At 61.7% G+C, this 115,343-nt stretch carries 98 protein-coding genes, 1 pseudogene and 1 riboswitch (1 of these 100 running past the window's edge); of the genes and pseudogenes, 58 read left to right on the top strand and 41 right to left on the bottom strand.

The annotated features are described in order from the left end of the window. From bamA to pdxY, 13 genes are all read left to right on the top strand, one after another. Window positions 1-1,322, top strand: partial view of an outer membrane protein assembly factor BamA gene (gene bamA / locus PG900_RS08345; RefSeq protein ID WP_011705100.1) — the 3' portion only. It extends 1,102 nt beyond the left edge of the window; the window shows 1,322 of its 2,424 coding nt (coding positions 1,103-2,424); its start codon lies beyond the left edge, outside the window; it ends in the stop codon at window positions 1,320-1,322. A gap of 148 nt (window positions 1,323-1,470) precedes the next feature. Then, complete coding sequence (locus PG900_RS08340) at window positions 1,471-1,983, top strand: OmpH family outer membrane protein (protein ID WP_011705101.1); 513 nt, start codon at window positions 1,471-1,473, stop codon at window positions 1,981-1,983. Window positions 1,984-1,986: 3 nt separating this feature from the next. Beyond that, on the top strand, window positions 1,987-3,006 hold the full coding sequence (lpxD, locus tag PG900_RS08335) for a UDP-3-O-(3-hydroxymyristoyl)glucosamine N-acyltransferase (protein WP_011705102.1): 1,020 nt from the start codon (window positions 1,987-1,989) through the stop codon (window positions 3,004-3,006). Window positions 3,007-3,030: 24 nt separating this feature from the next. After that, window positions 3,031-3,492, top strand: coding sequence for a 3-hydroxyacyl-ACP dehydratase FabZ (gene fabZ / locus PG900_RS08330; protein WP_010634777.1), 462 nt, complete (start codon window positions 3,031-3,033; stop codon window positions 3,490-3,492). Window positions 3,493-3,497: 5 nt separating this feature from the next. Further along, entirely contained in the window at window positions 3,498-4,289 is a 792-nt protein-coding gene (gene lpxA / locus PG900_RS08325; protein ID WP_124252437.1) for an acyl-ACP--UDP-N-acetylglucosamine O-acyltransferase, read from the top strand. Beyond that, the gene (gene lpxB, locus PG900_RS08320) at window positions 4,282-5,421 is read left to right on the top strand and encodes a lipid-A-disaccharide synthase (protein ID WP_257684674.1); all 1,140 of its coding nucleotides are present in this window, start codon (window positions 4,282-4,284) and stop codon (window positions 5,419-5,421) included. Before lpxA ends, lpxB begins: the two co-directional genes overlap by 8 nt. Before the next feature lie 75 nt (window positions 5,422-5,496). Next, entirely contained in the window at window positions 5,497-6,087 is a 591-nt protein-coding gene (gene rnhB / locus PG900_RS08315; RefSeq protein ID WP_270799481.1) for a ribonuclease HII, read from the top strand. A 38-nt stretch (window positions 6,088-6,125) separates the two neighbouring features. Then, window positions 6,126-9,605 carry a DNA polymerase III subunit alpha gene (gene dnaE, locus PG900_RS08310; protein WP_042067626.1) on the top strand — a complete coding sequence of 1,160 codons (3,480 nt, stop codon included), beginning with the start codon at window positions 6,126-6,128 and terminating at the stop codon, window positions 9,603-9,605. A 16-nt stretch (window positions 9,606-9,621) separates the two neighbouring features. Further along, on the top strand, window positions 9,622-10,572 hold the full coding sequence (accA, locus tag PG900_RS08305) for an acetyl-CoA carboxylase carboxyl transferase subunit alpha (RefSeq protein WP_016349878.1): 951 nt from the start codon (window positions 9,622-9,624) through the stop codon (window positions 10,570-10,572). Between the two features lie 404 nt (window positions 10,573-10,976). Beyond that, a complete protein-coding gene (gene cadC / locus PG900_RS08300) occupies window positions 10,977-12,497 on the top strand; it encodes a lysine decarboxylation/transport transcriptional activator CadC (protein ID WP_270831259.1) in 1,521 nt (506 codons plus the stop codon). Window positions 12,498-13,336: 839 nt separating this feature from the next. Beyond that, window positions 13,337-14,671 carry a cadaverine/lysine antiporter gene (gene cadB / locus PG900_RS08295; RefSeq protein WP_024946039.1) on the top strand — a complete coding sequence of 445 codons (1,335 nt, stop codon included), beginning with the start codon at window positions 13,337-13,339 and terminating at the stop codon, window positions 14,669-14,671. A 76-nt stretch (window positions 14,672-14,747) separates the two neighbouring features. Then, a complete protein-coding gene (locus PG900_RS08290) occupies window positions 14,748-16,880 on the top strand; it encodes a lysine decarboxylase CadA (protein ID WP_065476253.1) in 2,133 nt (710 codons plus the stop codon). A gap of 72 nt (window positions 16,881-16,952) precedes the next feature. Beyond that, on the top strand, window positions 16,953-17,819 hold the full coding sequence (gene pdxY / locus PG900_RS08285) for a pyridoxal kinase PdxY (RefSeq protein WP_226033107.1): 867 nt from the start codon (window positions 16,953-16,955) through the stop codon (window positions 17,817-17,819). A 9-nt stretch (window positions 17,820-17,828) separates the two neighbouring features. Here the strand turns inward: pdxY and PG900_RS08280 are convergent, their stop codons facing one another. After that, window positions 17,829-19,250, bottom strand: coding sequence for an MATE family efflux transporter (locus PG900_RS08280; protein WP_226033108.1), 1,422 nt, complete (start codon window positions 19,248-19,250; stop codon window positions 17,829-17,831). Between the two features lie 106 nt (window positions 19,251-19,356). Next, window positions 19,357-20,265 (bottom strand): LysR substrate-binding domain-containing protein, encoded by a 909-nt coding sequence (locus PG900_RS08275; RefSeq protein ID WP_270831258.1) that lies wholly within the window; start codon window positions 20,263-20,265, stop codon window positions 19,357-19,359. Window positions 20,266-20,769: 504 nt separating this feature from the next. Between PG900_RS08275 and PG900_RS08270 the strand changes: the two genes are divergently transcribed. Continuing rightward, the gene (locus PG900_RS08270; RefSeq protein WP_024946034.1) at window positions 20,770-22,065 is read left to right on the top strand and encodes an HAAAP family serine/threonine permease; all 1,296 of its coding nucleotides are present in this window, start codon (window positions 20,770-20,772) and stop codon (window positions 22,063-22,065) included. Between the two features lie 66 nt (window positions 22,066-22,131). Here PG900_RS08270 and PG900_RS08265 read toward each other — a convergent pair whose 3' ends face one another. Beyond that, a complete protein-coding gene (locus PG900_RS08265) occupies window positions 22,132-23,172 on the bottom strand; it encodes an MBL fold metallo-hydrolase (RefSeq protein ID WP_270831257.1) in 1,041 nt (346 codons plus the stop codon). A gap of 157 nt (window positions 23,173-23,329) precedes the next feature. Here PG900_RS08265 and PG900_RS08260 point away from each other — a divergent pair, with 157 nt between their 5' ends. Further along, complete coding sequence (locus PG900_RS08260) at window positions 23,330-24,229, top strand: LysR family transcriptional regulator (protein WP_270831256.1); 900 nt, start codon at window positions 23,330-23,332, stop codon at window positions 24,227-24,229. A 101-nt stretch (window positions 24,230-24,330) separates the two neighbouring features. Continuing rightward, entirely contained in the window at window positions 24,331-25,611 is a 1,281-nt protein-coding gene (yjeH, locus tag PG900_RS08255; protein ID WP_270831255.1) for an L-methionine/branched-chain amino acid transporter, read from the top strand. A gap of 41 nt (window positions 25,612-25,652) precedes the next feature. Here yjeH and PG900_RS08250 read toward each other — a convergent pair whose 3' ends face one another. From PG900_RS08250 to PG900_RS08235, 4 genes are all read right to left on the bottom strand, one after another. Then, window positions 25,653-26,192, bottom strand: coding sequence for a GNAT family N-acetyltransferase (locus PG900_RS08250; protein WP_270831254.1), 540 nt, complete (start codon window positions 26,190-26,192; stop codon window positions 25,653-25,655). Between the two features lie 83 nt (window positions 26,193-26,275). Continuing rightward, entirely contained in the window at window positions 26,276-28,015 is a 1,740-nt protein-coding gene (locus tag PG900_RS08245; protein ID WP_270831253.1) for an ABC-F family ATP-binding cassette domain-containing protein, read from the bottom strand. A 364-nt stretch (window positions 28,016-28,379) separates the two neighbouring features. Further along, window positions 28,380-28,817 carry a PliI family lysozyme inhibitor of I-type lysozyme gene (locus tag PG900_RS08240; protein ID WP_270831252.1) on the bottom strand — a complete coding sequence of 146 codons (438 nt, stop codon included), beginning with the start codon at window positions 28,815-28,817 and terminating at the stop codon, window positions 28,380-28,382. 111 nt (window positions 28,818-28,928) lie between these two features. After that, window positions 28,929-30,959, bottom strand: a complete 2,031-nt coding sequence (locus PG900_RS08235; RefSeq protein ID WP_270831251.1) for a M13 family metallopeptidase — start codon at window positions 30,957-30,959, stop codon at window positions 28,929-28,931. 128 nt (window positions 30,960-31,087) lie between these two features. Here PG900_RS08235 and tilS point away from each other — a divergent pair, with 128 nt between their 5' ends. Beyond that, window positions 31,088-32,428 carry a tRNA lysidine(34) synthetase TilS gene (gene tilS / locus PG900_RS08230; RefSeq protein WP_270831250.1) on the top strand — a complete coding sequence of 447 codons (1,341 nt, stop codon included), beginning with the start codon at window positions 31,088-31,090 and terminating at the stop codon, window positions 32,426-32,428. A gap of 75 nt (window positions 32,429-32,503) precedes the next feature. Here tilS and PG900_RS08225 read toward each other — a convergent pair whose 3' ends face one another. Beyond that, window positions 32,504-33,424, bottom strand: a complete 921-nt coding sequence (locus PG900_RS08225; RefSeq protein WP_029301567.1) for a GGDEF domain-containing protein — start codon at window positions 33,422-33,424, stop codon at window positions 32,504-32,506. A gap of 100 nt (window positions 33,425-33,524) precedes the next feature. On the opposite strand from PG900_RS08225, the gene PG900_RS08220 reads away from it, so the two are divergent. Then, on the top strand, window positions 33,525-35,477 hold the full coding sequence (locus PG900_RS08220) for a monovalent cation:proton antiporter family protein (protein WP_270831249.1): 1,953 nt from the start codon (window positions 33,525-33,527) through the stop codon (window positions 35,475-35,477). 85 nt (window positions 35,478-35,562) lie between these two features. On the opposite strand, the gene PG900_RS08215 is transcribed toward PG900_RS08220, so the two are convergent. From PG900_RS08215 to PG900_RS08200, 4 genes are all read right to left on the bottom strand, one after another. Further along, window positions 35,563-36,708: a patatin-like phospholipase family protein gene (locus PG900_RS08215; protein ID WP_024946021.1), complete on the bottom strand. Its 1,146-nt coding sequence runs from the start codon at window positions 36,706-36,708 to the stop codon at window positions 35,563-35,565. A gap of 121 nt (window positions 36,709-36,829) precedes the next feature. Then, window positions 36,830-37,699, bottom strand: coding sequence for an alpha/beta hydrolase (locus tag PG900_RS08210; protein WP_270799445.1), 870 nt, complete (start codon window positions 37,697-37,699; stop codon window positions 36,830-36,832). 71 nt (window positions 37,700-37,770) lie between these two features. Next, complete coding sequence (locus PG900_RS08205) at window positions 37,771-38,349, bottom strand: TetR/AcrR family transcriptional regulator (RefSeq protein ID WP_270831248.1); 579 nt, start codon at window positions 38,347-38,349, stop codon at window positions 37,771-37,773. Window positions 38,350-38,440: 91 nt separating this feature from the next. Beyond that, a complete protein-coding gene (locus tag PG900_RS08200; RefSeq protein ID WP_270799439.1) occupies window positions 38,441-39,085 on the bottom strand; it encodes a response regulator transcription factor in 645 nt (214 codons plus the stop codon). Window positions 39,086-39,243: 158 nt separating this feature from the next. Between PG900_RS08200 and PG900_RS08195 the strand changes: the two genes are divergently transcribed. After that, on the top strand, window positions 39,244-39,870 hold the full coding sequence (locus PG900_RS08195; protein ID WP_270831247.1) for a glutathione S-transferase: 627 nt from the start codon (window positions 39,244-39,246) through the stop codon (window positions 39,868-39,870). Between the two features lie 106 nt (window positions 39,871-39,976). On the opposite strand, the gene PG900_RS08190 is transcribed toward PG900_RS08195, so the two are convergent. The 5 genes from PG900_RS08190 to PG900_RS08170 form a co-directional block, all read right to left on the bottom strand. Beyond that, a complete protein-coding gene (locus PG900_RS08190; RefSeq protein ID WP_270831246.1) occupies window positions 39,977-42,085 on the bottom strand; it encodes an alpha-amylase in 2,109 nt (702 codons plus the stop codon). Between the two features lie 208 nt (window positions 42,086-42,293). After that, on the bottom strand, window positions 42,294-43,457 hold the full coding sequence (locus tag PG900_RS08185) for a membrane protein (RefSeq protein ID WP_011705134.1): 1,164 nt from the start codon (window positions 43,455-43,457) through the stop codon (window positions 42,294-42,296). Beyond that, the gene (locus PG900_RS08180; protein ID WP_077096227.1) at window positions 43,457-43,828 is read right to left on the bottom strand and encodes a GtrA family protein; all 372 of its coding nucleotides are present in this window, start codon (window positions 43,826-43,828) and stop codon (window positions 43,457-43,459) included. Before PG900_RS08180 ends, PG900_RS08185 begins: the two co-directional genes overlap by 1 nt. Continuing rightward, entirely contained in the window at window positions 43,825-44,886 is a 1,062-nt protein-coding gene (locus PG900_RS08175; RefSeq protein WP_029301561.1) for a glycosyltransferase family 2 protein, read from the bottom strand. The genes PG900_RS08180 and PG900_RS08175 overlap by 4 nt, the downstream gene beginning before the upstream one ends. Before the next feature lie 56 nt (window positions 44,887-44,942). Next, window positions 44,943-45,488, bottom strand: a complete 546-nt coding sequence (locus PG900_RS08170; RefSeq protein ID WP_016349902.1) for a hypothetical protein — start codon at window positions 45,486-45,488, stop codon at window positions 44,943-44,945. A 326-nt stretch (window positions 45,489-45,814) separates the two neighbouring features. Between PG900_RS08170 and PG900_RS08165 the strand changes: the two genes are divergently transcribed. The 4 genes from PG900_RS08165 to PG900_RS08150 all read left to right on the top strand — a co-directional run bounded on the left by PG900_RS08165 (window position 45,815) and on the right by PG900_RS08150 (window position 49,191). After that, window positions 45,815-46,585, top strand: a complete 771-nt coding sequence (locus PG900_RS08165) for a substrate-binding periplasmic protein (protein ID WP_270831244.1) — start codon at window positions 45,815-45,817, stop codon at window positions 46,583-46,585. 81 nt (window positions 46,586-46,666) lie between these two features. Then, the gene (locus PG900_RS08160; protein ID WP_270831243.1) at window positions 46,667-48,151 is read left to right on the top strand and encodes a L,D-transpeptidase family protein; all 1,485 of its coding nucleotides are present in this window, start codon (window positions 46,667-46,669) and stop codon (window positions 48,149-48,151) included. A gap of 150 nt (window positions 48,152-48,301) precedes the next feature. Next, complete coding sequence (locus tag PG900_RS08155) at window positions 48,302-48,847, top strand: DUF882 domain-containing protein (RefSeq protein ID WP_029301559.1); 546 nt, start codon at window positions 48,302-48,304, stop codon at window positions 48,845-48,847. 92 nt (window positions 48,848-48,939) lie between these two features. Continuing rightward, window positions 48,940-49,191: a hypothetical protein gene (locus PG900_RS08150; protein ID WP_005303367.1), complete on the top strand. Its 252-nt coding sequence runs from the start codon at window positions 48,940-48,942 to the stop codon at window positions 49,189-49,191. A 239-nt stretch (window positions 49,192-49,430) separates the two neighbouring features. Here PG900_RS08150 and PG900_RS08145 read toward each other — a convergent pair whose 3' ends face one another. Then, window positions 49,431-49,742 carry a hypothetical protein gene (locus tag PG900_RS08145; RefSeq protein WP_270831241.1) on the bottom strand — a complete coding sequence of 104 codons (312 nt, stop codon included), beginning with the start codon at window positions 49,740-49,742 and terminating at the stop codon, window positions 49,431-49,433. Window positions 49,743-50,339: 597 nt separating this feature from the next. On the opposite strand from PG900_RS08145, the gene PG900_RS08140 reads away from it, so the two are divergent. Then, complete coding sequence (locus PG900_RS08140) at window positions 50,340-51,062, top strand: hypothetical protein (RefSeq protein WP_270831239.1); 723 nt, start codon at window positions 50,340-50,342, stop codon at window positions 51,060-51,062. Between the two features lie 193 nt (window positions 51,063-51,255). Here PG900_RS08140 and PG900_RS08135 read toward each other — a convergent pair whose 3' ends face one another. From PG900_RS08135 to cysZ, 9 genes are all read right to left on the bottom strand, one after another. Continuing rightward, entirely contained in the window at window positions 51,256-52,449 is a 1,194-nt protein-coding gene (locus tag PG900_RS08135) for a HEPN domain-containing protein (RefSeq protein ID WP_270831238.1), read from the bottom strand. Window positions 52,450-52,577: 128 nt separating this feature from the next. Then, entirely contained in the window at window positions 52,578-54,191 is a 1,614-nt protein-coding gene (locus PG900_RS08130; protein ID WP_270831237.1) for an IS1634-like element ISAs25 family transposase, read from the bottom strand. A gap of 187 nt (window positions 54,192-54,378) precedes the next feature. Then, on the bottom strand, window positions 54,379-56,553 hold the full coding sequence (locus PG900_RS08125; RefSeq protein WP_270831236.1) for an AAA family ATPase: 2,175 nt from the start codon (window positions 56,551-56,553) through the stop codon (window positions 54,379-54,381). Then, entirely contained in the window at window positions 56,550-56,987 is a 438-nt protein-coding gene (locus tag PG900_RS08120; RefSeq protein ID WP_052815699.1) for a VPA1267 family protein, read from the bottom strand. The genes PG900_RS08125 and PG900_RS08120 overlap by 4 nt, the downstream gene beginning before the upstream one ends. Next, window positions 56,980-57,663 (bottom strand): gamma-mobile-trio protein GmtX, encoded by a 684-nt coding sequence (gene gmtX, locus PG900_RS08115; protein ID WP_270697617.1) that lies wholly within the window; start codon window positions 57,661-57,663, stop codon window positions 56,980-56,982. The genes PG900_RS08120 and gmtX overlap by 8 nt, the downstream gene beginning before the upstream one ends. Continuing rightward, window positions 57,663-60,329, bottom strand: coding sequence for a gamma-mobile-trio integrase GmtZ (gene gmtZ / locus PG900_RS08110; protein ID WP_270831235.1), 2,667 nt, complete (start codon window positions 60,327-60,329; stop codon window positions 57,663-57,665). The genes gmtX and gmtZ overlap by 1 nt, the downstream gene beginning before the upstream one ends. Beyond that, the gene (gmtY, locus tag PG900_RS08105) at window positions 60,329-61,786 is read right to left on the bottom strand and encodes a gamma-mobile-trio recombinase GmtY (RefSeq protein WP_270831234.1); all 1,458 of its coding nucleotides are present in this window, start codon (window positions 61,784-61,786) and stop codon (window positions 60,329-60,331) included. Before gmtY ends, gmtZ begins: the two co-directional genes overlap by 1 nt. A gap of 183 nt (window positions 61,787-61,969) precedes the next feature. Continuing rightward, window positions 61,970-62,584 (bottom strand): trimeric intracellular cation channel family protein, encoded by a 615-nt coding sequence (locus PG900_RS08100; RefSeq protein WP_011705141.1) that lies wholly within the window; start codon window positions 62,582-62,584, stop codon window positions 61,970-61,972. Window positions 62,585-62,726: 142 nt separating this feature from the next. Further along, the gene (cysZ, locus tag PG900_RS08095; RefSeq protein ID WP_011705142.1) at window positions 62,727-63,491 is read right to left on the bottom strand and encodes a sulfate transporter CysZ; all 765 of its coding nucleotides are present in this window, start codon (window positions 63,489-63,491) and stop codon (window positions 62,727-62,729) included. Window positions 63,492-63,600: 109 nt separating this feature from the next. Here cysZ and PG900_RS08090 point away from each other — a divergent pair, with 109 nt between their 5' ends. From PG900_RS08090 to ligA, 3 genes are all read left to right on the top strand, one after another. Then, window positions 63,601-66,975, top strand: coding sequence for an AAA family ATPase (locus tag PG900_RS08090; protein WP_270799427.1), 3,375 nt, complete (start codon window positions 63,601-63,603; stop codon window positions 66,973-66,975). Between the two features lie 15 nt (window positions 66,976-66,990). Continuing rightward, the gene (gene zipA / locus PG900_RS08085) at window positions 66,991-68,103 is read left to right on the top strand and encodes a cell division protein ZipA (protein ID WP_270799425.1); all 1,113 of its coding nucleotides are present in this window, start codon (window positions 66,991-66,993) and stop codon (window positions 68,101-68,103) included. 99 nt (window positions 68,104-68,202) lie between these two features. Further along, complete coding sequence (gene ligA, locus PG900_RS08080; protein WP_270799423.1) at window positions 68,203-70,209, top strand: NAD-dependent DNA ligase LigA; 2,007 nt, start codon at window positions 68,203-68,205, stop codon at window positions 70,207-70,209. Window positions 70,210-70,282: 73 nt separating this feature from the next. On the opposite strand, the pseudogene PG900_RS08075 reads toward ligA, so the two are convergent. Further along, window positions 70,283-71,258, bottom strand: a pseudogene (locus PG900_RS08075) (ABC transporter substrate-binding protein). A 442-nt stretch (window positions 71,259-71,700) separates the two neighbouring features. Between PG900_RS08075 and nrdD the strand changes: the two are divergent. The 5 genes from nrdD (at window position 71,701) to PG900_RS08050 (ending at window position 75,466) form a co-directional block, all read left to right on the top strand. After that, window positions 71,701-73,818, top strand: coding sequence for an anaerobic ribonucleoside-triphosphate reductase (nrdD, locus tag PG900_RS08070; protein ID WP_016349909.1), 2,118 nt, complete (start codon window positions 71,701-71,703; stop codon window positions 73,816-73,818). A gap of 51 nt (window positions 73,819-73,869) precedes the next feature. Then, entirely contained in the window at window positions 73,870-74,184 is a 315-nt protein-coding gene (locus PG900_RS08065) for a hypothetical protein (protein WP_270799421.1), read from the top strand. Then, entirely contained in the window at window positions 74,185-74,694 is a 510-nt protein-coding gene (nrdG, locus tag PG900_RS08060; protein WP_270799418.1) for an anaerobic ribonucleoside-triphosphate reductase-activating protein, read from the top strand. It begins immediately after the preceding gene. Between the two features lie 64 nt (window positions 74,695-74,758). Further along, complete coding sequence (locus PG900_RS08055; RefSeq protein WP_005303354.1) at window positions 74,759-74,929, top strand: YqaE/Pmp3 family membrane protein; 171 nt, start codon at window positions 74,759-74,761, stop codon at window positions 74,927-74,929. Window positions 74,930-75,073: 144 nt separating this feature from the next. Continuing rightward, window positions 75,074-75,466, top strand: coding sequence for an energy transducer TonB (locus tag PG900_RS08050; RefSeq protein ID WP_043161294.1), 393 nt, complete (start codon window positions 75,074-75,076; stop codon window positions 75,464-75,466). Between the two features lie 31 nt (window positions 75,467-75,497). On the opposite strand, the gene PG900_RS08045 is transcribed toward PG900_RS08050, so the two are convergent. From PG900_RS08045 to slyA, 5 genes are all read right to left on the bottom strand, one after another. Continuing rightward, a complete protein-coding gene (locus tag PG900_RS08045) occupies window positions 75,498-75,857 on the bottom strand; it encodes an MliC family protein (protein ID WP_029303683.1) in 360 nt (119 codons plus the stop codon). A 127-nt stretch (window positions 75,858-75,984) separates the two neighbouring features. Then, a complete protein-coding gene (locus PG900_RS08040) occupies window positions 75,985-76,746 on the bottom strand; it encodes a substrate-binding periplasmic protein (RefSeq protein ID WP_270831233.1) in 762 nt (253 codons plus the stop codon). A 141-nt stretch (window positions 76,747-76,887) separates the two neighbouring features. Then, a complete protein-coding gene (locus tag PG900_RS08035; RefSeq protein ID WP_011705154.1) occupies window positions 76,888-77,916 on the bottom strand; it encodes a DUF2955 domain-containing protein in 1,029 nt (342 codons plus the stop codon). Window positions 77,917-77,926: 10 nt separating this feature from the next. After that, on the bottom strand, window positions 77,927-78,982 hold the full coding sequence (locus tag PG900_RS08030; RefSeq protein WP_016349913.1) for an HlyD family secretion protein: 1,056 nt from the start codon (window positions 78,980-78,982) through the stop codon (window positions 77,927-77,929). A 1-nt stretch (window position 78,983) separates the two neighbouring features. Continuing rightward, on the bottom strand, window positions 78,984-79,457 hold the full coding sequence (gene slyA / locus PG900_RS08025; protein ID WP_010634735.1) for a transcriptional regulator SlyA: 474 nt from the start codon (window positions 79,455-79,457) through the stop codon (window positions 78,984-78,986). 318 nt (window positions 79,458-79,775) lie between these two features. On the opposite strand from slyA, the gene PG900_RS08020 reads away from it, so the two are divergent. The 5 genes from PG900_RS08020 (at window position 79,776) to PG900_RS08000 (ending at window position 85,663) form a co-directional block, all read left to right on the top strand. Beyond that, window positions 79,776-79,967, top strand: coding sequence for a hypothetical protein (locus PG900_RS08020; RefSeq protein WP_042065408.1), 192 nt, complete (start codon window positions 79,776-79,778; stop codon window positions 79,965-79,967). A gap of 544 nt (window positions 79,968-80,511) precedes the next feature. Beyond that, entirely contained in the window at window positions 80,512-81,819 is a 1,308-nt protein-coding gene (locus PG900_RS08015) for a 2-hydroxycarboxylate transporter family protein (protein WP_039213362.1), read from the top strand. 11 nt (window positions 81,820-81,830) lie between these two features. After that, window positions 81,831-83,381, top strand: a complete 1,551-nt coding sequence (locus PG900_RS08010) for an NAD-dependent malic enzyme (RefSeq protein ID WP_270831232.1) — start codon at window positions 81,831-81,833, stop codon at window positions 83,379-83,381. A gap of 17 nt (window positions 83,382-83,398) precedes the next feature. Then, window positions 83,399-84,967 carry an ATP-binding protein gene (locus PG900_RS08005; protein ID WP_045790398.1) on the top strand — a complete coding sequence of 523 codons (1,569 nt, stop codon included), beginning with the start codon at window positions 83,399-83,401 and terminating at the stop codon, window positions 84,965-84,967. Window positions 84,968-84,970: 3 nt separating this feature from the next. Further along, window positions 84,971-85,663 (top strand): response regulator, encoded by a 693-nt coding sequence (locus PG900_RS08000; protein WP_270831231.1) that lies wholly within the window; start codon window positions 84,971-84,973, stop codon window positions 85,661-85,663. Between the two features lie 97 nt (window positions 85,664-85,760). On the opposite strand, the gene PG900_RS07995 is transcribed toward PG900_RS08000, so the two are convergent. Next, entirely contained in the window at window positions 85,761-86,660 is a 900-nt protein-coding gene (locus tag PG900_RS07995) for a DMT family transporter (RefSeq protein WP_270799409.1), read from the bottom strand. Window positions 86,661-86,763: 103 nt separating this feature from the next. Between PG900_RS07995 and PG900_RS07990 the strand changes: the two genes are divergently transcribed. After that, a complete protein-coding gene (locus PG900_RS07990) occupies window positions 86,764-87,570 on the top strand; it encodes an AraC family transcriptional regulator (RefSeq protein WP_024944744.1) in 807 nt (268 codons plus the stop codon). 63 nt (window positions 87,571-87,633) lie between these two features. Here PG900_RS07990 and exaC read toward each other — a convergent pair whose 3' ends face one another. Further along, window positions 87,634-89,151, bottom strand: coding sequence for an acetaldehyde dehydrogenase ExaC (exaC, locus tag PG900_RS07985; RefSeq protein WP_077096213.1), 1,518 nt, complete (start codon window positions 89,149-89,151; stop codon window positions 87,634-87,636). A 295-nt stretch (window positions 89,152-89,446) separates the two neighbouring features. Between exaC and PG900_RS07980 the strand changes: the two genes are divergently transcribed. The 15 genes from PG900_RS07980 (at window position 89,447) to PG900_RS07905 (ending at window position 104,139) form a co-directional block, all read left to right on the top strand. Further along, window positions 89,447-91,123 (top strand): sigma-54-dependent Fis family transcriptional regulator, encoded by a 1,677-nt coding sequence (locus tag PG900_RS07980; RefSeq protein WP_270799404.1) that lies wholly within the window; start codon window positions 89,447-89,449, stop codon window positions 91,121-91,123. 86 nt (window positions 91,124-91,209) lie between these two features. Beyond that, window positions 91,210-92,385: an acyl-CoA dehydrogenase gene (locus PG900_RS07975; RefSeq protein WP_270799402.1), complete on the top strand. Its 1,176-nt coding sequence runs from the start codon at window positions 91,210-91,212 to the stop codon at window positions 92,383-92,385. Continuing rightward, window positions 92,385-93,539 (top strand): CaiB/BaiF CoA transferase family protein, encoded by a 1,155-nt coding sequence (locus tag PG900_RS07970; protein ID WP_270799399.1) that lies wholly within the window; start codon window positions 92,385-92,387, stop codon window positions 93,537-93,539. Before PG900_RS07975 ends, PG900_RS07970 begins: the two co-directional genes overlap by 1 nt. 149 nt (window positions 93,540-93,688) lie before the next feature. Next, entirely contained in the window at window positions 93,689-94,099 is a 411-nt protein-coding gene (locus PG900_RS07965) for a VOC family protein (protein ID WP_270799397.1), read from the top strand. 102 nt (window positions 94,100-94,201) lie between these two features. Next, the gene (phoB, locus tag PG900_RS07960) at window positions 94,202-94,891 is read left to right on the top strand and encodes a phosphate regulon transcriptional regulator PhoB (protein WP_005298527.1); all 690 of its coding nucleotides are present in this window, start codon (window positions 94,202-94,204) and stop codon (window positions 94,889-94,891) included. Window positions 94,892-94,899: 8 nt separating this feature from the next. Then, window positions 94,900-96,195: a phosphate regulon sensor histidine kinase PhoR gene (gene phoR, locus PG900_RS07955; RefSeq protein ID WP_270799395.1), complete on the top strand. Its 1,296-nt coding sequence runs from the start codon at window positions 94,900-94,902 to the stop codon at window positions 96,193-96,195. Window positions 96,196-96,571: 376 nt separating this feature from the next. Further along, a complete protein-coding gene (locus PG900_RS07950; RefSeq protein WP_017408555.1) occupies window positions 96,572-97,546 on the top strand; it encodes a PstS family phosphate ABC transporter substrate-binding protein in 975 nt (324 codons plus the stop codon). A gap of 163 nt (window positions 97,547-97,709) precedes the next feature. Beyond that, on the top strand, window positions 97,710-98,516 hold the full coding sequence (locus PG900_RS07945; RefSeq protein ID WP_011705171.1) for a M48 family metallopeptidase: 807 nt from the start codon (window positions 97,710-97,712) through the stop codon (window positions 98,514-98,516). Then, complete coding sequence (locus tag PG900_RS07940) at window positions 98,504-99,010, top strand: GNAT family N-acetyltransferase (protein ID WP_011705172.1); 507 nt, start codon at window positions 98,504-98,506, stop codon at window positions 99,008-99,010. The genes PG900_RS07945 and PG900_RS07940 overlap by 13 nt, the downstream gene beginning before the upstream one ends. A gap of 109 nt (window positions 99,011-99,119) precedes the next feature. Further along, window positions 99,120-100,022, top strand: coding sequence for an ROK family protein (locus PG900_RS07935; RefSeq protein WP_270831230.1), 903 nt, complete (start codon window positions 99,120-99,122; stop codon window positions 100,020-100,022). Window positions 100,023-100,064: 42 nt separating this feature from the next. Further along, a complete protein-coding gene (locus PG900_RS07930) occupies window positions 100,065-100,790 on the top strand; it encodes a copper homeostasis protein CutC (RefSeq protein ID WP_270831229.1) in 726 nt (241 codons plus the stop codon). 328 nt (window positions 100,791-101,118) lie between these two features. After that, on the top strand, window positions 101,119-101,730 hold the full coding sequence (locus tag PG900_RS07920) for an FKBP-type peptidyl-prolyl cis-trans isomerase (protein ID WP_005298548.1): 612 nt from the start codon (window positions 101,119-101,121) through the stop codon (window positions 101,728-101,730). Between the two features lie 129 nt (window positions 101,731-101,859). Beyond that, on the top strand, window positions 101,860-102,741 hold the full coding sequence (locus PG900_RS07915; protein WP_270831227.1) for an ABC transporter ATP-binding protein: 882 nt from the start codon (window positions 101,860-101,862) through the stop codon (window positions 102,739-102,741). A 73-nt stretch (window positions 102,742-102,814) separates the two neighbouring features. After that, the gene (locus PG900_RS07910) at window positions 102,815-103,828 is read left to right on the top strand and encodes an ABC transporter permease (RefSeq protein WP_077096204.1); all 1,014 of its coding nucleotides are present in this window, start codon (window positions 102,815-102,817) and stop codon (window positions 103,826-103,828) included. Beyond that, window positions 103,813-104,139 carry a DUF2845 domain-containing protein gene (locus tag PG900_RS07905; RefSeq protein WP_029303666.1) on the top strand — a complete coding sequence of 109 codons (327 nt, stop codon included), beginning with the start codon at window positions 103,813-103,815 and terminating at the stop codon, window positions 104,137-104,139. Before PG900_RS07910 ends, PG900_RS07905 begins: the two co-directional genes overlap by 16 nt. A 56-nt stretch (window positions 104,140-104,195) precedes the next feature. Here PG900_RS07905 and PG900_RS07900 read toward each other — a convergent pair whose 3' ends face one another. Next, on the bottom strand, window positions 104,196-104,411 hold the full coding sequence (locus tag PG900_RS07900) for a DUF1107 domain-containing protein (protein ID WP_016349931.1): 216 nt from the start codon (window positions 104,409-104,411) through the stop codon (window positions 104,196-104,198). A 188-nt stretch (window positions 104,412-104,599) separates the two neighbouring features. Here PG900_RS07900 and yfcD point away from each other — a divergent pair, with 188 nt between their 5' ends. Beyond that, complete coding sequence (gene yfcD, locus PG900_RS07895) at window positions 104,600-105,103, top strand: NUDIX hydrolase YfcD (RefSeq protein WP_016349932.1); 504 nt, start codon at window positions 104,600-104,602, stop codon at window positions 105,101-105,103. Between the two features lie 60 nt (window positions 105,104-105,163). On the opposite strand, the gene PG900_RS07890 is transcribed toward yfcD, so the two are convergent. Then, window positions 105,164-106,090, bottom strand: coding sequence for a phenylacetate--CoA ligase family protein (locus PG900_RS07890; protein WP_041218244.1), 927 nt, complete (start codon window positions 106,088-106,090; stop codon window positions 105,164-105,166). Window positions 106,091-106,216: 126 nt separating this feature from the next. Here PG900_RS07890 and PG900_RS07885 point away from each other — a divergent pair, with 126 nt between their 5' ends. Beyond that, window positions 106,217-106,690: a peroxiredoxin gene (locus PG900_RS07885; protein WP_024944732.1), complete on the top strand. Its 474-nt coding sequence runs from the start codon at window positions 106,217-106,219 to the stop codon at window positions 106,688-106,690. Window positions 106,691-106,814: 124 nt separating this feature from the next. Then, entirely contained in the window at window positions 106,815-107,783 is a 969-nt protein-coding gene (locus PG900_RS07880; protein ID WP_039216106.1) for a calcium/sodium antiporter, read from the top strand. A 66-nt stretch (window positions 107,784-107,849) separates the two neighbouring features. On the opposite strand, the gene PG900_RS07875 is transcribed toward PG900_RS07880, so the two are convergent. Next, the gene (locus PG900_RS07875) at window positions 107,850-109,001 is read right to left on the bottom strand and encodes a type III PLP-dependent enzyme (protein ID WP_011705184.1); all 1,152 of its coding nucleotides are present in this window, start codon (window positions 108,999-109,001) and stop codon (window positions 107,850-107,852) included. Between the two features lie 497 nt (window positions 109,002-109,498). Continuing rightward, window positions 109,499-109,609: riboswitch (glycine riboswitch) on the top strand. 249 nt (window positions 109,610-109,858) lie between these two features. On the opposite strand from PG900_RS07875, the gene PG900_RS07870 reads away from it, so the two are divergent. Continuing rightward, a complete protein-coding gene (locus tag PG900_RS07870; protein WP_257684636.1) occupies window positions 109,859-111,235 on the top strand; it encodes an alanine/glycine:cation symporter family protein in 1,377 nt (458 codons plus the stop codon). A 109-nt stretch (window positions 111,236-111,344) separates the two neighbouring features. Here the strand turns inward: PG900_RS07870 and PG900_RS07865 are convergent, their stop codons facing one another. Both PG900_RS07865 and PG900_RS07860 read right to left on the bottom strand, forming a co-directional pair. Further along, window positions 111,345-112,046: a lipoyl protein ligase domain-containing protein gene (locus tag PG900_RS07865; protein WP_202002748.1), complete on the bottom strand. Its 702-nt coding sequence runs from the start codon at window positions 112,044-112,046 to the stop codon at window positions 111,345-111,347. A 99-nt stretch (window positions 112,047-112,145) separates the two neighbouring features. After that, window positions 112,146-113,543 (bottom strand): nucleobase:cation symporter-2 family protein, encoded by a 1,398-nt coding sequence (locus tag PG900_RS07860; RefSeq protein ID WP_085734677.1) that lies wholly within the window; start codon window positions 113,541-113,543, stop codon window positions 112,146-112,148. A gap of 246 nt (window positions 113,544-113,789) precedes the next feature. Here PG900_RS07860 and PG900_RS07855 point away from each other — a divergent pair, with 246 nt between their 5' ends. After that, window positions 113,790-114,929 (top strand): GGDEF domain-containing protein, encoded by a 1,140-nt coding sequence (locus PG900_RS07855; RefSeq protein WP_270831226.1) that lies wholly within the window; start codon window positions 113,790-113,792, stop codon window positions 114,927-114,929. 34 nt (window positions 114,930-114,963) lie between these two features. Here the strand turns inward: PG900_RS07855 and PG900_RS07850 are convergent, their stop codons facing one another. Continuing rightward, window positions 114,964-115,212 carry a YciN family protein gene (locus PG900_RS07850; protein ID WP_005298586.1) on the bottom strand — a complete coding sequence of 83 codons (249 nt, stop codon included), beginning with the start codon at window positions 115,210-115,212 and terminating at the stop codon, window positions 114,964-114,966. Window positions 115,213-115,343 lie beyond the last annotated feature (131 nt).

The raw sequence follows: 115,343 nt of genomic DNA, 5'->3' as shown, positions 1-115,343 counted from the left end.
GCCGCGAGATGCGTCAGATGGAAGGCACCTGGCTCTCTTCCGACAGCGTCGAGCAGTCCAAGACCCGTCTCAACCGTCTCGGCTTCTTCGAAACCGCCGAAGTGGACACCAAGCGGGTGCCGGGCAGCGATGACCAGGTCGATCTGGACTTCAAGGTCAAGGAGCAGCCGGCCGGTTCCATCAACGCCGGTGTGGGCTACGGTACCGAATCTGGTCTGAGTCTGCAGGCGGGCCTGCAGCAGGACAACTTCATGGGGACCGGCAAGAAGATCGGCATCTCCGCCAGTACCAACAAGTACTCCAAGAGCGTCGACCTCAGCTACAACGATCCCTACTTCACCGTGGACGGGGTCAGCCTGGGCGGTCGTCTCTACTACAACCAGTTCAGTGCGGCTGACGCCAACATCGTGGACTACGAGAACACCACCATCGGCTTCCGCCTCTCCAGTGGTTTCCCGGTCAACGAGAACAACCGTCTCGACTTCAGCCTCGGGGTCGAAAACAACAAACTGTCCCAGCCCAACCCCTATCTGCAGGTGGATGAGTTCTGGAAGGTGTACAGCGAGAACAAGGATGGCGACAACCGCATGGTGTTCAACACCGTCGACGTCACCGCCGGCTGGACCCGTTCCACCCTCAACAAGGGCCAGTTCCCGACCGCCGGTGACCGTCAGCGGGTCAACGCCAAGGTGACCGTGCCGGGCATGGATCTGCAGTACTTCAAGCTCAACGCCGAAGACGCGCACTACTTCCCGTTCGATGCGGATCACAAGTGGGTGCTGATGGCCAAGGCGCGTGCCTCCTACGGCAACGGCTACGGTAGCAACGGCAGCTATGACCACGTATTGCCGTTCTTCGAGAACTACTTCGCCGGTGGTTTCGATACCCTGCGCGGCTTCAAGAGCAATACCGTGGGTCCGAAGGCGCTCTACTACTACAACCTGAGCGGCAACGACGTCATCCAGGGCACTGACAGCTCGGTGGGCGGCAACGCCCTGGCGGTCGCCTCCCTCGAGATGATAGTGCCGACGCCGTTTGCGTCCGAGACCTATCAGCCGCAACTGCGGACCAGCTTCTTCATCGATGCCGGCTCCGTGTGGGATACCACCTTCGACTATGACCAGTACCGCAACCGTTGCTTCAGCGGCTGCAACTATCTGGCCGACTATTCGGATCCGACCAACTACCGCGCCTCGGCCGGTCTGTCGCTGCAGTGGCTCTCCCCGATGGGCCCGCTGGTGTTCGCGATTGCCCGTCCGCTCAAGCAGTACGAGGGCGACCGGACCGAGTTCTTCTCATTCAACATCGGCCGTACCTTCTAAGGACGGACTCTGCCCCCACCCAGCGGTGGGGGTATTCAATGATGGGACGCGCAGCTTGCGTGCCTCACCAGGTAACAAGTCGGTCCGGGTACCACTTGCATAATCAGGTAAATCAGGTAGCCCTCACATGAGGGAACAAGGAGTAAGTGTGAATAAAGCGTTGAAAGTAGCTGGTTTGAGTTTTGCACTGATGGCTGCCGGCATGGGCTCCGCCTTGGCCGAGACCAAGATCGCCGTGGTCGACATGGGCGAAGTATTCCAAAAGCTGCCCCAGCGTGAAGCAGTCTCCAAGAAGCTGAAAGGCGAATTCGAGCCGCGCATGCGTGAGCTGCAGAAGCTGGAATCCGACGGTCAGAAACTGGTCGAGAAGTTCAAGAAGGACGAAGCCTTCATGAGCGCCGAGCAGAAGAAGCAGAACCAGGAGAAGCTGGCCAAGCTGCAGATGGAGTTCAACCAGAAGCGTCAGGCGTTTGAACAGGACAACGGTCGCCGTCAGTCCGAAGAGCGCAACAAGATCCTGACCAAGGTGCAGGCTGCCATCGATTCCATCGCCAAGAGCAATGGTTACGATCTGGTGCTGGAGCGCAACGCCGCCCCGTACGCCGCCAGCAAGCTGGACATCTCTGCCCAGGTTATTTCTCAGGTAAGCAAGAGCAACTAATTGATGGCATTCACTCTCGCACAGCTGGCCCAGCAACTGGGGGCCCAGGTCCATGGCGACGGAACCCTGGAAATCCGCAAGGTAGCGACACTGGAAAAGGCCGGGGAGGGGGATATCACCTTCCTGTCCAATAAAAAGTACCGGCATTATCTGGAGCAGAGCAAGGCGACCGCCGTGCTCATCACAGAAGCGGATCTGCCATTTTGTCCCACCAATGCCCTGGTGCTCAAAGACCCCTATGTGGGCTTTGCCCGGGTTGCCCAACTGCTGGACACCACCCCGCAGCCGGCCACGGATATCCATCCGAGCGCCGTCATCGCGGCAGACGTGCAACTGGGCGAGAGAGTGGCCATCGGGGCCAATGCGGTGATCGAATCCGGCGTGGTGCTGGGGGATGATGTGCGCATCGGTCCGGGCTGTTTCGTTGGCAAGAATACCCGACTGGGAGCTCGCTCCCGGTTGTGGGCCAACGTCACCCTGTATCACAACATCACCATGGGCACCGACTGTCTGGTTCAATCCGGCACAGTGATCGGCGCCGATGGGTTCGGTTATGCCAACGAGCGCGGCGAGTGGATCAAGATCCCCCAGCTCGGCGGCGTGACCATCGGCAACCGGGTCGAGATCGGTGCCTGCACCACCATCGACCGCGGCGCGCTGGAAGATACCCGCATCGCTGACAACGTCATCATCGACAACCAGTGCCAGATCGCCCACAACGTCGAGATCGGCTACGGCACCGCCGTGGCGGGCTCCACCGTGATGGCAGGTAGTCTCAAGGTCGGCAAATACTGTATCATTGGCGGCGCCTCCGTCTTTAACGGGCACATGGAGATCTGCGACCAGGCCACCGTTACCGGCATGGCCATGGTGATGCGACCCATTACCGAGCCCGGTGTCTACTCTTCCGGCATCCCCCTGCAAACCAATAAAGAGTGGCGCAAGACCGCCGCCCGGGTGATGCGTATCGAAGAGATGCACAAGCGGTTGAGCAAGCTTGAGAAGAAGCTGGACCAAGAATAATCACGATTGGTATAGGGTACTGTTTTGACTACTGAAAAGAAGAGCCTGGGTATCCAGGAAATAATGGATCTGCTGCCCCACCGTTATCCGTTCCTGATGGTGGACAAGGTGGAAAACTACGAGATCAGCGATGAGCGCAAGACCTTGCGTGCCATCAAGAACGTCTCGTTCAACGAGCCGATCTTTCAGGGCCACTTCCCGGCCAAGCCGGTGTTCCCCGGCGTGCTGATCCTGGAAGCCATGGCACAGGCCACCGGTATCCTGGCGTTTACCATGGTGGGCAAGCCGTCTCCCAACGAACTCTATTACTTTGCCTCAATCGACAACGCTCGTTTCAAGCGTCCGGTGGGCCCCGGCGATCAGCTGGTGCTTGACGTGGAATTCCTGAAAGAGCGTCGCGGTATCGCCAAGTTCACCGGTGTGGCCACGGTCAACGGTGAAGTGGTCTGTACCGCCGAGCTGATGTGCGCCAAACGCGAGGTTTAACACACGTGATCGACCAGACTGCCATCATTCACGATACTGCCGTCGTCCATGAGTCTGCCGTCATCGGTAAAGGGGTTGAAATCGGCCCCTTTTCTGTCATCGGTGCCGAGGTGGAAATCGGCGACAACACCTGGGTCAGCTCCCATGTGGTGATCAAGGGCCCGACCAAGATTGGTCGCGGCAACAAGATCTTCCAGCACACCTCCATCGGTGAGGATTGCCAGGACAAGAAGTACGCCGGCGAGCGCACCTTCCTCGAGATCGGCGACAACAACGTCTTTCGCGAGAACTGCACCGTGCACCGCGGCACCATCCAGGATCAGTCCCTGACCAGGATCGGCAGCGGCAACCTGTTCATGGTCAACGTCCACGTTGCCCACGACTGCATCATCGGTGACAACTGCATCTTCGCCAACAACGCGACCCTGGCGGGCCACGTGGTGATCGGCGATTTCGTGATCTTCGGCGGTCTCTCCGCGATCCACCAGTTCGGCCGTGTTGGCTCCCACGCCTTCGTCGGTGGCTGCGCCGCCCTCAACAAGGACGTGCCGCCCTACGTGATGGCCGCCGGCAACTACGCCAAGCCGTTCGGGGTCAACTCCGAGGGGCTGCGTCGCCGTGGTTATACGCCTGAGGCCATCTCCGCCGTCAAGCGCGCCTACAAAGAGATCTTCCGCTCCGGCAAGACCATCGAAGAGGTGCTGCCGGTGCTGATCGAGATGGCGGCCAGCGAGCCGGCCATCCAGCTCTACGTGGATTTCCTCAAAGACAACGAGCGCGGGATCATCCGTGCCTGATCCCGTTCGCATCGGTATCGTCGCCGGAGAGGTTTCCGGCGACATTCTGGCTGCCGGCCTGGTGCGCGAGCTGCAGGCCCGCTACCCGGACGCGCAGTTCGAAGGGATCGCCGGGCCGCGCATGCAGGCCCTCGGCGTGAAGGCGCTGTTCGAGATGGAAGAGCTTTCCGTCATGGGGATCACCGAGGTGCTGGGCCGTCTGCCGCGCATTCTCAAGGTCCGCCGCGAACTGCTGCGCCACTTCATCGCCAATCCGCCCGACATCTTCATCGGGGTGGATGCTCCGGATTTCAATATCGGGGTGGAGCTCAAACTGCGCCGCGCCGGTATCAAGGCGGTTCACTACGTCAGCCCCTCGGTGTGGGCCTGGCGCCAGAACCGCATTCACAAGATCAAGGCCGCCACCGACATGGTGCTTGCCTTCCTGCCGTTCGAGAAAGCCTTCTACGACCGCTTCGATGCCCCTTGTCGCTTCGTCGGCCACACCATGGCGGACGACATTCCGCTGGTGCCGGATCAGGCCGCGGTACGCAGAACCCTCGGCATCGACGCCAACCGGCGCTGGCTGGCGGTGCTGCCGGGCAGCCGCAGTGCCGAGGTGGGCTTTATGTCGCCCCTGTTTCTCGAGGCCTGCAAGCACCTGACGGTGCGCTATCCGGATCTCGGTTTCATCGTGCCGCTGGTCAACCAGAAGCGGCGCGAGCAGTTCCTGGCCATCAAGGCCGAGCTGGCGCCGGATCTCGACATGGTGCTGCTGGAAGGGCAGGGCCGTGAGGCGATGATCGCCGCCGACGTGGTGATGCTGGCCTCCGGCACCGCGGCGCTTGAAGCCATGCTGGTGAAAAAGCCGATGGTGGTGGGCTACAAGCTCAAACCGTTCAGCTACTGGCTGGCCCAGCGGCTGGTGAAGACCGAATTCGTCTCCCTGCCCAACCTGCTGGCCGGTCGCATGCTGGTGCCGGAGCTGATCCAGCACGAATGCACCCCGGAGAATCTGGTGGTCGAGGTGAGCAAGTTCTTCGAGCACGACAACAGCGCGCTGGTGAACACCTTCACCGAGCTCCATCAGCTCATCCGCTGCAACGCGGATCAGCAGGCGGCCGAAGCGGTGGCCGAGCTGCTCGGCAGATAACTTCCGGGCGGCCGCAGGGGCTGCGCCAACGTGACGCCAGGCCCTGCGGGGCCTGTTTTGATTCAAGGCTACAAGATGATGATCGATATTCCTGACGACAGGCTGGTTGCCGGTGTGGACGAAGTGGGCCGTGGCCCGCTGGTGGGGGACGTGGTCACCGCCGCGGTGATTCTTGACCCGGCCAATCCCATCATCGGGCTGAACGACTCCAAGAAGCTCTCCGAGAAGAAGCGCCTCGCCCTGTTTGACGAGATCAAACAGAAGGCGCTGGCCTGGTCCGTCGGCCGTGCCAGCCCGGCGGAGATCGACGAGCTCAACATCCTGCACGCCACCATGCTGGCGATGCAGCGCGCCGTGGCTGGGCTCTCCATCGCGCCCGAGCTGGTCTTCATCGACGGCAACCGCTGCCCAAGTTTGCCGATGGAAGCACGCGCCGTGGTCAAGGGTGACAGCCTGGTGGCCGCCATCAGCGCCGCCTCGATTCTGGCCAAGGTGACTCGCGATGCGGAGATGACCGAGCTGGACAGCCGTCATCCCGAGTACGGTTTCGCCCGTCACAAGGGCTATCCGACCGCGGAGCACCTCGCCATCCTGGCCGAGCGCGGCCCGCTGCCCGAATATCGCAAAAGTTTCAAACCGGTGCATCGCGCACTGGGGATCGAATAGACCATGCAATTTAGTCCGAGCAACGAGAGGGGATGACGATGGCTGAACCCCGTTTTATCCACCTGCGGGTCCACTCCGACTTCTCCATGGTCGACGGCCTGCAGAAGATCAATCCCATCGTCGGTGCGGCGGCGGCCAACAACATGCCGGCACTGGCGCTGACCGACCAGATGAACATGTGCGGCCTGGTGCGCTTCTACGGCGCCGCCCACGGCAAGGGTGTCAAGCCCATCGTCGGGGCCGACTTCTGGGTGCAGAGTGACGAGCTCGGCGACGAGCAGTTCCGCCTCACCCTGCTCGCCATGGACAACGACGGCTACCAGAACATCACCCTGCTCATCTCCCGCGGCTATCAGCGCGGTCACGTGCAGGGGCGCCCGGTCATCGACAAGGCCTGGCTGGCCGAACACGCCAAGGGGGTGATCGTGCTCTCCGGCGGGCGCGAGGGGGACGTGGGCAAGTTCCTGCTCAAGGGCAACCGCCAGATGACCGAGCAGTGTCTCGCCTTCTATCAGGCCCACTTCCCCGACGCCTATTATCTGGAGCTGCTGCGTACCGGCCGCCCCGATGAAGAGGTCTACCTGCACATGGCGGTGGCCATTGCCACCGAGTTTGCGCTGCCGGTAGTGGCCACCAACGAGGTGGTGTTCCTCACCGCCGATGACTTCGACGCCCACGAGATCCGGGTCGCCATCCACGACGGCTATACCCTGATGGACAAGCGCCGCCCGCGCCGCTACAGCCCGCAGCAGTATCTGCGCAGCCAGGAGGAGATGGCGGAGCTGTTTGCCGACATCCCCGAGGCGCTGGAGAACACGGTGGAGATCGCCAAGCGCTGCAACGTGACGGTGCGCCTCGGCGAATACTTCCTGCCCAACTTCCCCACCGGTGACATGACCACCGAAGATTTCCTGGTCATGAAGTCGAAAGAGGGGCTGGAGGAGCGACTCGAATTCCTGTTCCCGGATCCGGCCGTGCGGGCCGAGCGCCGCCCCGAGTATGACGAGCGGCTCGACATCGAGCTGAAAGTGATCAACCAGATGGGCTTCCCGGGTTACTTCCTCATCGTGATGGAGTTTATCCAGTGGTCCAAGGACAACGGCATCCCCGTTGGCCCGGGCCGGGGCTCGGGGGCGGGTTCCCTGGTGGCCTACGCCCTCAAAATCACCGATCTCGACCCGCTGGAATTTGACCTGCTGTTCGAACGTTTCCTGAACCCCGAGCGGGTATCCATGCCCGACTTCGACGTCGACTTCTGCATGGACCGGCGTGACGAGGTGATCGACCACGTCTCCGAGATGTACGGTCGGGAGGCGGTATCGCAGATCATCACCTTCGGCAGCATGGCGGCCAAGGCGGTGGTGCGGGACGTGGGCCGGGTGCTGGGCCACGCCTACGGCTTCGTCGACCGCATCTCCAAGCTCATTCCGCCGGATCCGGGCATGACGCTCGCCAAGGCGTTCGAGGCCGAACCCAAGCTGCCCGAGCTCTACGAGCAGGACGAGGAGGTCAAGGACCTCATCGACATGGCGCGCCGCCTCGAAGGGGTAGTGCGCAACGCCGGTAAACACGCCGGTGGCGTGGTGATCGCGCCCACCAAGATCACCGACTTCGCGCCGCTCTACTGCGATGACGAAGGTCATCACCCGGTTACCCAGTTCGACAAGAACGACGTGGAGTACGCCGGGCTGGTGAAGTTCGACTTCCTCGGCCTGCGCACGCTCACCATCATCGACTGGGCGCTCGGCATGATTAACCCGCGCCTTGCCAAAGAGGGCAAGCCGCCGGTCGACATCGCCGCCATCCCCATCGACGACAAGCGCTCGTTCGACCTGCTGCAGCGCTACGAGACCACCGCGGTATTCCAGCTGGAATCCCGCGGCATGAAGGATCTCATCAAGCGGCTGCAGCCTGACTGCTTCGAAGACATGATCGCACTGGTGGCGCTGTTCCGCCCGGGCCCGCTGCAGTCGGGCATGGTGGACAACTTCATCGAGCGCAAACACGGCAAGGAGGCCATCTCCTATCCGGACGAGAAGTGGCAGCACGAGAGTCTGCAGCCGATCCTCGAGCCCACCTACGGCATCATCCTCTATCAGGAGCAGGTGATGCAGATTGCCCAGACCCTGGCGGGTTATACGCTGGGTGGCGCGGACATGCTGCGCCGGGCGATGGGCAAGAAAAAACCCGAAGAGATGGCCAAGCAGCGGGCCGGCTTCGAGGAGGGCGCGGTCAAGAACGGCGTCGACGGCGAACTGGCGATGAAGATCTTCGATCTGGTGGAGAAGTTTGCGGGCTACGGCTTCAACAAATCTCACTCCGCCGCCTATGCGCTGGTCTCCTACCAGACCCTCTGGCTCAAGACCCACTTCCCGGCGGAGTTCATGGCGGCGGTAATGACTGCCGACATGGACAACACCGACAAGATAGTGACCCTGGTGGACGAGTGCCAGCGGATGGGGCTGACCGTGATCCCGCCGGATGTGAACACCGGCCGCTACCGCTTCAGCGTCAACGAAGACGGTCACATCGTCTACGGCATTGGCGCGGTGAAGGGGGTGGGGGAAGGCCCCATCGATGCGATCCTGGAAGCGCGGGATCGGGACGGGCCGTTTCGCGATCTGTTCGACTTCTGCAACCGGGTCGATATCAAGAAGCTCAACAAGCGGGTGATGGAGAAGCTGATCCTCTCCGGCGCCATGGACCGGCTCGGCCCCCACCGCGCCGCCCTGATGGCGACGCTGGAAGAGGCGATGCGCGCCGCCGAGCAGCACGCCAAGGCGCAGGCGGTGGGTCAGGTTGACATGTTCGGCGTGCTCACCGAAGAGATCGACGACGTCAAGAAGGCGTTCGCCAACGTGCCGCACTGGCCTGACAAGGTGTGGCTGGAAGGGGAGCGCGAGACCCTCGGGCTCTACCTCACCGGTCACCCCATCAACCAGTACAGCGGCGAGCTGCGTCGTTATACCTCTGGCCGGCTGTGCGATCTGCACCCCACCTCCCGCGATACCGTGACCACGGCCGCCGGCTTGGTGATTGCGGCGCGCAGCATGGTGACCAAGCGTGGCAACAAGATGGGGATCTTCACCCTGGACGACCGTTCCGGTCGCCTCGATGTGACCCTGTTCAGTGAAGCGCTGGAAAAGTATGAAGAATTGATGCAAAAAGACCGTATTTTGGTGGTTTCTGGACAGGTCAGCTTTGATGACTTCTCCGGTGGCCTTAAAATGTCGGCCCGTGAATTACTGGATATCAACGATGCGAGAGAGCGTTTTGCCAGGGCGATCCGCATCTCTCTCGATGAACAGCAGATTGATGATCGTTTTTTCCCGCGTTTGTGCGAGATTTTGGAACCCGCCCGTGCCGGAGTTTGTCCGGTTCAGGTAAACTATCGTCGCCCCGGCTCCCGGGTGCGATTGACGCTCGGTACCGAGTGGCGGGTGACGCCCACCGATCAACTGATAGATGACTTGCGCGTCCTGCTTGGACGAGAGCGGGTTGAATTGGTTTTTGATTAGAGGATCTATAGTCCCTATGAGTCTTTTTCTGGATTTTGAACAGCCGATCGCCGAGTTGCAGGCGCAGATTGACGAACTCCGTCATGTGAGTGAAGGCAATCACGCCGTGGATCTTAAAGAAGAGATCCGTCGGCTGGAGAAGAAAAACGAAGAGCTGACCAAGAAGATCTTCGGCGATCTGGGGGCCTGGCAGGTATCCCAGATGGCGCGTCATCCCCAGCGCCCCTATACCCTCGACTACATCGAGCACATCTTCACCGACTTCGACGAGCTGGCCGGCGATCGCGCCTATGCCGATGACAAGGCCATCGTCGGCGGCATCGCCCGTCTCGACGGCGAGCCGGTGATGGTCATCGGTCACCAGAAGGGGCGCGAGACCAAAGAGAAGATCAAGCGCAACTTCGGCATGCCGCGCCCGGAAGGGTATCGCAAGGCCCTGCGCCTGATGGAGATGGCCGAGCGTTTCAAGATGCCGATCATCACCTTCATCGACACCCCGGGCGCCTATCCTGGCGTAGGTGCTGAAGAGCGTGGCCAGTCCGAGGCGATTGCCCGCAACCTGAAAGTGATGGCCGGTCTGACCGTGCCGGTGGTCTGCACCGTGATCGGTGAAGGCGGCTCCGGCGGCGCCCTGGCCATCGGTGTCGGCGATCGCGTCAACATGCTGCAGTACTCCACCTACTCGGTCATCTCGCCGGAAGGGTGCGCCTCCATCCTGTGGAAGAGCGCCGACAAGGCGCCGGTCGCGGCCGATGCCATGGGCATCACCGCCCAGCGTCTGAAAGAGCTGAAACTCATCGACAACATCGTCGAGGAGCCGCTCGGTGGCGCCCACCGCAATGTGGAAAAGATGGCCAAGCGCCTGAAAGACCGCATTCAGCAGGATCTGAACGCCCTGCGCCCGCTCGAGACAGAGCAGCTGCTGGAGCAGCGTTACCAGCGCCTGCTGGGCTACGGCTACTGCTAAGCGGGCTTCGGTATCGCACCATGCTGGAAGGCCCCCGCTCTGCGGGGGCCTTCTTTTTTTGGGCGAGAGTTTGGGCGAGAGCAGGGCAGTGAAAAATCCTGTTCATATGGATACCTGTTGGCACGATGTTTGCCAAAACCCCCCTGTTGGATCAATTCAACGGCGATTTGTGGCCGAAAAAAGTGGGATCCCGCTCCCGTTTTGCTTAAAGTGATTGTTTCCGATCGACCCGATCGGCATGCCCGCAAGGACGCTCTGCGGACGTAAACAGGCCAGCCCGGCCTGACTCACAGGAATGTTCACCTTCCCGGCGGCCCAGTCTTGTGCAGCACCCTGCTGCGTCCAGCCGCCCCGGTGTTACGTCACTCTCATCGTGCATCGTCTCCATCTGCAGCGAGTGAATCATGAGCGAATCGGTTTTTGAGATCCATGACTGGACCCTGAGCGTCGACGACAACATGCTGTGTCGTCCCGACCGCGAGGTCTACCTCGAGCCCCGTCTGGTCAATCTGTTGCGCTTCCTGGCCAGCAACGCCGGCACGGTATTTGGGCGCGACTGCCTGATCAACGAGGTGTGGGACGGCGCCGAGGTGACCGATCAGGTGGTGACCCAGTCCATCTTCGAGCTGCGCAAGATCCTCAAAGACGGTCGCAACGATGCCGCCGACTACATAGTCACCGTGCCCAAGCGCGGCTACAAGCTGGTGGCGCCGGTGCGGCCGCTGCAAGTGGTGTCGGTGGTGATGGCGCCAGCCGGCGACGAGATCCAGAGCGATTTGAGCCCGCCGCTGGCAGAGGAGGATGCGGAGGCCGTGGTCACGGCGGCCCCCTTCCCGGCCGGCCCGCTGACCCGGGCCATCTCGAGCCACGCCCAGGATGGCCGCAGCCGCTGGAAGATGATCGGCTTCGATGTCTTCGTGGCGGTGATCCTGGTCTCCATCGTCAGCCTGCTCAGCTATCAGCACGCCAGCCCCCAGGTGCACTCCATGCTGGATCCCGATCTGCTGGTATTTCGCTTTCACTCCGGCATGGATGGCAGCAACGAGAACGTGCGCCTGGCCGACGGCATCACCCGCGCCCTGATGGGGGAGGTGGCCGCCGCCACGCCGCTGCGGGTGCAGTATGGTGCCAACACCCTGATGGGGGGCATCCTGCCCGGCAAGGAGCTGAGCGTGCGGGTCTCCCGCCAGCCGGGGGGCACCTATCTCGATCTGGAGTACCGCAACATCAACACCAACCGGGTGCTGTTCAGCCACCAGTACCAGCTCAGCCGTCACAACGTGCACGGGGTATTGCAGGCGAGCAGCCAGGATCTGCTGCGCGCCCTCGATCAGCCGGACGTGCTGCCCGGCATGGGCTGGCCGACGGATGACGGGGCGCTGATGGCCATGATGGAGGCGCACTACTACATCAACAGCCAGGACCCGGTAGCCCTCAGACGGGGCGTCGAGCTGCTCGACAAGTCGCTGGCCAGTCAGCCGGATCAGCCGCTGCTGCTGGCGGAGCGTTATCTGGCCGGAGAGGCGCTGGCGACCCTGACGGGGACGCCCCAGAGCGAGCGCCTGCAGGGCATAGGTGCCCATCTGGCCAGCGTGGTACGGGATCAGGTCGCCCTGCCGGCCCGGGTCTGGGAGGCACTCACCTTGCAGGCGATCCTGAACGGGCAGCAGCAGGAGGCTACCCGCCTGCTGGCCGAGGCCGCCAGCCGGGGCCGCTCCGTGCTCTATCACATTCTGCGCGGCAAGCTGGCCGAACTGGATGGCCGCCCCGAGGCGGCGGGGGATGCCTACAGCCAGGCCTTCCTGATGGAGGCGACCGAGCAGACCTATCTGCTCTGCCAGCAGCTCGGTTTTTACAGCAACATGGAAACCCTCACCCCGGCCCTGTTCAATGCCCTTGGCCAGAGCAAGGTGAAACTGTTCTGATTCCTGCCGGGGCCATCCCGGCCCTGTCGCCAAGGCAGCGCTCACCGCCGGTTGCCTAGGGCCGCCGGCGGGTGCGCCGCCTGACATCATCTCTCTGCTATCCCCATTTCAATCCGATGCTTGCCCCGTGCAGGCATAAGCCATGATTGCCGCCATCCTTGGCGCCAGCATCGAGCCTCTGAACCTCTGAACCTCTGAACCTCTGAACCTCTGAACCTCTGAACCTCTGAACCTCTGAACCGCCGAACCGCCGAACCGCCGAACCAGCCGAGCTGGTGCCGGTGTGTACCGTCCTGTGGCACTCAAGGTGCCCGACCTCAGTCTTGATATTGTCTTGAGTTGTCTTGAGCCAGGAGCGAGGCGCAGTTGTGGTCGCCAGCCGGTGCCAGTTGCGGCGGTTCGACTCAGGCATGGCGCTACCGGTCGCAGAGGATCGCGCGCACACGGCAGAGGGAAGAGCAAAAACACCCAGCAAAAGGGGCCGTGCGAACCCGTCTGTCGGGCATGGCCGGACTCGGTGGGTCATGAATGACGCACTTTATGCCGCGGTGCCCCTCAGAAAAATATCAAGGCGTGTCGACTGGCGCTTATCGGCCGCATCAAGGGGGGCGGCGGATATCAAGGTTTTATCAAGGTGCTCGATGACGCATTGGGCAGCTGATTGTTTTTAAAGTGTTTTTATCGATTCAGGCCGCCAGGTCGAAAAAGTTCACTCATGTTTTTATCCCTTAGCTGGTCTTTATGTTTTCCGGGGCAGAGGGGCCTAGTCTGTGGCCATTGGTTGGCGGGAGACTCCGCCAAGCGTGTGTTTGATGCCTTAATATCGACCCGGAGATTTTATGTCCCTAGATACGAGCAAGAAGATCGGCCTTGTCGCCTGTACAGGTGTGGTGGCCGGCAACATGATGGGGAGCGGTATTGCACTGCTGCCCTCGGCCCTGGCCACCATAGGTTCCATCTCTGTGTTCAGCTGGGCCATCTGCCTGGTCGGCGCCATGGGACTGGCCTTCGTGTTTGCCCGCCTCGCCACCAAGAACCCGCAAGAGGGCGGCCCCATCGCCTACGCCGGCGAGATCTCTCCGGTGTTCGGTTTCCAGACCGGTGTGCTTTACTACCACGCCAACTGGATCGGCAACCTGGCCATCGCCATTACCGGCGTCTCCTACCTCTCCGTGTTCTTCCCCATTCTCAACAGCCCGATCCCGGCCGCCGCGGCCACCATCGCCGCCGTCTGGATCTTCACCTTCGTCAACCTGCTTGGCGGCAGTTGGGTGAGCCGGCTCTGTACCCTGGGTCTGGTGCTGATCCTGTTGCCGGTAGTGGGTACCGCCGTGATGGGCTGGGGTCATTTTGATGCCACCGTCTACAGCCAGAACTGGAACACCACCAGCGGCAGCGACCTGCATGCGGTCATCAGCGCCGTGCTGATCTGCCTCTGGTCTTTCGTGGGCGTGGAGTCCGCCGCCGTCTCTTCCGGCATGGTGAAGAACCCCAAGCGCACCGTACCGCTCGCCACCATGCTGGGTACCGGTATCGCTGGCGTCATCTACATCCTCTCCACCCAGGTGATCAGCGGCATGTTCCCGGCCGGTGAAGTGGCTGCCTCCGGCGCGCCGTTTGCCATGGCTTCCTCCGCCATCTTCGGCAGCTGGTCCGCGCCGTTCGTCTCCGCCTTCACCGCCCTGGCCTGCTTCACCTCGCTGGGTTCCTGGATGATGCTGGTGGGCGAGGCGGGCAAGCGAGCCGCCCATGACGGCAACTTCCCGAAAATCTACGGCGAAGTGGACAAGAACGGTGTTGCCAAGAAGGGTCTGATCCTGGGCTCTCTCAAGATGACTGCGCTGATGGTCGGCCTGACCGCCTTCACCTCCCAGTCCGCCCACGCGGCCGATCTCTTCAACGTGCTGACCACAGATGCGGTGCTGCTGACCATGCTGCCCTACTTCTACTCCAGCATTAACCTGATCCGTTTTGAAGGCATGACCTCCCGCAGCATCGGCGCCATGATCTTCTCCGGTGTCGCCTGCGTGTTCTGCCTGGTGGCCCTGATGGGTGCCAAGGGTTCCAACCTCACCGCGACCTTCGTGGTGTCGCTCATCATCCTGATGTTCTACGCCAAAAAACAGGGTCTGCGTCAGCACGACGCCCTGCTCAAAGAGCAGACCAGCCACTAATTCCGTTTTCCTTTTCCGAGCGCTCTTCACTCACCATCCCTGATGGAGAGCGCCCCATCACGTGTGGAGCATTACGATGAACATCATTGCCATCCTCAACCACCTGGGGGTTTTCTTCAAAGAAGAACCCATTCGCCAGCTGCAAGCCTCCCTCGAGCGCAAGGGTTTCGAGGTCGTCTATCCGGTCGACGTGGCCGACCTGCTGAAACTGATTGAGAAGAACCCCCGCGTTTGCGGCGCCATCTTCGACTGGGACAAATACTCCCTGGGCCTGTGCAAGGAGATCCACGATCGCAACGAGAAGCTGCCGATCTTCGCCTTCGCCAACGACCAGTCCACCCTGGACATTCACCTGACCGACCTGCGTCTGAACGTGCACTTCTTCGAGTACCGTCTCGGCATGGCCGACGACATCGCCCTCAAGATGGGTCAGGCCACCCAGGAGTACCAGGACGCCATCCTGCCGCCGTTCACCAAGGCGCTGTTCAAGTACGTGGAAGAGGGTAAATACACCTTCTGTACCCCGGGTCACATGGGCGGTACCGCCTTCCAGATGAGCCCCGCCGGCAGCATCTTCTATGACTTCTACGGCCCGAACGCGTTCAAGGCCGACGTCTCCATCTCCATGCCGGAGCTGGGCTCCCTGCTGGATCACTCAGGCCCGCACAAGGAAGCCGAAGAGTACATCGCCCGTACCTTCAACGCCGATCGCTCCTACATCGTCACCAACGGCACCTCCACCGCCAACAAGATCGTCGGCATGTACTCGGCGCCGGCCGGCAGCACAGTGCTGGTGGATCGCAACTGCCACAAGTCGCTCACTCACCTGATGATGATGAACGACGTGACCCCGCTCTACTTCCGCCCGACCCGCAACGCCTACGGCATTCTGGGCGGCATCCCGCAGAGCGAATTCAGCCGCGAAACCATCGCCGCCAAGGTCGCCGCCACCCCGGGTGCCCAGGCGCCGCGCTACGCCGTGATCACCAACTCCACCTATGACGGCCTGCTCTACAACACCGGCTTCATCAAGGAGGCGCTGGACACCCCTTACATCCACTTCGACAGTGCCTGGGTGCCCTACACCAACTTCAGCCCGATCTACGAAGGCAAGTGCGGCATGAGCGGCGAAGCGATGCCGGGCAAGGTGTTCTACGAAACCCAGTCCACCCACAAGCTGCTGGCGGCCTTCTCCCAGGCCTCGATGATCCACATCAAGGGCGACGTGGAGGAAGAGACCTTCAACGAAGCCTTCATGATGCACACCTCCACCTCGCCGCAGTACGGCATCGTGGCCTCCACCGAGATCTCCGCCGCCATGATGCGTGGCAACACCGGCAAGCGGTTGATCAAGGACTCCATCGATCGCGCCATCTCCTTCCGCAAAGAGATCAAGCGCTTGCGTGAGCAGAGCGAAGGCTGGTTCTTCGACGTATGGCAGCCGGACGACATCGATACCGTCGAGTGCTGGAAGCTGGATCCGAAAGATGACTGGCACGGCTTCAAGGACATCGACGACAACCACATGTACCTGGATCCCATCAAGGTCACCCTGCTGACCCCGGGCATGGGCCGCAATGGTCAGCTGCTGGAGAACGGTATCCCTGCCTCGCTGGTCTCCAAGTTCCTGGACGAGCGCGGCATCGTGGTGGAGAAGACCGGTCCCTACAACCTGCTGTTCCTGTTCTCCATCGGCATCGATCAGTCCAAGGCGATGCAGCTGCTGCGTGCTCTGACCGAGTTCAAGCGCGGCTACGATCTGAACCTGACCATCAAGAGCATACTGCCGAGCCTCTATCGTGAAGACCCGAGCTTCTACGAAGGGATGCGTATTCAGGAGCTGGCGCAGCGCATTCACGAGCTGACCAGCAAGTACCGCCTGCCGGAGCTGATGTTCAAGGCGTTCGACGTGCTGCCTGAGATGAAGATGACCCCGCACGCCGCCTGGCAGCAGGAGCTGGCCGGCAACGTGGTGGAAGTGCCGCTGCGCGACATGGTGGACCGCATCAGCGCCAACATGATCCTGCCGTACCCGCCGGGAGTTCCGCTGGTGCTGCCGGGCGAGATGGTGACCCAGGATTCCCTGCCGGTGCTCGAGTTCCTCGAGATGCTGTGCGAGATCGGGGCCCACTACCCGGGCTTCGAGACCGACATCCACGGCCTCTATCGTCAGGCCGATGGCAGCTACACCGTCAAGGTGCTGCGCTAAGCGAGAGTGACAACAACGGGCCGCAAGGCCCGTTTTTCCCATCTGGGTTCATCCATTTTTTTGCGAGTCAGCATGAAGCGAGTTCTCTCCATCCAGTCCCACGTGGTGTTCGGCTGCGCCGGCAACAGCGCCGCCGTGTTTCCCATGCGTCGCATGGGGCTGGAGGTGTGGCCCGTCAACACGGTGCAATTTTCCAACCATACCCAGTACAGCGCAGGCTGGCAGGGGATGGTGATGCCAAACGGTCATATCCGCCAGTTGATGGCGGGGCTGGCCGACATCGGTGTACTGGGGCAGTGCGATGCGATCCTGAGCGGTTATCTCGGCTCGGCCGAGCAGGGGGAGGAGATCCTGGCGGCAGTGGCCCACCTCAAGGCACTCAATCCGAATGCCCGCTATTTTTGCGACCCCGTGATGGGGCATCCCGACAAGGGGTGTATCGTCGCGCCCGGCGTCGCCGATTTTCTGAAAAACCGGGCGCTGGCCTGCGCCGACCTGCTGGCCCCCAATCTGCTGGAGCTGGAGCAGCTGACCGGTCGCGAGATCTGCAATCTGAGCGAGGCGCTGGCGGCTTGCCAGCAACTGCGTGAGGGGGGAGTCGAGCTGGTGATGGTCAAGCATCTGGGCCGCGCCGGCTTGAGCCTGGACCGGTTCGAGATGCTGCTGGTGTGCGAAGAGGGGGCGTTTCATATCTCGCGCCCCCTCTATGAGTTTCAGCGTCAGCCCATCGGGGTGGGGGATCTGCTGAGCGCCACCATGCTGGCCAACTTGCTGGCGGGCTTCACGCCGGTGGCGGCGTTCGAGCGCACCAATGCCAGCGTGGATTCGGTGCTGGCCCAGACCTGGCTGGCGGGCGCCTACGAACTGCAGCTGGTGGCCGCCCAGCAGGCGATGGTCGAGCCCGAGATCCGCACCTGTGCCCGCCGGCTGCCGGCCTGATGGCAGCGCTTAACCGGCGCGCCTGGCCAGTTGCACTTGTTGGCGCGCACCAAGCGGCTTGCGACCGGGCCGGCTCAGCGGGGCACAGGCCAGCTTGAGGCGGCGCCACTCGCGCCACAGCAACCAGCACAGCGGCAGGGTCAGCAATACCACGGTGGTGGGCTGGGCCAGCAGCACGCCGTCCCGGCCCCACCAGAGCGGCAGCATGAAGATCAGCGGCAGCAGCAGCAGGGTCTTGGCGGACGAGATGAGCAGCGCCTGGCGGGTACGGGCCATGGACTGCAGCAGCACGATGCCGAACATGATGATCCCCTCCAGCGGAATGGCGCCGAGGTTGAGGGTCAGGCTGCTGATGGCGGCCGCGAGCAGCTCGCCATCCTGATCGCCGGTGTAGAGCATGGCTACCTGGCGCGGCAGCAGCTGGATCAGCAGCCAGACAGCCAGACCGTAGACGAGCGTGATCTTGAGCCCCATCTCCATCAGGAACTTGAGATCACGATGACGTTTGGCGCCGGCCGCCTGGCTGACCAGCGGCTGGATGCCGAAGGCCAGCCCCTGCAGGATGACGATGAACACCGCTTCGGTGTAACCGGCCACGGTGAAGCCCGCCAGATCCTTGACCGAACCGTGCACCATCAGCTGGCTGTTGTGCAGCAGCAGCAGCAGGCCGAGGTTGAACTGGGCGATCAGGCTCGGCAGACCGGTGAACAGCAGGTTCGGCATGGCCGGGAAGTCGGGCACCAGATGGCGCCACTCTATGCGCAGCTTGGCATGGCGGGTAAAGAAATAACCGAGCCCGAGCAGGCTGACGACCCCTTCCGAGATGAGGGTGGCCTGTGCCGTACCGATCAGTCCCAGCCCCAACCGGCCCACCATGATGTAGTTGAGGATGATGTTGAGGATGGCGCCGCTGCTCACCAGCAGCATGGCGAGACGGGGGCGGCCATCGTTGCGCAGCAGATAGGGCACCGCCAGGTTGCAGGCCAGCAGCAGGGTGCCGCCGCCAATCCAGTAGAGGTAGTCGCTGGCCTGTTGCCAGGTGTCGGTACCCTGTTCAATGCCCAGTGCTAGCAGGATGTCGACGTGCCAGTAGTGCAGCAGCAGCGGCGCCACGGCGCCCAGTAGCCCCAGCAGCCAGAGCGCATTGACCAGCGCCTGGCGGGCCTGGCCGAAATTTCTGGCACCTTGCTGGAAGGAGATGGCGGTGGCCGCCCCCATGCTGATCATGGCGGCGAGACCAATCAGCACCATGATGACCGGGTAGACCAGGTTGATGCCGGCGAGGCCGGCGGCCCCCACGTAGTGACCGACGAAGATGCCATCGACCAGGTAATAGGCGCCGGATACCAGCATGGCCATGATGGAGGGAAGGGCATAGCCCCAGAAACGGCGGGTCATCGCCCGCTGGCGCAGAGTGAAGTAGGCAGACATATCTGTTCTCTTGGGGAGTTCGATTATCGAGCAGATAGTCTAGATTAATATTTTTTTATCGATAATCCGGTTTCTATTTGATGAATTGCTGAACCACATTCATCAATCAGCGTGGCTGGTAGTGTCCCTTGAGCATGTCGATGAGGGCGCGCAGCCCGTTGCCCAGCTGATGGCGACTGGGATAGAAGAGCGAGAAGTCGACGAAGGTGGGGCACCAGGGCTCCAGCACGCTCACCAGGGTGCCCTCGGTCAGCTGCCTGCTCACCTCCTCTTCCAGACAGTAGGCCAGCCCCAGTCCCGCCTCGGCCGCCCCCAGGTAGAGGGCCGGCGTGCTGGTGGTGAGCGGCCCGGTCACTTCGATCTCCAGCATGGAGCCCTCCTCGCCGGCAAAGGCCCAGCGATAGTGATGGGAGGGGGTGAGCCGATAGCCGATGCAGGCGTGCCGGGTCAATTCGCGCGGATGCTGCGGGGTGCCGTGTTCGGCCAGATAGGCGGGGGCGGCCACCACCAGATAGCGCTGGGGCGGGCCGAGCGGTACCCCGATCATCTCCTTGGGCAGCAGATCCCCGTAAAAGAGGGCGGCGTCATAGCCATCTTCGATGAGGCGCGGCATCAGCTCCTGCTCCACCACCTCCACCTGCATGCGCGGGTAACGCACCATGTAATCGATCAGCACCGGGGCCAGCAACTCATCGATGGCGCCGCGCGGCGCGCTGATCTTCAGCCTTCCTACCGGTTCGTCGCTGTGACGGGCCAGCTCACCCAGTGCACTCTCCAGATGGCTCAAGGTTGGCAGCAACTGGGTCAGCAGGCGCTGACCCGCATCTGTGGGCACCACGGCGCGGGTACTGCGATTGAGCAGGCGCACCCCCAAACGGGTCTCCAGCCCTTTCAGGCTGTGGCTCAGGGCGGAGGCAGACACACCGAGTTCGAGGGCGGCCTTGCTGAAACTCTGGTGGCGGGCGACGGCGGCAAACACCGCCAGTTCGGCGAGATCGGTACGGGTGATGGCCATATTAATTCAGCGAAAAAATGTTGAGCAACAGGGTACGTCAGCGGACGGCGGGACACAATCTGAGCAATAAATAGGCGAATGTAAGCAATTTGTTGTACCCACAAGGATATAGATACGGGTGAAACTACCTCTATTTGTTAACGGCTGTTCACAAAATTGGGCTCGTAACGTGATCTCTGACGCCAGAAAGGCGATTCCAGTCAAACTTTGGTTGATTAATTCAAAAAAACACTGTGATCGCTAAGGGGATTTAATTAGAGTCAGCGCATCGGAACAAAAGCGTGTTAGCGAGTTGTAAAGTCTGACGCGTTTGTGGCCCTCGGGCCTATGACCCGCCGGCTTGTTTGTTGCAATTTGGTTGTTACATGGAGTGATGACCAGCTTGCCGGGCCGACGGGATGAGAATAACAGGGATGGACTGCAGGAGTTCCAGGGAGATGGAACAGGGCATTGCGCCCGGTTGACTAGAAATTTTCTATTTTCCTTGATGACAGGAACACCCCTATGTCTGACATGAACATTGCAGTAGAAGGCAGCTTAGCCAGTAATGCGTCTTCCCGTGGCATCAACAAGGCCGATGTGGTCTGGATGCTGGGTCTGTACGGTACCGCCATCGGTGCCGGTGTACTCTTCCTGCCGATCAACGCCGGTGTAGGTGGTCTGTGGCCGCTGGTTGCCATGCTGGTCCTGGCCCTGCCGCTGACCTTCTTCGCACACCGTGGCCTGACCCGCTTCGTGCTGTCCGGTTCCACCCGTGATGGCGACATCACCGAGGTAGTGGAAGAGCACTTCGGCAAGACCGCAGGCAAGTTCATCACCCTGCTCTACTTCTTCGCCATCTACCCGATCCTGCTGATGTACTCGGTAGCCATCACCAACACCGTCGAGAGCCTGATGGTGCACCAGCTGGGCATGACTGCACCTCCCCGTGCCATCCTGTCTCTGGCGCTGATCCTGGGTCTGATGGCGATCGTTCGCCTCGGCGGCCAGGTTATCGTCAAAGCGATGAGCGTGCTGGTATTCCCGTTCGTGATCACCCTGATGGGCCTGGCGCTCTACCTGATCCCGCACTGGAACGGTGCCATCATCACTGAAGCTCCGGCTCTGGGTGATGCCTTCAACGGCGACTTCCTGAAGACCCTGTGGCTGGCCATCCCGGTCATGGTGTTCTCCTTCAACCACTCTCCGATCATCTCCTCCTTCGCGGTGGACAACAAGGGTCGTTACGGTGAAGGTGCCGAGAAGAAGTGCAGCAACATCCTGCTGGGCGCCCACGTCATGATGGTAATGACTGTTATGTTCTTCGTATTCAGCTGCGTACTGAGCCTCTCCCCGGCTGACCTGGCTGCTGCCAAGGAACAGAACATCTCCATCCTGTCCTATCTGGCCAACCACTTCGACAACCCGGTTATCGCCACCGTGGCTCCGCTGATCGCCATGGTCGCCATCAGCAAGTCCTTCCTGGGTCACTACCTGGGTGCACAAGAGGGCATGAACGGTCTGATGGCCAAGTCCCTGCGTGAGAAAGGCAAGAACGTTGACGTCAAGCAGCTGAACAAAGTGACTGCAGTGTTCATGATCCTGACCACCTGGGCCATCGCCACCATCAACCCGAGCATCCTCGGCATGATTGAAGACCTGGGCGGCCCCATCATCGCGATGCTGCTGTTCCTGATGCCGATGTACGCCATCACCAAGGTGCCGGCCATGCGCAAATACGCTGGCAACATCAGCAACGTGTTCGTGACCATCATCGGCCTGATCGCCATGTCCGGTATCATCTACAAGCTGATTGCCTGATAACACGGGTTACCCGCTTGAATGAAGAAGCCGCCTCGCAAGAGGCGGCTTTTTTATGGCCGGTATTCAGGGCTGGGCGTTGTCGATGTTCTCCGCCTGCCAGAGGGCGTAGCCCTTGCCGGCGGCAGTGGTGGGCAGGTCAATCTGCATCAGGTCATTGCCGATGACGAAGGGCCCTGTGTAGCGGGCGCGCAGGCTCTGCGCCAGATCTTTCACCGTGATCTTGCCGTTGAGGCCGATGTGGCTGAACACGGTCAGCGCCGGTTTGGCTTCGTTCAGAACGCGGGCGGCCTGCTCGGGGGAGGCGAGGTGACCGGCGATGGCCCGGTAGCCGGGGTTGGCCTTCATGCGGGCGGCGGAGGTCATGGAGACGCAGTGCACCAGCAGATCCGCCCCCTTGGCCTCTTTCACCACCTGCGGGCTGTAGCGGGTATCGCCGGAGAGCACCACGCTGTGGCCGTGGTAATCGATGCGATAGCCAAACGATGGCTTGATGTTGACCCCGTGGTCGTTGTCAAAGGCGGTTACCTTGACCCCATCCCGGTCGTAGACCACCCCGGCAGTGACCTCGTGGCTGTTGATCTTCACCCCGTCCAGCGGCGTCCCCTCATCCTTGACCCGGGTGGCGATGTCGGTGGCGTAGGCCTGCTGCAGGCCGCTCGCGAGGGCATCGGTGCCCTTGGGCCCGTAAATCTCCATCGGCGTGTGACGCTGGCCGTAGGCGGGTTGCAGCCAGCCGGTCAGCCAGAGATCCGCCAGCCCGTTGGTGTGATCCGAGTGGAAGTGGGTGAGGAAGAAGGCGTTGACCCGGCCGATGGGGATATGCAGCTGCCACAGGCGGGTGGCGGAGTTGCGGCCAAAGTCGAACATCAGTTTCTGGTTGCCCGCCTCGACCAGGGTGCTGTAACCCCCGCGGCTGATCTGGGGCACCGGGGTGCCGGTGCCAAGCAGGCTGACCCGGAAGATATCGGGCTGGGCTTGGGCAGTGGCCTGGTTTGCGCTGACGGGGGCGCTCTGCTGCGGGTTGATAAAGCTGCTCTCGGCAGCCTGGCTGACACCGGTGGCCAGCAGACCGACCAGCAGGGCGGCCAGATAGGTACTTTTCATGGATGTATGTCCTGATAGGTGAGGTTGCTGATCACTATATTGGCAACCAAAAGTGCGATAAATTGGCAAAAAATCATTTCTTACTAAACTTTTGGTTGTGAATGTGGACCGCTTGCAGCGGGCCAAGTGGTCTAGAAACGTGGGCAAAGGAGGGGTTGTGGACCGATTGACCAGCATGCGTATTTTCACCCGGGTGGTGGATCTCGGCTCCTACAGCGCGGTGGCAAGCGAGCAGGGGATCAGCGCCCAGATGGTGGGCAAACATGTGCAGGGGCTGGAGCAGTGGCTGGGGGGCAAGCTGTTTCACAAGACCACCCGCCAGCAGGCCCTGACCGAGCTGGGCCAGCTCTTTCTGGCCCGCTGCCAGCGGGTGCTGGAAGAGCTGGCGCTGACCGAGTCGTTGACCCAGCACCTGCTGGCCGAGCCGGCCGGACGGCTGCGCATCGCCGCCCCTCTAAGCTTTGGCCACCATCGGCTGGTGCCGCTGCTGCCCGCCTTTCTCGACCGTTACCCCAAGCTGGAGGTGGATCTGCAGCTCACCCCGCGCTGGGTCGATCTGGTGGAGGAGGGGTTCGATGCCGCCATCCGTACCCTGCGCCCGCAGGATGAGGCGCTGATCGCCCGCCCGCTGCTGACCCAGCACTACCGCCTCTGCGCTGCGCCCGCCTACCTCGCTCGCCACGGCGTGCCCCGTGATCCGGCCGATCTCGCCAGCCACCAGTGCCTGCACGGTAACTGGGGCGAGCACGAGCGCTGGCAGTTTGTCGGGGGCGATGGCCAGAGCGAGGAGGTGCGGGTGGCCTCGCGCCTTCGCATCAACCACTGGCCGGCCTTGCTGACGGCAGCGCTGGCAGGGGCTGGCATCAGCTTGCAGCCTGCCGATCAGGTGCAAGAGCATATCGCTGCAGGGCGGCTGCTGCCCCTGCTCGATACCTACCGCATTCCGGACAAAACCCTCCATTTCATCTACCCGGCAGCGCGCCGGCAGGTGCTCAAGATCACCCTGCTGGGGGATTTTCTGGCCGAGGCGCTGCAACCGGACTCAGCGCCTGAATAAAGCGCTGCATATTCTTGCCATCCTGCTTAACCATCGTGCTTAACAAAAGGGCGAGGGAGGCCTAACATGGCGGGATGTTTTTCTAGTCGGGACAAAAGGATATGTCTGGGTTGAAAAAGGATCTCGGGCTCTGGCAGGGAATGGGGCTGCTCGCCACCTCGCTGCTCGGCACCGGGATCTTCGTGGTACCGGCGACTGCCGCCTCGCTGGCGGGTGGGGCCTCGCTGTGGGCCTGGTTGCTGTTGATTGCGCTGGTGCTGCCGATTGCCTTTACCTTCGCTCGCCTCGGCCGCCGTTATCCCCATGCCGGCGGCGCGCCGCACCTCATCGGCCTCGCCTTTGGCAACGGCGCCGAGCGCTTCTCCGCCTTCCTGTTTCTGGCGGTGCTGCCGGTGGGCCTGCCCGCCGCCCTGATGATTGCCGCCGGCTTCTGGCACGCCCTGTTCGATCTGGGGGAGTGGACCCTGTGGGGCATCCAGCTGCTCACCCTGCTCGGGGTATTTTTGCTCGGGCTGCGCGGGGCACGCTCCTCCGGCAACCTGCAGTTGCTGATCGCGCTCGCCATTTTGGGGCTCACCCTGCTCATCTGGTTCAAGGGGGATATCAGCTGGCGCGACGCCGCCCGGCCGCTGCCGACGACGGACGAGTGGCCCGCCATGGCCACCGCGCTGGCGGTGATGTTCTGGTGTTTCGTCGGGCTCGAGGCCTTCGCCCACATGGGGGAGGAGTTCAAGCGACCGGAGCGGGACTATCCGCTGGCCCTGCTCGGCGGGGTGCTGCTGGCGGGGCTCATCTACTGGGTGCACTCGCTGGTGGTGCTCAAATACGGCCTCTACGGCGATGAGGCGACCAACGCCACCGCCATTCCGGCCCTGCTCTCGCTGCTGTTCGGTCCCACCGCCAAGTGGTTGGTGGCGGTGCTCGGCTATCTCTCCTGCTTTGCCAGCATCAACATCTACCTGCAGGGATTTGCCCGGCTGATCTGGAGCATGGCGCGCGAAGGCAAGCTGCCGGTCTCGCTGGCCCGCCTCACCGCCCGCGGTGCACCGCTGCGGGCCTTGAGTCTGGTGCTCGCCATCTGTCTGGTCTGCATCACCCTGATCATCTGGTTGCGACTGCCCCTCGATGAGCTGATCCGCTACGCCAACGGCAACTTCGTGCTGGTCTACCTGCTCTGCATGGCGGCGGGCTGGCGCCTGCTCGGCGGGGTGGGCAAGGGACTGGCGGGGGTGAGCGTGCTGCTCTGTGCCCTGGTGCTGGCGGCGCTCGCCTCCCAGGTGCTCTATGCCGTGGTGCTCAGTCTGGGGTACGGCTGCTTCTCCCTGTGGCGGCGCAGACGCCGCCGCTCGGCGCCCGATGAGGGTGTCTGCGCCATCAAGTAACCCGAAAAAAAGCCCCGCAGTGCGGGGCTTTTGGTTGCAGGTCACAGACTGGCGGGCAGGTCGCTGCGCAAGATGGCGTAGTGGCGCAGGGAGATGAAGCCATCCCCCTTGCATTCGCACTCCCGCGCTGTGCCCTCGTAGTGAAAGCCCGCCCGTTCCAGCAGGCGGGCGGAGGGGAGGTTGGGCTCCTCCACCACCGCCAGCAACCGGTGCAGCTCGCTGGTGCGATAAGTGAGCGGCAGCCACAGTTGCAGCGCCGCGCTCATAACCCCCTTGCCCCAGTGTTCGGGATAGAGCCAGTAGCCCAACTCGGCCCGCCGGTGAGTCGGGTCGGCATCGTTGTAACCGATGGCGCCGAGCGGTTCGCCCGTGTGCCGGTCACGAATGAGGTGCCAGGCGCCACGGCCGGTGTGGGTCAGCTCGGCATACCAGGCCATCTGGGCCTGGCACGCCGTCAGGCTGTCGTAGCTGACGCCGTAATAGGCGACGACCCGCGGATCGGAGAGGCCGCGGAAGATGTGGGGCAGATCGGCGTCGCTGACCGGATCCAGCCTGATGTGGGGTTGTTGCATTGATGTCATGGTGGCTCCTTGCGGCCAACCGGAGTTGGCCGCGAGTGTTGAGTCAAACAGGGATGGCTGGCAGAGCCGGTTGATGGCTCTGCTCATGATCCGACCAACCCGAGCTGGTCGGTGAGCCTGGCCAGCTCGTCACGCCACTGCTGCTGCAGGCGTGGGGTCTGGTGCCTGGGCTTGCGGGCCAGATCGGCGGCGAGCAGGGCATCGAGTTCATACCAGCGTGCCAGCAGCGCCTCCTCGTCATCCGCCGGGCCGGCCGTGGCCTGCCCCATGACGGGGGCGGCCAGGTCTGCCTTGTCTGCTGCCGGCGAGGGCGCATCGCCAAGCAGCTCGGCATAGGCCCGCTCGGCGCTGTGAGCCTCCTGGATGCGGCCGTCCCTGATCAGCCAGAAGCGGTTGCAGCTGCGCTCGATCAGCTCCCGGTCGTGGGAGATCAGCAGCACGCCCCCCGGGAAGGCGGCAATGGCCTCGGCCAGCTGCTCCTTGCCCGCCAGATCCAGGTGGTTGGTGGGTTCGTCGAGCCAGAGCATGTGGTGGCTGCCGAGCGACAGGGCGAGAAACAGCAGCCGTGCCCGCTCCCCCCCGCTCAAGCTGTGCACCTGCTGACCGTGGCGGGCATAGGGGAAACCCGCCCGGATCAGCGCCTGACGCCGGGTGGTCTCCGGCAGAGGGGCCAGCGGGTAGAGGACGTCGCTCAGGGTGGCGTCGTCAGCGAGCTGCTGCAGGGACTGATCGTAATAGGCGATGCTGGCGCCGGGGTGGCAGTACCAGCCTGCCTGCGGGCTCTGCGCGGCCAGTTCGCGCCAGCACTGGCGCAGCAGGGAAGACTTGCCGGTGCCGTTGGCGCCGAGCAGGGCGACCTTGTCTCCTGTCCGCAGCCAGAGCCCTTCGGCGTGCAGCAGCGGCGTCAATGCCGGCGCGGGCGCCACGTCGAGGGCCTCCAGCCGCAGCAGGGTGTCGGCGGGCAGGCTCAGTCCGCGCAGCTCGAGCCGCCAGGGGGCCAGCGCCGCGACCTGGCTCTGCTCCTCCTGCAGGCGGGCGATGCGCTTTTCCATGGACTTGGCCTGGCGCACCAGCTTCTCGTTGTCATGCTCCCGCCCCCAGATGGCGAGGCGTTTGCTGCTGGCGCTCAGGCGGTCTATCTCCTTTTGCTCGTCGGCCCGGCGCAGACGGGCCTGCTCGTCCTCGGCGGCCAGCGCCGCCCGGGCCTGGCTGCAGGGCAGGGCGAAGCGGTGCAGCTGGCCATCGCGCAGGATCAGGGTCTGCTCGGTGACCCGGTCCAGCAGGCGACCGTCGTGGGAGACCAGCACGAAGGCGCCGCGCCAGCCCAGCAGAAACTGCTCGAGCCAGAGCAGGGCGGGCAAGTCCAGGTGGTTGCTGGGCTCATCGAGCAGCAGCAGGTTGGGTTGGCGCAGCAGGGCACGGCCTATCTGCAGCCGGCTGTGCTGGCCGCCGCTCAGCGCACTGACCGGCAGCGCGGCCTGGGCCTCCAGCTGCAACTCGGCCAGCAGCTTGTCCACCTGCCATTCGGCGCTCGGGTCGTTGCCCAGCGCATCCAGCAGCACGGCGCGGGTGCTGAGGGTTGAAAGCCTGGCTGGCAGTTGCTGGGCCACGAACTCGCAGCGGCAGGCGGCCGCCTGCACGACCCGGCCGGCCTGGGGCGTGCACTCGCCCGCCAGCAGTGCCAGCAATGTGCTCTTGCCGCAGCCGTTGGCACCAATCAGGCCGAGTCGGTCGCCCGCGCGGATGCCGAGTTCGAGGTGGTCAAATAACGGAAGGTGCCCCGCACTCATCTGCAGGGAATGGGTACTCATCAGGGTTGTCATGCTCTTGCTTTCTTAAATCGCGGGATCGAAGATCCCTGTCATCAGGAGCGCTGGCGACAACGGCAGAGTCGAGAAAGGTCTCGGTATGGAAGGGAGTCGGCTTTGCTCGAACCCGCTATCGCAGCGCGATGGTATGCAGGCAAGAGCACGCGAATGTGCCGAACAGGCGAGCCGAGAACATCGGACACGCTTGGATAACCATTTTTTACCTCCTTGTGTTTCGTGATGGCACGGTGCGGCGATTATAAGCGCAGAAAAAATAACCGTCTATCCATGGCGGTGCCCTGCGGGTGAGGCGGGAAGGCGCTTTGTCAGCGGCGGGACAAAAAAACGCCCCGCTGGGCGGGGCGTGGTGATGGGGATGTCAGTCGCGCGGGGTCTTGAGCGCCTGGATCAAATCTTCATTGGGGGCCAGCCCCTCCACGTGGTTGAAGCTGTCCAGCCCCTCCTGCGGGTTGATGGTGAAGGCGTCGGCGCTCAGGTAGCTGCCGCTGCCGGCACTCTCGACCACGACGATGAGCTCGGGCTGCTTGTCGCCGTTGAGATCCAGCAGCTTGAGCTCCTTGATGCTGCCATCGCGCGGCAGCACCTTGCCGTCGATGAACTGATCCAGCGGGAACTGGGGGTTGGCGCCGGAGTAGAGGCGCACGTCGTAGCTACCGGTGGAGGCAGGTTCGCCGCGCCCTTCGCTGACGGTCACTACCTGGCCTGAGGGGAGCGTCAGTTGTTTGAAGAACCCGTCCGCCGCCTGGCTGGCGAGGGGCAGGGTGAGCAGGCCGAGTGTCATGAGCAAGGCTTTCATCGGTTTGACCCTTGTTACTGCGGCGGCGGTTGCCCGCCACCTGTGTCACTGTGCGAACCGGCTGGGCAGCCCCCGCCGGTTCGCGTCATCCGCCCCTCATCGGGGCGGTCATTACCAGATCTTGACCCGTTTGGCCGGGTCCAGATAGAGCTTGTCACCCGGCTGGATCTTGAACGCCTCGTAGAAGGCGGGGATGTTCGGCACCACGCCGTTGACCCGGTATTCCGGTGGCGAGTGGGGATCCGAGGCGAGCAGCATCTGCATCAGCTCGGGGCGATACATGCCTTTCCACACCTGGGCCCAGCCGAGGAAGAAGCGCTGCTCGCCGGTGAAGCCGTCCAGCACCGGGGCCTCCTTGCCATCCAGCGACAGCAGGTAGGCCTTGTGGGCGATGGTGAGGCCACCCAGATCGCCGATGTTCTCCCCCAGGGTGAACTGGCCGTTGACGAACTGCCCCTTGATGGGCTCGAAGCGGTTGTACTGTGCCACCAGCCGGCTGGTGCGGAAGCGAAACTCCTTGAGATCCTGGGGCGTCCACCAGTCGCGCATCACGCCGTCCCCGTCGGATTTGGCGCCCTGATCATCAAAACCGTGACCCATCTCGTGACCGATCACCCCGCCGATGGCGCCGTAGTTGACCGCGTCATCCGCCGTCATGTCGAAGAAGGGGGGCTGCAGGATGGCGGCCGGGAAGACGATCTCGTTGTTGCTCGGGTTGTAGTAGGCGTTCACCGTCTGCGGCGACATGTGCCACTCGTCCCTGTCTACCGGCTTGCCGAGGCGCGCCAGGTTGTCGGCGTATTCGAAGGCGCGGGCCCGCTGCAGGTTGCCCACCAGATCGTCGGCACGGATCGCGATGGCGCTGTAGTCCTTCCACTTGTCCGGGTAGCCGATCTTGGGACGGAACTTGGCGAGCTTCTCTTTGGCCTGTGCCTTGGTGGCCGGCGACATCCAGTCCAGCTCCTCGATGCTCTGGCCGTAGGCGGTGCGCAGGTTCTCCACCAGCTGCTCCATGCGGGCCTTGGCCTCTGGCGGGAAGTAGCGCTCCACGTAGAGCTTGCCCACCGCCTCGCCCAGGTGATCGTCCAGTACGCCGAGCGCCCGCTCCCAGGGGGCGCGCTGCTTGGGCGTACCGCTCAGGGTGGTGCCGAAGAAGGCGAAGTTCTGGGCATCGGTCTGGCTGTCGAGGTAGGGGGCATAATCGGTGATGAGATGCCACTTGAGGTAGGCCTGCCAGTCACCGATCGGGGTCTGCTGCATCACCTCGTTGAGGGCCGCGAGATAGGTGGGCTGGCCGATGATGAGGCTGCTCTGGCCAGCGAGGCCGGCCTGGGTCAGGTAAGCATTCCAGTCGATGGCGGGGGCGAGGCGTTTGAGCTCGCTCTGGGGCCCCTTGTTGTAGTTCTTCTCCCGATCCCGCAGGGTGACATTGTCCCACTGGATCCGGGCTAGTTTGCTCTCGAGGGCCAAGATGCGTTTGGCCTTGGCCCCGGCATCCGCCTCGCCGAAGCGGGCCAGCATGGTGGCGATGTGCTGCTCGTATTTCTGGCGCAGCGCCTGGCTGGCGGCATCCGTCTTGAGGTAGTAGTCCCGATCCGGCAGACCGAGCCCGGCCTGGTAGAGGTAGACCGCATAGCTGTCCGGCGCCTTGGCGTCGGCATCGACCCAGAAACCGAACGGGGCGCTGCCGCCGTTGCGACCGCTCTCGGCGAAGGCCCGGGCCAGATCCTGCGGCGTGCGGATCTGCTCGATCTCGCTCAGCATCGGCATCAGCGGCGCCGTGCCCTTGGCGTTGCGGGTAGTCTGATCCAGGTAGCTCTGGTAAAGGTCGTGGATCTGCTGGGCCGGTGTGCCGGCGGCGGCCTTGCCGTCCAGCCCTTCCACCAGCACCCGCACGTCCGCCAGGGATTTGTCTCGCAGCATGTAGAAGGCGCCGTCGGCGGGCCTGTCGTCCGGGATCTTGGCGGTGGCGAGCCAGTGGCCGTTCACGTAGCGGAAGAAGTCGTCACCGGGTTTGACGCTGGTGTCCATGTTGGCCAGCGCGAGGCCGGAGTGTTTGTCTGCGCCGTCCGGGGCCTGACTGCAGCCGGCCAGCAGGGCCAGCCCGACGAGGGCGGCCAGTATGCTTTTTTTGTTGTTCATTATGTTGGATTCCAATTCGGGTTATGCGGCTTCCTTGCCCACGCAGGGAGCGTCTCACTCTAGCAGCCGGGTTAGCGCTTGATAAGCCCGAGTCTGCTAAGATCGGCCTGGTCGTATTGGGGAAGCCTATGATTTCTCGTATTTATTCTCGTTTTTGTCAGACTCTGCCCGCGCCGGAAGGTTCCCGCGGTCTGCTGGTGGCCTTCAGCGGCGGGCTCGACTCCACCGTGCTGCTGGTGCTGGCGGCCCGTTTTGCCCGTGCCTACGGCCTTGCCCTGCGCGCCCTGCACGTTCATCACGGCTTGAGCCCACATGCCGACGAGTGGGTGGCCCACTGCGAAACGGTGTGTCAGCAACTGGCGGTGCCGCTGCTGGTCGAGCGGGTGAAACTGCAACGAGGCAGTGGCGACAGCCTGGAGGCGCAGGCGCGGGAGGCCCGCTATCTGCGCCTCGCCGCTCAGCTGGGAGAGGGGGAGTGGCTGCTCACCGCCCACCATCAGGACGATCAGCTGGAGACCCTGCTGCTGGCGCTCAAGCGCGGCGCCGGCCTGCGCGGGCTGGCGGGCATGGTGCCGAGCCAGCCCTTTGCCGGTGGCCTGCTGCTGCGCCCCTTGCTCGAGGTGAGCCGGGCCGAGCTGGCCGATGCGGCGGCCAGCCTCCCCTATGGCTGGGTGGAGGATGAGAGCAACCAGGATGTGAGTTATGACCGCAACTTCCTGCGCCAACGGCTCATTCCCCAGCTCAAGGCCCGCTGGCCCGCCATGGCCCAGACCGCGGCGCGCAGCATGGCGCTGTGCGCCGAGCAGGAGGCGCTGCTGGAGGAGCTGGCAGAGGCCGACTGGCGGTTGGCAGCGGCAGGAGAGGCGCTGCAGATCGCGCCGCTGCTGGCCCTGTCAGGCACCCGGCGCAACAACCTGCTACGTTACTGGATCCGCCGCCAGGGGGGCGAGATGCCCTCCCGCGAGCAGCTCGGTCTGCTCTGGCAGGAGGTGGCGCTGGCACGGGAAGACGCCAATCCCCAGCTCAACTGGGGCGGGCAGAGCTGCCGCCGCTTTCAGGGCCGGCTTCATCTGGTGCGACCCGGGCTGCAGCCTCGCCACGAGCAGCTGACATTGGCCGTGGGTGAGACGCTGATCCTGCCGGACGGGCTGGGGGAGGTGCGCTTGCTGCCGCGGCTGGAAGGGGAGGGGCTGCGGCTGCCAAGGGCGGACGAGCCGCTGTCGGTGCGCTTCGGGGTGGCCGCCGGCAGCATGCTCAGGCCGGTAGGGCGTGGCGGCAGCCGGCGCCTCAAGAAGCTGCTGCAGGAGTACGGGGTTCCCTCCTGGCAGCGCGGCCGCATTCCCATCCTCTATTATGGCGAGCAGGTGGCGGCGGTGGGTGAGCTGTTCCTCTGTGACGGATTCATGACGCAGGGAGCCGGTCTGGCCTGGCACTGGCTGCCGGCGGCGGCCTGTCAGCCCCCGGCGTGACGCTCTCCTTCGCCAACGCGGATAACGGACAAGGCCGGCATATGCCGGCCTTGTCGTATTCAGCGGCTGGCCGGTTCAGTCCAGCAGGCCGGCCTTGCCCGCCTTCTTGCGGGCATAGAGGTGGGCATCGGCGGCCTCGTACAGGCTGTGCACGTCCACCCCGGACTGCCAGCTGGCGGCTCCCAGGCTGCAGCCGACCGAGAAGGTGCTGAGCTCCTTGTGGATCATCAGCATGTGCTGCAGGCGCAGCCAGACCGGGCGCCATGCCTCGGGCTCGGCGGGTTGCAGCAGCAGGGCGAACTCGTCACCACCGAGGCGAAACGCCTGATCCGTGCTGCGGATGCAGTGGGTCAGCAGCTGGGCGAAGCGGCTCAATACCAGATCGCCGACCGGGTGACCCCAGGTGTCGTTGATCTGCTTGAAGTTGTCGAGATCCAGCAGCACCAGCACCAGGCCGTGGGATTCCCGGCTGTGCTGCTCCACCGCCCGGCCGATGGCCTCGTCGAAGTAGGATCGGTTGCCGAGCCCGGTCAGGTGATCGAGCCTGACCTGCAGCTCCAGCTGTGACAGGCGCAGATAAAGGGGCAGGGGCAGGCAGAGCAGCTGGTGATACTGCTGCAGGATCCGCTGCTGGCTGCCGCTCAGGGCATGTTCCAGGGTGTAGTGCAACTGGCCGATCAGCTGGCCATGCTGGCCGCGCAGCTCGAACGGGTAGCTGTGCAGGGTCAGGCTGGCCTGGGGCGGATGCTGGATCAGGGTATGAGGCTGGCCGCAGTCGAAGTGCAGGCTGTGGATCCGGACAATTCTTGCCGCACGATCGGCAAAGGTTGCCAGCAGGCTGCCGAGGTCCATCTGCACCAACAACAACTCGAGCAACTGGTTGCGATCCTGACTGGCCAGCGGCGTGAGCCGCTCCATCTGGCGAACCCACTGCTCGATGCCATGTCCCAGACCATTCAATGATGATGTGTTTTCCACGGTACAGCCCTCAAACAACCTACTTCCTGACTCTTACCTGCAATCCTTGTGCCCAAAATATGTTCGATGCGAACAAGAGTGGCTGGCTAGGCTTAAGTAGATAAAAAGGGAGGAAATATTGTACGCAGATGTGTTGATCCTGCTGCTTGCCGCCGTCTTGTTGGTGGCGATTTTCCGGCGCCTCGGCCAGCCGGTGATCCTCGCTTACCTGCTTGCCGGGGTACTGCTTGGCCCCTATGGCGTCGCCGTGATCACCGGCCAGGCGATCATGCAGACCATCGCCGAGCTCGGCATCGTCTTTCTGATGTTCTCGCTCGGGCTCGAATTCTCGCTACCCAGGCTCATCGCCATGCGCCGGCTGGTGATCGGGGTGGGCGGTCTGCAGGTGTTGCTCACGTCATTGCTGTTTTTCGCCATCGCCTGGTGGTGGGGCTTGAGCCTGCCCCAGGCGCTGGTGGTGTCGGGCACCCTGGCGCTCTCGTCCACCGCCGTGGTGATCAAGCAGCTGGGGGAGCAGAAGCAGCTGCACACCCGCCGCGCCCAGCTCGGGGTGAGCGTGCTGCTGTTTCAGGATCTGGCGGTGGTGCCGCTCTTGGTGATGATCCCCATCCTGGCCAGGCCCGAGATCCAGGGCAGCGCCCTGCTGGCGGAGATCGCCTGGGCCACCCTCAAGGGGCTGTTTGCCCTGCTGAGCCTGCTGGCGGTGGGCAAGTGGCTGTTGCCGCTGCTGTTTCACGAGGTGGCGCGGGCCCGCTCCGACGAGCTGTTCGTGCTGAGCGCCCTGCTGGTGGCGCTGCTGGCGGCCTCGCTGACCCAGTGGATGGGGCTTTCCATGGCGCTAGGAGCCTTTCTGGCGGGCATGATGCTGGGGGAGTCCCACTATCGCCATCAGCTGGAGGTGGATATCCGGCCGTTTCGGGACGTGCTGATGGGACTCTTCTTCATCACCATCGGCATGACCATGGACTGGCAGCGGGTGGCGCAGGACTGGTGGCTGGTGGCCACCAGCGTGCTCTGCCTGATCCTGTTCAAGTCCCTGCTGGTGCTGCTGGCCGGCCGGCTGATGGGGGAGCGCAAGCGCGATGCCATGGCGGCGGGGATCATGCTGAGCCAGGTGGGGGAGTTCGGCTTCGTGCTGCTGGCGCTGGCCAACCACCACGGTCTGCTCGACCATCGGCTGGTCTCCCTGCTCATCGGCATCGGCGTCACCTCCATCGCCATGACGCCCTGGTTGGTGTTGCAGGCCCACCATCTGGCCCGCTCCCTCACCGATCCGGCCCTGCTCACCTGCTCCGAGGTGGCCCAGTCGGGCCTGAGCAAGACCCAGCATGTGATCATCGCGGGCTTTGGTCGGACCGGCCAGACCTGCGCCCGCTTTCTCAAGCAGGAGGAGATCCCCTTCCTGGCGCTGGATCTCGACCCGGAGCGGGTGAGCGAGGCCAAGTCGGCGGGGGAGCAGGTGGCGTTTGGCGATGCCAGCCGCCGCGACATCCTGCTGGCCGCCGGTCTGCTGCGGGCCAGGTTGGTGATCATCACCTTTGACGATCACAAGCGGGTGGAGGCCATGCTGGCGCTGATCAGGGAGCTGGCGGGGGAGGTGAAGGTGCTGGTGCGCACCCGGGATGACAGTTTTCTGGAAGCGTTCAAGCGGGCGGGCGCCTTTGCGGTGATCCCCGAATCCCAGGAGGGGGCCCTGATGCTGGTCTCCCACCTGCTGCTCAACTGCGACATCCCCATCGGCCGGGTGATCCGGCGCATGGAGCACGAGCGCAGCAGCCAGTACCGCTTTCTGCACGGTTTCTACTGGGGGGATCAAAGCGCCGGCAATCTGGAGACGGATCAGCTGCTCGAGCGGCTGCACCCCGTGCTGCTGCACGAACAGGCCTGGGCGGTGGGGCGCAGCGTGCAGGCCCTGGCGCTGGAGACGGTGCGGATCAAGGAAGTACAGCGCGGCGAGTTGCGGCTGGAGCCCAAGCCTGAGCTGGTGCTGGCGGCAGGGGATCAGCTGGTGCTGTTCGGCAATGGGGTGGCGGTGGAGCAGGCGGAGCAGCGTCTGCTGGAGGGGCGTTAGCCCTCCCTCTAGGTGTATTCATCCTCGCCACAGGTGAGTGAGCCGCTTGCCGGCAGGCGTGCCGGCCCACCCTCAAGAGGCCATTTCAGGCTTCGACCGGTACCATCTCCTCTATCCCCAGAAACGCTTCGACCCGCCGGCGCTCGTTCAGAGTATCCAGGTAGCCCAGCTTGATCAGCTGCTGGCAGTAGCCGGGATAGAACATCAGGAAACTGGCCAGGCTGCTGGTCTCGTCCCCCGTCACCCCCAGTACCCGCAGCAGGCGGCGCAGGTGCACCGGCAGCTTGCGCAGATAGGCCAGCGCCAGCAGGTCGAGATCCTGGCTCGGCTTGAGCACGCAGGTCTCCACCCGTTTGAGTTTCAACCGGTTGCGCTCCCGCTCCGGGATGAGATCCAGGGTCTGATTGATGCGCCACAACCGCTCCAGGTCCGAGTTGAGGGTGTCGGTGAAGACGGTGTCCAGCAGGTGGCTGGCGATGTTGGAGCTGGTCAGGTGGCCATGGTGGAAGGTGGGGGCCGTGTGCGCCGGCGGATCCAGAGTGATCAGCAGGATCCGCTCCGCCCCCAGGTGGATGGCGGGGCTGAGCGGGCTCAACTGATGGATGGAGCCGTCGCCGTAGAACTTGTCGCCGATGTGAGTGGCCGGGAAGACGAACGGCAGCGCCGAGGAGGCGAGCAGGTGATCCGAGGTGAGCAGGGTGCGCAGCCCGCGCCGTCTGGCACGCTCCCACGGCAGGTGCTCGGCTCGCCCCTGAAAGAAGGTGGTGGAGAGGCCGTCGTCGTAGTCGGAGGCGGTGATGGCCAGCGCCTCCAGGCTGCCGTAGAGGATGTTGTCATCGATGCGGTGATAGTCGATGAGCTGATCCAGCAGGCGGCGCAGCGGCGCATTGTCGAACAGGTGAAAGGCGTGGTTGGTGTGGGGGTTGATGAGCCCGGCAGAGCCCTCATACATCAGCCGCCACAACAGGCGTCCCGGGTGAAAGTCGAAGATGTGGTGGGTCTCGAAGCGGCGCCAGACCCACTCCAGCTTGCGCACTCCCAGATGGAAGCAGGAGGCGTAGCAGGCCAGCGCGGTGACATTGATGGCGCCGGCCGAGGTGCCGCACAGGATGGGAAACGGAATGCCGAGATTGCGGGGATAGAACTCGGCGATCGCCTTGAGGGCGCCGACCTGATAGGCGGCGCGGGCACCACCACCGGTCAACAGAAGAGCTGTGTTGGGTTTGGCCATGATACTGCGCCTTATGCATGCCACTGGGGGTGTTGCCATCGAGCAATTTAACTATAAGACGCTGTATCAAATATAAAAACAGGCCTGCCAACCATTTTTTGCAGGCCCTTTTTGAGGCTGTTCAGTTGGCGCGGCGGACGGCGCTCAGCTGATCGAACGCGGCGAATGCGGGGGCACTGGCGAGGATGCGGCCATGGCCGAGTCCGCGGGTGCTCACCAGCCGGGTGCGGCCATCCTGGGTGGCGCGCAGGGAATCACCATGCGGGGCGAAGCGATCCTCCTCGTCGTGCACTATGATGGCGGGCCCGCTGCGGCCGGCGAGCCGCCCCAGCGGGTCGACCGTGCTCAAGGGGTGCTGGTACTCCTGTTCAATCTCCTTGACCACCGCATCGAACAGCCGGATGGAGTAGCCGGAGCGCGCCACCATGCCGTAGAGCTGGGGCACGTAGTCGAGCACCGGCGAGATGAGCAGCAGCGGCAGGGCATCCAGCTCGCGTCGGCGGCTGGAGAGGGTGACGGCGCCCCCCATGCTGTGGGCGATGACGCCCTGCAGCGGGCCGTACTCCGCCGTCATCTTTTCCACCAGTTCGTCGAAGGCGCGCACGAAGCGGGGCAGGTGGCCGGTATGGCCGGCGCTGTGGCCGTGGGCCGGGTGATCGTAGGCAATGGCCGTGAAGCCCTGGGCCGCGATGTGGCTCATCAGCGGGTAGAACTGGCCGGCGCTGCCTGACCAGCCGTGCATCAGCAGCCAGACCGGCCCCTGGCCGAGCCGGTAGCTCATCAGGGTGCCTTCGCTGGTGTGTACGGCCTGTTTGACCAGTCCGGCCGGTGCCGTGTCATCCCGCTGGTTGCGCTGGGGGGTGAGCAGCAGCTTGCTGGCGGTGCGCTTGGCATGAGCGGGGGCCAGGATGTGATGCAAGCGGGTGCCAAGGCCAAGCAACCATTTGCTCGGGCTGAAGCGGCGGGTGTTGAAGTAGATCTTGCTGCTCATGGTCATCCTGTGGTTTTTATGTGCGAACGGTCGTGCTTTTTTGTCGGTTTTAAAAAAGAGAGGTCAATCTATCAGCGCCAGCCATCCAGCAGCGTCTCCACCTCGGGCCAGAAGTGGCGGGCCGGATCCTGACACAGATCGAGGGCATTGAACACCTGATCCGCCAGATAGAGGCCATAGAGGCGATAGACGGCGCGCCAGGGATCCATGTCGCTGCGCCACTCGCCCTCGCTCTGTCCCTGCACCACCTGACGGGCCAGGTAGTCGAGCCAGAAGCGCACCAGCTGGCGGGCGGCCTGCTGCACCTCCCCCTCCTGGGCCGAGGTCCAGGAGGGGGAGGTGCAGCGGCCGGCGAAGCACTGGTTCCAGGCCAGCCAGGCCTGCAGCAGGGCAGTCAGCTTCGCTCGCTGGCTGCCGTGCTGCTGCTGGCGCACCGGCTGGATCACCCGCTCCCGGAACACCTCGGCGGCGTACTCCAGCACGGCGATCTGCAGGTTGTCGCGGGACTGGAAGTGGGCAAACAGGCCGCTTTTCGACATCTCGCAGGCGCTGGCAAGGGAGCCGATGGTGAGGCTCTCCAGCCCCTGCTGGCTCGCCTGCTCGAACGCAGTCTGCAAAATGTTGTCGCGGGTCAGCCGGCCCTTGCTCATCGCACTCTCCTTCATTGACCGGAGCAGCATAAAGTACGACCGTGCTATTTGTCGAGCAACGAATCGGCCTGCAAGTGGGGATGAGGCGGACTCAGTCGCCCTTGATATCCATCTGCTGCAGGGCGATGACCGCCTGGGTGCGGTTCTTGACACCGAGTTTTCTGAAGATGGCGGTGATGTGGGCCTTGATGGTGGCCTCGGAGACGTTGAGCTCCCAGGCGATCTGCTTGTTGAGGCTGCCGTCACGCAGCATCACCAACACCTTGTACTGCTGGGGGGTGAGGCTGGCCAGCTTGCTGGCAAAATCGGTGCCCTCACTGGGCTCGGGGTGGAGCGAGATGCCGGCCGGCACCCAGTTGTCACCCCCGATCACCGTATTGAGGGCGTTGACCAGCTCCTTCATCGGCGCCGATTTGGGGATGAAGCCGAGCGCGCCGAGTCGCAGCACCTGCTGGATGATGGCGGGTTCTTCCGAAGCCGACACCACCACGATGGGCAGGTCGGGATACTGGCCGCGCAGGTGGGCGAGGCCGGAGAAGCCGTTGGCCCCCGGCATCTTGAGATCGAGCAGCAGCAGGTCGACTTCCGGGTGCTCACCCAGCAGGTGGGCCAGGCTGTCGATGGAGTCTGCTTCCAGCAGCTGGGCATCGTCGATGGCCATGTGCACCGCTTGATAGAGGGCGCCCCGAAACAGGGGGTGGTCATCTGCGATGACGATGGTAAATTGGCTGTCCATTGCTCACATTGTTGCTAACTGATTGTTTTGGAAAATCAAACTAGCACCGCTCCCGGAGAGGGTCAAACCTGCCGGCGCGCAAATGTGAAGCGACCGTCGGATGTCGTGCCATTGGGGCAGATGGGATGGTCATGAACAACCCATGCAGGAGGCAATAGATGGGATCTCTGGTATTGACGGTGGGCACCGGCTCCACCTGGGCGATGCGGGCGGCGCTGGTGCTGGCCATGAGCGGGCTGGAGTGGCAGGAGCAGGTGTTCGACCTGGAGGATGCCAAGGAGCTGCAGCGGCTCAAGCGGCTGGCCCCCGCCGGCCTGGTGCCCTGGCTCGATCACGACGGCGCGCGGATACACGACTCGCTGGCCATCGCCGAGTACCTGCACGAGCTCTGCCCCGCGCGCCGGCTCTATCCCGAGGCGCGAGCCGAGCGGGCGCTGGCCCGCAGTCTCTGCGCCGAGCTGCACGCCGGTTTTCGCCAAATTCGCACTCTGCTGCCCTTCTTCCTCGGCGCCCCGACCCGCAGCGAACCGCCGGTGGAGGCCATCGGCGAGCTGGCCCGGCTGCAGACCATCTGGTCCCAGGCGCGGGGCCCCTTCTATTTTGGCGAGGCGGGGATCCTCGATGCCTTCTATGCGGTGATGGCCTACCGGCTGGCGAGCTACGGCATCCAGCTGCCCGGACAGGCGGGCGCCTATCAGCAGGCGCTGCTGGCCTGGCCGCTGTGGCAGCAGACCCTGGTCAAGGCGCGTCTGCAGTGGCCGGCGGCGGCCCGTCAGCCGCAGTGAACCCGCGAGCACAACCGCTGTAAACAGCTTGTCTGAACGGCTGGTGTAAACAGAGAGGGAAGCCACTGGCTCCCCTTTCTGTTTGGGTTTGATTCCTTAAGCTGGATTACGGCTGGCGGCCGGCGAACACTACCACCACCTTGTCATCCCCCTTCTCCCGCACGAAGGCATAAGGGCTGTCGGCCAGTTTCTTGTGGCTGCCCGCCGCTACCGCCGGGTGGGCGGCGCGGAACTGGCCGAGCCGCTGCCAGTGCTTGACCAGCTCGGCCTTCTCGCCGCCGGCCAGCTCCTGCCAGTTCATGTCAGAACGCAGTGCCTGATCGAACACGCCGCCATCCTTGGCGAGCCCGCGGCCGGACTCATCGCCGTAGTAGATCTGGATGCCGCCCGGCAGCAGCATGAAGCTGCTGGCGACCCGGCGCTGCAGCGGTACGTCCTGATAGTCGCCGAAGAACAGCTTGGTGTCGTGGGAGCTGATGTAGCTCAGCACGTTGAACTCGGGATCCTGATTGATGCGGCTAGCGTAGCCGGCATAGGTTGGCTCGGCGCTGGCCAGGCACTGGGCCTGGGGCAGGGCAAACTCGCGCTGATAGTCGAAGTTGATCAGCGAATCGAAGCCGTGTCGGTACCAGAAATCCTTGGCCACCCCGTGATCCCACACCTCACCCACCATGTAGAAGGGCAGGTCGTCGAGCTTCTTGGTGGGGTTGGCGGCTTTCCACTCCTTGAGGGCGGCGGTGCCGGCCTGCTTGAGGCGGGCCCACACCTCGGGCTCCAGGTGTTTGACCGTGTCTGCCCTGAAGCCGTCGATGCCGAAGCGGCGCACCCAGTCGGTGTGCCAGGCAATCAGATAGTCGCTCACGGTGGCGTTGGGCAGCGCCTTGGCCTTGGTGTCTTTTTTCGCCGCCAGCAGCGGCGGCAGTCCCACCGGCTTGGTGGATTCGGTGAGGAAGTCCGGCAGCCCCGCCACCGAGCCGGTGACGTCGTCGGTGCCGGGCTGCGGGTAGCCGGGCAGGCCGGCTCGCACCCAGTCACCGCTCCACCACTGGTCCCACTTCGGCGACTGGTAGTCGATGAACTGGTTGTAGCCATGCCAGTTGAGGCCGCCGCTTGGTTGCCACTGGTTCCAGCGGGCCGGCAGTTTGCCGGTGTTCTGGGTGAGATCGGTGAGCCCGAGATCTTGCAGGTCGGCGAGGGTGGCGTAGCCGGCGTGGTTCATCACCACGTCGAGGATGATGCGCATGCCGCGCTTGTGGGCCTCGTCCACCAGGGTCTTGAGGCTCTCCTCGTCGCCGTAGTTGGGATCTATCTTGGTGAAGTCGAGTGCCCAGTAGCCGTGATAGGCGTAGAAGGGGAAGTTACCCTGCTCGCCGCCGCCGATGAAACCGTGCACCTGCTCCACCATGGGAGTGATCCAGATGGCGTTGATGCCAAGCTGCTTGATGTAATCGAGCTTGGCGGTCAACCCCTTGAAGTCGCCGCCGTGCCAGGTGGCCACTTCATCCTGACCGTCTTTTTGGCGCCCGAAGCTGTGGTCGTTGGCGGGATCGCCGTTGTTGAAGCGGTCGGTCAGCAGGAAATAGACGCTCGCCTGATCCCAGCTGAACGGCGCTGACTTGGCGGCCTTGACCGGCTCGAGCAGCAGCAGGCCGCCGCTCTCTTTACTCGGCGTAAGGGTCAGCTTGCCACCCTTGACCACCCCTTGCAGGCCGGAGTAGGCGTCCCGCAGCTGGGTGCCGTCGGGCCAGACTCCTTTCAGGGATACGGTGACCGGGCCGCCATCCCAGCTGATGCAGGGTTCCGCTGGCGGCTGGCGTTTGAACTCGCTCTTCCTGGTGGCTCGCAGCACCTTGAGGCTGGGGGTATCCGGGTTGAAGGTGAACTGATAATCCCCCGCCAGCATCACCCGCAGGTTGAAGTGCTGCCCCTTGCTGCACTTGTCCATGGGCTGGGCGGTGCCGAAGGGGAGCGGTTTGGCCTCGCTCGGGCCGAAGCTGGCGCCACAGCTGTTGCCCGCGTCGCTGATGCGGATCTGGTGGCTCCCCTTGGTGAGCGGATGGGTCATCTGCACCGCCCCCTTGTCCAGCGCCAGCGGCGCGCCGACCGGCTGGTCATCCACGTAGAGGCGCACCTCGGCGGCCATGGCCTGGTGGAGGAAGAGGGGGCTGGCCAGCAGGGCGAGCCAGAGGGAAGAAACCGAGGGAGTGCGACGCATAAGCCATTCCTTGCTGGGGTTAAGCGGACCAGATTGCCGTCAATGGGGCTCATTCTAGGAGGCATGAGGGCGGGCTTGGACAGGCAAACCGTCGATTTGTGACATCAGTTCAAATGGTTACGTTTTCAAGAATGGAAAAGTGTGAGCGGGGTGTCGCACTCATAAAAAAAGCCGGTCGATAGACCGGCTTGTTGCATTGCCACCTTCGTCAGACGGTGAAGAACTTGAAGTTGACGAAGGCCACCGCGATGAAGGAGGCCACCATGCCGCTCAGGCAGAGCACGGCCGGGCGAATGGCCGGCCAGCGATGGGTCAGCAGGATGATCGCCAGCATGGTCGGATAGAGGCCGAACATGTAGCGCGGCATGGCGTTGAGCCCTGTCATCAGCGGAATGGTGCAGCAGATGAACATCAGGGTCGCCTCGGCCCAGCGCTTCTGGCTGAACAGATAGAGGTTCAGAGCCCAGCCGAACATCACCATAATGGAGAGGTAGGATTTGCGTCCGCCCAGTTCGAAGCCGCTCAGCCACCAGTCCAGCGGGCTGTCCATGTAACGGCCCCAGGCCACCTGGATGTGCTTGAACGCCAGCGCGTCACCGGTGAGGTGATAGAGGTAGAACATGTAGGCGAACAGGCCGAGCGGGATCATCCAGAGGGTGAACACCACCTTGAAGGCGCGCTCGGTGAAGCGGAAGAACTCGCGCCAGCCGTAGGCCTGCAGCGCCAGGATCAGCACCGGGAACACCATCATCACCCCCAGGTTGCGGGTGGCGGAGATGAAGACGCCGAGCAGCGCCACCATCAGCCACTGCTGGCGATAGGCGAACAGGAACATGCCCAGCATCAGCGCCATGAACATCGACTCGGTATAGCCGGAGACGAAGTAGGCGGAGAAGGGGGAGAAGGCGAGCAGCCAGACGCCGAAGCGGGCGGTGTCGTCACCCAGCTTGAGCTGACGCAGCACCAGCAGCATCAGCGGCAGGCTGATGAAGAACGCCAGGTTGGCTACCAGCATCAGGCCGATCAGACTCTCGACGTTGAGCAGGTTGGAGATGGTGCCTGAGATCATCGGGTAGAGCGGCATGAAGGCCCAGTTGGCCGCATTGCCCTTGCTCAGCCAGCGCGGGTAGAGATCGTAGCCGTTCTCGATGATGCGCTGGAACCAGACGCAGTCGAACTGGCAATAGGCCTGCAGCGGGCCTATGTCGGGGGAGCCGTAGAGCTGCACGCCGAAATAGCCCATGCCGTAGAGGGCGGCCCGGCTCAGCACGAAGGCGGCGATGATCATCAGCCAGTCACGGCTGCTGATGGCCAGTGACGGGCGATAGGGGCCCGCATTGTCAGGGGTGATGGAGGTAGTCATGTCATTCATCAGGCAAATACCCAGATCCTGGAGAGGAGGTAGGTGAGCACGGTGACCGTCAGGGTGGCGATCACCACCGGCAACAGACCGGAAAGACCCGCAAACAGCAGACCGCTCAATATCAGGTTACGCACCGCCAGCGAGAAGAGGGCAACCAGCAAGAACTTGCTGGCGGCACCCTGCTTCTGGAAGGTGATGTAACGGTGACCGAAGAAGGAGAACCAGAAGGCGATGGCAAAGGCCAGCGTCGTCACCAGGTGCTCCGAGATGGTGGGCCAGGTGTGAAACAGGGTGATGGAGGTGCCCAGATCGACGAGGGTGGCCCCCCCGCCGACAAACCCGAAACGTACCAGCCGCCAGAATTCCTCGCGGGAGATCATTGAGACGCCTGCTCCTGCTGGTCATCAGCGGCTTTCGCAGCAGCAGCCTTCTTGCCGGCGCTCTTCTTGCTGCCGGTGGCGGCGTCCTGCTTCGGCTCTTCATCCTGCTTGGCATACTGGCCGTACACCCCTTCGATGAGGTAGACAGGGCGCTGCTTCACTTCCACGAACATGCGGCCGATGTACTCACCGATGATACCGAGCGACAGCAGCTGGATACCGCCGAGGAACAGCACCACCGACATCAGGGAGGCGTAACCCGGCACGTCGATGCCGAAGAAGACCACCTGAGTGACGATCTTGAGGATGTAGAGGAAGGCGACAAAGGAGACGCCGACGCCGACGTAGCTCCATACCCGCAGCGGCCAGCTGGAGAAACTCATCAGGCCGTCGAGGGCGAAGTTCCACAGCTTCCAGTAGTTGAACTTGGTCTCGCCGGCATGGCGGGCGGGGCGCTCGTAGGGCACACCGACGGCACGGAAACCGGCCCAGGCGAACAGCCCCTTCATGAAGCGGTTGCGCTCCGGCAGCTGCTTGATCGCCTCGACCACCTTGCGGTCGATCAGGCGGAAGTCACCGGCGTTCTCCGGCAGCTTGGTGCTGGTGGAGAGGGCGTTGAAGAAGCGGTAGAAGCCGCCGGCGGTGAGGCGCTTCATCGGGGTGTCGGCACTGCGATCCACCCGGATGCCGTAGACGGTGTCGTAGTCGCCGGTCTGCCACAGTTTGACGAATTCGAGAATGAGTGCGGGCGGATCCTGCAGATCCACGTCCATCGGCACCACGGCATCACCCTTGGCGTGATGCAGGCCGGCGGTCATGGCCGCTTCCTTGCCGAAGTTGCGGGCCAGGTTGACCAGGGTGACGCGCGGGTCGCGGGCGATGGCCTGTTCGACCACCTCACGGGTGCGGTCGCGGCTGCCGTCGTTGACGAATACTATTTCCAGCTGATCCTTGAGCGGCGCCAGTTCGTTATCTATCGCGTTGATGAAGGCATCTATGCTCTCTTCCTCGTTGTAAACGGGAACGATCAGAGAGAGTCGAAAATCGGCATGCGACATGAAAACTTCCTTATTTGGAAAATTATTTTATAAAACAGCGTATTGGAGAATACGTCTTATTGGGCGACGGTCAAGCGCACCGACTGGACATTGAGCGGAGTCGGGGCGGAGAGCGCCAGAAAGTTGGGACGCTTGGGGTCCGAGGTCAGCGACTCGCCCGGCAGGCTGAGACGGATCTCGTTGATGCCGGCCTTGGCCAGCTTGACGGTGGTGGTGAAATCGTGACCCAGTGCCACCTTGAGCAGAGCACCGGCCTGCGGGCTGTTGACCCGGGCCTGGATGGTCAGCTGTTCCGGCTGTGCCTGCTGCTTGGGCAGTACGAAGTAGAGGCCGCCCTGGCCGCTCAGTTCGGTGCCGTCCGCACTCGGTTTCTTGGCCCAGCCTTCGCTGGAGAGGAAACGGCTCGGTTTGGTCAGATTGAGCTCGTTGCCGGGTTGGTAGGTCATGCTGGAGTTGTGCTCCCAGAAGCGGGTCTTGCCTTCCAGGTAATAGAGCTTGTAGGCCAGGCTCACGTTGGGGTGGGCGGCCAAGTAAAGGGTATAAAGGTAGAAACCACTCAGCGCCATGATGGCGGTCAGAAAACCAAACTTTTTGTACGTCATATCACTCTCTGCGCCTCACGGTTTGTAGGCTGATTTCGCGCATATGCTAATCCAATTGCAAAAAAAGCATAGTGGATCACAAAAATATATTTGGTCACATATTAACCCCTTTTCGGCCGGTGTTCCAAATGTTGCTGTTCCCGCTTTTTACCTGCCCTGGCGAGCCGGAGATCCGGCGCAGGCCGGGGGCATTTCAGGCCCGGCTTCTACAAGCATAAACGAGGGTGCCGCTCACACGGCCGGGAGCCTGCATCGCTGTGGCAGGATCTGTCGCCATTTTGCCAAGGCCGATTTATGATGGCGTATCACGCAGTCAAGGATGACCCATGAAGCTGAAACTCTGCTGCTGGATGCTCTGCTTGCTGGCGCCGCTGGCCTCTGCAAACAGTCTGTGTCCCTCGCCCTTGCGGGTCGGTTTTGACAACTGGCCGCCTTATCACTATTACGCCGGCACGGCGGCCGGGCAGAAGGAGCTGCGCGGCTTTGCCGTCGAGGCGCTCACCGCCATGCTCAAGCGGCTCGATTGCAAGGCCAGCTATGTGGAGATGCCCTGGAAGCGGGTGCTGCACGGTCTGTCACTGGGCTCGGTCGACATCGCCATGGAGGCTTATTTCAACGAGGATCGCGCCCACTATGCCTGGTTCTCCGATGCCTACAATCCGGGCCGCAGCGCGCTCTGGATCCGCAAGTCATCCTCCTACCCCGAAACCGATCTGGCCAGCTGGCTGGCCAGCGGCCATACCCTGGGCATCACCAAGGACTACTACTATGGGGCGGAGATCAGCGAGTTGCTGCGTCGTTATGCCGCCCAGGTGAGCGTGGTCAATGACGAGCAAAACTATGGCAAGCTGGTGCTGGGACGCATCGACGGCTTTCTCGGCGATGTGCTGGCCACCCCCTGGGGCCTGAAGGAGGAGGGGCTGAGCGATCTGATCGTCCCCCACACCATGGCCGTATATGAAGCGCCGACCTTCTTCATGTTCAGCAAGAAGCGGCTGTCACCCGAATTTGTCAGCGCGTTCAATCGCGAACTGGCTGAATTTAAAGCAACAAATGAGTATGACATTATCTGGCGGCGCTACGCGCCCGCCAGCTAGTAAAGTCGCGGGCATTCACGCATCATGAGCGCCTTGACCGCCGGGTCTGACAGGCTGAAGTGAACCGATCTTGAGGTAAGCATGGGGAAGAAGTATTGGCTGGCATTGGCAAACCTGATCTGGCTGGGCTGCTGGCCGGCGGCCATGGTACAGGCCAGCGAGGGCCAGGTGGTGGTGAGCAATGCTGCGATGCAGCACGACTGGTATCAGAACAGCACGGCGGAGCAGGCCAGGCGTGAGCTGGAGCTGCAGCTGCAGGAAGCCGTGCTGGCCCAGTTGCACCCGGATTTTTACACGCTCTGGAAGAAGTTGCAGGCCAAGCCGGCGGATCAGCGTGGTGCCCTCTATGACGAGGCGTTCGGCAAACTGGCCCGGTTCCAGCAGGCGTGGCGTGCCATGGATCTGGTCTCCCGCGAGCAGATGCAGACCCTCAAACTCAACCTCAGCAAGCCGCTGGCCCACGAGCCGGCCGGCGACAATCTGCTGGAGCAGGTCAGGCAGCTCAGACCCCAGGTCGCGGAATATGACGCGGTGCGCGAAGAAGTGCGCAAGCTGCTGGCGCTGCCCATGGCCAAGAAGTGGCCGACCCTGACCATGCCGACCCTGCGGGCCGGTGAAGTCTCCGCGGAGCTGGGCCAGATCCGCTCCATCCTCAACGAGCTGGGCGACACGGCCCCGCGCCATGATGACGCCACCTACGACGCCGAGACCCTGCAGGCCGTCAAGCAGTTCCAGCGCCGCCACGGCCTGACCGCCGACGGCATCATAGGCCGGCAGACCCGTAGCTGGCTCAATACCGGGCCCGAGGTGCGTGCCAGCCTGCTGCTGCGCAACCTGTGGCGACGTGACCTGGTGGATCAGCTCTCCGGCGCCCGTTACGTGCTGGTCAACATCCCCGACTATCGGCTGAGCGTGGTGGAGTCCGGCAACGAGGTATTCACCAGCCGGGTGATCGTGGGCAAGGAGCAGCGGGCGACCCCGATCCTCGCCAGCGAGATCCGCTCCATCGTGCTGAACCCGGCCTGGCACGTACCGCGCTCCATCCTGAGCAAGGACATTCTGCCCAAGCTGGGACGGGATCCCGCCTACCTCAATCGTGAGCAGTTCGAGGTGATCGACGGCGAGGGCAATCCGGTGCAGTTCACCGAAGAGGGCTGGCAGCAGGCGCTGGCGTCCGGCTTCCCCTACCGTCTGCGGCAAAAGCCGGGCGATCACAACGCGCTGGGTCGTTACAAGTTCTATCTGCCCAACAACGAGGCCATCTATCTGCACTCCACCCCGCGCAAGGCGCTGTTCGAGCAGGGCGCGCGCGCCTTCAGCTCAGGCTGCATCCGGGTGGAGCATGCCGACGATCTGGCCGAGCTGCTGCTGGCGGACTCCCGCTATCAGCCGGACAAGGTGGCCAGCATCCTGAAAGAGACCCAGACCAAATGGCTGCCGCTGACCACCCCGATCCCGGTGTTCACCGTCTACTGGAGCAGCTGGATCGACGAGGATGGACGTCAGCAACTGCGCAACGACATCTATGGATTTGATCGAGTCAGCTACCAGAGTCGCTTGCTGTGATCCTCGCCACAGAGTGAAAAGCCCGGCCTGCGCCGGGCTTTTTCATGGCCCCTTGCGGTTTGACAGCGGCCGGCTCGGCGGGTAGTTTCAAGCGCCTGTATCAAATTCATTCAACGGTTTCACCTCAACATAGCGATGGACGGACAAGGGATGCTTGATCAAGAGATAAGCCGACGTCGCCTGCTGCTGGGTGCCGGTTGCCTGCTGGGGGGCTCGCTGCTGTCCTTTCCCGCCACGGCGAGCCGCAGTACGGCAGGACGTGAACTCAGTTTCTTCAATCTCAATACCGGCGAGCGGGTGCGCGCCAGCTATTGGGAAGACGGCCGCTACCTGAAAGACGGGCTGGCCGAGCTCAACCACATCTTTCGCGACTACCGTCGCAACGAAGTGTTCAACATCGACCGCAAGCTGTTCGACCAGCTCTACCTGCTGCAGCACAAGCTGGGTCGCCACGGTGAAATCCAGCTCATCTCGGGCTATCGCTCGCCCGTGACCAATCGCCAGAAGCGCAGCCGCAGCCGCGCCGTGGCCAAGCACAGCTACCATACCCTGGGGCAGGCGGTGGATGTGCGCATTCCCGGAGTACAGCTGGCGCACCTGCGCAAGGCGGCGCTCCATCTCAAGGTGGGCGGCGTCGGTTACTACCCGAGCGACAACTTCGTGCACCTCGACACCGGGCCGGTGCGCAGCTGGTAACGGCCGGCTGCTGGCCACAGCTGCCCGGCGGGTGACTGGTCAGCGGGGTGGCCGAGCTGGTAGGCTCTGGACACCATGCAGAGGAGAACCAGATGAAACATATTTTGCTTGGCGGGCTGATTGCCCTGCTGCTGACCGGTTGCGGCAAGCTCAACCGTGAAAACTACGACAAGCTCAAGATGGGGATCAGCTACGCCGAGGCGAGCAGCATCCTCGGCAAGGCCGAGCGTTGTGACGATGCACTGGGAACCACCAGCTGCATCTGGGGTGACGAGGGCAAGAACATCAAGATCCGTTTCATCGCCGACAAGGCGACCTTCTTCAGCTCGGAAGGGATCAACTGAGGCAGCCACAGCCCGGTTGCCCATATAAAAAAGCGCCTTCGGGAGTATATAGTGAAAACTATGTATCTTGTCTAGTGAGTGAGTGAACCACACGCCACCACTGGCTTTGCTGTAAGCACAGAATCGTACATGCTATGTATCATGGTATGTACGATTTTTTTGCTCTCACCAGCCTTGCTCTCCAAGGCTGACACATGAAAAACCACATGGTTATGGTGGAATAGTCATCCTGGTCAACATCAGCCTAGGTCGGAGAGCATTCGTCTCAACTCATCCTCTGGGTTGTACTGCTTAGAGGGCTCTTGGGATTTCAATGTGTGATTCGCTTTCCTAGTTATGCCGAGCAGGGAGGTGTCAAAATCCTGCTGACACTGATTCAGAGCCCGCTCAATTGCGATTTTCGCCTGAAATAGGTCTTTACCCTGTAAGATCTCATCGGCCTTTCTGACGGCTCCTGCATACATGGTATCGAGTGTAGACTCGCTTTTAGCGCGTTTGAATCGAGCTAGAACGTTTTCATAGCTAAAGAAATTTTCGTTATCGATGTTCATTGTGTGTATCTAAGGTAGGTGAAAAGTGCATGAGGCTACCGCCTAAAGGAAGATCATGAACATATTGCCACAATAGTGGCACTAACAGAAAACTCCACTGTTTTGCAGCAATCAAGTATTTGCTGCCAGATCGGCCAAAACTACTCGGAAAGCCTCGTTTGAATTTATTTGATCTGGCGCAAGCTTTCTTTCAGCTCGCTATCATTCAGGATTCTCCTTGTAGTAGCATGACAATCCAGGTTTCATCCAAGGCTATCTATGCGTCACTCATCCGCTCGCCGCCATTGGTTCAGTAACCTACGGTGGTAGCGATTGCTAATATTTAATGATGGTCATCCCCGCGTGGCATAATGGTCGAGGGGGTAAACAGGGATAAGGTAGGAGGGGTTGTGTATTAAATTGCTAGAGAAAGATGTTAACGTAAATATGATACTACTCGTGAGATATAGAGGAATATATTCGACATATCTGCTGTATATGCAGAGAGTAAAGATATAAGAACACTGAAATATCAATGATTTATTGTTGCCTAAATAATTTGACGCTGAGATGAATTTAACTATCAAAATATAGCGCCAGAGCTAAGGAGATCGAAGGATGAAATGGTTTATAGGTGTCAGCTTTGCATTTTCAATTGTTTTCACACATACAAGTCATGCCGAAATATTATGTCCGAGTACAGAATATGACCGTGGTTATAAGAAAAACCTCCCAACTATAGATGAAGAAGAGGCTATCCAAACAAATAGTGCATTGATTAATGGTGGCAATATCACATGCAATGTTTCGTTTGACTATGAAAAACTAAAAAATAACAAGAGGATGAGAATAGAAACTGGGACATACGAAGGAGTTAAATACCGCATATATTTTTCTGATGGAAGTGGGACTATACAAGGATTGCCAACAAATACTCTTGATTATGTTGGTGATAAGTATGGAACCAATTGGTCAACACAGTGCCGATTTGATGAGATGGATGATACACATTGGTGTTCTTTAAATAGAGAAGATTTACAAATAGGAATTTTGAAGGATGGGACACCTTTTGTTAGTGTTGGGGGCAGTCACTACCCTAACTCAAACATTGCTGTCCGAGTGGATAAGAACAAACCAGTTACAGCATCAGAAAAAAATGGGTTTACGAAAGATCAATCTGCAAAGATAATCCAACAAATGAAAGTTGGAAGCACTATAGTGACCAGATACCAAAAATGGCCATATCAAACTAACATTGATACATCTATGCAACTGTTTGGTTTTCAGCAAGCATGGGCAATTTTGCAGAAGATCCATGAATCAGCAAAGGCAGAGAAATAGCATAATAAGGTGTTACAACGAAGATTAGGTTTTGTTGATCAACTCAGAGGCAAGGCGGCCTGCTCCCAAACCGCTTTCCCTCACCTAATTTACTTTCTGCCAATGGGTATACCTAATCGTATCATCCCATAGCGATAAGCCTAGGAATAATCGATGGATGATAATTGAGCCCATTCCTTCAACTTATTTTCGTTCATAATGACTTGATATCATAGTTATTCACACATTCAATAAGAATTTTGAAAACGGTTGGAGTTGGGTCTAAACCATGCTCTTCAACAAAGGCTAAATACTTACCATGTTTATGCAAGGTAGGGATCTCCCCATGTATGAACTTGCTGCGAAGTTCATAGATTATTCTGATTTTTGACTCTATGTTATCTATAGACGAAGCATCTTTGGTCACGCCATTTATTATCGAACTCTTATTATTTGATTCAGTTCCATACAATGCATCTAATGCAATAAAATGATTGATGAATCGCTCTCTCTCGTCATTCGTCCAACCATGTGCAATAAATGACAGTGCTGACATTAGTCGGTTATTTGAATTTGACAATAGATATTGCATTTTCTTAATGGCTAAATCGTGTAGGTTCATTTCATGTACAGATGGGATTTTAATTCTAGCCGTAAAGGTTGTTACGCTATTTTCATTTATATGGCCCATCCTATTATCAATAGGAAGACAATTTATCTGGAATGGTTTATCAATACTTACACATGCAGCCCCAAAAAATTGATTTAATTTCAACATGGCATCTTCATCTGACTTTGCATAGATTAGTACCATGGCTGAGTCATGCAGCATTTTATACATCGAAAGCTGCTCCCTTTTTTTTGAAGGCTGATCTATAAATTTTTCTGGAATTAACACGCCCAAATCATCGTTAATGTCAGACAATAATAGCGCAAGTGATCCAGCTCCATAAATCCGTATATGATTATTAAAATCAATGCGTCCACTACATTTTGTATAACGCAAAAGATAAAAATATGCTGAATCATTCACTAGGTTAGATACGTAATCTTCAAACATGAACTCTAAGTTTAAAAGGTGAATGTCTGACAAGATATTAAATACGCTAACATCCTTCTTTCTGAAAGAAAAGAAATCAGCATCGATAGCATTGAATCCAGCAGCCATAGAGGTTAGCAATATGTCTTTAGCCTTTTTCATATCAGCAATAGCTAGTTCATCACCAAGTTCTTTAATAAGTGATGCAGCACATTGATTTATTTCATAGTCATCGTATTTTAACCAGAATATAAAATCACCGTAACCATCAGCCTTACCTACTTGGATGCTTGGATATCCTCCATTTTCGCAATAAAAGAAACTTTTTGTTAACCTCTTTATTAGACCTTTTTTGAATTTATTTCTCATATATCAGCTCTGTTTATTAAAATCAATGTACGCTATCGGCTCAACTGACTCGATACCAGCAAGCTAGCATCGCTGGGTATTTCAGTAGGTCGCTCAACTACAGGCACATCCGACATTCCGCACCTGATTTAGGAATAAATTTGCCGATAGCGCTCACCCAATACCTCCAAAATGATCTGCTGGTCTCCTGTTAGCTCCGTTACTTGTGGCGGAGCTTCTCCCAGTCGATATTCATGGATGCCACCAAAGCGCAAAAAGATCCAACGGGCCGTCGGCTGCTGGGTCGGTTTCTTTTTCATATCCGCCACACTGCGATTCTGCTCCACTAATCCCTGCCGGATCCGGTGCTCCAACGCTGCGTAAATCATCAGGCTACAGGTCATCACCATGAGCAACGCTTCAATCCGCTCCGGCTTTTTCAGGTACAGTGAGGAGGTTAAAAACTCCGGGCTCTTGAGAAAACGAAAGCCCCGTTCGACATTCTGCTGCGCTTTATAGGTGGCCAAAAGTTCGGCCATGGTCAGCGTATCGCTGTGGTCATTGGTCGCCAGGATGAACACCCCGGTCTGGTTGCGGGCCTCTTCAACGCAAGCCAGGCTAGTTGCCGCCAACCCAGTGATTTGAAACTGATGGCCAATTGGCTCTTCGCCACGCTTGGGTCTGCCACGTCCTGTATAAACGGGTTCACCTACCACTTCGGCATCCAGTTGCAGCAGCATCAAGCTGGCGGTAAAACAGCTCAACTCAGCTTGGGCATCCGCCTCACAAGCAAAGCGTCGGGCACACAATTTGGCGAAGGCTTTGAGCTCGCGGGTACTGTCTTTGAGCAGGTTTTTGGCCAATGTCTGCTGCTCGCGGTGGCTGGCTTGTTCGCTGCGCACCAGCAACCAACGTTGCGCGACCCCGGCATAATTCGCGTGTTGCCAACGGCCATGATAGCCATTGCCCAGAGCGGTCAGCGGTTGTGCACCTATGGTTGCCACGGCCTGCTTTGCCTCATTGAGAGTGACGGGCACCCGGGTCACAAATAGTTGCTGCTGTTGCGCCAGTAATTGCAAGGTATCGGCGCAGTACAGTGCGGCATCGCCGACCAGATAACGGCACTCCTGCGCGGCCTTGAGACTGCTCAAATGGCGACGAACGGTCTGGGCAAAGGCTTTGGTGTCATTACGATTGCCGCTCAGGGCCTGCATATAGACAGGTAGGCCGGCCTGATTTTCACAGATGAGCTCAAGGATCACTTGATTCAGCTCTGGCCGGTGATCACGACTATAACCACGCACCAGTTGCAGCTTACCGACCAGATCCCCATCGGCACAGTCATAGGCGCCATCGACGTGGAAGCTGGTAATATCGAGGTGCACTGCGGTGCTTTTGAGCCCCAGCCGCTCGACAACTTGCGCCGCCATCACCTGATACAAGGCGCTGACATCGGCCTCAAAGAGGGCATCGAGACAGCGACCGAGCACATCATCATTGAGGTCATCAGCACAGATCCCGGGGCCAATCAGGCGCTCAACCGGCTTGTTAGCGAAGAATTGCGGGAACATGTGCAGGGTGCTGCTGTGAAAGCCGAGGCCGTTCACTATCATGGCGACCAAGGCTTCACCATGTGAGACCTTGAAAGGCGGGGTTTTGGGGAGCAAGGCATCGATCATGCGGGCAATGCCCAGTTCCTGGCAGAGTGCGGCGACCAAACCAAGGTGATCGAGGTTACGGATCGAGATAGCGGGTGCGGCCATGATGATCTACCTGCAAAAGAGAGTAATAGATCAGAACGGCCGATCGCCGTCAAGCACTGAAAATAGCAAAATCAGGTGCGGAATGACGGGCACATCTTGCTGCGCAAGAGCACGGAATAAAATGTGGACAACGCTTCGCGTTGACGCACAATTTATTTCCGTTTGTACCAGTAGTCGCTCCCCAAGGTTATAGATCCACTCTTGTTTTTAATAGCTCCAGCAAGTAGCTGTTTCGGTTATGAACATTGCTGGGTGCTCTTGTGATTGCTTCAAACTCAGCAGCGCTGCCTACAATATGCACCTCGTATTCGGCTCTGGTTATCGCTGTATAGAGCCATGCCCTATCTACAATTCTGCCCTTTTGCAGCGCAACGATGATGCGCGGGAACTGCGAGCCCTGCGCCTTATGGAGTGTGATGCAGTACCCCAACCGCATGCAGTCCAGGAGGGATTGGGTAACATACACGCTCTCGCCTGTGTCCAGCTCAACCACCCCGTAGTCATCTCCGGTTCCAACAGCGCTGGCTAGCTTTCCGAGCGAACCATTTTGGATGCCCTTTTCGTAATTATTTTGAGTGAAGAGGATTACATCACCTTGCCGCAAATCGTTGCGGCAGTAGGTTTCGCCATACATCTCAAATGTCATTCGAACGCCATCAGAGTTGACGGCCTCCTGAATAAGATTATTGATGTCAGCCACCATGGCGGTGGTCGCCCCTACCACGCGGCTGTTCTCAGGTGATTGCTGATACAACTCGGCACAGACCTGGGCGATCCTGTCCTTGGAGGTTTCGTGAAAATGGACGTTACCCATATTCAAGTGCTCGGGAACAAGACCCTGATTGATCAGCATCGAGTATTCGGGAATACCTGTGGCTCCCTTCTGGCGTTTAACTATGTCCAGAGTCACGTTTGCAATAGCTTTTGATGCCACTATATCAGCCAGCACCTTGCCACACCCTATAGGAGGCAATTGGTTTGGGTCACCCGTGAATATGATCCGCACGGCGGGGTGCAGATGGTTGACCAGTCGGTACATGGTGGGCAGGTCGATCATCGAGGCTTCATCAATCACCAGCAGATGGCTGGGCTGCTCCCTTGAAGGCTCTATAGGCTCATTTCGTAGTAGTGCTGCAATGGTCAAGGTTCGAAAGCCAATCGACTCATACAGGCGCATTGCAGCGCGTCCTGACAGCGCAACGGCATGCACCTCACTCCCCATTTGGCGATAGGCTCTTAATGCGGTCCTGAGTACCGTGGTTTTTCCTGTTCCTGCACCTCCGGTAATACAACTAACAGCGTTGTCCAACGTAGTCAGAACAGCTTCACTCTGTTTCTGGTTCAACTCATAGGGCAGTTCATTAACAGCAGAAAGAAATGCAGCATTGGTGTGCTCGTCGTACAAATTTTGCTGCTTTGCCAGCGCCAGCAACCGCTTGGCAACAACCGTCTCCATCAGCAATTGCGCAGTTGGATGATAGGTGCCTGTCGCCGGATTTAGGACGTATTGCGCTTGGTTGTAACCCGCTTTAAATGCCTGTGCAGCCAGTTCATTATCGCCAAGTAGCTTGTTCAAGAGTGGGCGAAGCTTGGCGTGAGTCGTGTAGGTATGGCCCTTTGCCACCTCTTGATGAATGGCAGATTCGAGGGCTGCACTCAACCGTCTGGCGTCTTTTCGATCTACCTCAAACTGCGTTTGAGCAAGGATATCCAGTGCTTTAAAATCCATCCCAAAGCCGATCAGCAGGTAGGGGTTAACCCTGATAGCTTCAATCGATTTTTCGTCATGAAATCGCAGCAATCGCTGCTGAATGGACGAGGGTATTCTGTGCTCCGACATCCAGTTGCAATGACTCAAGTTCTTGTATTTGGCGTAACCCTGAAACAGGGCATCAATGGATTCGTCGCTCAGAACCTCCCTGAGGCGTTTTCGTGATGCTTCTGTGTCTGACATCAGGGTTGAGTGAAAGTGCTCGCCCAGCAGTTGCCACAACGCTCGGGCTTTACTCTCACCAATACCTTTGAAGTCTTTTTCTTTCGCAATAAAGGTGATCAGTTGCTCACCCGTTTCAGGCAAGCTGCATGCGATATGGGTTGGCGACTCGTAGGTATGCTGCTGCATAACATGATCACCAACGCACTTAGTCTCGACAAACCTCGCCCCTGTAACAACCCAGTGTTGACCTACCATCGGCTGGACAGGCAGTGCGTCTACGGAGGTCTTGATGGTGACGTAGTATTTGCCGCTATTTCTCTTGTAGGAGTTTGGGTTTAGCGGAATACCCGTGAATATCACCACGCTGGCTGAGTGATAGGGAACACTGGTCACACGGATCTGTTCGGAGAAATCGGTCTGTGTCATCGAGGCATGAACCCCATTTCGGCAAGGGTCTCTGACAACTCGCCATAACGCTCCAACCTTCGCTGGAGTTCGTTCACCTTGGCTTTCAGCTCAATGTTTTCCTGCTCCAATGTCGATACCCGTTTGGAATCTAGTTGGCGTCGATGAGCGGTAGGATCATACACCTTAGGGCTATCGGTACTGGCTTTGGCCTGGGCTGTTAATGGTGGGAGGACTCCTTTTTCCCTCAGACTGTCTTCCAGCGATTTTAGGTGTTTACGCAGCTCAGGATTTTGGCTTAACGCCGACTTGCCACAGCCAACTGCCTTGGCAATTTCGCCTCGATTTAGCTGCCCTTGAAAAATGATTTGCTTGAAATCATCTTCCGATTGGGTGGCCGACCACGCTTGAAATGCCGCCGCATTTTGCTGTGCTTTTTGTTGACCGTTAGCCATTGCTATCAACCTCACCCAGCAACTTACGAATACCAGTCACAAATCCGCGAGGGAAGATTTCAGTGCCGAGTTCTACATCTTTAACTTGGCCCATCTTTGTGTATTGCCAATTGTGCTGGGTCATACATTCATCAGAAATAGCGTAGGCCAGCGCCTTTCTCTCAGACTCGATGAGCAAGCTCGATACCGAGGGAATGAGTACCACCCCAGGCTCAGTGCTGCTGTCAAATTGCCTGACAGGACGCTTATCTATGGTAATATTGGCATGCTGTTTAAGCAGATTGACTTCTTTAAGATAGCGGTTGCGTTCAGCAATAATTTGCCCAAACAAGGCCCGTACCGCCGGATCTGAAATTCGCTCTAGTAATTTCATGTCAGTCGGCACTTCACGGGAACGTGAATAGGGTGCTAACGGCTTTTTCATGCTGGTGTTGCACTTTTGTGCCCACGCATTAATGAGATCACGATAGTGCTGGTTGCGAGTCGCCCGTATTGCCTCATAGCCAGGGCCATCTTTAGCCGCAGAGATACGTCCAATTTGCACGACCGAGAAATCGCGCTGACCGCTCTCTACATAGTGCTGTAAAATACCATTAAGGGTCTCAAGGGATTGCTGGGTTCGAGTCGATTTCCCGTCTTTTAAACCTTGCAGAATACTATCAACGTTGATCTCCATCATCCCTCCAACAATGTAGGTTGCTTGATAGTGATAAATGGAAATACTTTATCGGTAAGTGCAGTGATCCCAGCATCTAATAATTTGTTGTCTTGCAGATATTCAGCCATCTCAAGGTAGTTGGAAACCTTGCGATAACCTTCCATCTTATTGTCAGGGTCAGCGATTTTTGCCATGTGACGTAGCATTGCATTCGCAGCAATGAGTTGCTGCTTTTCGTCCATTTCCATGAAGATGGGATCTAAACCTTTTCTCATCAAGATCCGATTCAACTGGCGTGAGCGTTTTTCAATCGCTGGTGTTTTGCGCAATGTATCCTGTAAATCAGGGTAGAATTCAGCATCATCGCAAAGCAACGACAGGTGCAATAACTCAGAATCTGTTTCGATGAATTTCAGTGCGTAGCTGACATCTTGCTCTGACCCTACAGCGATTATTTTATCATTCTTATCATCACCGCGAGTCTCTTCAATACGGATGATCTTGTGGATCAACTCAAAACAGGCGATCCAGTCTTTAGCGTATTCATCTGCTTCTACCTGCTGTTTTTCGTAACGGCGTTGAAGCACTTGCAATTCATTGTGTTTCGTAAACGGTAGGCCATCCGCTTCGCAGCCAAACTGTTGGTCTTTAAGTGCTTCCAGTTCACCTTCAATTTCAACCGATAGGTTCGCCGCTTGGTGTGCATGGTAGCTTAATTGGTTAAATTGGGCATTGAGTGCAGGCAGGTAACGTGCCTCTGTGATAAACCAGCGACAACGGATGCAATTTTCAGCACCGTGTGGCACAGGGCCGTGAATCCGAAATGATGCATTCGCTGAGTCTCTAATGATATTGCCACCGTTCCAGCAGCCACCTAATGTACCCACATGATCAGCATTAGCCGTGTTGCCACCGACCAGACAAAGCCCTGTTGCCCGATTTTCCCATCCAATGGGCACGCGCTTGTCCAATGCAGCTTCAATACTGGCCGTATCGTTGTACACCATTTTGCACTGGATTTGGCTCATGGAAGCATCTTTGAGAAAGTTGCGCACCGATTGCTCAGAGCTAGAGTCTAGTTGCGCATGAGCCTCATCCATTTTTGTTGCCATCACAGATGGCGTTATTTTGGTGTAGTAGATAGTCATCAACAAACGGGTGTGACCAGCTAACAATTTGGAAATAACAGGTAGAGGTAGATGTGTATCCATTACATAAGAGGTAATGAGCGACACGCGCAAACTGTGCAGAGAAAATAAAGTAACGGTCTTACCACTTTTTTGCGTACCCTCTGGATAATCAACAACGAACTTCAATCGCTCACCGTTATCCAGTGTGTTGCTTTGCGCAGCAAGGCTATTTTCAAGTGTGAGTAGAAGCTGATACCAGAAGGGGAATAATGGCGCATCGGATATCGGCTTGACCTTATCCTCATTGTTGCTGGCCGCAGCGTCACGAAATAAAAAACATATATCACCCATTTGTTCTAGTTGAGTGCTAGATTTAAGATCTCTTGTATGTTTAGCCAGCAGTGTGGTACAACTTGTTGGCTTCTCAATTGGATTGTATTTCTCCTGCCAATTGCGCAACTTTTCCAGCCAATATAATACCTCCTCGTGCTGCCAAGGGATGGTATAGCCGCGTTGTATTTCTTCTTTGTTTTGATCAGCGGTTTTATTGGTGTTGATGTACAATCCGGTGGAATATAGACCCGTCATGCTATCGTGAATTCGCTTAAAAACACCTTTTCCAAAAGGGCGGCCATCAGATCCCATTGAAAAGTTGTGTTTATTGTTTTGTTGCCATTGTCCCTGCTGATAGCGCCATGTATCGGCCTCACCGCTATCGATCATCCGCACCTGATAGGTGCGCAGCGGTAGTTGTAACTTTATATATATTGCCATCGCTCTGACGGGCGACCAGAGTTGAAAAATGGTCATTTGTTTGCCATTGCGCGTTATCGTCTTGTGCTTCCACACACAATCAGGGTCATGCCTGTCAATCAAATCCGGCCCGACATCGAACCAATCACCGCTTCCTCCTCGTTCATTCTCTCCTGATTGCTGTTGCGCCCACACCCAGTCTTTAAAATGGCGGTAATGATAGGCAGGTAGCAAGCTATCATCTTCATCAAGCTGTTGCTTGATTGTCGCGAGTTCCATTTTATTGGGGAGTGGACAAAGAATTTGTCGCAGATCCTGAATGTATCGGTACGGTAATGGATTGCGCACGGTTTCCGTTAGGTCAGCGGATTTTTTTATCTTACTTAATGGATTGTTGAACAAAGGTTGCAGAACGCCATTATCATCCAGTTTGGAAAAATGGTGTTCAATGATAAAATCGATAAAATTACATGAATGATTAATCGATCTTGTTAATTCAGAAGTTGATTTAACAGTTTTGCTTACTATTACTTGCAACTCTTCTGTCGAACAATGATGGCCGTTATGTCCCTTGAAAAATAGATTTACATCAATTGCATAAGGCGCACAAATTAATAGGTAGGACTCAAAAAAACGTGTAAGTGATTTCTGTTTATCAGAAATACTTGTGTTTTGTTTACTCATCCATTCTGCTGCGAATGCTTGCCATTGTTGCCACTCAGGGCCAAGCGTGTCGAGCATCCAGCTAAAGGTTAGATTGCTTTTTCGCCCGTCATTTTTTTTTCCTTTCTGTCTCCCCATTATTTCCTCCCGAGCTTTGGATGTTTACCCGTAAAATATTTTTGGGGATCGATATCATTAAATCCGTGCTCAGTCAATGTTTGCCAGTCCAATGCCTTTACTTTGGACTCAGGATTGGCTAATTGAAGCGTGGCTTTATTGAGTTCGTCAGAAATTTCTTGCTGCCCCTCACCTGTATAGACGATTTGAGATTCGAGGGATTGGTGGTGCATACAGCGACGAATAATCATCGGGTTTAAGCCTGAGCGTCTTAATCGCCTGCCGTAGCTGTGCCTGTGACCATGTGGGTCAAGCCCTTCGGCTTTGTTCGGTGCTAATCCAATCCGTTTCAGGGCAGACGCATAGTTTTGGTGAAAAGCATTAATGGTATAGGGATTACCCATTGATTTTGGGTGAAATGAGATAAACGCATAGGGATGGTGGCACTCAATGCTGGCGCGGTAATTCAAGTAAACCTTCCACAGTGTCATAAAAACCTTGCCATAATCAGCAGGAAACCACTGTACTTGAATGTATTTATCTTTATGGTCAATTACTCGACATTTCCAGCCGATGTGAGCCGTGCGGCTCATCTTGATCCGAGGAATACGAGCATACTGTTCTTTTAAATAAGCTTCCCTGGTTTGTGAGCCACTGCGACTTTTCCACTCATAAGGCGCTTTACCTTCAACCTCGTTGTAGATACGAACAGTTGCTGAGTCATGGTTGTAAGTATCTTCGAATACATCTGTTACCCAAAGCGTCAGCGCCTCGCTTTCTCGTAAACCGCCACCGTGCATCAATAGCAGTACAAGCTTATCTCTCAGTGCTACACGAGGATCTTTTGCGCTGCCAACTCCTTCCAAAAAAAACTTTTCCCAATGCATTTCTGGAAAGGAAATTGCGTCATCGTCGGTTTTGGCGAGGGGGGTACGCCCTTTGATAGTGCGGGCCATACGAGCGGTCTTGTTGATACTTTTATCTTCAATATGACCCAGAAAGTCGTTTTGATTTTTTCGAAACCACGCCGCATAGTTCAGGCGCTGTTCGTGCGGGGTTGCCTCTCGCAGCGGATTCATGCTCACCGTGCCTTGCTTGTTTGCGAGCCAGCTAGTGAATGCTGTTAATCTGGAAACATGTTTATTGGCGTTCTCCCTTGTTGTGGGCACCCAGTACAGGCCAGAAGGATCAAGCCCATCTTCACCGATGGTGCCCGTATAAAGGCGCTTGGCGAACGTTTGGAACAGAATTTTAGGATCGTTGAATAGACTGTGATTTGCTTCCATGTAGTTTAAAAGGAGAGTAACCGCCCTAATAAACCCCTTCATCATTGAAATGCTTTTGCCGTCTGCCTCCATCTTTAGCAAGTAGTCAGTAACGGCACCCAACTCACCTTGTTCAGTCAACAGGATAGGCATCTCGCTTTTGATACCAGTGTTGTCTTCGACAACGGTTGCACGAACACTAACGACAGCCATGATTTTGTCTCACATACACAAAGTACATGAAATACACTATAGTAACTGATATGAAAATGCGCAACAAAAAGGCAAATTTCTTTGCCTTAACACACAAAATACATACTTTACTGCACTATAGATAACTGACCGGCGCTTTTTTGTTGGCTGCAATCCGTACCGGCTTGCCAGAAGCTGGCGCGCTCAGTGCGTGGCGTACTGGTAGTGGAAGGTAGGCAGCCCCCACTTGAAGCGCACTGCCAGGAGGCGCAGCACGAAACCGATGCCGATGGCGCCGAAGGCGGCCCAGTCGTTGGGCAGGCCCTGATCGAGCGCCAGGCAGTAGATGGCGGCCGTCACCAGCGAGATGGCGGCATAGAGCTCGCGGCGAAACACCAGCGGAATGCGCTGGCAGAGCAGGTCTCTGAGCACGCCGCCGAAGGCCCCCGTCACCACCGCCATGATGCAGGCGATCCCGGCGCCGTGGCCCATCTCCAGCGCCCTTGCCGCGCCGAAGATGGAAAAGACCACCAGCCCCAGGGCATCGAGCGCCATGAACAGCTTGCCGAGGTAGCGCATCAGCGGCGCCGAGATGACGCCGGCCATGGCCGCGCCGGCGACCAGCAGCACATACTCCGGGTGTTCGACCCAGAGCAGGGGGTAATGGCCCAGCAGCACGTCGCGAATGGTGCCGCCCCCGATGGCGGTCGCCGATGCAATGATCACCACGCCAAACAGATCCATCCGTCGCCGGCCCGCGGCCAGCGCGCCTGTCATCCCTTCGGCCACCAGGCCCAGCAAGAAGAGTGCATGTAACATGAGATATCCCAGGGTGCGAGAAAGCTCCGCATCCTATCAACTCGCGCTATAGGGGACAAGCAATGAAGGCTATGCATTATTTTTTATAATGCAAAAATGAAACGAGGCCCCCAAGGGAGCCCCGTTGTCACCACCAATCGGCTCAGCGTCTGAGCTGTTCGGCGCGGTAGTGATCGACCCACATGGCGGTGGCGCCGCAGATGGCCACCGGCATCACGAACAGGTTCACCACCGGGATGGCGGAGAAGAGGGTGACCAGGGCGCCGAAGCTCAGGCACTTGCCGCGCCGCTGCTTGAGGGCGTCGCGCATGGTAATGAAGTCGATCTTGTGGTTGTCGAACGGATAGTCGACGTACTGGATCGCCATCATCCAGGCGCTGAACAGGAACCAGAGCACCGGCGCCAGGGTCTGGCCCACCACCGGAATGAGGAACAGGATCAGGCAGCCGATGGCCTTGGGCAGGTAGTATTTGAGCTTGGTCCACTCGCGGCCGAAGGTGCGCGGCACGTCCTTGACGATGTCCAGCATGCCGGTATCGCTGACGGTCTCGCCGGTGAGGGCCTGTTCTACCTTCTCCGCCAGCAGGCCGTTGAAGGGCGCTGCTATCCAGTTGGCCACCGAGCTGAACAGGAAGGAGAAGACCACCAGGATGGTGATGAGGGCGATGGGCCAGAGCAGATAGTCCAGCCAGTCGAGCCAGCTCGGGATCTGCTGGTGCAGCCAGCCAAACAGGCCGTCCAGCTGCAGCAGCAGGGCGTAGAAGGCGCCGGCAAACAGCACGAAGTTGACCAGCAGGGGGATCAGCACGAAGGTGCGGATGCCGGGCTGGCGAATGAGCGAGAAGCCGCGCAGGAAGTAGTCTGCGCCGCTGATCGAGTCTTTTACCATACGGGGTGAGTGGCTCATCTGAGCTCCATCTGTTCATGGGAAACTGCCTGCATATTACAAACAAGCTTTTGATTTGGTAAAGTCGCCTGCCCGCCTCCTCTTTATTTCGTTACCCACATAGGCCGCCATGCGTCTGAAATTGATCAAACTCGCCGGTTTCAAGTCGTTTGTCGAGCCGACCCGCATCGAGCTCAACGCCGACATGACCGCCGTGGTGGGCCCCAACGGCTGCGGCAAATCCAACGTCATCGACGCCGTGCGCTGGGTGCTGGGGGAGAGCTCCGCCCGCCATCTGCGCGGCGAAAACATGACCGACGTCATCTTCAACGGCTCCGTCAACCGCAGCGCCCACGGCCGTGCCTCGGTGGAGCTGGTGTTCGACAACCCCCACAACCGGGTGCCCGGCGAGTTCGGCCGCTTTACCGAGATCTCGGTGCGCCGCGAAGTGCTGCGCGACGGCTCCAACCACTACCAGATCAATGGCCAGAAGTGCCGCCGCAAGGACGTGACCGACCTCTTTCTCGGCACCGGCCTTGGGCCCCGCAGCTACGCCATCATCGAACAGGGCACCGTCAGCCGGCTGGTGGAGTCCCGCCCGGCCGATCTCAAGCTGTTCATGGAAGAGGCCGCCGGGGTTTCCCGCTACAAGGAGCGGCGCCGCGAGACCGAGCAGCGCATCCGCCATACCCAGGAGAACCTGGAGCGCCTCGGCGACATCCGCGGCGAACTGGGCTCGCGCCTCGAGCATCTCAAGGCCCAGGCCGAGACCGCCGAGCGCTATAAGCAGCTCAAGAGCCGTTCGCGCGCCGCCCGCGCCGAGCTGATCGGCTCGGAACTGTGGGCGCTGGAGACGCGCCTCGGCGAGGCCAAGACCGAACTGGCCCAGACCGAGCAGGCGCTGGCGGCGCTCGATGCCAAGCGCACCGCCGACGAGGGGCGTCACGTCACCCTGTCGGTGGCCCGCCAGGAGGCGCAGGCCGAGCAGGCCAGCCGCCAGCAACAGATTTTTCTCGGCGGGCAGGCCATCGCCCGCCTCGAGCAGCAACAACTGCACCAGAGCGAGCTGGGCCGCGACTGGCAGGCGAGGCGGCAAGCCCTCGGCGAGCGTATCGAGGGGCTCAAGGCCCAGTTGGCCGGCCAGCTGGAACAGCTGAGCGAAAGCACGTTGCAGGGCGAGGTGGCGTCGGCGCGCCTCGAGCAGTGTGAGCAGTTGCTTACCGACCAGCAGAGCGTGCGGGCGGCGGCGACCGAGCGGCTCGAGCAGGCGCGCCAGCGTCAGCAGCAGTGGCAGCAGCAGCTGGGCCAGTTACAGGGACGGCTAAACCAGACCCGCGCCGAGGTGAACGGTCTGCAGGAGCTGCAGGCCAAGACCCGGCTGGCCCGTCTCAAGCTGGAAGATGAACAGGCCGGGCCCCTTGGCGGGGAAGGGGAGAACCTGCAACCGGCGCTTGATGCGCTGGCGGCGGAGCTCGCGCTCTCCCGCGCCCGCCATGAGCAGTCCGAAGCGGCGTGGCAGGCCGCCGTGGCCCGCCACGAAGCCCTCAAGACAGAGCAGGGTCACCAGCAGGGCTTGCTGCGCGAGCTGGAGGCTCGCCTCGCCACCCTGGATCAGATCCTGGGGGAGCAGATGGCGGGCGCCACCCTGGCGGATCGGCTGCAGGTACCCCCCGAGTGGGCCCGAGGGCTGGACAAGGTGCTCGGCCGCTGGCTCACCGCCACCCCGGCGGATGAGTGCAATCTGACGCAATCCGGCCTCTGGATCGGCCCGGCCCAGCCGGCGGTTGCCGGTACCCTGGCGGCGCAGCTGGGCGGCGAGCACATTCCTTCCTTCCTCAATGCCATCTGGCTGGTGGAGAGCCGGGAAGCGGCATTGGCCCGCCAGCCGAGCCTGGCGGCCGGTGAGTCGCTGCTAACTCCTGCTGGCGACTGGTTTGGTACCAACTGGGCGGATCTGGGGGAGGGCATGGCCCTCGGTACCCTGGCGCTGCTCGGCGAACGTGAGCGGTTGCACACCGAGCAGGTCGCAGGCCGGGAGGCGCTGCGCCGGCGCGATGAGCAGCTTGCCGCCGCCGATGCGACGCGGGCCCAGCTGCACGGCGCCCATGAGCTGGCTCAGCGTACCCTGCGCGAGCAGGAGCAGCAGTGGCAGCAACTGCGCGAAGCCTGGAGCCTGCGCGAGGGGCAGCGGCAGGAGCGGTTGCTGCGCTTCGGCCAGCTGGGGGAAGAGCTGATCAGGCTCGACCAGGAGCAGGCCGAGGAGGCCAAGCGGCTGGCGTCGGCCGGGGAACGGCTTGAGCAGGGCGAGGCGGCCCTTGGCGAGTTGCAGGAGCAGGGCGAGGCGCTCGCCGAGGCGCTGTTGCTCGCCCAGGAGCAGGCAAGCGGGGCGGAGCGGGCGCTGGAGGAGGCGCGCCTGCGCCGGGAGCAGCAGCAGGCCGCCTGCCAGCGGCTGCAACTGGAGCAACAGAACCTGCGCCAGCTCATCGCCCTGCGCGAGCAGGAGCTGGCCCGTCTCGGGTTGGAGCTGGCCGAGCTCAAGGAGCCGGGGGCTGCGCCGGGTCAGGATCTGTCGCCCCTGCTGGCCGAGCAGCGCAATCTTGAGGCGCAGCAGCTTGCCTGTCATCAGCGGCTTGCGGAGCTGGAGCGTCAGCTGACCGAGCTGGAGCAGGCCAGAAGCGTCGATCACAAGCAGCTGGTGCAAATTCAGGAGAAGCTGGCGACCCTGCGCCTTGAGCGTGAACGCAACCTGACGCGCCGGCAGGGGTTGCACGAGCAGTTCGAAGAGCTGGGCGTGCGACTGGTGGATCTCGATCAGGCGGTGCTGATTGCCGCTGATCGCGGCAAGCTGCGCCAGGAGATCCAGACCCTGGAGGCACAGGTGGAGGCACTTGGCGCCATCAACCTGGCGGCCCTCGAGGAGTATGAAGAGGCGAAAACCCGCTCAAGCTACCTGGAAAACCAGTGCCAGGATCTGGAGCAGGCGCTGGAAACCTTGAGCCAAGCCATTAAAAGAATTGATAAAGAGACACAAATACGGTTCCGGGATACTTTCGATAAGGTCAATGAAGATTTAAAATCCCTCTTTCCGAAAGTGTTCGGGGGGGGCAGTGCCTGGCTTGAGCTCACCTCCGATGATCTTTTGGAGGCCGGAGTGAGCATCATGGCGAGACCTCCGGGTAAGAAGAATGCTACCATTGCCCTGCTTTCCGGGGGGGAGAAGGCGTTAACCGCACTTGCGCTGGTTTTTGCCATCTTCAGACTCAACCCAGCACCATTTTGTCTGCTGGATGAGGTGGATGCACCGCTCGATGAAGTGAACGTCGGTCGCTTCTGTTCTCTTGTCAAAGAGATGTCGAGCACAGTACAGTTCGTTTACATCAGTCATAATAAGGTCTCCATGGAGATGGCTGAGCAGCTGGTTGGCGTCACGATGCAAGAGCCCGGGGTTTCGCGCATAGTGTCGGTCGATATCGGTGAAGCCGTCGCTTTGGCTGAGCAAAACTAGAAAGAGAAGCAGCTAATGCAGGAATTGCGTTACATCTTGGTTGCCCTGGGCGGTATTGCCATCGCGGCATTGCTCATTCACGGGTTGTGGAGCAACAGAAAGAATCGTCAGGCACCGATCAAAGAGAAACCTCTGGGCCGGATGGAATCCAAATCACGGGATCGTGACAACGACGCCTTCGACAGCGATGGCATCGGTCAGGTGCGAGTGGTCAGCGGTGGCCGTCGTGCCGAGCCCAAACTCCACCATGATGAGCCCCGCCAGCCGGAAGTCAGCCGTCGTGCGCCCGCGCCCGCCTTCGATGATGAAGATGACGACGCCGATCTGCCGCCGCCCGTGGTACGCAAGCCTGCCGCCCGCCCCGTGCCGCCGCCCCCCGTCTATGAAGAAGACGAGGAGGAGTTCGAGGAGCCGGTTGCCGCAGCCGTCGAGGAAGTGCCTGCCGCGCCGGTGCGCAAGCCCGCCCAGGTCATTCGCCGTACCCCGGTCCACCGTTCCCGTCCCCAGCGCGAGCCGCTGCTGCAACCGCTGGACGAAGAGCCACTGGTCGAGCCCGCCTACGCGACCGCACCCACTTTCGGTGCCCGCGAGCCGGCTCCGGTCGCCGCTCCCGAATACCAGGCACAGCCCCGTCATGCAGCCCCCGAGCCAGCCTACGAGGAGCCCGTCTATGAAGAGCCGGTACGTGCCGCGCTGGTCGAGAAGATCTGGCAGGATGTCTATGTCATCAACCTGATGGGCCGTCCGGGTCATGATCTGCAAGGGGCCACCCTGCTCTCTTCCCTGCTGGCGTTGGGCTTCAAGTTTGGCGAGATGGACATCTTCCACCGTCACGAAGACCCGAACGGCAAGGGAGAAGTGCTCTTCTCCATGATCAACATGGTCAAGCCGGGCACCTTCAACCCGTATCGGATGGAGCAGTTCGCCACCCCGGGCGTGTCGCTCTTCATGCAGCTGCCGCTGCGCAGCAACGCTGCGTTTGCCTTCGAGGACATGCTGCAGGCCGCCGATCAGCTGGCCAGCGATCTCGATGCCATGCTGACGGATATGGATCGCAGCCCGCTGAGTGACGAAACCATCGCCCGTTACCGGCATGAGCTGGCCGCCTACGAGGCCAGTCGCGACTAATACGCCATGCGGGTCGAATGAATGAAAAGTGCGGTACCCAGGTGCCGCATTTTTATTGGTCCGCTGGCCGGTTTTTCCATCACACTTCGAGACTTTTTCATGAGCGACATCCTCTCCCGCCACCGTCAACTGTGTGAGCTGCTGATCGAGTACGGTCATCAGTACTATGTGCTGGACAACCCCACGGTGCCGGACGCCGAATACGATCGGCTGATGCGCGAGCTGATCGCGCTGGAAGCCGAGCATCCCGAGCTGAAGACGCCGGCCTCGCCGAGCGTGCGGGTGGGCGGCCAGCCGCTGACCGCCTTCAAGCAGGTGCGCCACGAGATCCCCATGCTGAGCCTGGACAACGTGTTCAGCGGCGAGGAGCTGCAGGCCTTCGAGCAGCGGATGCGCGATCGCCTCAAACGGGAGGTGAGCTTTACCTTCTGCTGCGAGCCCAAGCTGGACGGCCTGGCGGTGAGCCTGCTCTATGTGGCTGGCCAGCTGGTGCAGGCCGCCACCCGGGGCGATGGCACCACGGGTGAGGAGATCACCGAGAACGTGCGCACCATCAAGGCCATTCCCTTGTCCCTGCGTGGCGAGGGCTGGCCGGCCCGGCTGGAAGTGCGTGGCGAGGTGTTCATGCCCAAGGCGGGGTTCGAGGCGATGAACGCCAAGGCGCTGGCCGCCGGCGAGAAGGTGTTCGTCAACCCGCGCAATGCCGCCGCCGGCAGCCTGCGTCAGCTCGACTCGCGCATCACCGCCAGCCGCCCGCTGGCCTTCTACGCCTATGGCGTGGGGGTGGGTGGTGAGCAGCTCGGTGGCTCTCACTTCGGTCGCCTCAATCAGCTCAAAGAGTGGGGGCTGCCACTTAGTCCCGAGGTGAAGCTCAAAGAGGGGGCCGCCGGTTGCCAGGCGTTCCACGACGATATCCTGGCGCGCCGCGGCGAGCTCCCCTACGAGATCGACGGCGTGGTCTACAAGGTGGATGCGATTCCCCTGCAGGAGGAGCTCGGTTTTGTGGCGCGGGCACCGCGCTGGGCCACCGCCCACAAGTTCCCGGCCCAGGAGGAGATGACGGAGCTTGAGAACGTCGAGTTCCAGGTTGGCCGTACCGGCGCCGTGACCCCGGTGGCCAAGCTCAAACCGGTGTTCGTCGGTGGCGTCACCGTCTCCAACGCCACCCTGCACAATGCCGACGAGATTGAGCGCCTCGGCGTGATGATCGGCGACACCGTGATCGTGCGCCGGGCCGGGGACGTGATCCCGCAGATCGTGGCGGTGGTGGAGGCGCAGCGCCCGGCGGATGCCCGCGCGATCCTGTTCCCGACCGAGTGCCCGGTGTGCGGCTCGGCGGTGGAGCGGCTGGAGGGAGAGGCGGTGACCCGCTGCTCTGGCGGCCTGTTCTGCGAGGCGCAGCGCAAGGAGGCGATCAAGCACTTTGCCGCCCGTCGTGCCATGGACGTGGACGGCCTCGGCGACAAGATAGTGGAGCAGTTGGTGGACAAGGGGCTGGTGAAGACCCCGGCAGACTTGTTCAGCCTCAACGCCATTCAGCTGGCCGGGCTCGAGCGGATGGGGCAAAAGTCGGCCCTCAATCTGGTGGCGGCCATCGATGCGGCCCGCAGCACCACGCTGCCCCGCTTCCTGTTTGCGTTGGGGATCCGCGAAGTGGGGGAGGCGACCGCCTTGAACCTCGCCAACCACTTCCTCACCCTGGACGCCCTGCGCGCCGCCTCGGTGGAGCAGTTGCTGGAAGTGGCCGACGTGGGGGACATAGTGGCCAAGCACGTTTACTACTTCCTGCGCCAGCCTCACAACATCGAGGTGCTGGAGGCCCTGCTGGCGGCCGGCATCCACTGGCCGGCCATCGAGAAGAAAGAGGCCGCGGAGCAACCCTTTGCCGGCAAGACCTTCGTGCTGACCGGCACCCTCACTACCCTGTCGCGCAACGATGCCAAGGCGGCGCTGCAGGCGCTGGGGGCCAAGGTGGCTGGCTCGGTGTCGGCCAAGACCGATGTGCTGGTGGCGGGGGAGGCAGCAGGCTCCAAGCTGGCCAAGGCCCAGGAGCTCGGCATCACCGTCTGGAGTGAAGAAGAGCTGCAACAGGCGTTGCAGGGCTGAGTCGCTCACGCAGAAAGAGAAACAAAGAACCCGGCATGGCCGGGTTCTTTGTTATGGGGACTCTGATCAGCGCTCAATCACGCCAGAGGATCTTGTAGCGCCATTTGTCGGGCAGGGTGAGCTGCCAGCGGGCCAGCTCGCTCTTGCTGAACACATACTCGCCGCGCAGGGCGGCGCGCGGTGCCAGGGTTTTGGGCTGGGCGCCCGCCAGGATGGCGTTGACCAGCTCGGCCGCCTTGGCCCCCTGATCGCGGCCATCCAGCACCAGGCCACCGATGGCCTTGCCCTTGCCCACCGAAAACTCCCAGAAGCAGAACAGCGGCACCGGGCTGTGGGCGCTGGTCCACTCCAGCAACCTGTTCTCATCCACATGGCGGCCCTGCTCGTCGCTGAGGGTGTGGTAGAGGCCGATGAAGATGGCTTCATAACCACTCTGCTTGGCATTGAGCACGGCTTCCTGCCACAGGCTGTAATCGCCGATGAGCTGGCTGTTGACCCGGGTCTGGCCGACCCGCAGCTCGGTCTGGGTCTTGAACTCATCCTCGATGGCGGTGAGCGCCACGTTGCTCGAGTCAAACAGCACCAGTGCCTTCTTGATCCCCCCCATCAGCTGGCTCATCTCGCTGATGTTGCGTTTGAGCAGGGGGCGCTCCAGCACGCCGGTGATCTTGGGGTGGCCGACCAGCCCCTTGTGGCGCGGGTTCTCGTTCATGCCGAGAAACACTACCGGGGTGCCGAGGGAGGCGATGTCGCTGGCCAGGTAGTTGATGGCGTTGTCATCGCCGAGCACCACCAGATCCGGTTTCACCTGGCGATAGTAGGCGAGCGCCTGCTCAGCTATCTGATCAAACTCCTCGGCGGGGCGGCGCTTGGTATCCATGTAGAAGTGGCTGATGTGGTGGTCGCCCTTGAGGTTGGCGGCCAGGCTGGCGTTGTAGCTCTGATCCCACAGGTATTCGGTGGTAGCTGCTGATCACCAGAATTTCGGCCGCCCACAACCGCAACGGGAGGGCACACAGCAGCAGTAGCAGCAATAGCGGGTTGGTCATGTCGCTTCCCATGGAACAAGAGGAGTTGTCCTTCATTATGTCCATCTTGGTGCAAACCTGTCCCGGTCAATTACTGTCGGAAGGGAAATCTTTTTCCCTCTGGCCGGTATCGGGCGCCAGCCCGCATCAGGCTTGAATTGGGTCTTGTATGGGGCCGTTTGTGACTGGTCGGGAACTGCGCCACTCGCCTCAAAACCTGTTCTGGATCAAGAAATACGGTCACGCTTTGGTGCCTAATAGACACCACATATAGGGCTGCATTCGTTTTTAATCCCTATATGTTGTGTTATTAAGCTGTGTACAAGCTGTTCCTTTCTCATCGTCAGCCCTGGCTTGTCAAGCCTCGGCTGAATTTATTTGCGCCGAGGACGAGGCGTGGAGGAGGGGGCCAAACAAGGGTAAGCCGAGGGCGAGAGCCTGGCCTTTTTAACGGGGAAAATCCATGAAACCGGTTGTGATCAAACGTGATGGATGTCGCGCACCATTCAATGCCCAGCTGATTGCCGAGGCGGTGGGCCGAGCGGCAGAAGCGGTCAATCAGGCCAGTCCGGCGCTGGCCGAGCGCATTGCCGCCGCCGTCACCCAGGAGCTGGAAGGACGGGGGGAAGTGGACATCCACGAGATCCAGAACCGGGTCGAGAACCACCTGATGGCCTCCGACGACAAGGCCATCGCCCGTGCCTACATCGAATACCGTCACGACCGGGATCAGGCTCGCGAGGCCCGCGGCCGGCTGGCCCAGGAGATCCGCGGCCTGGTGGAGCAGACCAACGCGGCCCTGCTCAACGAGAACGCCAACAAGGACTCCAAGGTGATCCCGACCCAGCGTGACCTGCTGGCGGGCATCGTCGCCAAGCATTACGCCACCAGTCACATGCTGCCCCGCGATGTGGTGCAGGCCCACGAGAGCGGCGATCTGCACTTCCACGATCTCGACTACTCCCCCTTCTTCCCCATGTTCAACTGCATGTTGATCGATCTGAAGGGGATGCTGACCCACGGCTTCAAGATGGGCAACGCGGAGATCGACACTCCCAAGTCCATCAGCACCGCCACCGCGGTCACGGCCCAGATCATCGCCCAGGTGGCGAGCCACATCTATGGTGGCACCACCATCAACCGCATCGACGAAGTGCTGGCCCCCTATGTGACCATCAGCTGGGAGAAACACCGGGAAGTGGCGCTGGAGTGGGGTATCAGCGATGTGGACGCCTACGCCATGGCCCGTACCGAGAAGGAGTGTTACGACGCCTTCCAGTCGCTGGAGTACGAGGTCAACACCCTGCACACCGCCAACGGTCAGACCCCGTTCGTCACCTTCGGCTTTGGCCTCGGCGACAGCTGGCAGTCACGTCTGATCCAGCGCGCCATCTTGAGCAACCGCATCGCCGGCCTTGGCAAGAACAAGAAGACCGCCGTGTTCCCGAAACTGGTGTTCGCCATCAAGGATGGCCTCAACCACAAGCAGGGCGATCCCAACTACGACATCAAGCAGCTGGCACTGGAGTGCGCCTCCAAGCGGATGTACCCGGACATCCTCAACTACGACCAGGTGGTCAAGGTGACCGGCTCCTTCAAGACCCCTATGGGTTGCCGCTCCTTCCTCGGTGCCTACGAGGAGCACGGCGAGCTGGTCCACGAAGGGCGCAACAACTTAGGCGTGGTAAGCCTCAACCTGCCGCGCATCGCCCTGAAATCCCGCGATGAAGCGGACTTCTGGGACAAGCTGGACGCCGCCCTGCGGGTAGCCAAGACCGCACTGATGTACCGCATCAAGCGCCTCGACGGGGTCAAGGCCCGGGTCGCGCCCATCCTCTACATGGAAGGGGCCTGCGGGGTGCGCCTGAAGGCCGACGACAATGTCAGCGAGATCTTCAAGCACGGTCGCGCCTCCATTTCGCTTGGTTACATCGGGGTACACGAGACCATCAACGCCCTGTTTGGCGATCAGGTGCACCTGTTTGACAGCGCCGAACTGCAGCAGAAGGCCATCGCCATCATTGCGCGGCTCAAGGCGGCCACCGACGAGTGGAAGGAGGAGACCGGCTACGGCTTCAGCCTCTACTCCACCCCGAGCGAGAATCTCTGCTCGCGCTTCTGCCGCATCGATGCCAAGGAGTTTGGCGTGGTGGCGGGGGTGACCGACAAAGGCTACTACACCAACAGCTTCCACCTCGACGTGGAGAAGCAGGTCAATCCGTACGACAAGCTGGACTTCGAGGCGCCCTATCCGCCCATCGCCAGCGGCGGCTTCATCTGCTACGGCGAGTACCCCAACATCCAGCACAACCTGGAAGCGCTCGAAAACGTCTGGGATTACAGCTATGACAAGGTGCCCTACTACGGTACCAACACCCCCATCGACGAGTGCTACGACTGCGGCTTCACCGGCGAGTTTGAGTGCACCTCCAAGGGCTTTACCTGCCCGCGCTGCGGCAACCACGACCCGGCCAAGGTATCGGTGACCCGCCGTGTTTGCGGCTACCTCGGCAGCCCGGATGCGCGCCCCTTCAATGCGGGCAAGCAGGAGGAGGTGAAGCGCCGCGTCAAGCATATGTAAACAGAGCCAACTGAAGTTCTTTCACGTAGCAATTTGTTAGGAGATGCCTGTATGAGTACTTATGAATTAGTCAAATACGCAATTCTGAATAAAAAACAAATTATTGCTGAATACCAAGGGCATTATCGTGAAATGTGCCCTCATGCAATCGGTACCAAGAATGGGTACCAGCAAGCACTTTTCTATCAGTTCGGTGGTTCAAGTAGCAAAGGTATTGTGACTCCAAACTCTATTTACAATTGGCGCTGTTTGCGGTTGAAGGATCTAAATGATGTTCAGGTTCGTGATGGTGAATGGTTTACTGCGGCCAATCACTCTCAGGCTCAGACATGTATTGATGTAGTTGAGTGTGAAGTGACGTTCTAGATGCACTACCACCAATACTACCCGGTCGATGTGATCAACGGCCCCGGCACCCGCGCCACCCTGTTTGTCTCGGGCTGCAAACACCAGTGCCCAGGCTGCTACAACCAGAGCACCTGGCGGCTCGATGGCGGCAAGCCGTTTGACGAGGCGATGAGCGATCGCGTCATCGCGGATCTCAACGACACGCGCATCAAGCGGCGCGGGCTGTCGCTCTCCGGCGGCGATCCGCTCCACCCCGCCAACGTGACCCACGTGCTGGCGTTGGTGCGGCGGGTGCGTGCCGAGTGCCCCGGCAAGGACATCTGGTGCTGGACCGGCTATCTGCTTGGCGAGCTCAGCCCGGCCCAGCGCGAGCTGGTGGCCTTGCTGGACGTGCTGGTGGACGGCAAGTTCGAGAAGGGGCTGGCGGATCCCGGCCTGCTCTGGCGCGGCAGCAGCAATCAGGTCATCCACGACCTCAACGCCTGGCGGGAAGGGGGTGAGCGCATTCCCTGTCTGGTTTGCAGTTGAAGCCAGGGATGTTTATGGTTAGCCCATTGCTATCCCTGTGACATCGTTGACGAGGAAATCCGAGATGAACAATCTGCTCAAGATCCTGCTGGCCATCTTTCTGCCCCCGGTCTGTGCCTTTCTTCAGGTGGGCTTCAGCCTGCATTTTCTGATCAACATAGTGCTGACCCTGCTCGGCGGCCTGCCCGGCATGGTGCATGCGCTCTGGCTGGTGGTCAGCGACAAGCGCGGCTGACGCTGAGCCGCTTTGCTAAAAGCCAACCCGATGGGGTTGGCTTTTTTTATGCTGCTCAAACGGGTTCCGATTGTTACAGTAACGGGCCGGTAACCCTGCCGGGGAGGGGTGACCCCTCTGATCTGACTCAACAAGGAGTGTTGAATGGGTTTGAAGGTCTTGCTGCTGGGCATTGTGCTCGGTCTGCTGGGGGGCTGTGCCAGCCCCAGTCCCACCGTGAAGCTGAACCAGCCGCCGCTGGAGGTGACCATGGCGGAGCTTGGCAAATACTGGGTGCAGGATGGCGAGGTGCCTCCGTTTGAACCGGTGGGCGGTGCGCCAGCCAAGCGGCCCGTCAAGGGCTATGTGGAGATCCGTTATCTCATCGACTCCAACGGCAATCTGTTCAGCCCAGAGATTGTGGCCTCGGAGCCGCCCGGCGTGCTGGACCTGATCGCCCTGTCGGGGCTGGCCAAGACCCGCTATCGCGTGTCGGAGCAGAACCCGCAGGCCATTCCGGTACGAGTGGTGGGTCGCTACGAGATTGAAGTGGAGTAATGAACAACCCCGGCCTGGCCGGGGTTGTTCATTACTGCTGCTTGCAGTCGTTGTAGACGCTCTGCCACTCGCCATCCTTGTCGCGCATCTCGACAAAGCCTTCATCTCCCTTGTTCCACCAGACGGCCTCATGGTCGTCGGTGTAGCGGGCGCCGGAGGCGGAAACGCTCTGCGGCAGGGTGTAATCCTTGCCATCTGGCAGCGCCAGTTTGACGAAGTTGAGGCTCTGATCGGAGAGGGCGAAGTAGCGTACCTGCACCCGTTGGCCCTGTTCACACAGATAGGTGACGGGGTCGCCACCGGTCACGCTCAGGGTGCCGGCACCGCGTTCGCAGCCGCTCAGCAGGGTCAGGCTCGTGATGCCCAGCAGCAGAAGGTTGGCGTGCTTCATGTTGATTCTCCATCGGTGTCATCCGGGCGTGATCCTAACAGCTTGCCAAAGGGGCGCAATGCGCCTCGACCCGGCTTGCGTCGATATGCGTCCATGGGCTTCAAAAGAAGCGCTAATGAGCAGCGGCTCAATGCAGGCCGAGTCTGGCCTCGAAGGCGCGCACCAGTGCCTCGTAGGTGCCGTTGTTGCGGATCTTCTGCAGCCCCTCCTCGAAGCGCTTGGCCATCGCCTCACCCTGAGGGTGGGCGCGAGAGAAGGCGAGCCAGAAACCGTCGGTGGAGATCTTGCCCACCTTGACCACCTTCCCGCTCAGCTGTTTTTGCTGGATCTTGAGGTAGCCCGGCATCTCGTTCATCAGGATGTAGTCGACCCGGCCGCGCACCAGCATCTCAATGATCTGGGCGTCGGACTTGGCCTGGAAGCGGGTGATCCTGGGGTTTTCCATGAAGTCGGTGGGGTAGGTGTAGCCAAGGGTGATGCCCACCGTCTTCTGTTCCAGCGAGGTGAGCTTGAGATCCCGGCGCGGTTCGCGGGCCAGGGCGAAGATTGCGAGATCCTCCTCGAACATGGGGGTCTCGTGCCAGAAGTACTGGTAGCGGTTCTCCTCGGTGATGGTGGCATCTAAGCAGCCGAGCACCTTGTCGCTGCGCGCCTCGTACATGCAGCGGGCGAAGGGAATGGTGCGAAACTCGACGTCGACCCCCTCGGCGGCGAAGGCCGCCTTCACCAGCTCGGGGGCCAGCCCCTGCGGCTGGCCGCTCTGCTTGTCGAGGGCGCAGTAGGGGGCCCAGTCATCCTCGGCGGCAATGAGCACCTGCTCTGCCTGGGCACAGGTCATCCCCAGCAGCAGAGTGATTGCCAACCAGTGGATGTATGCTGCTCGTGCCATGGTCTCTCTCCTGTTGCCGACTGCCCTAGCAAGCATAGTTGCTGGGGCTGGCCGCAGGCGCCGCCAAACGGAAGGCAAAAAAACGCCCCGGTAGGCATAGCGGGGCGAAAGGCAGCACATCCTTGAGCTAACAACAGGGGGTCAATAACCGAACCGAGTGGCCTCGAAGCGGTTAAGCAGTCGGTGGATGAGGTAACAGGCCAGCAGGGTGGCGACGATGGCAAACAAGATGCTGCTGACCCGGTAGAGGGCGCTGAACACCAGATCGTTGCCCGGCGTCAGGTATTGGCCGAACAGGATGCCGAGGGTGGTGAGGGCGCCGAAGCCGACCCCGGAACCGCTCGCCTCCTTCACATGGGCATGGCTGAACAGCATGGCGCCTAGCCAGAGCATGGGGGCGACCAGCAACAGCAGTCCCGACCAGTCGTAGAGCACCAGCTGGCTGACCAGGCCGAAGCTCACCCCTAGCAGGGTGCCCATGGCCCGTTTGCGGGCATAGCTGAGGGCGCCGTCCCAATGCATGGGGAAGAGCACCAGCAGGGTCGTGGCCTGGGCCGACATGGAGTCCCGCAGATCGAAGATCTGGAACACCATGAAGGAGAGCGTGGCGATGCTGGCGCCAAGCAGCGCCTCGTGCCGCATCCGGTGCGGTGCCTTGGGGGAGGGGGCCGGTTTGGGGCGCTCCTCCACGTCCGGGATCAGCGCCGTCATCAGGTAGGCGATGAGCACCGACAGCACGCTGGCCCACAGGTTGCTGAAGATGAGGTCGTTGAGATCGGTCTGCGGGTAACTGGCAAAGTGCAGCATGATGCTGAGACTCAACACCCCGTTGGCACCGAACAGGAACAGGCTGCCCCGCGACATGGCGGCAAAGCGGTAGAGAAACAGCAGGAAGGCGATGGGAACCATCAGACCGGGATGGCCGCCAAACAGCCCCCCCAGCAGCCCCACTTCCAGCCCGCAGACCACGGCGGCGGCGATCAGCTGGCGGGCGGCATGGCCGTTCATCACCGGCACCATGCCGAGCAGCAGCACCGGCGTGACGGTGTAGAAGACGCCGTAGTTCCAGCCGAACAGCTTGCAGAGCAGAAAGCCGGTGGTGCTGCCAAAGGCGATGCGCAGGCATTGGCGCAGTTCGTTGGCGGTGAGGGGCCTGTGCCATAACGTCATTGCCGTCACCTCAGTAGATGTAGTGCAGCAGGCTGAGCAGGCGGATCTGGGCGCGGGCCAGCAGTCCGGTCAGAGCGTTGTCGGGCAGCAGCTGCACGGTGGCACGGGCACCGGCCGGCAGATGGGCGGGCAGCTGCTCCAGCGCCAGGTGCAGGCGCAGACGCTGGGCATCGCGCACCCAGCGATCCGACTCGGTGGGGCTGGCCAGGAGGCCGTTGGCATCGAACTGGCCGGCGCTGACCCCGGCATCCAGGCTGGTGACCCGGGCCGGATAGAGGCGACCCGGCTCGCCATCGAAGGCGACCAGTGCCTGACTGTCCTGATTGACGTGGCGCAGGCTCTTCTCGCGAAAATCGGCGATCACGTCCACCTGCTCGGAGACCAGCGCCAGCAGCGGCGCACCCGCCGCGGCGAAGCTGCCCGGCTTGAGCTGCAGGTTGGTGATGATGCCGTCCTGGCTGGCGTGCACCCGGCTGTAGGCGAGGTTGAGCTCGGCCTGGGCGAGGCGGTTGCGGGCCTGGCGCAGCAGCAGGTTGTCGTCGCCGGGCAGACCGCGGTTGACCCTGGCCTGGGTCATGCGAGCCTTGCTGGCCAGCAGGTTGGCCTGGGCGGTGCGAAACGCGCTGTCGGCGTCATCCTTCTGCTGCTCGGAGACCATGTGGCGGCGATAGAGGGCGTCGATGCGTTCGGCCTCCCGCAGCTTGAGGGCAGCCTGGGTCTGCAGCGAACTGAAGTCGGCGCTGGCGGCATTGAGGGTGGCATCGAGCTGGCGATTCTGCTGCTCGGCCTGGGCCAGGGCGAGACGGGCCTGCTCCACCGCCAGTTCAAAGGGGGCGGGATCAAGCACGAACAACAGATCGCCCTGCTTGACGTGCTGGTTGTTGCCGACAGCCACCTCGACTACCTTGCCGCTGACCTGGGGCGCCATCTTGGTCACGACGCGGGTCGCCATGGCTTGCGGGGTGAGCGGCATCTTGAGGTCGGCCAGCAGGAAGTAGGCAAAGACCAGTACAAAGGCGCCCATGGCCCATTTTATCCAGCGCTTGAATTGTTGATCCGGGGTCATTTCACTCTCTCTCTTCACTCTGTGCACCTATCTTGCCGAGGGCATTGGCACAGATGCGGTGCACGATATCTTCAAACTGTTCCAGCTCCCGCTGGCTGATGCCGGCGAGCAGCTCCCGGCGTATCTCCATGATGCGATCTTCTATCTGGTCGAGCAGCGCCTTGCCGGCCGGGGTCAGGGTGACGATGCGGGCCCGCTTGTCCTGACTGCAGCAGTGGCGCTCCACCAGCCCCTGCTCTTCCAGCTGGCCCAGGGTGCGCATCAGGGAGGGCAGTTCGATCTCCAGCGCTTCGGCCAGGGTCTTCTGACTGAGATGACCACCGAGCCGGCTCAGCTTCCACAGCGCCGTCCAGCGGGGATGGGTGAGACCGAGGGGGGCCAGTTCGAGATCGGCCACGGTGCGCCACAGCCGATGCAGTCGGCCGACCCGCTCGGCGAGGGACAGCTCGCGCAGCATTTCCAGATCCTTCATCATGAGGCTCTCCATTTACTTAGCTTGCTAAGCATTTTAGTTGTTTAGCAGGCTAAGTAAATAGTGTGATCGCGATCTTGTTTATGAAAATTGGAGGTAGGTTTCTTGTGGAGCTTGCTTGGCGGGCTTGAGCACCCCGCCGGCAGCAACCCGCGTCTGCCGCAAGACTATTTGGGTGAATCATTCCCGCCATGGGCCGGTGAAATAACCAAATCATGTCACCGATTGTGCTGAAAATAGCCTTGGAATAGCCATGGCTGATAATGTTGGCAGCAGAAAAATATTATCTGAATTCGGCAGACTGTTTTTTATCCACTAATATTGATGGGTCAGCTAAACAGGGAGACGATAGCTGTGGAACGATATGAATCGGGTGACCCCCATTTCTCCATCGAGAGCCTGTTGATGGAGGTGGAATATGTTGCCGATGGCCATTATGGGCTCAGCCTGGAAAGTACCGAAACCTGTCATGAATTTGACCCTGCCAATATTCCACTGTTATTAGCCGAATAGTTTTTCGGTTGATGTCATGAGGCCGTCATCATCATCTGACGGTCTGTTGCAGGGCCCGCTCGTATCGGCTCAAACGCTTCCCAAGGCAGGTACGGCCTGCCATGAGCAGATCCTCTTTGCGGGTCTCGGCGTGATCGCCCGCCCTCAATCTTCCGGGTGTCTCTTCCGGTCTGCGGCGGTTTATCCGATTGGGATTTGCCGATCTTGAGATCGCCACTCAATCCTTGCCGGTGATCAATCGAAATAGCATCGAGCGGGGCAAGCATGGTTTCCCATTATTGAGATGTATGCCGTCCATTATTTAATCGTTATTTGATAATGGCCCCATCAAGAGCCTGCTGGCATTGAGAGATGAGGGCTCACCGGTTTGATTGGCGCGGCACAATAGTGCGTCTTAATAATGCCAATGACAGGCCGGACGGCATCCTCTGCCAGCCATAACGTTTAAGAATTTAATGTTTTTATATGCCTTTGCAGAGAGGCTAACCGACAGGGGCGAGAGAGATGGCTAGAGTGGCGCCACACCACACGCTGGAGCATAACAATGAAAAACCTCTCTACCCCACAGACCCGGATCGCGCTGTTTGGCGACCGACAGATTGCCGGCATGCCCATGATGATCTTCCTCGGGCTTGCCACCTGCGTACTCTTCTCGGGCTGGAATGGCTCTTTGCCACTCGGCATGGTCGGTGCGCTGGCATTGATGTTCGTGCTTGGTACCCTGCTGACCGAGCTGGGCGAGCGCATCACTCCCATTCGTGAATACCTGGGTGGCGGCACCATACTCGCCATCTTCGGCGGCGCCGCCCTGTTTGAATACCGGATCCTGCCCGTCGAGGCGGGCCAGGTGATCATTGGCTTCATGAAGGAGGGGGGCTTTCTCAACTTCTTCATCGCCAGCCTGGTGACCGGCTCGGTGTTTGGCATGAGCGGCGCCCTGCTGAAAAACGCCGCCATGCGCTACCTGCCGGTGATCCTGGGGGGTGTCGCGCTGGCGCTGCTCAGCGTCGGTCTGGTGGGCGCCCTGATGGGGTATGGCTTCAAGAATGCGGTGCTGCTGATCGGTCTGCCCATCATGGGTGGCGGCATGGGAGCCGGCGCCGTGCCGCTGGTGGAGATCCTCTCCGGGCCGTTGCAGATGTCGAGCGCCGATCTGCTGTCGCGCATGGTGCCGGCGGTGGTGATCGCCAACACCCTGGCCATCCTAGTGGGGACCTTGCTGGCCCGCCTCGGTCGCCGCTACCCCTCCCTGACCGGCAACGGCAAGCTGATGATAAAAGAGAGTGCCGCTGGCGTGGCCGAAGAGAAGGTGCAGGCGCCGACGCTGGAGAGCCTGGGCCTCGGGCTCTTCATCAGCTCCAGCATGTTCGTGCTGGGCTCATTGCTCGGCAACTTCATCCCCATGCACCCCTTCGCCCTGATGATCCTGGCGGTGGCCGTCATCAAGGTGAGCGGCCTGCTGCCCCGTCGCTACGAGCAGGCGGCGGCCGACTGGTACCAGTTCGTGGTGAGCAACCTGACCCCCTCCCTGCTGGTGGGGATCGGTGTCGCCTACACCAGCATTCCCGAGCTCATCAGCGCCTTCTCCGTCAGCTACTTCGTGCTGGTGCTGGTGACCGTGGTTGGCGGTGCCCTGGGGGCGGCGCTGGTGGGCCGAATGATCGGCTTCTACCCCATCGAGGCGGCCATCACCGGCGGTCTGTGTATGGCCAACATGGGGGGCACCGGCGACGTGGCCGTGCTCTCGGCGGCCCAGCGCATGACGCTGATGCCGTTTGCCCAGATCTCTTCCCGTCTCGGGGGTGCCGTCATGCTGATCCTGGCCACCCTGCTCATCTCGCTGCTGGCATAAGGAACAAGATAATGAACGACATCATGATGGGCACCAGCCTGCCCTATGCCGAGCGCAAGCGACAGGGACTAATGGGGCGCATGCCCCACAAGGAGGAATCGCTGGCCCAGCAGCGGCGCCGTATCTACCGGCTGGTTTCGGCCATGCAGAGCCCGTTTGATCAGCACCTGCTGCTGCGCCAGCTGCAGGAGGACAACCCGGTGCTGTTCTACGAGCTGGTGCGCCACCACCTGCCCGAGCTGTTGCCCATCATCTACACCCCGGTGGTGGGAGAGGCGTGCCAGCGCCACAGCGATCTTTATCTGCGCAGCCACGGCCTCTACCTCTCCTGGCACGACCGGGACGAGCTGGATGACATCTTCGCGGCGGTGGAGCAGGAGGTGGACGTCATCGTCATCTCCGATGGCGAGCGGGTGCTGGGGCTCGGTGATCTCGGCATCGGCGGCATGGGGATCTGCATCGGCAAGCTGGCGCTCTACTCCGCCGCCGGCGGCATCAACCCGGCGCGCACCCTGCCGCTGTGCGTGGACGTGGGCACCAACAACCCCGAGCTGCTGGAAGATGACTCCTACCTCGGCTGGCAGGCGCCGCGGGTGGATGGCGAGCCCTATTACCAGTTCATGGACAAGGTGGTGGCCGCCATTCGCAAACGCTGGCCCCAGGTGGTGCTGCAGTTTGAAGACTTTGCCGGCAAGCATGCCGCCAATCTGCTGGCTCGTTACCGCGATGAGCTTTGCATGTTCAACGACGACATCCAGGGCACGGCGGCGGTGGCGTCGGCCTGCGTGCTGGCGGGACTGCAGCAGGCGGGCAGTGTGCTTGCCGAGACCCCGGTGCTGATCGTCGGGGCCGGCTCGGCCGGCTGCGGTATCGCCGCCATGCTGGCCCAGCTGGCGGGCAGCACGGAGCGGGTGCAGCTGTTCGATCAGGATGGCCTGGTCTGCCTGGACCGGGCCGGGCTCACCCCGGCCCAGCAGCCGTTTGCCCGCCCGGCGGCGGAGGCGTGCAGCTCCTTGGCCGCACTCATCGAGCGGCTGCGCCCCGGGGTGCTGATCGGGGTGAGCGGTCAGGGCGGCCTGTTCGACGAGGCGGTGCTGACGGCCATGGGGGAGGTGTGCGAGCGGCCGGTGATCCTGCCGCTCTCCAACCCCACCCGCAGCGCCGAGGCGACCCCAGTCCAGGTGTGGCAGGCGACCGGCGGGCGCGCCCTGCTCGCCACCGGCAGCCCCTTCCCACCGGTGGCGGTGGACGGAGCGCCGCGAGTGGTCTCCCAGTGCAACAACGTCTATGTGTTTCCGGGCATTGGCCTCGGCGCCTGCGCGGTCAAGGCGCGGCGCATCAGCGACGGCATGCTGCGGGCGGCGGTACAGGCAGTGGGCGCCTATCCGCTGGCCGAAGGGCGGCTGCTGCCCCCCATCGAGCAGGTGGGGGAGGTGGCCCGCGCCGTGGCGAGGGCGGTGGCACTGTGTGCCCGTGCCGAGGGGCTGGCCGATTTTGCCGGCGATCCCGCACCTTTGATTGACCAGACCTGGTGGCGCCCGCACTATTGGTCCGCGTCCTGATGTTGCAAGGCTAATCGATGAAACTGCGTCACCAACTGGTCACCCTCTCCCTGGGTCTGTCACTGCTCCTGATCGTCATCCTGGGCAGCCTGCTGGCGCTCTTCATCCGCCACCTGCTGGAAGTGAACCTGGAGGAGAAGGGGGGCGATCTGGCACGGGTGCTGGCGGCGGACAGCCGAGTGGTACAGGCGCTGGAGTGGGGCAGCGATCCGGGTCTGCGCGACTATGTGCAGGGGATCTGCAGCCGCACCGACGCCGCCTACATGGTGGTGACCGACGAGCACGCCCGCCGGCTGAGCCACCCCTCCCCGGAGCTGGTGGGCGGTCTGTTTCGCGGCGAGGATATCTGGCCCTCCCTCAACGAGCGCAGCAGTTACTGCTCCAAGGACGTGGGCACCCTGGGGCCGGCCATTCGCTGCTTCGCCCCGGTGATCGGGGCGGACGGGCGCGCCATCGGCGCCGTGGTGGTGGGCTATCTGATGCAGACGGTGGAGGGCATCTATCTGGATCGGATCGCCCTGCTCATCAGCGCCATCGGCGCCGTGCTGGGCTGCGGCCTGCTGCTGGCGCTCTGGATCCAGCATCGGCTGCGCCGCACCCTGCTGGATCTGGAGCCGGAGACCATCGTCAACCGCTTCGTGCTGCAGGAGCTGGTGCTGGAGCACATCTCGGAGGGGGTGATTGCCCTCGACAGCCACGGCCACATCCGCATGCTCAACAGCGCCGCCTTTTACCAGCTGCGCCTGCCCGGCACCGGTCGCCACTCCCTGCTCGGCCAGCCGCTGGCTGAGCTGTCGCCGCCGCTCGCCCCCGCCCTGACCCAGCTCGAGACCGAGCTCGGCTTCACCGTGCACGGCGAGTCGTTCATCGGGCGCTGGCAGGCGGTGGAGGGCAAGATCCCCGGTCGGCTGCTGATCTTCAGCCGCCCCGAGGTGACCGGCAGCCTCGGCATGCAGGTGACTCACCTGCGCCAGTATGCCGAGATGCTGCGGATGCAGACCCACGAGTTCGCCAACAAGCTCAGCAGCCTCTCCGGCCTGCTGCAGCTGGGCCACGTGGATCAGGCGGTGGAGCTGATCCAGCAGGAGAGCGAGGCGTGCCAGACCATGCTGCACGATCTGCTGCGGGCCATCGAGGACAAGCCGGTGGCCGGGCTCATCCTCGGCAAGTTCAGCCGGGCCCGCGAGCTCGGGGTGGAGCTGGTGCTGGATCCCGATTCGGCGCTGGGCGAGTATCCGGCGGCGGTGTCGGCGGATCTCATCACCCTCATTGGCAACCTGCTGGACAACGGCATCCGCGCCGCCTGGGCCCGGCGCAAGCAGTGCCCGCCACGGGTGCTCATCTCCCTCAACGACTTCGGGCGCCGGCTGGTGATCGAGGTGGAGGACAGCGGCGAAGGGGTGGACGAGGCGCTGGCGGACCATCTGTTTGATTACGGCATCAGTCGCCAGACCGGCGATCACGGTGTCGGCCTGTTCCTGGTCAAGGAGACGGTGGCCAGGCGAGGGGGTGTGATAGAATGGCGCCGCACCGCCGAACAGACGACGCTGTTCGGTATCTACTTGAATAAAAACCAATTGGTGTGATCTATGGAGCCCATTTTCACTCTGGTGATCGAGGATGACGAACGGATAGGATCCATTCTGGCCGAGCTGGTCTCCTCCACCCCCGGATTTTCCCTGCTGGGTCGGGCCGAGAGCCTGACCCAGGCCGATCTCATGATGCGCGCGGCCCAGCCGCAACTGCTGCTGGTGGACATCTCGCTGCCTGACGGCTCAGGCCTGGAGTGGGTGAACCGGCTGCGCAGCCACAACCGCGAAGCCTACGTCATCATGGTGACCGCCTCCTGCGACGTGGAGACCATCCAGCAGGCCCTCAATCAGGGGGTGCAGGATTACATCATCAAACCGCTGCGGCTGTTTCGCATCCAGCAGAGCCTGGACGAGATCCTCACCCTGCACCGGCGCATCTGCGAACGCGGTTCCCTCGAGCAGAGCGACCTGGACCGGCTGATGGGCAAGGTGAGGCCCCAGGGGCGCGAGGTACGCGACACCCCCAAGGGGATCGACGCCATCACCCTGCGCCAGGTGCTGGAGCTGCTGGCGGGCGAGCCGGACAGCGTCTTCTCCACCGACACGGTGGCGCTGCGCCTGTCCCTCAGCCGCACCACGGCGCGCCGCTATCTGGAGTATCTGGAGTCGGAGGACCGGGTGGACGTGGATCTCAACTACGGTCAGCGCGGTCGGCCCGAGCGCCGCTACCACTGGCGGCGGGGCAGTTGAGCCGTTTGCCGCACGCAGACCCATGCCAACAAAAGAGGGAGCCTGAGCTCCCTTTTTTGTGTCTGCCGTTGGTGTAAAAACCCATGTTGCCGACAGCTCAGGCCTCTTCCAGCAGGGCCGGGCGGGCCTTCGGCTTGAACTGGGAGAGCATGACCCCCGCCAGGATGAGACCGCCGCCGAGCAGGTGATAGCCATGTATCGGCTCCCCCAGGCTGATGACGGCGATCAGCGCCGTGCACAGCGGCATCAGGTTCATGAACACCGAGGTGCGCTCCGCCCCCATGCAGGCGAGGCCGCGCATCCAGCAGTAGGCGGCGAAGAGGGAGGAGGCGATGCCGGCAAACAGCACCAGGCCCCAGCCTTCGGCCGGCACCGCCAGCGACTCGGCGCTGAGGGCTACCGGGATCAGCAGCAAGACTGCCAGCAGGATCTGCAGGTAGAGGTTGAGCCAGGGGCCGAACGGCAGTTGCCAGCGGCGGATCAACAGGCCATAGAGGGCGTAGCTGGCGGAGCCGAGCAGCATCAGGCCGTCGCCCTGATTGATGCCGTCGTGCAGCAGCGCCAGCGGCTGACCCAGGCTCAGCAGCCAGAATACCCCGAACAGGGAGATACTCATGCCGAGCAGCGCCTGTTTGCCCGGCCGCTGGCCGAAGAAGAGGGCGCTCTGCAGCAGGGTCAGCAGCGGGATGAGGGAGCCGATGACCCCCATGTTGGTGGCCGAGGTGGTGTGGGCGGCGTAGTAGGCGAGGCACTGGTAGAGCACCATGCCAAGGGCCGCCAGCACCAGCAGCTTGCCGAGCCAGGGGCGGATCTCGCCACGGCGGCGCCACAGCTGCGGCAGGCAGAAGGGGGTCAGCGTGAGGGCGGCGATCACCCAGCGGTAGAAGGAGATGGCCGCGGGATCCAGCACATCGGCGGCGGCCTTGGACACCACGGTATTGGTGGCCCAGATCAGCACGGCGAGCAGCGGAAACATCAGCGGGTAGAAGATACGCATCAAAGACTCCTTATTATCGAGGTGACCAGTCTACCCTTGTCTTTCTTATATCAAGTAACGTAAAACTGACAAATCATCCCGCGCAAAGGACAATCCGCCCGCCATGGCCATACGTCACTACCATCCGACGGACCTGCATCTGCCAGAGCCCAATCCGCTCTATCTGCGCTACCAGCAGATCCAGGCCGAGAGCGCATGTGCCCCCCACAGCCACCCCTGGGGCCAGCTCAGCCTCATCAGTCTGGGGGTGATGGAGATAGTACTGGACGATCACCGGCTGGTGGCGCCGGCCGACTACCTCATTTGGGTGCCGGCGGATCTGGAACACGCCTCCTACAACCAGCAGGCCCTCGACTACACCTCCATCTACGTCAATCACGCTCTGGCGGCGCGGCTGCCGGCCGAGCCCAGGCTGCTGCAGATGACCCCGCTGATCCGCGCCATCCTGGCGGATTTTTGCGATCGCAAGCTGGGCCACATGGCGGATGAGTGGGACGTGCGCCAGGCCGAGCTGCTGGTGGAGAAGCTGACCCGCACCCGCTGCCAGGACAGCTACCTGCCCATGAGCCAGGACAAGCTGCTGGCCCCCATGCTGGCGGCACTGCACAGCGACCCCGCCGATCCGCGCACCCTGGCCCAGTGGGCCGAGCAGCTGCACACCACCGAGCGCACCCTGGCCAGGCGCTGCGTACGGGAACTGGGGATGAACTTCGGCCAGTGGCGGGCCCGCCTCAAGCTGCTCAAGGCGCTGGCCTGGCTCAAGGGGGAGCTGCCGGTGCAGGAGATTGGCTGGCGGCTCGGTTACGGCTCCACCTCGGCCTTCATCGCCATGTTCAACCGGGAGCTGGGCTGTTCGCCCCAGCGCTATCGCCAGCAGCTGGGCATCGGCGCCGGGCAGGCGGCGCTCTAGCTGCGACCACTCTAAGCAATGAAAAGGGCACCCGTAGGCGCCCTGGTTGATCATGGGAGGGGTTTAGAAGAAGCCGAGGGGATTGATGTCGTGACTCACCAGCAGGTTCTTGGTGTTCTGGTAGTGGTCCAGCATCATCTTGTGGGTCTCGCGGCCGATCCCTGACTTCTTGTAGCCGCCAAAGGCCGCGTGCGCCGGGTAGGCGTGGTAGCAGTTGACCCAGACCCGACCGGCCTGGATGCCGCGCCCCATGCGCCAGGCCAGGTTGCTGTCGCGGGTCCACAGGCCTGCTCCCAGCCCGTACTGGGTGTCGTTGGCAATCGCCAGCGCCTCCGCCTCGTCCTTGAAGGTGGTGACCCCGAGCGCCGGCCCGAAGATCTCCTCCTGGAACACCCGCATCTTGTTCTGACCCGAGAAGATGGTGGGCTGGATGTAGAAGCCCCCCTCCAGCCCGCTCACCCTGGCCGGGCCACCGCCGATCAGCATCTTGGCCCCTTCGCCGCGACCTATCTCCATGTAGCTCAAGATCTTGTCGAACTGCTCGCGCGACGCCTGGGCACCGACCTGGGTGGCGGTGTCGAGGGGGTTGCCCTGCACTATGGTGCGGGCGCGGGCCAGCACCTTGTCCATGAAGTCGTCATAGATGCTGGCCTGCACCAGGGCGCGGGAGGGGCAGGTGCACACCTCGCCCTGGTTGAAGAAGGTCATCAGCATCCCTTCCACCGCCTTGTCGATGTAGCTGCTCTCGTGCTGCATCACGTCGGCGAAGTAGATGTTGGGGGACTTGCCGCCCAGCTCCACGGTGGAGGGGATCAGCTTGTCGGCGGCACAGCGCAGTATATGGGCGCCGACTTCAGTCGAACCGGTAAACGCCAGTTTCTGGATCCGGTCGCTGGTGGCGAGCGCCTGGCCTGCCTCGGCGCCGAAGCCGTTGACCACGTTGACCACCCCGGCAGGCAGGATGTCCTTGATGAGATCCATCATCAGCATGATGGTGACCGGGGTCTGCTCGGCGGGCTTGAGCACGCTGCAGCAGCCGGCCGCCAGCACCGGGGCCAGCTTCCAGGCCGCCATCAGCAGCGGGAAGTTCCACGGGATGATCTGGCCGACCACCCCGATGGGCTCCTTGAAGTGGTAGCTGACGGTGTTCTGATCCAGCTCGGCGGCCGAGCCCTCCTGGGCGCGAATGCAGCCGGCGAAGTAGCGGAAGTGATCCACCACCAGCGGCAGGTCGGCGGCCAGGGTTTCGCGCACCGCCTTGCCGTTCTCCCAGGTCTCGGCGATGGCGAGCACTTCGATGTTCTGTTCGATGCGATCGGCGATGCGCAGCAGCAGGTTGCTGCGCTCGGTGACGCTGGTCTTGCTCCAGCTGGCGAACGCCTTGTGGGCGGCGTCCAGCGCCAGCTCGATGTCGGCGGCGTCGGAGCGGGCCACCTCGCAGAACACCTTGCCGTCTACCGGCGAGATGTTTTCAAAGTAGCGGCCGGCGCGCGGCGCCACCCACTCACCACCGATGAAGTTGTCGTAACGGGACTTGAAGCTGACCAGGGCACCTGCCTGACCGGGAGCGGTATAAATCATCTCATCATCCTTTATGTGTGTGGTCCTGACCGGGCTGGCGGGCAACCCGGTTGCTGCTGTGTATCGCAAGGGCCATGCCAGAGGGTCTGACCAGCACAGGAAAAGTTACAAAAACGTTATCAAACGGGATGTGGCAGCGTATCTTGGTTAACCAATGACCAGGGCGAAGGTGAGGGAACTGTGCCGATTCTGGACAGTGGCCGTGACAGTCGTGCCGTTTGTGAACAGGAGGCGTGATGAGCGCGTTATCCGCATTTGCCGGCCCCATGCGTGCCGTTTGTGAACAGGAGGCATGATGAGCGAATTATCTCAATCCAGTACCAGCCCGATCGAGCGTTCCTGGCAGCGCTGCCTGCATCAGGGGCTGAGCCGCCGGCAGAGCGCCGAGCTGGACTTGCTGCCCCAGGGGGAGCTGTCGGCCCGCCAAGAGCAGCACAGGGTGCTGATCGCCAGCTTCCAGCGCTTCGTGTTGCCGCTGTTTGGCCAGTTGCTGGCAGGGCGCCCCTGTCGGTTGCTGCTGTGCGATGGTGAGGGCGCCATCCTGGCCGCCAGCGGTGACGACGGCTTCGCCCGCCACGCCGAGCGCATTTTTTTGCGCAGCGGCGCCCGCTGGGGGGAGGCGAGCAAGGGTACCAACGCCATCGGCACCGCGCTGGCCGAGCAGAGCGAGGTACAGGTGCTCGGCAATCAGCACTTCTTCGCCCAGCACAGCTTTCTCAGCTGCAGCGCCTGCCCGCTGCTTGGGCCGGATGGGCAGGTGCTCGGGGTACTGGACATCTCCACCGACGCGGCCCATCACGATGGCGACATGCTGGGCACGGTGCGGCTGTTGGCCATGACCCTGGAAAACGCGCTGCTGGCGCGCCAGCCGGGCTGGCTGGTGGATCTCGAGCCCCAGAGTCTCTGGTCTGCCCGTCTGCTGCTGGGGGAGGAGGGCGAGCTGCTCGGGGCCAACCGGGCCGGTCGGCTCTGGCTCGGCCAGCACCCCTTCGACGGCAAGCAGCTGCTGCGGGATCGACGCGGGCTGCGGCTGGTGCCGGAGGCCAGTCCCGTGATGGCCCAGCCCGGCCTGCCAGCCGATACCGGCGGCTCGCACGGCCGGCAGGTGCCGCTCAAGATGCTGGAGCGCGGCATCTCGCTGCTCATCGAGGGGGAGACTGGGAGCGGCAAGGAGCATCTGGTGCGCGAACTGCACGGGCAGTCGAGCCGGCGGGCGCAACCGCTGGTGTGCGTCAACTGCGGCGCCCTGCCGGCGGAGCTGGTAGAGGCCGAGCTGTTTGGCTATGTCGGCGGGGCCTTCAGCGGTGCCCGCAGCCAGGGCAGCCAGGGGTATCTGCGCGCCGCCCACGGCGGCATCCTGATGCTGGACGAGATCGGCGAGCTGCCGCTGCTGGCCCAGACCCGGTTGCTGCGGGTGCTGCAGGAGCGCGCCGTCACCCCGGTCGGCAGCCACAAACCCGAGGCGGTGGATTTCTGGCTGGTCAGCGCCAGCCATCGGGATCTGGCGGCCATGGTGGCGGCCGGCACCTTTCGCGAGGATCTTTACTACCGTATCTGCGGCTGGCGCCAGCAGCTGGCGCCGCTGCGCGACTGGCCGCCCCGCGAACGGCAGGCGCTGGTCCGGCGGCTGCTGGCCGAGATGGATCCTGCCCTGCATCTGACCGATGAGGCCGAGCGCCAACTGCTGGCCCACCCGTTGCCCGGCAACGTGCGCCAGCTCAAGCAGGCGCTGGAAGTGGCCTGCGTATTGGCGGAGGGGCAGGGCTGGATTGAGCCTGCCCACCTGCATCTGCCGACCGTGGCCGTAGCGCCGGCCGCCACCACGGCAGTGGCGGGCAGCACATTGCGCCAGCAGAACCGGCAACGGGTGCAGCAGACCCTGACGGAGTGCGATGGCAACGTGAGCGAGGCGGCACGCCGGCTCGGCATCAGCCGCACCACCCTCTATCGGGCGCTGCGGGAGGCAGATTGAGGTGTTTGTTACCCGAGCTTTTTCGTGGTTAAGATGGGTCCACAAGAGACCCTTCGATGATTCTTTTGCATGGCATGGAGTGCTTTATGACGCGTACCCGATTTGATTGGCAAGACCCCTTCTTTCTCGACGGCCAGCTCGGCGAAGAGGAGCGGCTCATCCGCGACGCCGCCCGCGACTACTGCCAGGCACGGCTGATGCCCAGGGTGCTGGAGGCGAATCGCCGCGAGCAGTTTGACCGCACCATCATGAACGAGCTGGGGGAGCTGGGGCTGCTCGGCGCCACCCTGCCGGAGCAGTACGGCTGCGCCGGGGTCAATCACGTGGCCTACGGCCTCATCGCCCGGGAGGTGGAGCGGGTCGACAGCGGCTACCGTTCTGCCATGAGCGTGCAGTCGTCCCTGGTGATGCACCCGATCCATGCCTATGGCGACGAGGCCCAGCGCCAGCGCTGGCTGCCGGGGCTGGCCCGGGGCGAGCTGGTGGGCTGCTTCGGCCTCACCGAGCCGGACGCGGGTTCCGACCCTGGCTCCATGAAGAGCCGGGCCGAGCGGGTCGACGGCGGCTATCTGCTGACCGGCAACAAGATGTGGATCACCAACTCCCCCATCGCCGATCTGTTCGTGGTGTGGGCCAAGCTGGATGGCGAAATCATCGGCTTCGTGCTGGAGAAGGGGATGGCCGGGCTCTCTGCCCCCAAGATCGAGGGCAAGTTCTCCCTGCGCGCCTCCATCACCGGCGAGATAGTGATGGAGCGGGTCTTCGTGCCAGAGTCGAACCGGCTTGCGGGGGTGAACGGCCTCAAGGGGCCGTTCGGCTGCCTCAACAAGGCGCGCTACGGCATCGCCTGGGGGGCGCTCGGCGCCGCCGAGTTCTGCTGGCATGCCGCCCGCCAGTACGGGCTGGATCGCCAGCAGTTCGGCCGCCCGCTGGCCGCCACCCAGCTGTTTCAACTCAAGCTGGCCAACATGCAGACCGAGATTGCCCTCGGCCTGCAGGGCTGCCTGCAGGCCGGGCGCCTGATGGACGAGGGACGCTGCCCGGTGGAGCTGGTGTCGCTCATCAAGCGCAACAGCTGCGGCAAGGCGCTGGAGATAGCCCGCGTCGCCCGCGACATGCACGGCGGCAACGGCATCAGCGACGAGTTTCACGTCATTCGCCACGTGATGAACCTGGAGGCAGTCAACACCTACGAGGGGACCCACGACATCCACGCCCTGATCCTGGGGCGGGCCCAGACCGACCTGCAGGCGTTTGAGTGATGGGGCCCCTTGCCGGCGTGCGCGTGCTGGATCTCAGCCGCGTGCTGGCCGGCCCCTGGGCCAGCCAGCTGCTTGCCGATCTCGGTGCCGACGTGGTCAAGGTGGAGGCCCCAGGGCGCGGTGACGACACCCGCCACTGGGGCCCGCCCGAGCTGGTGGCGGGGGAGGCGGCCTACTTTCATGCCGCCAACCGGGGCAAGCGCTCCATCGCCCTCGATCTGGCCCGCGATCGCGAAACCCTGCTGGCCCTGGTGGACCGGGCCGACGTGGTGATCGAGAACTTCAAGGTGGGGGGACTGGCGCGCTACGGCCTCGATTACCCGAGCCTCAAGGCCCGCCGCCCGGCGCTCATCTACTGCTCCATCACCGGTTTTGGCCAAGACGGTCCCTGGGCCCAGCGACCCGGTTACGATCTGCTGATCCAGGGGCTGGGCGGCTTGATGAGCATCACCGGCCAGCCGGACGAGGCCCCCGGCGGCGGGCCGGTCAAGGTGGGGGTGGCGCTCGTCGACATCCTCACCGGCCTCTACGCCACCATCGGCATCCAGGCGGCCCTGCGCCACCGGGAGCGAACCGGGGAGGGGCAGCAGATCGATCTGGCCCTGCTCGACGTGTCGGTGGCGGTGCTGGCCAACCAGGCGATGAACTATCTCGCCACCGGTCAGGCGCCCGGGCGCCTTGGCAACGGCCACCCTAATATCGTCCCCTACGACGTCTATCCCACCCGGGATGGCCATCTGATCCTCGCGGTGGGCAATGACGGCCAGTTTGCCGCGCTGGCGGCCCTGCTGGGGGAACCCGGCTGGGCGACGGACCCGGACTTTGCCAGCAACAGCGCCCGGGTGCGTCAGCGCCACCGGCTCAATGCCCTGATTGCCGAGCGACTGCTGGCGCGCAGCAGTGCCGAGTGGAGTGCCATGCTGGAGGCGGCCGGGGTGCCGGGCGGCCCCATCCTTACCCTGGATGCCCTGTTCGCCCTCGAACAGGGGGCGGTGCGCGGCTGGGTGCAGCAGGTGCAACGCGGCGAGCAGTGCTTGCCCACCCTGGCCAATCCGCTGCATCTGTCGGCCACCCCGGTGCGCTACGGGCGCGCCTCGCCGGCGCTGGACGGAGACCGGGATGGCGTGCTGCGCGACTGGCTCGGGCAGGGCTGAACCGGTTGCTTTAGGCGGGGAAGCTGCGCCTGCCCGACGGGATGCTCCCGCTTTCTACCCTTATGTCCTCTCATCTGCCCCGGTGCTGGAGCCCGGGGCCGTCCCCCGCTATGATGCGCCCCGTCCATTCATCTGTTGAGGAACTTCCCATGGCACAACACATTGGCGCCCTGGCCCTGCTGGTGGCCGATTACGACCAGGCCATCACCTTCTTTACCCAGGGACTGGGGTTCGAGCTGCTGGAAGACACGCCCCTCGACGAGCCGGGCAAACCGGGCAAGCGCTGGGTGCGGGTTGCCCCCAAGGGGGCCCCGGGTTCCGCCCTGTTGCTGGCACGGGCCGCGACCCCGGAGCAGCGGGCCGCCATCGGCCAGCAGGGGGGCGGCCGGGTCTTCCTGTTCCTCGAAACCGACGACTTCTGGGGCGATTACCAGCGCATGCAGGCGTACGGTGTCCACTTTTGTGAACAGCCGCGAACTGAGTCTTACGGCACCGTGGTGGTGTTCGAGGACATCAGTGGCAACCGCTGGGATCTGCTGCAACTCGCTGCTGCCAACTGAATCTGAAAACGTTTATCATCCCGCCTGTCATAAAGTCATAAAAGTGTCACAGAAAGTTCTAATAATTGGCGCACCCATCTTCACAGAGGAGAGAGAAGGGATATGGCTAAGCGAATTCTGGTGGTCGAGGACGAAGCACCGATCCGCGAAATGCTCTGCTTCGTGCTCGAGCAGAAGGGATATGAAACAGTAGAAGCTGAAGATTTTGCCGACGGATTGGCGAAGGTGCGCGAACCCTACCCTGAACTCATCGTGCTGGACTGGATGATGCCAGGCGGCAGCGGCATCCAGTTCATCAAGCAGCTCAAGCAGGATGAGGTGACCCGCCAGATCCCGGTGGTGATGCTGACCGCCCGCGGCGAGGAAGAGGACAAGGTGCGCGGGCTGGAGGCGGGGGCCGATGACTACATCACCAAGCCGTTCTCGCCCAAGGAGCTCACCGCCCGTCTGCATGCGGTGATGCGTCGCGTCTCCCCTACCTCGGTGGACGAGGTGATCGAGGTGCAGGGGCTCAAGCTGGACCCCGTATCCCACCGAGTCAGCGCCGAGGAGAAGGCGCTCGACATGGGGCCGACCGAATTCAAGCTGCTGCACTTCTTCATGACCCACCCGGAGCGGGTCTACAGCCGCGAGCAGCTGCTCAACAATGTCTGGGGTACCAATGTGTACGTCGAGGACAGAACCGTGGATGTGCACATCCGTCGCCTGCGCAAGGCCATTGAAGAGACGGGACACGATCGCTTGATCCAGACGGTGCGCGGCGCAGGCTATCGCTTCTCAACCCGTCTGTAGAGGAAGTTATGTTGCAACCTTATGCCTGGCGGCGCCAGTTGTGGCGAATGGCGTTCTTCTATGCGCCCTTCGCCTTGGTCGGCTGGTTGACGAATACCCTCGCCCTCTGCCTGCTGGTGGCCACCGTGCTGCACTTGGGCTGGCACTATCGCTTCCAGAAGCGGCTGTCTGACTGGCTGTGGCACGATCGCAGCCTGGTGCCCCCCAACGGCAGCGGCAGCTGGGAGTACATCTTCAACGGCATCTACAAGTTGCAGCAGCGCCACCGGGCCCGCCGCCGCGAGCTGGCGGGGCTGATCCGCCGCTTTCGGGAAGGGGCCGAGGCACTGCCCGACGCGGCCGTGGTGTTTCGCACCGACGGCAGCATCCTCTGGTGCAACCGGCTGGCCGAGCAGCTGCTCGGTTTTCGCTGGCCGGAAGATGCCGGTCAGCACATCGGCAACCTCATTCGCCATCCCGCCTTCGGCGCCTACCTCGGCAAGGGGCAGTATGACGAACCGTTCGAGATGACCTCGCCCATCAACGAGGAGAAGTTTCTCGAGTTTCGGATCATGCCCTACGCCGAGGATCAGGCCATGCTGGTGGTGCGGGACGTGACCCGGCTGCGCAGCCTAGAGAAGACCCGCAAGCACTTCGTCTCCAACGTCTCCCACGAGCTGCGCACGCCGCTCACCGTGCTCAAGGGCTATCTGGAGATGACCGAGGAGCCGCCGCCGCCCGCCATGTGGGCCAAGGCGCACAAGGTGATGATGGAGCAGACCATCCGCATGGACAATCTGGTCAATCAGCTGCTCACCCTGTCGCGCATCGAAGCGGCGCCGACCGTGGATCTCTCCCACCTGGTGGACATGCCCGCCATGCTGGGACTGCTGGAGCAGGAGGCGCGGGCGCTCTCCGGCGAGCGGGCCCACCAGATCGAGTTCATGGTGCAGCCCAATCTGTTGGTGCGTGGCGATCAGGATCAATTGCGCAGCGCCGTCTCCAACCTGGTCTACAACGCCATCCACTACACCCCGGCGGGGCGCAAGATCACGGTGGAGTGGCGCAAGCAGGGGGCGATGGCGCTGTTTGCGGTGCAGGACGAGGGGGAGGGGATCCCGCCCGAGCACCTGGCACGGCTCACCGAGCGGTTCTATCGGGTCGACAAGGCCCGCTCCCGTCACACCGGCGGTTCGGGGCTCGGGCTTGCCATCGTCAAGCATGCCCTGAGTCACCACGACTGCCAGCTCGACATCGAGAGCCGGGTTGGCCTCGGCAGCCGCTTCAGCTTTCTCATCCCCGGCCGCATGGTGGTGGTGAAATAGTCTTTTCCGGCAAGGGGTTGGCATCAAATGAGGGCGGCGATGGCGGCCCTTTTTTCATTTGTTCAACAAGCCCGCCATGTCATTAAAGTGTCACATTAAATCCATAAATTTGTCACTGCCAGGTCAGATACTGGCGCCGTCTTGAGAACGGACCTGTCGCCGGTTTGGCGCAGGGAGAGTACGAAACGCGACCGGCCGATCGCAGTGCTCGGGATGTGACCACTTTCGGCCTCAGATTGACGCTTGCCTTCTGCCACCGCAGGACTGGGGGAAGAGGGCAGGAAATGACACTCAGCGCATCGTCTGGCGTGGCCGGCGGTGAGCCAAGTTAACCCGTGTTTTGATGGACTGCGTTCTGCAACCTTGGAGAGATTGGATGAAACTCAACAAACTGGCTGGTGTAATCGGATTCACCGCAGCTACCCTGTTTTCCGTCAGCACCCTGGCTGCCGGTGTGGATAAAAACCTGCCGGATTACACTCCGACCAGCGGCATCTCGGGCAACCTGTCCTCTGTCGGCTCGGACACCCTGGCCAACATGATGACCCTGTGGGCCGAAGAATTTAAGCGCATGTACCCCAACGTCAACGTGCAGATCCAGGCCGCCGGTTCCTCCACCGCGCCGACCGCACTGACCGAAGGCGTTGCCCAGTTCGGCCCCATGAGCCGCGCCATGAAATCCGGCGAGGAAGAGGCATTCGAGAAGCGCTACGGTTACAAGCCGACAGCCATCCGCGTCGCGGTCGATGCCCTGGCGGTGTTCGTCAACAAGGACAACCCCATCAAGGGGCTGACCATGCCGCAACTGGATGCCATCTTCTCCAGCACTCTCAAGTGCGGCGAAGCCAAGGCCGCCACCAAGTGGGCGGATCTGGGTCTGGACGGCAACTGGTCTTCCAAGGATCTGCAACTGTTCGGTCGCAACTCAGTGTCCGGTACCTACGGTTACTTCAAGGAACACGCCCTGTGCAACGGTGACTTCAAGAGCGGCGTGAACGAGCAGCCGGGTTCTGCCTCCGTGGTGCAGTCCGTCTCCTCCTCCCTGAACGGCATCGGCTACTCCGGCATCGGTTACGTCACCTCCGGCGTGCGCGCCGTACCGCTCTCCAAGGATGGCAAGACCTTCATCGAGGCCAGCGCCGACAACGCCATCACCGGCAAGTACCCGCTGTCGCGCTTCCTGTACGTTTACGTGAACAAGCACCCGAACAAGCCGCTCTCTCCGATGGAGCAAGAGTTCCTGAAGATGGTGCTCTCCAAGGCGGGCCAGAACATCGTTGCCAAAGATGGCTACGTACCGGTACCGGCCAAGGTGGTCGAAGCCGACCTGAAGAAACTGGGCATCATGTAAGCCGGTTTCCTTTGTCAGACGGGCCCTGCGGGGCCCGTTTTGTTTTTTGGCCGCCGCATGATGGCGGTATGTGACCGCTTTCGCCAGACCGGGTGATTTGCCGACTTGCACCGGACGCCCGCATTTCCGAAAATAGGGCATCTTTATGGTGAAGGACACCTCCATGACATCTCCCTTGTTCAAGCTTGGCCTGGCGGCACTCTGTTCCACCCTGCTCGCCAGCTGTGCCCAGTCTCCCACCGGCCGCAGCCAGATGCTGCTGTTCTCGCCCCAGCAGATGAGCAAGCTGGGGGCCGACTCCTTCGAAGAGATGAAGAAGCAGGAGAAGGTGAGCACGGATGCGAAGATGAACGCCTATGTCTCCTGCGTCGCCAAGGCGGTGACCGCCCAGGTGCCGAGCCAGTACGGCATCACCAGTTGGGAAGTGGTGGTATTTGACTCCAAGCAGGTCAACGCCTTCGCCCTGCCTGGCGGCAAGATCGGGGTCTACAGCGGCCTGCTCAAGGTGGCCAAAAACCAGGATCAGCTCGCCACCGTCATCGGTCACGAGCTGACCCACGTGCTGGCCCAGCACTCCAACGAGCGTCTCTCCCGCAGCCAGCTGACCGGCCTTGGGCTGGCGGCGGCCGACATCGCCATGGGCAGCAGCGAATACCGCGGTGCCACCATGGCGGCGCTGGGGCTAGGGGTGGAGGTCGGCGTCATGCTGCCCTATGGCCGCGAGCAGGAGAGCGAGGCGGACCGGCTGGGTCTGGATCTGATGGCCCGCGCCGGTTTCAATCCGGCCGAAGCCATTCCGCTGTGGCAGAACATGAGCGCGGCCGCGGGTGGCAATGCGCCGCCCCAGCTGCTCTCCACCCACCCCAGCAACGAGAACCGGATCGCCGAGCTGCAGGCCCAGCAGGCTGAAGCCGTGCCGCTCTACGAGCAGGCCCGCGCCTCCGGGCTGGTACCCCAATGCAAGGCATAAGCCTGCGCATGGCACGGCCCGATGACGCCGCCGCCATGACGGTGATGCAGCGGGCCAGCTGGCTCGCCGCATACGGCGGCGTGCTCGGTGCCGACATGCTGGCTCAGCTGGCGGTGACCGAGCATCTACAGATCTGGCAGCGCCGGCTGGCGGAGACAGGCCCAAGGCCCATGCTGCTGTGTCAGGACGAAGTGGTGATCGGCCTGCTCTACTGGCAGCCGGAGACGACGGGGGAGTACCCCACCGCCTGGATCCGCGCCTTCTACCTGCATCCCGACCACTGGCGTCAGGGCCACGGCAAGCGGCTGTGGCAGGCGGTGGCGATGCAGATGCGGCGCGCCGGCTGTGAAGGCGTCAGATTGTGGCTGCTCGATGGCAACCACATCGGCGAAGGGTTCTACCTGCGCCGCGGCTTCATGTTTGATGGTCAGGAGCGCACCCTGATGAGCCTCGGCCAGCCCTGCCTGCAGCGACAAATGTTTCGTTTGCTTTGATCTCTCTCCCGTTTTTCGCCTCCGGTCACTTTATTTTTTTTGCGAATTAATACAATGTCCCCCTCTGGACAGGCTGAGGTGAGGCGACTCATCGACAAGGGAGTGTGGCATGTATTACGGCTTTGATATTGGTGGCACCAAGATAGCGTTCGCTGTGTATGACGGCGCCTTGAATCTCTGTCATGAGGAGCGCATGAGCACTCCCGGCAATGATTACGAAGGGTTGCAGCAGCTCATTCGCGCGCGGGTCGAACAGGCGGATGCCCGTTTCGGCGCCCGTGGTGCGGTGGGCATCGGCTTTCCCGGCATTCTCAACCGGCACGACCACAGCATAGTGGCGGCCAATCTGCCCTCCATCAATGGTCGCCACCTGGGCGCCGATCTGGCCGAACTGCTGGAGCGTCCGGTCAAGGTGGACAACGATGCCAACTGCTTCCTCTGGTCCGAGGTACATCAGGGGGCGGCGGCGGGAGCCGACAGCGCCCTCGGCGTCACCATCGGCACCGGCATCGGTGGCGCCGTCTATCTGGCGGGCAAGCTGATCCAGGGCCGCAACTGGCTGGCGGGGGAGATAGGCCACTACCCGCTGCCGGCCACCATGCTGATGAAGTACCCCGACCTGCCTCGCCTCCGTTGCGGCTGCGGTCGTCTGGTCTGTTTTGAAACCTATGCCTCCGGCACCGGGCTGGAGCGGCTCTACCATCACTTCCACGGTCAGCGTGCCAGCGGCCATCAGATAGTGGGGCGCTTCGAGGCGCACGAACCCCATGCGGTGGCCACGGTCGACTGCTGGCTCGAAATCATGGCTGCTGGGCTTGCCACCGCCATCTCGGTGGTCGACCCCGACGTGGTGGTACTGGGGGGCGGCCTGAGCGGTCTGCCCGCGCTCTACGAACAGCTGCCGCTGCGCCTGCCTGGCCATCTGCTACCCGGGGTCGCCCTGCCCGAGATCCGCGAGGCCCGCTTCGGTGGCGCCGGCGGGGTGCGCGGGGCCGCCTTGCTCAATTTATGAGATCAGATCCGGGGTCTGATCTCCCCAATAAAGGAGTCCATCATGACCTCTCTTGAAATCTGTATCGACAATCTGGAATCCCTGTTTACTGCCCAGGAGGCTGGCGCGAATCGCATCGAGCTCTGCTCTGCGCTGGGGCTGGGCGGCCTGACTCCCTCCTATGGCTTCATGCAGCTGGCGGCGCGCCATGCCACCGTTCCCGTCTACGCCATGATCCGGCCCCGGGCCGGTGACTTCTGCTTTGGCGACGGGGAGTTCGAGATGATGCTGCAGGATATCGCGGCGGCCCGCGCCGCCGGTCTGCAGGGGGTAGTGGTCGGTCTGCTGGACGAGCAGGGACGGGTGCCTGCCGCCAAGCTCACCCAGCTGGTGGAGGCGGCAGGGCCTCTTGGCGTTACCTTCCACCGCGCCATCGACCTCTCCTCCGACTGGCGCCTCGACTTGGAGACCATAGTCGCCGCCGGCTGCGAGCGCATTCTGAGCTCTGGCCACGCGCCGACCGCGCTGGCGGGGCTGGAGACCCTGCAGGCGATGCAGCAGGCGCTGGCGGGGCGGGCCAGCCTGATGCCGGGCGCCGGGGTCAATGCCGACAACGTGCGCACCATAGTGGAGTTCACCGGGGTGAACGAGGTGCACATGTCCGGCATGGGCTGGCGCGGCGGCATGGTGCCCCATGGCGTCAACATGGGCACCTCGGACGATGGCCGGGTCAATATCACCGACGGCACCAAAGTTGCAGCGGTACGGGCTCTGCTGGACAGGGCCTGATACGGGCCGCGCGGCGACATGGTGTCTCGTCATGGGGCGTCAACATGGGCACCTCGGACGACGGCCGGGTCAATATTACCGACGGCGCCAAAGTTGCAGCGATGCGGGCTCTGCTGGACAGGGCCTGATACGGCTTGAATGTGAGCTGGGGTGATGGTGCTCTGTTTTCCCTCCCTTCTCCCCTTGTGGGAGAAGGGGTGGGGATGAGGGGGCTGATGTGAGACACCTCCCACCTAGTGGCAAAACCGGGGACGGGCCGGCAGCACCTGGCGCAAAAGTCTGATATTATCCCGTCTCTTTTACCCTCAGGACCCGGAGCAACTTCTCAATGTCCCAATACGACTCTATCGAACAGAAGGCCAGCTATGGCATCGGCCGCAACATGGGTGATCAACTGGCGCAGCAAGCCTTCGCCGGTCTGGATATCCCGGCCCTGCAGCAAGGTCTGGCAGATGCCCTGAATGGTCTGGAGTTCGCGGTCAGCCGTGACGATATCAATGATGCCTTCCAGGTCATCACCGCCCGCATGCAGGAAGAGCAGGAAGCCGTCGCCAAGGCTGCCGCCGCCGAAGGCGAAGCCTTCCTGGCCGACAACGCCAAGCGCGCCGAAGTGAAGACCACCGAGTCCGGTCTGCAGTACGAAGTGCTGGTGGAAGGCAACGGTGCCGTACCGGTAGCCGGTCAGTCCGTCCGCGTGCACTACCACGGTACTTTCACCCACGGTGGTGTGTTCGACAGCTCCGTCGCCCGCGGCCAGCCGGCCGAATTCCCGGTCACTGGCGTGATCGCCGGCTGGGTAGAAGCGCTGCAACTGATGCCGGTTGGCTCCAAGTGGAAGCTCTACATTCCGCAGGATCTGGCCTACGGCGCACGCGGTGCCGGTTCCATCCCGCCGTACTCTGCCCTGGTATTCGAAGTGGAGCTGCTGGACATCCTGTGATCCGGCTGGCTTGATTGATACAGACGGCGACCCTCGGGTCGCCGTCTGTTTTTTTGCGCCGCACGCGGCGGGGCATGGGCAGCGCCTGCGCTTTTGGATATAGTCATGGCTCCTGCAGGGAGAGCGCCCATGGCTGCCATCATTGAAGTCGTCGATCTCGTCAAGCACTTCCCCGGCGTCAAGGCGGTGGACGGGCTCAGCTTTGCCATTCCCGCCGGCAGCTGTTTCGGCCTGCTCGGCCCGAACGGGGCAGGCAAGACCACCACCATCGAGCTGCTGGAGGGGATCCTCACCCCGGACAGCGGCCAGATCCTGTTCCACGGTGCCCCGCGCGGCCCCGACTACCGCTCCCGCATCGGCATCCAGTTTCAGCACACGGCGCTGCAGGATTTCCTGACGGTGCGCGATACCCTGCGACTGTTTGCCAGCCTCTACCCGGCCCCCTTGCCCCAGGCCCAGCTCATCGAGTTGTGTGCGCTGGGAGAATTTATCGAGCGGGACAGCCGCAAGCTCTCCGGCGGTCAGCGGCAACGGCTGCTGCTGGCGCTGGCCATGCTCGGCGACCCCGAGCTGCTGTTTCTGGATGAGCCCACCACGGGGCTCGATCCCCAGGCCCGCCACCACTTCTGGCAGCGCATCGAAGCGATCAAGGCGCAGGGCAAGACGGTGGTGCTCACCACCCACTACATGGACGAGGCCCAGCAGCTGTGCGATCAGATTGCCATCGTCGATCACGGCCATCTGCTCAGCCTGGATACCCCGGTCGCCCTGCTGGCCCAGCATTTTGACGGCGTGCTGGTGCGCCTTGCGGCTCATCCGGCCCTCGCCAGTCTCGGCTATCCCCTGCGCCCGCTTGGCGAGCAGGTGGAGCTGAGCTGTCCTGACGTGGCGGACTTGCTGCCACGGCTGCTGAGCCTGGGCGTGCCACTGACCGGCATGCAGGTGCGCTCCCCCAATCTGGAGGATCTCTTCCTCCACCTGACCGGCCACAGCCTGCGGAGCGGCGCATGAAGGCGGCCCCGTGGTACCCCGCAGCGGCGTCTGCCTGCATGTCGCCCCAGCCTGCCAGCCCAAGGAGCACCAGATGACGGGATCCCTCAAGCGCATCGGGGCGCTCTTCTATGCCCGCAACCTGGAGTTCGTGCGGGATCGGGCGGCGCTTGTCTGGAACCTGGCCTTTCCGCTGTTGCTGGTGCTGGGGTTCACCCTCATCTTCTCCGGCCCGCCCAAGCCGCTGGTGCAGATGGGGGTGGTGGGGGAGCTGCCCGCAGCCTATGCCCCGCTGCGCGCCGTGCCGCTGCTCAAGCTCATCCCTTATGACGAGGAGGAGAAGGGCCGACTCAAGGTGCGCCACCATCAGCTGGATCTGCTGCTCTCGCCCGGCACGGGCCGTTACTGGATCAACCCGGACGCCCCCCAGGGAGCCATGGCCGAGTATCTGCTGCGCCAGGCCGTGCCGGCGCAGCTCACACGAGAGACCCTGAGCGGGCGGGCCATTCGCTACGGCGACTGGCTGCTGCCCGGGGTGATCGGCATGAACCTGATGTTCTCCGGCCTGTTCGGGGTGGGCTTCGTCATCGTTCGTTACCGCAAGAACGGGGTGCTCAAGCGGCTGCGGGCCACCCCGCTCTCGGCCGCCGAGTTTCTCTGTGCCCAGCTGCTGTCGCGCATCCTGATCACCCTGGTGGTGAGCCTGCTGGTGTTTTTGGTGGCTTACTTCTTGCTCGGAGTGCCGCTGCTGGGCTCGGGCTGGCTGCTGCTGTTGATCGCCCTGCTGGGCGGGGCGTCCATGGCGTCTCTCGGCCTGCTGGTGGCGGCCCGCATCCAGAACGAGGAGCTGGCGAGCGGGCTGCTCAACGTCATCAGCATGCCGATGATGTTTCTCTCCGGCGTCTGGTTCTCGCTGGAAGGGGCCCCCGCCTGGTTGCAGCAGCTGGCGGCCTGGCTGCCGCTCAGCCAGATCATCGCGGCGGCCCGCGCCGTCATGCTGGAAGGGGCAGGCTGGGCCGAGGTGGCTGCGCCACTGGGCTGGGTCCTGCTGTTTACGCTCTGCTGCATCACCCTGGGCAGTGCCCTGTTCAAATGGAGTCACCGATGAAGTCACTACCGCTGGTTGGCGGGGCCCTGCTGGCCCTGCTGTTGAGTCTGCCGGCCAGTGCCGGCGCCATGCGCTGCAAGAATGCGCTGATCACGGAAGGGGACAGCACCGCCGAGATGCTGCTCAAATGCGGCGAACCCATGCTGCGCGAGGAGCTGACCCGCAACGAGGAGAACCAGTTCGGCAACCTGATGCAGGTGAAGTATGGGGAGCGCTGGACCTACAACTTCGGCAAGAACGAGTTCATGCGCTTCGTCACCGTGCGCAACGGGGTGATCACCGACATCGAAAACGGCCCGCGCGGCGAATAGCCGGCGGGCAAAGACGTGCATGAACGCAGACTACAAAACAGAAAGGACTATGGAAGTTACCCCAACAGCAGGGTGGTGTGACGCAGGCCGCGAACCTCCAGATTGATCTGCCGGGCCAGACTCAGGGTCTGACGGCAGGTCAGGCTCTCCAGATTGATCTCGCCGCCGCTGAACTCGAACCGCCCGTGGGCCTCCACCATGAAGCTGCCGTGATGGAAGCTCTTGATGTAGCGGGCAATCTGGCGGGGAGACAAGTTTTTGAACACCTTCATCACAAAACACCTGTTGCGTGGACAGGGCACACTATGGCGTTGCCAGGTGACACGGATGTGACAGTTTGTAGAGGTTTGTATGAATCCGGTTTTTCCTCCACCCGCATTGGCCGTCCATCTGGGGTTGGAGTGAAAAAAGGCTGCCATGACAAGCCGTTGCCCCGATATACTGCGGGCAGTTTAACGCCATGAACAAGAAGGGTCTGCGTGTGGAATGGGTGGATGTGGTGGATGGAAACAATCAGGTCGTCGGGGTTGCCGAGCGTGCCAAGGTGCGGCGGGAGAACCTCTGCCACCGCGCCAGCTATATCCTGGTGCTCGACGAGGCTGACCGCATCCTGGTGCAGCGCCGCACCCTCAGCAAGGACTTCTGCCCCGGCATGCTGGATGCCTGCGCCGGTGGCGTGGTCACCACGGGCGAGCTGATGGAGCCCTCCGCCCGCCGCGAACTGGCCGAGGAGCTGGGGATCCGCGATGTGCCGCTGCAGGCATTCGGTGACTTCTATGCCGAAGGGGAGGGGTATCGGGTCTGGGGTGGTCTCTTCAGTTGCCGCTATCAGGGGCCGCTGCAACTGCAGGCCGAAGAGGTGAGCGAGGTGTGCTGGATGAGCCAGGCGGAGATCGCCGCGCGGGCCGCCGAATTTACCCCCGACTCCCTGCTCGCCATCGCCACCTGGCAGGCGCGGCGCTGACGCGCACCCAGCATGCAAAACGGGCAGCCACTGGCTGCCCGTTTTGTTTCAGGGGGAATGTTAGACCAGCCTGAGCCGGCGGTTGGTGCGCCCGCACGGACTGGCGCCGGCGAGCCAGTGGCCCTGCCACTCGGTGACCAGACGCAGCAGCGGGTATTCCAGATCGAGCCGGGTCACCACCAGCTGACCGACGCCATCGCCGATGACCGGCTCGCCGCTGGCCAGATCGATGATCTCGATGAGGCAGCTTTCGTTGACGATGAAGCCTTGGCCGGGCTGGCTCTCATAGGCGATCACCCCCGCATCCTGCAGCAACAGGCAGTTGAGCGCCCGGATGCCGTGCACCGCCTGCAGCGGCCGGGTATCGGGGTGGGAGGATTCGCACAGCAGGGCGCAGCGCAGGCTGTCGCTCGGTACGTCGGCCCGCTCTGCCGCCTCCAGCAGATCCAGCAGCACCGCCAGCGGCCCGACGAACCCGGTCGGCTCATAGCGCTGCAGTGCCTCCAGCTGGCGCCCGGTATCGTGGGGGCCGCAGGGCACCACGGGCGCACCCAACTGGCGGGCGCCGTTGTCGAAGATGAAGGCGGTGGGGCTGATGTGGTAGTCGTGGCCGTTGAGCAATACCTCCCCGGCCTTGAAACCGGCGGCGAACAGGGCGCGCGCCGCCCCCCACCAGTCGGCGCCGGCGTACTCGGGAATGGCCAGCTGGCCCGGACAGGCGAAGACCCGCAGCGCCTGGCTGGCGGGGCGGCCGGTGAGGCCGGCAAAGGGCGGGTGAGCCTGCTGGGCGGCGAACAGTTCGCTGGCGTTGAGCAGGGGCAGGCTGGTCAGCTCGCCCAGATCCTGCAGGCGACGCTGGCGGTAGGCACTGGAATAACCGGCGCAATACTGGCCGACATGGGTAAGCAGGTGATTGAGTTGATCCAGTTGTTGCTGCTCTCGCAAGGCGGAGGGGCGAATTTCCAGTCCATCGTAATAGTGCTGCATGAGGCCTCCTTGGTCGGCTGATCCTGCTCAAGGTTAGCCCAAAAGGCGAACGGGATCGGGGTCTGTGTCACATGGCGGGAGTGGGGTAGACTGGAGCCCCTGCCATCCAGTTGAGGACGAGAGATCATGATAGCGATTGGCCAAGCCCTGCCTGCGGGCGAATTCACCTTCATCACCGCCGAGGGCAAGCAGCAGCGGGATAGCCAAAGCCTGTTTGGCGGCAAGCGGGTGGTGCTGTTTGCGGTGCCCGGCGCCTTCACCCCCACCTGTTCCAACGCCCACCTGCCGGGTTATGTGGTGCTGGCCGACCAGTTGATGGCCAAAGGCGTCGATGCCATCTGCTGTTTGTCGGTCAACGACGCCTTCGTGATGAAGGCGTGGCAGGATGCCCAGAACGCCGAGGCTATCACCATGCTGGCCGACGGCGACGGCAGCTGGACCCGGGCACTGGGTCTGGCCAAGGAGACCGGGGCCTTTGGTGGCGTGCGCGCCCAGCGCTTTGCCCTCATCGCCAACGATGGCGTGGTCGAGCAGCTGTTCGTGGAGGCCCCCGGCAAGTTCGAGGTGTCGGATGCCCAGAGCCTGCTGGCGGCGCTGTAAAATATCAATCGTCGTTTGATTTTTCCTTGAAATGGAAAGTCGGCCCGCTACACTGGGCCCACTTCTGCAAAGAGCCGGGCCATCGCCTGGCTCTTGCGTTTGCTGGCGATGGAATGGAGATGTTATGACCCTGGCTTTTGTTGCCCTGATTGCCGGACTGGCGCTGCTGGTCTGGAGTGCGGACAAGTTTGTCGATGGCGCCGCCGCCACCGCCCGTTATGCCGGCATGCCGCCGCTGCTGATCGGCATGGTGATCATCGGCTTTGGCACCTCGGCCCCCGAGATGGTGGTCTCCGCGCTGGCGGCCTCCCAGGGCAACCCCGGCCTTGCGCTCGGCAACGCCTATGGCTCCAACATCACCAATATCGCCCTGATCCTGGGGTTGACCGCCCTGATCAGCCCCATCGCGGTGGCCTCTCAGGTGGTGCGCAAGGAGATCCCCATCCTGCTCGGCATCACCCTGCTCTCCGGCGCCCTGCTGCTGGATGGTCATCTGGACCGTACGGACGCCGTCATCCTCGGCGTGGTGTTCGTCGGCCTGATGGGCTGGTCGATCCGGGCCGGCATGCGCGGCAAGGGGGATGCGCTGGATGCGGAAACCGAGGAGAGCATCGACAGCGAGGGGATGTCTCTCAAGGCGGCCATCGGCTGGCTCATCGTGGGGCTGGTGCTGCTGATTGCGGCCTCCCGCCTGCTGGTATGGGGGGCGGTGACCATCGCCCAGGCGCTCGGCATCAGCGATCTGGTGATTGGCCTCACCATCGTCGCCGTCGGCACCTCGCTGCCGGAGCTCGCCTCTTCGCTTATCGCCATTCGCAAGAACGAGCACGATCTGGCCCTTGGCAACGTGCTCGGCTCCAACCTGTTCAACACCCTGGCGGTGGTGGGGATCGCGGCGGGGATCCACCCGCTCGACGTGGCACCGGAAGTGCTCTCTCGCGATTGGAGCGTGATGATGGGGCTGACTCTGTTGCTGCTGGTGATGTGCCTGGGCCGCAAGGGGCAGGGGCGGATCAACCGGCTGGAGGGGGGCCTGCTGCTCGCCTGCTTCGTCGGCTACACCGGCTGGTTGCTGGCCAGCCAGTTCATCTAGCCGTTTGAGCTGGATGAAACGAAAGAGGGGAAGCCATGGCTTCCCCTCTTTGCATTCGGCCTGTTGTCAGGCGACTGCCACCAGCTTCTGTCCCTTCTGGCTGCTGTCCAGAATCAGGATGCTCGCCTTGGGGAAGAAGTTGAAGGTGGAGGCCGAGGCCCAGGTGTAGGCCCCCATCACCCGGCCCACCACCAGCTCGCCGATGGCCAGATCCGGCAGCATGATGCCGTCACGGATCACGTCCACGCTGTCGCAGGTGGGGCCGGAGAGCACCGAGTTGTGCAGCTCGCCGCGAGCCAGCGGAGTGCTCACCGGGTAGGTGACGTGATCGTAGAGCTGGCCGTTGTAGCTGCCGTAGAGGCCGTCATCCAGGTAGTACCAGATCTTGTCGCCGCGATGGGCCTTGCCCATCACGCTGGAGACAGAGGTCATGGCCGGCGCGCTGATGAAACGGCCCGGCTCGGCAATCTTCTGTACCGTGGCCGGCAGCTTGGCCAGCGCCTCGCGGATTGGCGCGCAGAAGCCGTCGATGTCGAACTCGCCGCCCTCATAATCCACCGGGAAGCCACCGCCGATATCCAGTACCCAGGGCTTGAGACCGAGTTCCCAGGCCTGCTCCATGATCTCGCGGCAGGCATCGATGGCCTGCACGTGGCGACGGGCGTGGGGCACCTGGGAGCCGACGTGGAACGACAGCCCCATCACCTTGATCCCCTTGGCGTGGGCCAGCTGCAGCAGCGGCAGCGCCTGCTCCGGGGTGCAGCCGAACTTCTTGGAAAGGTCGACCTTGGTCTCGGGGTTGGGGAAGCTGACTCGCAGCAGCAGTTTCACTTCGTCCTTGTAGGGAATGAACTTCTCCAGCTCCAGCGGGTTGTCATAGACAAACACGGTGCAGCCGTACTCCAGCGCATAGCGGATATCGCTGTCGCGCTTGATGGGATGGGTATGAATGCAGCGTCCCGGGCGGACACCCTGACTGCGCACCAGATCCACTTCGCCATTGGTGGCCAGGTCGAAACAGGCCCCCTCTTCCTTCAAGACAGAGACCACTGCCTCGTGGGGCAGGGGCTTGAGTGCATAGTGCAATCGTACATCGGGCAGGGCGGCCGCCAGGGCCCGATACTGTTTGCGGACGGCTGCCTTGTCGAGCAGCAGCAGGGGGGAGCCGAACTGTTCAACCAGCTGACGGTAATCTTGTGCTACCAGGGTCTCGTTCATTCTCTTTTGGTCATCCTTAGGGGGCGTGATATGCCCAAGCCATATGGGGTTGAACCGGCGACGGCCGGCTCAGGCGAGCGGTCCGGAGGGACCAACCAGACACATTGCATAACTCCATTGCAAAGTGCTTAGTTATGCGCGGGATTATCGGCTTATTGCGTTTGTGTGCAACCCTTTTGATTGGATATGTCGGCAAGTTTTTCTGGTCGAGACGAAATATCATCTTGATATGGTGGCCGTATCGGCTAGTGAAGCGGGGCCATCTGTGGCAAGTGGGAATAACTTATTGATAGTTAACGAACAAATAACAGATGGTTCGGTGCGAAAAAAAACGGCGGCCGGGGTGGCCGAGTGGGAGACAGCTCACACTTTTTGGATTACCATGCCCGCTTCCTAATCCAAACTAGTTCGGATGAAGGTAGCAGGAGAGCGATGGGCGACCATCCACCGAAGAAGTGAATCTTTCAGGTACCGGGCAACCGGTGTGGACTGCTACTGGACGATACTCTGGAGAGACCCGTTGAATCGGGCGCCGAAGGAGCAAGGCACCGTGATTGCATCGCAATCTGGCGCCGGAAACTCTCAGGCAAAAGGACAGAGGGGATGGGATGGTTGTACCTGAGCTTGGAACTGTTCACGATCGGTAACGAGAGGTCGTCAGCAAGGCAAAGAGCAGCGCAGGAACCGGAGCGTATAGACATACGTGAGGATTCCGAGTCGCGCATGAGCCTTGATCACGGCCTCGCAGTAAGAGTGTGAACACGTTCTTGGCCTGCATCCGATCGCCTTTGGGGATCGCGACACCTATGGGAAGATCATCCTTCTCCTCCTTAATTTTTGTTTCTTAAGGAGGATGCATGTCATCAATTCAATCGGCGCTCGCCGCCATCGATAGCTTTATCTGGGGTCCACCCCTGCTGATCCTGCTGGTCGGGACCGGTATCTACCTTACCCTGCGTCTGGGTCTGCTTCAGGTGGTGCGCTTGCCGCTTGCCCTGCGGCTGGTCTTTGGCCGCGACCAGGGTCAGGGCAAGCAGGGGGATGTCTCCAGCTTCGGCGCGCTCTGCACCGCTCTCTCCGCCACCATCGGTACCGGCAACATCGTCGGGGTGGCCACCGCCATCAAGCTGGGGGGCCCTGGCGCCCTGTTCTGGATGTGGATGGCAGCCCTGTTCGGCATGGCCACCAAGTACGCCGAGTGCCTGCTGGCGGTCAAATATCGTCAGCAGGATGCCAACGGTCAGATGGCGGGCGGCCCCATGTACTATCTGGAGAAGGGGCTCGGCTCCAGGCCGCTGGCCAAGCTGTTTGCCCTGTTCGGCATCGGCGTCGCTTTCTTCGGCATCGGCACCTTCCCGCAGGTCAACGCCATCAGTGACGCCATGAGCCTCTCCTTCTCGGTCCCCCGTGAAGTGACCGCCGTGGTGCTGACCCTGATCGTGGCGCTGGTGACCCTGGGGGGGATCCAGTCCATCTCCAGCGTGTCGAGCAAGGTGGTGCCCTTCATGGCCATCTTCTACATCGTCGCCTGCCTCGGTGTACTGGTGAACAATGCCGCCGCCCTGCCGGAGGCGATCGCCCTGGTGATCGGGAGTGCCTTCACCGGCCATGCGGCCACTGGCGGCTTCGTCGGCGCCGGCATCATGCTGGCGATCCAGTCCGGGGTGGCGCGCGGGGTCTTCTCCAATGAGTCGGGACTGGGTTCTGCGCCCATCGCGGCGGCGGCGGCCAAGACCGACTCCTGTGTGGAGCAGGGGCTGGTCTCCATGACCGGTACCTTCATCGACACCATCATCATCTGCACCATGACCGGCCTGACTCTGGTGGTGACCGGGGTGTGGAGCGGCGATGTGAGCGGCGCGGCCATGACCAGTCTGGCTTTTGCCCAGGGGCTCGATGCCCATGTCGGCCAGTATCTGGTGAGCATCGGCCTGTTGTTCTTCGCCTTTACCACCATCCTTGGCTGGAACTACTACGGCGAGCGCTGCACCGAGTACCTGTTCGGGGTGAAGGCGATCAAACCCTACCGCCTCATCTATCTGGTGCTGGTGGCGAGCGGTGCCTTCCTGCATCTGGACCTGATCTGGCTGTTGGCCGACATCGTCAACGGCCTGATGGCGGTGCCCAACCTCATCGGCCTCATCGGCCTGCGCCACGTGGTGATCGCCGAGACCCGCGCCTACTTCAGCCGGGACCGGGAGACGGAGTCCGAGCCCGAGCCGCAGACGGCCTGATGCCAAGACCACCCATCCAAACGAAAAGCCACGACCCGGGTCGTGGCTTTTTTTATGGGCGTTTTTGATGAGGGGGCAAGTTGTGGTGCCCAGAAGCAGGGCGCTGGGCTCACTCCTGGGTCAGCAGCGCGGTGAGCCGGGCGCGCACCCTCTCCACCAGTTCGCCCTCGCTCCCCTGCCAAGCTATGGCTTGCGCGATGGTGGTGGAGGTGGCGGGGAGAAAGCGCAGCTCGCCGCCCGCCAGCTCGTAGAAGCGGCTAGCCATCCGGGTGCCTTCATCCACATTGCCGGCCACCAGCAGCATGGCCTGGGCCAGCACGGCCCCGTGGTGATCCTGACCCGGCGCCAGCCAGCGCTGGGCGGTGCCGGTCACCTTGCGACCCCCGATCACCAGATTGTACTGGCCATCGCAAAACGAGCCGGGCACGAAGTCATAGCTGCCCACGAGACCGTATTCCCCGAGCAGCGCGAGCAGCGGCGCCCCCAGCAGCCGGTAGTAGTGAGCCAGATCCGTAGTGGTGCGAGGCAGCATGAGCGACAGATTGAGGATGCCGACGCCGTGGGGCACGGCGGTGCCGCCGCTGTCGCGCACATGCACGGGCCAGCCCTCGGCGGCAAGCTGCTCGCAGGCGGCCTGGTAGCGGGGCAAGCGGGTGTCCTTGCGGGTGACGATGAGGCATTGGGGCGCCTGCCAGAGGTGGGCGCGGGGCTGGCGGTCATGGGCGCATTCTCGCAACCAGCGCTGCTCCTCGGCCAGGATCTGATCCGGGGTGTGGCTGCTGGGCAGAGAGGGAAGCAGGGTATAGGGCATGAAAGGCATCCTGAGCAGAGGCTGCCCAGCACACTACCCGTGGCAGCGAAGGAGGTAAAGCCCCGCATGGCGGGGCTTTGGTGCAAGGATGGCGGAGTGTCAGACCTGTGCGGCGGCGCGCTTGGGCAGCAGCAGGTTCATGATGATGGCGGTGAGGCCGCCGGTGGCGACGCCGTAGGAGAGCACGCTCTTGGCCAGATCCGGCAGGTGCTGCAGCACTTCCGGCACCTGCGCCACCCCGAGGCCCATGGCCAGCGACACCGCCAGGATCATCAGGGCGCGGCGATCGAGCTCCTCGCGGGAGATGATGCGCACGCCGGCGGCGGCGATGGTGCCGAACATGACGATGGTGGCGCCCCCCAGCACGGGTTCGGGGATCTGCTGCACCAGGCTCGCCACCGCCGGGAACAGGCCGAGCAGCGCCAGCATGGCGGCGATGAACAGGCCGACGTGACGGCTGGCCACCCCGGTCAGCTGGATGACGCCGTTGTTCTGGGCGAAGGTGGACATGGGGAAGGTGGAGAACACCGCCGCCAGCATGGAGTTGGCGCCATCGGCCAGCACGCCGCCCTTGATCCGCGCCATGTAGACGGGCCCTTCCAGCGGCTCGCCGGAGATGTCGGAGGTGGCGGTCATGTCGCCGATGGCCTCGAGCGCCGTCACCACGAAGATGATGGCGAGCGGCACGAACAGCTGCCAGTCAAAGCCGAGCCCGTAATGGAGCGGGATCGGCACCATCAGCAGCGGGCCGTCGAAGGTGGGGGCGTTGACCTTGCCCAGCAGCAGCGCCACCGCATAGCCCACCAACATGGCGATCATGATGGCGGAGAGGCGCAGCCAGGGGTTGCGGCTGCGCTGCAACAACACGATGAGACCGAGCACCAGCAGGGAGAGGAAGAGGTTGGTGTGGCTGGCGAAGCTGCCGTCTGACAGGGCGCCGTAGCCGCCCCCCATGCTGATGAGGCCCACCTTGATGAGGGTCAGGCCGATGAGCAGCACCACGATGCCGGTCACCAGCGGGGTGATGATCCGTTTGACCAGGTGCAGGAAGCGGCTCATCACCACTATGGTGAGGGCGGCCGCCAGCATGGTGCCGAACAGGGTGCCCAGCAGATCCTCGGTGGGCATGGCCGCCTGCTTGAGGGCGAGGCCGGAGGCGATGATGGGGCCGAGGAAGTTGAAGCTGGTGCCCTGTACCGAGAGCAGGCCGGAACCGAGGGGGCCGAAGCGGCGGGTCTGGATGAAGGAGGCGATGCCGGACATGACCAGCGACATGGAGACGATATAGCGGGTGTCAGCGGCAGGGAGGCCGAGGGCGTTGGCAATGATGAGGGGCGGGGTGATGATGGCGACAAACATGGCGAGCATATGCTGCAGGGCGGCGAACAGGGTCTGGGGCAGGGGCGGGACATCCTCTATGCCATAGACCAGTTCGCTATGGGCTCGTCTGGGGGGATGGGCCTCTCGGGTTGCGCGTACGGCGGCAGCCTGTTCCATAAATACCTCGAATGTGTGGGGGAGGGGGCAGAAAATTGGGCGCTATTTTAGTGATTGAGAGCGGGCTGACCAGCGCTAATTCGGGTTGCAACGGGTTTATTTTTCGATGGGTTGAAACGTTTGCGCGTGGCGATTATGATCCGCCGGTTTGTGTGACGGCGCTCGCCCGGAAATGGGGCCGGTTGCATAGGATTTTGCCGCCGCACGGCGTAGAATGAGCCCTCTGTTGCGATTTGGAGGCTCTGGATGCTGAAGCTGTCGGAGTTCTGGAGTGCCCGTGCCCACTCCGAAGATTTTACCCTGACCCGCATGGGCTTTATGACGGTGCGTCTTCGGCTGCTCACCTGTCTGTTGATGGTGGGCCTGCCTGCCTGGGCGGTGGTGGACTGGCTGACCTTGCCCTCCGCCCAGTTCGATGAACTGTTTCAGGCCCGGATCTTCTGCCTGCTCGCCCTCTCCCCGCTCATCCCCTTCTCCTACCTCATCCACTTCAGACGCGAACGCATGAAGCTGGCGCTCGGCTACCTGATGGCGGTGATGATGCTCTTCTCCCTCATCTGCCTGCACAGCTTCGGCGCGGATCAGGAGCTGCAGGCGGGTTACATGGCGTTCCCCTACCTGCTCATCAGCCTGTTCGCCATCTTCCCCATTCCACTCTCCCTCGGTCTGCAGCTGGCGGGGGGCATTCTGGTCACCATGCTGGCCGGCAACTGGCTGCTGGTGGGGCAGCCGCTCTGGAGCGTGCAGACCCTCAACCAGATCTGGCTGCTGGGGCTGTTTGCCCTGGCCAGCAGCTGGGTGCAGTGTGGCCAGCTCAACATGCTGCTGCAGCTCTACCGGGAGTCCACCACCGACAAGCTGACCGGCATGATGAACCGTCGCCTGCTGATGAAACAGCTGGAGAAGGCGCGGATGAGCATGATCCGCAAGCAGGCGCCGTTCGCGGTGCTGCTGCTGGATCTGGACCGCTTCAAGCGCATCAACGATACCTTCGGCCATCTGGCGGGGGATGCGGTGCTCAAGGAGGTGGCGGCGACCCTGGCGGAGCAGCTGGAGCCCGGCATGGTGCTGGGCCGCTACGGCGGCGAGGAGTTTGCCATCCTGCTGCCCAACTGCGCCGAGCTGGCCCAGGCCAAGCGGGTGGCCGAGCGGCTGCGGGTGGCGGTGGAGGCGCGGCTGGTGAAGAGCCCCACCTCGGACGAACTGCTGGAGGTGACGGTGAGTATCGGCCTGACCCTGGCCCTGCGCGGCGAGGGGGTCGAGGATCTGCTCAACCGGGCCGACGAGTGCCTCTACATGGCCAAGATGGCCGGGCGCAACTGCGTGGTGGGGGAGCTGGGTGGCAAGCCGGCACAGCCTGCCGCCATACAGACAGATGCCGCCTGAGGGCGGCATCTTGCTTGCGCTGGGTTGAGCGGGCTCAGCCCAGCTGGTACTTGCCGGAGAGCTGCTGGGCCAGCAGCTTGAACATGTTGAACACTGCCATGGTCTTGCCGGTCGGGGTGCCATCTTCGGCCAGGAAGAACTCCCCCTTGAACACCAGGATCTCCCCCTTCTGCTCCACCGAGTCGGCACGCATGCCGTGGATGAAGTCTTCGTGTTCCTTGATGATCTTGTTGGCCATCTCCAGCAGGGCAGTCTCGGTGATCAGCTCTTTTTGTGGTTGCATGCTCGTCTCCTTAAACGACTACTGGGCAGGGGCATAATGTCGCTGTACGCGGTGCGCCCTGCCTCTGATTGAAGAGGGGGCCAGCATACTGCAAACGGGGATTTTCTGTCATTGATATGACCCCGCATTTT

It is taken from the genome of Aeromonas sp. QDB03 (genome assembly GCF_027707985.1).
GTDB classification, from domain to species: domain Bacteria; phylum Pseudomonadota; class Gammaproteobacteria; order Enterobacterales; family Aeromonadaceae; genus Aeromonas; species Aeromonas hydrophila.
This window is presented reverse-complemented; position numbering and strand designations above follow the sequence as displayed.

What these genes read in the sequence shown, in the direction of transcription:
- lpxD (WP_011705102.1), top strand. Translation starts at nt 1,987, where the DNA reads ATGGCATTCACTCTCGCACAGCTGGCCCAGCAACTGGGGGCCCAGGTC.
- rnhB (WP_270799481.1), top strand. Translation starts at nt 5,497, where the DNA reads ATGATGATCGATATTCCTGACGACAGGCTGGTTGCCGGTGTGGACGAA.
- dnaE (WP_042067626.1), top strand. Translation starts at nt 6,126, where the DNA reads ATGGCTGAACCCCGTTTTATCCACCTGCGGGTCCACTCCGACTTCTCC.
- accA (WP_016349878.1), top strand. Translation starts at nt 9,622, where the DNA reads ATGAGTCTTTTTCTGGATTTTGAACAGCCGATCGCCGAGTTGCAGGCG.
- cadC (WP_270831259.1), top strand. Translation starts at nt 10,977, where the DNA reads ATGAGCGAATCGGTTTTTGAGATCCATGACTGGACCCTGAGCGTCGAC.
- cadB (WP_024946039.1), top strand. Translation starts at nt 13,337, where the DNA reads ATGTCCCTAGATACGAGCAAGAAGATCGGCCTTGTCGCCTGTACAGGT.
- PG900_RS08290 (WP_065476253.1), top strand. Translation starts at nt 14,748, where the DNA reads ATGAACATCATTGCCATCCTCAACCACCTGGGGGTTTTCTTCAAAGAA.
- pdxY (WP_226033107.1), top strand. Translation starts at nt 16,953, where the DNA reads ATGAAGCGAGTTCTCTCCATCCAGTCCCACGTGGTGTTCGGCTGCGCC.
- PG900_RS08280 (WP_226033108.1), bottom strand. Translation starts at nt 19,250, where the DNA reads ATGTCTGCCTACTTCACTCTGCGCCAGCGGGCGATGACCCGCCGTTTC.
- PG900_RS08275 (WP_270831258.1), bottom strand. Translation starts at nt 20,265, where the DNA reads ATGGCCATCACCCGTACCGATCTCGCCGAACTGGCGGTGTTTGCCGCC.
- PG900_RS08270 (WP_024946034.1), top strand. Translation starts at nt 20,770, where the DNA reads ATGTCTGACATGAACATTGCAGTAGAAGGCAGCTTAGCCAGTAATGCG.
- PG900_RS08265 (WP_270831257.1), bottom strand. Translation starts at nt 23,172, where the DNA reads ATGAAAAGTACCTATCTGGCCGCCCTGCTGGTCGGTCTGCTGGCCACC.
- yjeH (WP_270831255.1), top strand. Translation starts at nt 24,331, where the DNA reads ATGTCTGGGTTGAAAAAGGATCTCGGGCTCTGGCAGGGAATGGGGCTG.
- PG900_RS08250 (WP_270831254.1), bottom strand. Translation starts at nt 26,192, where the DNA reads ATGACATCAATGCAACAACCCCACATCAGGCTGGATCCGGTCAGCGAC.
- PG900_RS08245 (WP_270831253.1), bottom strand. Translation starts at nt 28,015, where the DNA reads ATGACAACCCTGATGAGTACCCATTCCCTGCAGATGAGTGCGGGGCAC.
- PG900_RS08240 (WP_270831252.1), bottom strand. Translation starts at nt 28,817, where the DNA reads ATGAAAGCCTTGCTCATGACACTCGGCCTGCTCACCCTGCCCCTCGCC.
- PG900_RS08235 (WP_270831251.1), bottom strand. Translation starts at nt 30,959, where the DNA reads ATGAACAACAAAAAAAGCATACTGGCCGCCCTCGTCGGGCTGGCCCTG.
- tilS (WP_270831250.1), top strand. Translation starts at nt 31,088, where the DNA reads ATGATTTCTCGTATTTATTCTCGTTTTTGTCAGACTCTGCCCGCGCCG.
- PG900_RS08215 (WP_024946021.1), bottom strand. Translation starts at nt 36,708, where the DNA reads ATGGCCAAACCCAACACAGCTCTTCTGTTGACCGGTGGTGGTGCCCGC.
- PG900_RS08210 (WP_270799445.1), bottom strand. Translation starts at nt 37,699, where the DNA reads ATGAGCAGCAAGATCTACTTCAACACCCGCCGCTTCAGCCCGAGCAAA.
- PG900_RS08205 (WP_270831248.1), bottom strand. Translation starts at nt 38,349, where the DNA reads ATGAGCAAGGGCCGGCTGACCCGCGACAACATTTTGCAGACTGCGTTC.
- PG900_RS08200 (WP_270799439.1), bottom strand. Translation starts at nt 39,085, where the DNA reads ATGGACAGCCAATTTACCATCGTCATCGCAGATGACCACCCCCTGTTT.
- PG900_RS08195 (WP_270831247.1), top strand. Translation starts at nt 39,244, where the DNA reads ATGGGATCTCTGGTATTGACGGTGGGCACCGGCTCCACCTGGGCGATG.
- PG900_RS08190 (WP_270831246.1), bottom strand. Translation starts at nt 42,085, where the DNA reads ATGCGTCGCACTCCCTCGGTTTCTTCCCTCTGGCTCGCCCTGCTGGCC.
- PG900_RS08185 (WP_011705134.1), bottom strand. Translation starts at nt 43,457, where the DNA reads ATGAATGACATGACTACCTCCATCACCCCTGACAATGCGGGCCCCTAT.
- PG900_RS08180 (WP_077096227.1), bottom strand. Translation starts at nt 43,828, where the DNA reads ATGATCTCCCGCGAGGAATTCTGGCGGCTGGTACGTTTCGGGTTTGTC.
- PG900_RS08175 (WP_029301561.1), bottom strand. Translation starts at nt 44,886, where the DNA reads ATGTCGCATGCCGATTTTCGACTCTCTCTGATCGTTCCCGTTTACAAC.
- PG900_RS08170 (WP_016349902.1), bottom strand. Translation starts at nt 45,488, where the DNA reads ATGACGTACAAAAAGTTTGGTTTTCTGACCGCCATCATGGCGCTGAGT.
- PG900_RS08165 (WP_270831244.1), top strand. Translation starts at nt 45,815, where the DNA reads ATGAAGCTGAAACTCTGCTGCTGGATGCTCTGCTTGCTGGCGCCGCTG.
- PG900_RS08160 (WP_270831243.1), top strand. Translation starts at nt 46,667, where the DNA reads ATGGGGAAGAAGTATTGGCTGGCATTGGCAAACCTGATCTGGCTGGGC.
- PG900_RS08155 (WP_029301559.1), top strand. Translation starts at nt 48,302, where the DNA reads ATGCTTGATCAAGAGATAAGCCGACGTCGCCTGCTGCTGGGTGCCGGT.
- PG900_RS08150 (WP_005303367.1), top strand. Translation starts at nt 48,940, where the DNA reads ATGAAACATATTTTGCTTGGCGGGCTGATTGCCCTGCTGCTGACCGGT.
- PG900_RS08145 (WP_270831241.1), bottom strand. Translation starts at nt 49,742, where the DNA reads ATGAACATCGATAACGAAAATTTCTTTAGCTATGAAAACGTTCTAGCT.
- PG900_RS08140 (WP_270831239.1), top strand. Translation starts at nt 50,340, where the DNA reads ATGAAATGGTTTATAGGTGTCAGCTTTGCATTTTCAATTGTTTTCACA.
- PG900_RS08135 (WP_270831238.1), bottom strand. Translation starts at nt 52,449, where the DNA reads ATGAGAAATAAATTCAAAAAAGGTCTAATAAAGAGGTTAACAAAAAGT.
- PG900_RS08130 (WP_270831237.1), bottom strand. Translation starts at nt 54,191, where the DNA reads ATGGCCGCACCCGCTATCTCGATCCGTAACCTCGATCACCTTGGTTTG.
- PG900_RS08125 (WP_270831236.1), bottom strand. Translation starts at nt 56,553, where the DNA reads ATGACACAGACCGATTTCTCCGAACAGATCCGTGTGACCAGTGTTCCC.
- PG900_RS08120 (WP_052815699.1), bottom strand. Translation starts at nt 56,987, where the DNA reads ATGGCTAACGGTCAACAAAAAGCACAGCAAAATGCGGCGGCATTTCAA.
- gmtX (WP_270697617.1), bottom strand. Translation starts at nt 57,663, where the DNA reads ATGGAGATCAACGTTGATAGTATTCTGCAAGGTTTAAAAGACGGGAAA.
- gmtZ (WP_270831235.1), bottom strand. Translation starts at nt 60,329, where the DNA reads ATGGGGAGACAGAAAGGAAAAAAAAATGACGGGCGAAAAAGCAATCTA.
- gmtY (WP_270831234.1), bottom strand. Translation starts at nt 61,786, where the DNA reads ATGGCTGTCGTTAGTGTTCGTGCAACCGTTGTCGAAGACAACACTGGT.
- PG900_RS08100 (WP_011705141.1), bottom strand. Translation starts at nt 62,584, where the DNA reads ATGTTACATGCACTCTTCTTGCTGGGCCTGGTGGCCGAAGGGATGACA.
- cysZ (WP_011705142.1), bottom strand. Translation starts at nt 63,491, where the DNA reads ATGAGCCACTCACCCCGTATGGTAAAAGACTCGATCAGCGGCGCAGAC.
- PG900_RS08090 (WP_270799427.1), top strand. Translation starts at nt 63,601, where the DNA reads ATGCGTCTGAAATTGATCAAACTCGCCGGTTTCAAGTCGTTTGTCGAG.
- zipA (WP_270799425.1), top strand. Translation starts at nt 66,991, where the DNA reads ATGCAGGAATTGCGTTACATCTTGGTTGCCCTGGGCGGTATTGCCATC.
- ligA (WP_270799423.1), top strand. Translation starts at nt 68,203, where the DNA reads ATGAGCGACATCCTCTCCCGCCACCGTCAACTGTGTGAGCTGCTGATC.
- nrdD (WP_016349909.1), top strand. Translation starts at nt 71,701, where the DNA reads ATGAAACCGGTTGTGATCAAACGTGATGGATGTCGCGCACCATTCAAT.
- PG900_RS08065 (WP_270799421.1), top strand. Translation starts at nt 73,870, where the DNA reads ATGAGTACTTATGAATTAGTCAAATACGCAATTCTGAATAAAAAACAA.
- nrdG (WP_270799418.1), top strand. Translation starts at nt 74,185, where the DNA reads ATGCACTACCACCAATACTACCCGGTCGATGTGATCAACGGCCCCGGC.
- PG900_RS08055 (WP_005303354.1), top strand. Translation starts at nt 74,759, where the DNA reads ATGAACAATCTGCTCAAGATCCTGCTGGCCATCTTTCTGCCCCCGGTC.
- PG900_RS08050 (WP_043161294.1), top strand. Translation starts at nt 75,074, where the DNA reads ATGGGTTTGAAGGTCTTGCTGCTGGGCATTGTGCTCGGTCTGCTGGGG.
- PG900_RS08045 (WP_029303683.1), bottom strand. Translation starts at nt 75,857, where the DNA reads ATGAAGCACGCCAACCTTCTGCTGCTGGGCATCACGAGCCTGACCCTG.
- PG900_RS08040 (WP_270831233.1), bottom strand. Translation starts at nt 76,746, where the DNA reads ATGGCACGAGCAGCATACATCCACTGGTTGGCAATCACTCTGCTGCTG.
- PG900_RS08035 (WP_011705154.1), bottom strand. Translation starts at nt 77,916, where the DNA reads ATGACGTTATGGCACAGGCCCCTCACCGCCAACGAACTGCGCCAATGC.
- PG900_RS08030 (WP_016349913.1), bottom strand. Translation starts at nt 78,982, where the DNA reads ATGACCCCGGATCAACAATTCAAGCGCTGGATAAAATGGGCCATGGGC.
- slyA (WP_010634735.1), bottom strand. Translation starts at nt 79,457, where the DNA reads ATGATGAAGGATCTGGAAATGCTGCGCGAGCTGTCCCTCGCCGAGCGG.
- PG900_RS08015 (WP_039213362.1), top strand. Translation starts at nt 80,512, where the DNA reads ATGAAAAACCTCTCTACCCCACAGACCCGGATCGCGCTGTTTGGCGAC.
- PG900_RS08010 (WP_270831232.1), top strand. Translation starts at nt 81,831, where the DNA reads ATGAACGACATCATGATGGGCACCAGCCTGCCCTATGCCGAGCGCAAG.
- PG900_RS08005 (WP_045790398.1), top strand. Translation starts at nt 83,399, where the DNA reads ATGAAACTGCGTCACCAACTGGTCACCCTCTCCCTGGGTCTGTCACTG.
- PG900_RS08000 (WP_270831231.1), top strand. Translation starts at nt 84,971, where the DNA reads ATGGAGCCCATTTTCACTCTGGTGATCGAGGATGACGAACGGATAGGA.
- PG900_RS07995 (WP_270799409.1), bottom strand. Translation starts at nt 86,660, where the DNA reads ATGCGTATCTTCTACCCGCTGATGTTTCCGCTGCTCGCCGTGCTGATC.
- PG900_RS07990 (WP_024944744.1), top strand. Translation starts at nt 86,764, where the DNA reads ATGGCCATACGTCACTACCATCCGACGGACCTGCATCTGCCAGAGCCC.
- exaC (WP_077096213.1), bottom strand. Translation starts at nt 89,151, where the DNA reads ATGATTTATACCGCTCCCGGTCAGGCAGGTGCCCTGGTCAGCTTCAAG.
- PG900_RS07980 (WP_270799404.1), top strand. Translation starts at nt 89,447, where the DNA reads ATGAGCGAATTATCTCAATCCAGTACCAGCCCGATCGAGCGTTCCTGG.
- PG900_RS07975 (WP_270799402.1), top strand. Translation starts at nt 91,210, where the DNA reads ATGACGCGTACCCGATTTGATTGGCAAGACCCCTTCTTTCTCGACGGC.
- PG900_RS07970 (WP_270799399.1), top strand. Translation starts at nt 92,385, where the DNA reads ATGGGGCCCCTTGCCGGCGTGCGCGTGCTGGATCTCAGCCGCGTGCTG.
- PG900_RS07965 (WP_270799397.1), top strand. Translation starts at nt 93,689, where the DNA reads ATGGCACAACACATTGGCGCCCTGGCCCTGCTGGTGGCCGATTACGAC.
- phoB (WP_005298527.1), top strand. Translation starts at nt 94,202, where the DNA reads ATGGCTAAGCGAATTCTGGTGGTCGAGGACGAAGCACCGATCCGCGAA.
- phoR (WP_270799395.1), top strand. Translation starts at nt 94,900, where the DNA reads ATGTTGCAACCTTATGCCTGGCGGCGCCAGTTGTGGCGAATGGCGTTC.
- PG900_RS07950 (WP_017408555.1), top strand. Translation starts at nt 96,572, where the DNA reads ATGAAACTCAACAAACTGGCTGGTGTAATCGGATTCACCGCAGCTACC.
- PG900_RS07945 (WP_011705171.1), top strand. Translation starts at nt 97,710, where the DNA reads ATGACATCTCCCTTGTTCAAGCTTGGCCTGGCGGCACTCTGTTCCACC.
- PG900_RS07940 (WP_011705172.1), top strand. Translation starts at nt 98,504, where the DNA reads ATGCAAGGCATAAGCCTGCGCATGGCACGGCCCGATGACGCCGCCGCC.
- PG900_RS07935 (WP_270831230.1), top strand. Translation starts at nt 99,120, where the DNA reads ATGTATTACGGCTTTGATATTGGTGGCACCAAGATAGCGTTCGCTGTG.
- PG900_RS07930 (WP_270831229.1), top strand. Translation starts at nt 100,065, where the DNA reads ATGACCTCTCTTGAAATCTGTATCGACAATCTGGAATCCCTGTTTACT.
- PG900_RS07920 (WP_005298548.1), top strand. Translation starts at nt 101,119, where the DNA reads ATGTCCCAATACGACTCTATCGAACAGAAGGCCAGCTATGGCATCGGC.
- PG900_RS07915 (WP_270831227.1), top strand. Translation starts at nt 101,860, where the DNA reads ATGGCTGCCATCATTGAAGTCGTCGATCTCGTCAAGCACTTCCCCGGC.
- PG900_RS07910 (WP_077096204.1), top strand. Translation starts at nt 102,815, where the DNA reads ATGACGGGATCCCTCAAGCGCATCGGGGCGCTCTTCTATGCCCGCAAC.
- PG900_RS07905 (WP_029303666.1), top strand. Translation starts at nt 103,813, where the DNA reads ATGGAGTCACCGATGAAGTCACTACCGCTGGTTGGCGGGGCCCTGCTG.
- PG900_RS07900 (WP_016349931.1), bottom strand. Translation starts at nt 104,411, where the DNA reads ATGAAGGTGTTCAAAAACTTGTCTCCCCGCCAGATTGCCCGCTACATC.
- yfcD (WP_016349932.1), top strand. Translation starts at nt 104,600, where the DNA reads ATGAACAAGAAGGGTCTGCGTGTGGAATGGGTGGATGTGGTGGATGGA.
- PG900_RS07890 (WP_041218244.1), bottom strand. Translation starts at nt 106,090, where the DNA reads ATGCAGCACTATTACGATGGACTGGAAATTCGCCCCTCCGCCTTGCGA.
- PG900_RS07885 (WP_024944732.1), top strand. Translation starts at nt 106,217, where the DNA reads ATGATAGCGATTGGCCAAGCCCTGCCTGCGGGCGAATTCACCTTCATC.
- PG900_RS07880 (WP_039216106.1), top strand. Translation starts at nt 106,815, where the DNA reads ATGACCCTGGCTTTTGTTGCCCTGATTGCCGGACTGGCGCTGCTGGTC.
- PG900_RS07875 (WP_011705184.1), bottom strand. Translation starts at nt 109,001, where the DNA reads ATGAACGAGACCCTGGTAGCACAAGATTACCGTCAGCTGGTTGAACAG.
- PG900_RS07870 (WP_257684636.1), top strand. Translation starts at nt 109,859, where the DNA reads ATGTCATCAATTCAATCGGCGCTCGCCGCCATCGATAGCTTTATCTGG.
- PG900_RS07865 (WP_202002748.1), bottom strand. Translation starts at nt 112,046, where the DNA reads ATGCCCTATACCCTGCTTCCCTCTCTGCCCAGCAGCCACACCCCGGAT.
- PG900_RS07860 (WP_085734677.1), bottom strand. Translation starts at nt 113,543, where the DNA reads ATGGAACAGGCTGCCGCCGTACGCGCAACCCGAGAGGCCCATCCCCCC.
- PG900_RS07855 (WP_270831226.1), top strand. Translation starts at nt 113,790, where the DNA reads ATGCTGAAGCTGTCGGAGTTCTGGAGTGCCCGTGCCCACTCCGAAGAT.
- PG900_RS07850 (WP_005298586.1), bottom strand. Translation starts at nt 115,212, where the DNA reads ATGCAACCACAAAAAGAGCTGATCACCGAGACTGCCCTGCTGGAGATG.